Origin of the sequence: Belliella kenyensis, assembly GCF_022549675.1 — a bacterium.
Taxonomy (GTDB): Bacteria; Bacteroidota; Bacteroidia; order Cytophagales; family Cyclobacteriaceae; genus Belliella; species Belliella kenyensis.
Map to the genome: position 1 here is coordinate 230,685 of NZ_JAKZGR010000001.1, position 115,343 is coordinate 346,027.

Genomic DNA, 115,343 nt, shown 5'->3' on the forward strand with positions numbered 1-115,343 from the left:
TTCAAACCCATAGCCGAGGAAGTGATCCTAGACCCTTGATCAATTACTTCTATATCAATCCTAAAATACAAATTGCTTATCAATTTATTCCAGGTCATCAAATTGCTGTTGGAGGAAATCTTAGGCGTGCCATAGAAAGAGGAAATATTTCAAATTTCAATCAAAGCAATGATAGTTTTGGAAGAACTGAATATAACCTATATACCATGATGGGAGGCGCCAGTTTTAATTTAATGCGAAGACCTACTTATGAACTACTAGAAGATGGATATGGATACTCTTTGGCATACTACTTCCAAAAATCTCAATGGATCCTGAGCAATGAAATAAATTATACTCAAAACAGCAAAAGCTTTATAAGATTAGGAATAGATGGTTCTCAGAGAATTTTCGAGGAGATAGGCGTATTTGACCAAGAGATTATTAGCAACAAGTTCTTTGCACAGTTTTCAAATTCCTCTCGCGTCATCCAGTTAAGCGCAGAAGCCTTCCAAAACTATGGCACTGATTTCAATAATTTGTTTGCGGGGAATAATTATCAGCAGGATAATTTGGGGTTTTATTTGAACCTACTTCATGAATTTAAAAACTTAAACTCTTTCACCATTTTGGCTGATTTTGGTGTCAATCATTTAGCAGAAAGAGACTTTAATGCCTCGCATGCTTACGAAATTTCCAATATGAATTTTGGAACTGGGTTTCAGTTGCCTATTTCTATAAATGAAAAAGTTCAATTGCTTCCGAGTCTCAAGGGAAACTACCGAATGAATGTATTGAAAGATGTCAATATTTTACAGAGTCAGATCAATATCGTCAGTAATAGTGTTTTCATTCCAAATATTGATTATTTCAGTACTGATTTCATTGAAATTATACCAGAGATAGCTGCCAAAATAAAATTTAAAAAAATTGAATTGAACCCATCTTTGTATGCAGATTTAGTTACTACTCAAAATTCTCAGCAGTATTTGTCTGGATATTTTCTTTCTAGAGGAAATCAAAGAAACTCATTTGGAATTAGTCTATACTTTATCCACTAATCAAAAAGCCCAAATATAATAAAAATGAATAATCGCCTTTTAGTTGTTTTCTCAAGTTTAGTATTACTCACCAGCATTGCTTGGATTCAAGTCAATGAACATTACACAGCTGAAGAATTGAGGGAAATTTATTCTCAATCCTCGGAATATTGGCCAGCGCCAAATGTAGATGAGGATATAGAATTTAGAGAAATTGGTTTGATGCCAGAAAACCCCTACAGAAATGTGGATTCTCTCAAACCAATTATAGAACTAGGGAAAGTATTATTTTTTGATCCTAGGCTTTCCTCTTCAAACCAAATCAGTTGTGCCACATGTCATGATCCAGAGCTAGGCTGGTCTAATGGCAGGTCTCAATCAGTGGGGCACAATCACCAAGTAGGCAAAAGAAATTCTCCTGGACTAAATAACATTTGGCAGACAGAGCCACTTTTTTGGGATGGTAGAGCAGCAAACCTTGAAGAACAAGCACTCATGCCTGTAGAAGATCCTATTGAAATGCATCAAAAAGTTAATTTCCTTCCTATAAAACTTTCCAAGATAGAAGGTTATAAAAAATACTTTGCTGAAGCTTTTGGTGATGATGAAATTTCAACTGAAAGACTTTCAACTGCTCTGGCTTACTTTCAGCGCTCATTGACTAGTAGAAATAGTGATTTTGACAATTTCATGAAGGGTAATAAATATGCCATGTCTGATGAAGCCATACAAGGAATGCATTTGTTCCGAACAAAGGCTCGCTGTATCAATTGCCATAGTGGTCCTTTTTTTACAGATAATAAATTTCACAATTTAGGACTTCATTTCTATGGTGGTAAGTTTGAGGACTTAGGCAGATTTGATTTCACCAATGATCCGGCGGATATAGGAAAATTTAAAACACCGTCTTTGAGAGATGTGATGTACACAGGACCATGGATGCACAACGGATTTTTCAATGACATCATGGGCATTCTGCAAATGTACGACAATGGAATGGCTAGACCTAAGCCTAGACCAGGCTCAGAATTCGATCCCAACTTCCCTGTTACTTCTCATACACTGGTTAAATTGAACCTAAGTCAGGAAGAAAAAGAGCAAATCATTGCATTTCTTCATTCCATATCAGCTCCTAATTTCAGAATGAATAGACCAGAGATACCAAGATAGTCATACCCAATAATGCATGTGGAAACTGGATTGGAAAAAAATACACGCAATATAAATTTTGCAAATCAGACATCTATTGATTCTTGCTTCGTAAATATGACCAAGAATCAATAGATATCTAAACTTTGAAAAGTGAATGGATACTTTTTTATCCAAGATTATGCATTGGATTTGAGGACAAGTCACCTCATTAATTTGAATGTTTTTTAATTATTATCCCACATTCTCAATCCTCCCTCGTAGGCCATGTGGTTATTACCAAGCCTACATTTATGAGGTACTTTAGTGATGTGCTTCGAATTTCCACCACCCAACACGATCTCATCTGGATTGAAAGCAATGTCAAACCTGCGCACTATATAGTTCACATGCTTATTCCATTTGGATGCACCAAGTTTTTGAAATCCTCTTTTGCCAACGTAGTCTTCAAATACACCCTTTTTGTAAGAAAGATGAGCCAATTCCATAGGAATCACATGACCATGGCTAACCAAGGCTGAACCTAAACCAGTTCCTAAACCCAAAAAGAGCATTACACCACCTTCATATGACCCCAAAGCCTGCATAGCTGCATCATTCATGATTTTTACTGGTTTACCAAAAGCCGACTCAAAGTCAAAATCACGCCAGCCACTTCCAAGGTTTACGGGTTCGGTTGCGATTCTACCTTGCTTTACTACTCCTGGGATGCCAATGGATATCACTTCATATTCCCAATCTGAAGTCTCTCGCATAACTTCACGAACCAAATGAGTGGGAGTCATAAAATTACCAGATGGTATTTTTCTTCTTTCTTCTCCATTATTAACCCTAACTTTCACATTAGACCCGCCAATATCAATTACAAGTATTTTCAAGATTTCTAAGTTTTGATAAAAATTCGTTTTAGGATATTCAATAATTAAAATTAAGAAGCAATTCGTTAAGGTACAAGATAAACGATTGCATTTACATTCATGCCAGCTCCTACAGAGGTGAATACAATGTAATCTCCAGATGCTAGCTGATGCCCTTTTAGCTCTCCTTTGACTATCTTATCATAAAGGATAGGTACAGTGGCTACAGAATTGTTCCCCAGTTTAGAAATGATCATTGGCATGATTGAAGCTGAATCATCCAATTTTTTTTCGTATAGTTTAAAAAGTCGTTGAATGATAGCCTCATCCATTTTTGCATTAGCTTGATGTATAAGGACTTTTTTGATCTTGGATATATCTATACCAGATTTATCGATAGTAGCTTTGACCAATGCAGGAACAGTATTTAGAGCATATTCATAAAGCTTTCTACCATTCATTTTCATAAAGAGTGTGTTATCTTCAAATTCTGGATGATAGGAAATGTCCATTTTGAGAAAATGCGCTTCATTGAGCGTATCTGTTCTCGTCTTATGACACAATATACCAATTGGTGTTTCACTTTCCTTACTTTCAAGTATTACTGCACCAGCACCATCTGAGTATATCATACTATCAATGTCATGAGGATCTGCTATTCTAGAGAGGTTTTCAGAACCTACTACCAAAACTCTTTTGGCATCGCCTGATTTGATATAGTAATTGCCTTGTATGAGGCCTTGAACCCACCCTGGACAACCAAAAGGTAGATCGTAAGCCACACAATCCGGATTGGAAATTTGAAGCTTGTGTTTTACCCTTGATGCTAAAGTAGGTACCATATCAGATTTGATGTTATCATGCAAAATATCACCAAAATTATGAGCCACAATGATATAATCTAACGTCTCAGGATCAATTCTTGACGTTTCTATAGCTTCCTTGGCCGCAAAATAAGCCATGTCTGAGGTATTTAATTCCGGACTTAGGTATCTTCTTTCACGGATGTCGGTGATTTCTTGAAATTTCTGAACGATGTCTGCTACTGGTTTCTCTATTTTTAATCCTTTTTCATTGACAAAGTCTCTACTATAAAAATCTTCATTCTTCTGGATTAAGGTAGGAATGTATTTTCCTGAACCTATAATTATACTATATACTCTCATGTTAATCATTTAGGGTTAATTTTAAATAATACAAGTTTTACCAAAACCCTCATTTATTTAAAACCTTATAAACTTTGAATGTAGCAAATATTTTTGTTCACAAGCGCACAAAATATAGATAAAATATGCATACCATGTTAAACAAATTTTAAAAGTTCAAATATCATGCAATACAAGATCATATTCCAGAAACTTAATTTTTTATTTCAATCAATGGGATAACTAGTTGAATCTTAGTATTAATCATTTGTTTAGATTATATTACTTTTTATATTCAAACAGTATATCAAAATTGTTTCAGAATTATTTGAGTTAATTAAATTTACTAATCAAATGGTGATTCATTATTTTCTTCAAACATATCCTAAAACAAGTCTAAAATCATTCAAATGCTGTCTAATTGCAATTTTGCTATTCTCACAAAATTCAATTTGTATAGGACAAGCAGAGACCATTCATTTTGACATTACTGTAGCAGGGATATCGATAGGGGAGATGAAGGCGTACAGAGAAGTCAGTCTTAATAAGGAATTTTATGATCTGCAAAGCAAAGTAAGCTTTTGGTTTTTTGGTAGAGTAAATCTCGACTATTCAATAAAGTCTGAGTTTGATGGGAAAAAACTAAAGCGAGCGAATTCAAAGACAAATAGTAATAAGGGAGATTTTGCATCTTCTATTGTTTGGAAGGATGATAAATACCATGTTAAAGCAACTAGTTATCAATTTGAAAATGATACCACATTTTATAGGCCATTTTTATTTAGCTCATCCAAAATGTTTTTCGAAGAACCTGTTGAAATAGATTTGTCCATCGCTGAAAATTTTGGTCTCCCCGCCAAAGTTACCAAAATGAAAGATTACTACGAAGTCTCTGTCAATGGGAACAAAAATAAGTTTTACTACGAGAACGGTAAAATAGTAAAAGCTGTAATGCAAAGTCCTGTAAAAAACTATGTCATCAAAAGAAAGCCAGATTAGCTATGCTTAAGCCTTTTCAACTGATGAAGAATATCTTCCAGTCCGTTCAATCGGATTTCGTAAAGCGTATTGAGCCACATTCCTAGTTTCCCCTCTGGAAAACCCTGACCATGCATCCAGACCAAGTAATGCTCAGGAATATCGCAAAGTAATTTGCCTTTATACTTTCCATAAGGCATGGTTTTAGTAACCAAATCCATCAATATTTGCTTGTCCATCATTTTTTTTTCAATTCTTTAAACCATAATCAAAATATTTCCTGCTACATCTTTAGACATAAAAATCGTCTTCTTATTATCCACTAAGATTTCAATAGAACCATCAAACTCTACTTTTTCGATGACTTTAATCCTAGCTCCTATATATGCGCCTACCTTATCCAAGTAGCGGAGAAAAGCAGCGCTGCTATCTTTTACAGCTACAATCTGACCACTTCCATTCAGTTCGACTTCATTAAGTGGAATTCTTGGCCTGACACGCACATCACCGTATTCATCAGGTATGGGATCTCCGTGAGGATCAAATTTCGGAAAACCTAAATATTCATCTAACCTGCGAATCAAAATACTAGACTGAACATGCTCAAGTTCGTCCGCTACATCCGTCACTTCATCCCACGTAAATCGTAATTTCTCGACTAGGAAGACTTCCCAAAGTCTCTGTTTTCTAATGATTGACAAGGCGTGCTTTTTACCTTCTTCTGTGATGTGTACACCGTAATACTTTCTATAATCTATGACTCCTTTTTCACCAAGCTTCCTCAGCATATCACTTACAGAGGCAGGCTTTAGTTTCATTGCAGCAGAGATATCATTTGTAGATACTCCTTTTTTACCTGCATCAGTTAGTTCATAGATGGTCTTGATGTAGTTCTCTTCTGCAAAGCTAAATTTATTCATATCCTATGATTTGATACAAAGATAGTATTTTTCGACCAATCTAAAAATTAATTTAAATAAGGCTAAATCACTTGTGGATAAGTCAAATTTTAATGTTTATTTGAATTTAGCCTTGTCTAAATATTAATATTGGCAAAACTAAATTTTATTACAATCACCTGATATTTAGTACTATGTATCCATAAAGAAATTGTATATGCATAGGGAAATCTGAAAAAATATAAGTTTCCATAACTCAGAAATTGGTTTCCTATTGAATAAGACGGTGGATAACTTTCCACAATGGAAATGTGATTTGAGAATCAATAAATTGCCTAAAAAAATAATTCTGCTACCCGCCAAGCTGTACAATTAGCGTGAGTCTTTAGATTTGTAAATGGGATGTAAGCACTTGATGAAAGTAGAGTAAAAGAATTCAAGAAGAAGAAAACCGCATCATTGCTAGCGGAAAAATACTAGGATGCACGCCTTAAAACTGCATCAGATTCGCTCGGGTGAGGTAACTTTATTTGCTGAACAATTGATCTAATTTATGAGCTTCCTCTTGAGTCCAAAACGGAAATTCATCTATTCCATGAATATAAAAATTGTTGGTATATATGTCATCCATTAATTGTTTGAATTTTTGGTGATTTGAAAAATCAACAGAAAATCCAGCTTGGTATTTTGAGGCTATTTGCTCCCAATTTTCATTTGGTGATATCAAAAATACTTTTCCCAATGCTAAACACTCAAACAGTTTGCTGGGAAGTTTTGGACTTATATTTGGCAAATTTCTATAAGGTAATAAGACAATATCAGCTTCATCATAGGCCTCTAAAACTAGCTCATATGGAAGCGGTGTTTCACTGGGTAAGTATTCGATTTGGATAATCGAATCTACTTCAAGTTTTAATTTGTCAGAGAATGATTGTATGGGTACATGTCCCATGATTCGTAACCTATGATTGGGATAAAAACTCAACAGAGACTTGAACCACTGAACAGCTTCCCAAGATCCATAAGAAGGTGTAATAGTTCCCGTCATAAGAAAACACAAAGGACGATTCTTATGAAAATGAATAGGCGATAATTGCCTAATTATACCTGAGAACTTGTTTTCAAGGATGGTGAAATTTTTGATGCTGGGAAATTCATCTACATAACATGCCTCAGCAAAGATATGATGGTCAATAAAAGGTTTTGAACAGCATTCAATTACTTTTATTAGACTCATTGCAAAGGTTTTAAAGATATTTTGCTTTCCTGCACCAAACTTTACATTCAGCGCATAGTTTTCTTGAATATCATAAATAAGCTTTGAATTGCTGAAAATTTTATAAAAAACTGCCATTGGCAAGAGCTCAAACGTGGTGACAAGGATAGTACTGGGTTTTATTTTGTACAGAAGTCTAAGGAACTTATAACCTATCAGAAGCCTTTTAGAGCTAGTTCTTTGATTATTGAAAATTGAATGAAATGTAACATTTTGTTCATCTTTTTCATTTTTATTCAAAAAACCTATGATGTTAATGTCGTATTTATTTGTTTCACGCAGCGAAAGTGCAAATCGATAAAAAGACCTAGCATCTTTGAGTGGTTTTAGAGTGGAAGCGATTACGATCTTTGATCTTTCATACTTTGACATAAAGCCACTGTTACTATTAATTAAAATAAACAAACGAAACTAATAAATAATTATGGACTTACAGACAATAATTGAAAAAGCTTGGGAAAACCGAGAAATGCTAAAGGAGAAAGATGTAGAGATTGCTATCAAATCGGTGATATCAGATCTTGATTCAGGTAATTTAAGGGTTGCCGAGCCACTAGAGGACGGTTCTTGGAAAGTAAATGATTGGGTAAAAAAGGCAGTAATTCTTTATTTCCCTATCCAAAAAATGCATACAATAGAAGTGGGACCTTTCGAATTCCATGATAAAATGGCTTTGAAAACTAACTATGCTAAGCAAGGGGTAAGGGTAGTACCGCATGCTGTAGCGCGCTATGGAGCTTACTTGGCATCAGGCGTAGTAATGATGCCTTCTTATGTGAATATAGGGGCATATGTAGACAGTGGCACAATGGTTGATACATGGGCTACGGTAGGCTCTTGTGCCCAGATCGGAAAGGATGTTCATTTGAGCGGAGGAGTAGGGATAGGTGGAGTGTTGGAACCAGTACAAGCAGCTCCAGTGATCGTGGAAGATGGGGCATTTATTGGGTCTAGAGCGATAATCGTCGAAGGAGTTAGAATTGGAAAAGAAGCTGTAATAGGTGCAGGAGTGACTTTGACAGCAAGCTCCAAAATCATCGACGTAACTGGTTCGGAGCCCGTTGAATATAAGGGCTATGTTCCTCCAAGGTCGGTGGTAATACCAGGTTCATTGACTAAAAAGTTTCCCGCTGGGGAATTTCAAGTACCATGTGCTCTAATCATTGGACAAAGAAAAGCATCTACAGACCTAAAGACCTCTCTGAATGATGCGTTGAGAGAAAATAATGTTGCCGTCTAAAGTTTGAGACGACGAAAAATGAATAATTATATGAGTATATCGATTAAAAGACTTGGATTAATTTTATTAGTATTTGCGATGTTCAGTTGTGGAGAAAACACCAATGATGGTGATACCTATTACGCAGCTGGAAAATACCAAGAAGCTATAAAGGCTTATGACAATGTTCTATCTACCAAGCCTAAAAATGCTAATGCATTATACAACAGAGGAAGATCCTACGAGGCACTTGGTGACCTTGAAAATGCAGAGAAGGACTTTTTAGCAGCATTGGAAAATGATAGTAAGAATACTCAAATATTACTTAGCCTCTCAAGCTTATATCATCAAAACAAAAACCATAATCGAGCTTTACTTTATGCAGAATATGCAGTCGAAGTACCAGGGGCTTCAGCTATGGCTTATTTTATGAAAGCAAGGGCTTTACATCAATTGGGTAATACAGACGAAGCACTCAAGGAATATGGGGCTGCGATCAAAATGGATGATAGCTTTGGTCAGGCTTATTACAATAGAGGCTTACTCAAAATTGCTACAGACAAGAAAAACTCAGGATGTGAAGATTTGAAAATGGCCTTAAAATTGGATTTTGGTGCTGCATCTGAGGTTATAGAAAAATATTGCAACTGATTGATAGATGTTGCTTTTTTAATATAAAAAAAGGGGAGAATTATTCTTCCCTTTTTTATATATAACTACACACTATTTTATTGTCATATTATACTGAATTTTAATTAATTAACACCAATTAGTTCAATTAAGTACGTCAATGAGACTTTAGCTTTTGGAAAACAAACGACATATGTCTTGGTTCGTCAGATTTGTGATCACAAACCTGATCAGATTGAAGATGCCCTATACCTCTACAAGTTCTGCAGGTACTGTGCTCTATTTTTTCTCCTGTACAAGTAGGGCAAGTAAGTCTTCCTTCTCCTGTACATTTATCACATTCATGATATTCTACGATGTTGAAAACATTTCTTTTCGTAATCAATCCTGACCCCATACATTTGTTGCAGCCTACGATTCCTTTAGCTTTGCAGTAGCTGCAATCTTGCTCTAGGTGCTTACTTCCTTCACATGTAAAGCAAGTTTTGAATCTATAACCTCTTCTGTCACAAAGTTCACAAGTTTTAATTTCATGGAGAGGTTTTACCAATTTAGCCTCCAATTTTTTGGCATTCTCATAATTTTCTCCCTTCAATCCATTAATTTGAAGGTATTTATTGAGAAAATTAGCGCTATTGTCATATTGATGTAATTCATAAAGTGTCTCAGCAAAATAATATGGCATTTCTGGAGGTATGGGCAAATTAGAATCGATAATCTGCCTAAAGAATGCATTGGCTTTTTCGTAGTCACCTTTTCTCATCTCTGCCAGCGCACTGTTCATGATTCTAGAGGTTCCTCCAAGATTTGGTTGAACTTGTGCCATCAGCGAATAATGGCTTATAAAACAGTTCATTAGAATGAGTATGAAAATTTTATACATTGGGTTTATTTTCATTTTTATGCAGCGTTGAAATTATCTTTTGCCAAAATAGCGACCTTTGGTGCATAAATCAACCTATTTTTTCTTAAAATAATTAATAATTTTAGGTTTTAAAATCAGGAAGATGAACAGAGTAGCAGTGATAGGGGCAGGAGCGTCAGGATATTTTGCAGCCATTCATGCAGCGGCACAAGGCTGTGTAGTCACCATATTGGAAAAAACAAGCAAATCATTATCAAAAGTCAAAGTATCTGGAGGCGGTAGATGCAATGTAACCCATGCAGCTTTTGAAAATAGACTATTGGTGAAGAATTATCCTAGAGGTGAAAAGTTTTTGAAAGTTTCTTTTGAGAAATTTTCTGTTAAAAACACTATAGATTGGTTTGAGTCACGAGGAGTCAAATTAAAAATTGAGCAAGACGGCAGGATGTTTCCTGTTTCTGATGATTCTGAATCTATCATCAAAGCCTTAGAAAAGGAGGCGTCTAAGCTCCATGTGATTATAAAATATCAATTCAGTGTTGCTTCAATTGAGAAAAATGAAGGGTGCTTCAAAATTAAAAGTTCTCAAAATGAAGAGCTCCATTTTGATCAAATAATAGTATGCACAGGAGGTAGTCCAAAGCTCCAGGGTTTTGATTTTTTGAGTAAGCTTGGGCATAAAATTAATCCACCTATCCCATCACTTTTCACTTTCAATACTCCCCATGACCCCATCAAATCCCTGATGGGCATAAGTGTACCTGATGCATTTGTGAAGCTAGAAGGCACTAAATTATCTTATCAAGGTCCCTTATTGATCACACATTGGGGAATCTCCGGTCCAGCAGTACTAAAACTCTCCGCTTTTGGTGCAAGATGGTTAGCGGACACATCCTACAAAGCTAAAGCACACATCAGGTGGGTGAGTAATTGGACAGAAGAAAGTTTACATACAGATTTGAATAGTTTCAAGTCAAAGCATCCGAAGAAAAAGATCAGTTCAAACCCGCTTTTTGGTTTACCAAGTAGACTTTGGGAACATTTTGTGGAAAAATCCGAAATCAGTATTGAAGAGATTTGGATTAATATTTCAAAAAAGCAATTGAATAGGTTGATCCAAAATCTTTTTTGTTATATTGTGACTATCGATGGAAAGACCACATTCAAAGAAGAATTTGTGACTGCTGGAGGTGTTTCTTTAGATGAAGTGAACCCAAATACCTTGGAAAGTAAGCTGGTTTCAGGACTGTATTTTGCAGGAGAAGTATTGGATATTGATGGCATCACAGGTGGTTTCAATTTTCAAGCAGCTTGGACTACAGGGTATATTGCTGGGACATATATTTCGAATAAAGGTTAGGAAATGAATAATATTGAACCAATCAATCTATCAAAGATAGATGAGATGGCAGAAGGTGATCTTGAGTTCAAGAATGAACTCGTATCAGCTATCTACACGTCACTTATAGACCTTCGGACAAAATACATAGAAGGTTCAGAGAAAGAAGAAAATGAGACGATTCAGCAAATTCGTCATAAAGTCAAACCAACTTTGGCTTTGTTTGAAATCAGAAAACTAGAAGAAGTCCTCTCGCAAGGCAAATTGATATTAGAAAAAAATGGATTTAAGGGTGAGTTTTTGATTCACCTAGAGACATTTTTGGATACTTGGGAGGAAACATATGAATACTTGAGGAAAAATGTCAGAATCGAAAGTATTTAAACTTATCAGGTCAAATCTTTCAGAAAAAGGCTTGACCTGATTTTTGATGTGCTAGCTCAACCTAAGCACCAAATCGACTAATCTATTAGAATACCCAGATTCGTTATCATACCAACCTACTAGCTTCACCAAGTTTCCTTGGGCAGAGGTCAGCCCTGCATCGATAATACATGAATGTGGATTACCAATGATATCAATAGAGACGAGTGGATCATTTGTATATTCTAATATGCCCTTAAATGCAGCTTTTGACTCTTGTTCAAAAATAGAGTTGATTTGACCAGTAGTTACATTTTCATTCAATAATACAATCAGGTCAGTAAGAGATCCATCTGGTACAGGTACACGCATGGCGGACGCTTCAATTTTTCCTTTGAGTTCTGGGAGTACTAATTCCATGGCGAGTGCTGCGTGTGTAGTAGTAGGAATGATAGAATATGCTGCCGCTCTGGCTCTCCTCAAGTCTCTATGAGGCGCATCATGAAGATTTTGGTCATTGGTGTAGGAATGTACTGTAGATACATAGCCTTTGATTATTCCAAAGTGATCGTTGAGTATTTTCACCATTGGAGCAAGGCAATTGGTCGTACAGGATGCATTGGAGATGATGTCTTCTCCACCATTCAGAATATGGTCATTCACTCCAAGGACCACTGTTGGGACATTTTCCGACTTAGAGGGAGCTGTAATGATTACTTTTTTTGCACCAGCTTTCAAGTGCAAGCTTGCACCTTCATGGTCAGTAAATCTACCTGTGGACTCAAGGACTATATCTACATCCAATTCTCTCCAAGGCAATTGAGCTGGATTTTTTTCTGCAAAGATCTTTATCCTTTTACCTTTTATGACAAGGTCATTATTGACCAGTGTGACTTTTTCGGGATACTTACCATGAACAGAGTCGAATTGTATCAAGTGGGCTAGGGTAGAGGGATCAGCGAGATCATTTACTGCGACTAACTCTATATCTTCATTCTCCAAGAGAAGTTTGATCACCAATCTGCCAATTCTTCCACAGCCATTTACGACTACTCGTTTTTTGTTCATTACGCTCTTTTGTTTTACACCAGCAAAGGTAATAAACCAGCTCAACATTGTCTAAAGGATCTAATAGCTTTGAAGATAACGACCTGAAAGAAAATGAGCAAAGGATCAATTAAAAGTAGATAAGTCATGAATTGCTAAAAATTTTCCTACTCGTATTCAAGGTTTTGGATGAAGATACCAAATATTTTATCGTCAGGTTTTGGATTGTGAATTTAACCCTCTATATTTGCATCACCATTGAGAAAAGGGGTTAAACGATTCGAAAAATGGTCCGTTCGTCTAGGGGTTAGGACGTATCCCTTTCACGGATAAAACACGGGTTCGATTCCCGTACGGACTACAAATCTTTTAACCTTTTTTCTTTATTTCAAATGGTCCGTTCGTCTAGGGGTTAGGACGTATCCCTTTCACGGATAAAACACGGGTTCGATTCCCGTACGGACTACAACAAATTGATGTTTTTCATCGTTCATCGTGCTCGACTCTGTTTCAAAGCAGAAGGCATAATGGATTTGTTTTATGGTTGTTAGTGGTTAAAGTGAGTGAAAATCCAGTCTTCTAGGCTGGATTTTTCATTTATGGAGATCTTTTTTTTTTACACGACTACTAAACCTCCATCCATTAGGTCAATCCACAATTCAGAATGTATAAGTTTTTCCACATCACCAAAACCACATTCTTCATAGGATTGTTTGAAATTCCCGAATGTTAAGCAATCTTGATCTGGTTTTAGAATCATTTGCCCAATGCTATTGACCATCCATTCAGCAATTTGGCTTGGTAAAGTTATTTCAATTTTTCCATTAAGATTTTCTACCTCTAGGATTTGAGTGTTTGATTTTTTGCTTTTTGATTTCAAGACTAATTTCGCTAATTCAGGTGATGATCCTAGCCAAATGATTTTTGAGTTCAATTTGGGACTAGCTAGTTCTGGAGATGAAATAGCACTATAAATATAATTCTTAGCTATAGTGGTCTTGGGAATCTTGAAATCAAACCATTCTTGTAATGGAAAATCAAAACATATACCGTGCATGTAATTGAATAAAGCTTTTTTGAGACCTTTTCCATACATATCATGATCAGCACCAGTGGGATCTACATGCTCCAAATCATTGTCTGCAAAAAGACCTTCTTTAGGTCCAATCTTCATCACTCCAAATTTCTCAGGATTCATGCCTATGGGTGCATGTGAAGTCATTGCAAATTGATGCCAAAATCCAGATTGAATGACTTGATTTTCAAATAATTGCCTCACCATTTCTAAGCTATCTATGGTTTCCTGATCCGTTTGTGTGGGAAACCCATACATGAGGTAGGCATGTACCATAATGCCAGTCTCTGTAAAGTTTCGTGCTACACGAGCTACTTGAGCCACATCTACACCTTTTTGCATCAACTTCAGCAATCTATCAGATGCTACTTCCAATCCACCTGATACAGCAATACAGCCAGAAGATTTGAGCAACCTGCACAGATCATAAGTAAATCGTTCTTCAAATCGGATATTTGTCCACCAAGTGATTGATAATTCTCTTTTTATTAACTCGATAGCTAACTCACGCATTAATGCTGGAGGTGCTGCTTCATCTACAAAATGAAAGCCAGTTTGACCAGTTTGGGAGATGATTTGCTCTATTCTATCGCAGATCAATTTGGCCGAAATTGGTTCATAGTTTTTGATATAGTCTAACGAAATATCGCAAAATGTACATTTTTTCCAATAGCATCCATGAGCCATTGTAAGTTTATTCCACCTGCCGTCAGACCATAATCGGTGCATGGGATTTACGACTTCTATCACAGATAAGTAATCTCTCAATCGAAGATCTGTATAATCTGGTGTTCCAGTCTTGCTGAATGGGATATCTGCTTGTTTTGAAGCGTTGTAATAATACACTTGACCATTGTTCAAAGCGTAGGTTCTCTTTAGATTCTCCACTGTAACCTCACCTTGTAGGTGATGAATGAGCAGTTCTAATGGTCTTTCTCCATCGTCTAAACTTATGAAATCTACATATTGAAAAATTCTAGGTTCTTTTAGAGACCTCAATTCTGTATTGGGATAGCCACCTCCCATCACGATTTTGATATTCGGATATTGACTTTTGATAAATTGACCACATCTCAGACCTCCAAATAAGTTTCCTGGAAAAGGAACTGTAATGCAGACTAGGGTTGGATTGGTCGCCTCAATGGCACTTTCAAGTTCTTGGCAAATCAACTCATCTATAAACGATCCTGAATTTTTCAAGGCCTTTTCTATAGGATCAAAGTCAACTGCGGATCTTCCAAGCCTCTCGGCATACCTGCTAAACCCGAAATTTGGATCCACCAACTCTTGAATCATATCTCCCAAATCTTCCAAATAGAGTGTACAAAGGTGTCTCGCTCTATCTTGAATTCCCATAGATCCAAAGGCCCAGTCTAACTCATCAATCTGAGCAAATCGTTCACCTTGAGGCAAAAAATCCCCATCACATATGTTATAGGCTAAAGTAGGGTTTTTATGTTGAAGAAATGTAACCACTTGGTCTACTGTTTTCAAGTATTCTTTTTTCAACTTTAAAATTCTTCGACTTTGATTGGAAGTATTTGAATGTCTTCTACCTTCTGCTTTTTCAAATATTTTGTAGAGATGTTCTTTTGAAAAAACCTTTAGGATCACATTCAAGCCTAAGTCAACCTGAAAAGAGGCAACGCCCAAAGTATTCAAAAATCCTTTGATATACGCTGTAGCAGGGTAAGGTGTGTTGAGCTGGGTAAATGGAGGTGTAATTAACAGAACCGAAGTATTCACGATTTTTTTTGTGCAATTTCGGAAATTTATCTCTAATTACCGCTCACAACCGAGGATTCAACTTATAAAAGCAGATGTGGAAGTAAGTCAGAAAATTGAATGCTATCTTTTTTTATTGACCATTCAATAAGAAAAGTACTAGCTAAACTGAAAAGTTTGTTTATTTTTAAAAAAAATCTTAACATAAACCTAACTTGTTATACTTAATGAAATCAATCTTAAAGCCTTCTGCCATTTTTATTTTGGCAATGAGTTCCACGCCATTATTTGCTCAACAAAAAGAGATCAAACTTCCGCCAGAAGCTACTGAATTCTATACACCAGTACCTAGGAAAGTGACTCCTGGAAAAGAGAATAGATTGGCACCTGATGATGCTATAGTTCTTTTTGATGGTTCTAGTTTGAGTAAGTTTGAAAGCAATCGTCCAGAAGGCGGGGAAGCCCAATGGACTTTGGCAGATGGGACAATGACGGTGAAGCCACGCACGGGGGATATCAGAACCAAAGAAGCATTTGGAGATATGCAACTTCACATCGAGTGGTCATCGCCTACCGAAATCAAAGGTGAAGGTCAAGGAAGAGGCAATTCCGGAGTGATCATCATGGGGCTCTATGAAGTTCAGGTCTTGGACTCTTATGAAAGTAAAACCTATACCAATGGTCAAGCAGCAAGCATCTATAAACAGTTCCCCCCCCTGGTAAATGCGATGAAAGCTCCCGGTGAGTGGAATACTTATGACATATTCTTCACTGCACCTAGGTTTAACAAAGACGGAATGGTAATCAGTCCAGCTAAGGTAACAGTAGTTCACAATGGCGTGCTGGTACAAAACGCAGTCGAATTGAAAGGTCCTACGGAGTACATAGGAATACCGAATTATAGAGCCCATGAAGAAGAGTTGCCTTTTGTACTACAAGATCATGGAGATTTGGTAAGTTATAGAAATATCTGGGTTCGGAAACTTTAAAGCTTATGGATATATTTCTCATAATCTTGCCAAGTATCAATATCTATTGAACCTAGTTCAAAATCTAAAATTTCACAATTATGAAGGTGCTTAAGAATTATTTTCTTTGCACCTTCTTTTGATTTAAGGGAAAAAATCTCTTCAAAATATTTTTTGCTAAAACTAACTGGCACACCCAGTGCATCTTGATACCTTGAAACCCCAATTTTTTCTGATTGAATTCCCAACAGGTTGTTGAGGATATTAAAAGTTACAAACGGTTGATCACAAAGCATGATGGCTACTCGCTGTATATGATAGTGATCTATCATGTGCTGCAAGCCTAGCTGTATCGAGCTTGTCATACCGTCTGACCAACTGTGATTGATCACAGTGTCTATCTGAGAGAGGTCAATTTTTTTATAAATCAGATCACGGTTTGCTCCAAGTACCACCATGATGTGCTTGGCTAAACTTTGTTTCGCCACTTTAATTGACAATTCCAAAAACGTCTCATTATGAACTGTTAGAAGTTGTTTTGGACTTCCAAGTCTTGAGGAGTTGCCCGCCGCTAGGATTATAACTCCTGTTTCTTGAAATTCAAATTTATCCATGAATTGGCCCTGATTTTAATTTTAATGAATAGGGTTGTGTTCTATTTAGAACAGCTTTGATTTCAGCTAAGATCGCAAGTGCTATTTCTTCGGAACCTTCGGCACCGATGTTTAATCCTACTGGTCCAAAAATCTTTTCACTCAAAAGTTTTCGTTCTTCTGTAGTGAAAAATGATAAAAGTTTTTCACTTTTCTTTTGTGGACCTAGGATGCCAATGTAGGGGAGTGGGTGTCCGATTAGCTTTCTTAGTACTTCTTTTTCATAATCAAAATTATGCGTCATGAGAAGCACCACAGTATGATAATCAAAACTTAAACCATCCACAGCCTCATCTGCAGTTGCCACCACGATTTGTTGAGCACTAGGAAACCTCTCCGGGGAGGCATATTGCTTCCTACCATCTACCAAAATAAGACTCCAGTCCAAAATATCGATCATTTTGGCAAGAGGGATCGTATCATTCCCCGCTCCAAATAAAACAACTCGTAAAGTAGGTGGCACAAATTCTATAAATACTTCCAAGTCATTCTTCCCATTCAACGGAACTATTTTGGAAACTATATCTGACTTTCTGGATAGCACCTGATTCAGCTCAGATTGAATATTTTCAGGAATAAAATGCTGCTTAAAGATTTCATCGTCTGATCGAGCAAGCATCACAGTGCCTATTTGTACTTCACGGGTCTTTTTTGTCGAAAAAACTGTCAGCAGCCTTGAGATAACCCGTTTTTCTATGGCTTTTTCTAAAAGAATTACAGGGTTGTAAGGATTGGTATAGTCAAGTGGTTCTATGAGAACATAAATGATTCCATTACATCCTAACCCTAATCCGAACTTTTGGTCATCCTCATCTGTGGTATCATAAATTGCAAGCATGGATTGTTTGGTAAACATCACCGCTTGGGCTTTTCTAAGTGCATCACCTTCCAAACATCCACCACTGATCGCTCCAGTAATTTTTCCAGATGAAGAGACCAGCATTCTCGCACCTGGTCGACGATAAGAAGAACCTTCGACTTTCACCACAGTAGCTAAGGCAGCTTGAATTCCCGCTGCTTTATATTCGTAATAGGAGCTTAAAATAGACTGAAATTCTCTCATGATGGTAAATGTCTTCAATTATAGCCAAAACTGCTAATTGAGATTCAATGTTGGAGCAAAATGTTGATTCTTTGTCTAAGCATACTTTTCAAAAAAAATAAAAATGTAAAATGCATAAATACTTATCCACTTACTATAGGAATTCTTCAAAAAAACTTAGTATTTTGTAACATATGGCAAAATCTAGAGATACCTTTAATAAGAAAGAGAAGGAAAAGTTAAAACAAAAGAAAAAACAAGAGAAGCAAGATCGAAAAGATGCTAGAAAGTCAGGGGAAAAATCTTCCGACTTTGAGGATATGATTGCTTATGTCGATGAGTATGGAAATATAGTGGATACACCACCGGATCCAACTAAAAAACGTACTGAAATTGATGTGGATAGTATCGAGATCGGAGTTCCCAAATATGCTGCATCTGAAGATGACAATGCGAGCGTAAGAAAAGGAAAAGTTACATTTTTTAATGAATCCAAAGGATATGGCTTCATAAAAGATGAACAAACTCAAGAAAGTATCTTCGTTCATATTAATGGCTGTGTAGATAAAATCAAGGAGAATGATAAGGTCAACTTTGAAACCGAGAAGACTCCTAAAGGTCTCAGCGCAGTTAGTGTAAAACTTGCATAATTCTACATTTTCATGAAAATTCCAAGTCTTGTTCAAATCAAGAAAGAATTATCATATCTCAATGATCAGGAACTAACAAACCTGATCATTGATTTGAGTAAATTTAGTCGTGACAATAAGTCTTACTTATTTTTCAAACTTTTCGAGAGAGATAATCCACGGTTATTTGTAGAAATGGTTCAAGAGGAACTTGAACTAGATTTCTCAAAATCCAATTCGAATAATTTTCATGCAGCAAAGAAGGCAGCTCAAGCATTGCGCAGAAAACTCAACAAACATCTCAAGCTTAAAAATGATACCACTGTACAAATAGAATTGATTGTATTTTTTTGCAAGAATCTAAAAGCATATGGTTATTTGAGACATGGACATCCAGTCATCCAAAATCTCTATGATGCCCAATTGCGTAAAATCCAAAACCTAATTAGTAAACTTCATGAAGACCTTCAATATGACTATGAAGCTGTATTGGAGGAGCTTATGTGAAGGTAGGAGGGGGATAACTTCATGAACCGCTTGCTGAGGGATTAACTTAATATTTCATCTGTTTTAAGTCAGATCACTCAATTAACTGTCCAACCTTATTAACAACCTTATATTCCAAGTCGTCAAACTCGTTGAAATGTGCCTTGCCGCATTTGATTTTCATTTGCTCGTCACCACTTAATTTTGACAAGTCAACTTGTGGTGTACCCGTGTCTTTGGTTTCGGCTACAAAATAAATTTTCCCTGCCTTGCCGTCAGGCAGGTTGTCATCCTCAAAGACCAATGCCCAGTCAGGGTTATAATTTCCTATCGGTGTTGGGATTTTAAACCAATTCGGTAATTTGAAGTAGAATTTTATTTGTTCACTGGTTTCGCAGTCCTGCGCAAACTTGCTTTCAACTCCTGAATCTAAAGGGACAAATTCCTCATAAATGGTTTTAGAAGGGTCTGAAACTTTAAATGAAAAGTCGTTCAAATAAACTTCCAATTCCTGAGCTTCAAACAATGCCATTTCATACCAGCCTTCGGAACTGGCAGGTTCCGAGCCACCGATTTTTTGATACCTGATTCCGTCAATCATTAAATCGTACAGCGTTCGTTTTATGGCTATTGTTGCCAAGTCTAAAAACAATTGCGGATTGATTAAAATATCCATAATTCTACCTGAATTGCTTAATATTTCTTCAATCGTGGAACGGGTCAATTCTGTTTTACTCTGAATATAACCCAAAACATCAGGGATTTTCCAAGAGTAACCACCATAAGATTCTACTTTCTCACCAACATAGTTTGTGCCTACGCCTTCTTCAGTCATTGTAATTCCAATCTTTGTTGAACGAATGGAAGGAGATTTGATTTCAGGTATATCTTTTATGGCTTTTGCAGCTAAAGTAATTAACTCGTCTGTTTTATAGTCAACTCGGTAAGTGGTTTTCTTTTTCAGTTTTTCCCATATTTCCAAGAATTTCGGGTCAGCTTCAAAACCTTTACGATACTTGATAGCTGTTCTTGTTTGCTTGTTTTTGATTCTACCTGTAAATGCAACGCCACAATCGTCTTCAATTTCTTTTTGTAATGCTTTGGCAAAATCGTCATAAGCTTCATTGGCAATTACAGTCAAACGGTTTATATTTTGGTCATAGGTTCGTTTTCCTGTTTGGTCCACTGCCAAACGCAAACCTCTACCAATTTCCTGACGCTTTTTAATGTCTGACTTGGTTTCGTTTAAGGTACAAATCTGAAACACATTGGGGTTGTCCCAACCTTCACGCAGTGCAGAATGTGAGAATATAAAACGAAGCGAATTATCAATATCTAATAACTTTTCTTTGTCTTTCATTATCAGACTGTAAGTATCATCATCAGCTTTTGTTTCGCCAGATGTATCTTTGAAAGCACCTTTTTTGTCTTGTGAAAAATAACCGTTGTGCGTTTCTTCCACAGGGAATTTATCTAATTCCTTAAAAGCTGGTTTTGAAATGTATTCCTGATAAATTTCTTCAAACCATTCAGCAAATTTTCCTTTTACAGGATTTCCTGCTGCATCATAACTACGGTAATTTGCAACCTTGTCAATGAAAAACAAGGACAAAACTTTTATGCCAAATTTATTAAGCCGTTTTTCTTTCTTTAAATGTTCTTCGATGGTCTTGCGAATTTGAAACTTCATGACTTCATCAGTCAATCCGCCTTGACTGTCGCCTTTATAAAGTAAATTTCCGTTTGAAATGGAAATACATTGGTTTACTGCATCAATTTCCTCAATGATATAGCCGTCTGCATAAATTTCTCTTTCGTTGGATAATTTGTATAAATCATCACCCACTTTTACCGTAATGGTTTTCTTTTTTACGCCTCCGCTTTCGTTGCTATTTATGGAAACTTTCGCGGTTACTTTGGTCTTGTTAGCTGTGATGGATTCTACTGAAACAAAAGCGTCATTGTATGCATTTTCTTCAATGATAGAATCTACTTCAATTTGCTTTACCAAACCTAAATCATAAGCTTTTACAGGGTTTAGGCTGTAAGTAAGATTATATTGATTTCTGTGAGTTGCCGAGTAGCGAAGCGTACAAAGTGCTTTCAGGTTTTCAATAGCTGCAATACGCTTTTCGGTTTCCATATTTTGAGGCTCGTCCACAATTACAATAGGGTGGGTAGCTTGAATAAACTCAACTGGCTTTTGCCCATTCAGCTTATCATTTGGTTTGTTGATAATGTTTTCATCTTTGGCAAATGAATCAATGTTGATGACTAAAACTTCAATGTTATTTGTGGTTGCAAACCCTCTCAATGTAGAAACTTTAGTACTGTCATAGACCTGAAAATTAACAGGTACATTGTCGTAAAGCGTTTGAAAGTGCTCGTGAGTAATCTCCAAGTTTTTTAGAACTCCTTCACGAATGGCCACCGAAGGAACGACTATTACAAACTTTTTAAAGCCATATAATTTATTAAGCTCGTAAATGGTACGCAGATACACATAAGTTTTACCTGTGCCTGTTTCCATTTCTACAGAAAAGTGCATCCCTTCCAATTTATCCGAAACATTTATTTCGTTGTTGGCTTGAATACTTTGTAGATTCGTAAGGATTTGTTCCTCCGATAAAATAAGGTTGTTGCTTACTCCATTTATCAAATTCAAAGTACCTTCTTCTTTTAGGTCAAATTCTAAAATAGAATCTTCTAGAGGTTGCCCTTCAAATAAATCCGTTATGGATTTTATGGCTTCCTGCTGATAGTTGAGATTGGATTCAAAGGTTAATTTCATTTTCTCTTGATTTTAGACACCATTTTTCATCAGATTCATTGCCATCTTTTGTATTTAATTTTATTGCTTTGCTGTTGCTACAGATAAAGCAAACTCTATCTTTTGTTAAGTTATTTGCACTTGCAATTGCAGTCGTACTTCTCCAAACATTTTTAGATTCTTTTAACCAATTCTCAACTCGTTTTGTATGATAATATTTAAGTAATTCCTGTCTGTACAATTCAGCTAGCCAAATTACTAACCCGGCTATTGCACCGCCAACTGCACCAATAATTACTCCCTCAATAATATTTACTTGATTCATTTTATTATATTTTCAGAAAAATCAAACATTAGATGGTAAAGTATCACATTATTTTCATCTACATTATGACAAGAGCAATATGAAAACTCAAAATCTTTAACAATTATCCTGTATTGCAAGTCTTGAGTTGTATTTGCTTTTGAAAAATTTGTTGAAATCAGTTTATTGATTGAAGAAACATTCTCATTTATATCTAATTCCTCTACCACAAAACCAATCATTCCGTTTGTTTTATAGTGTGATGAATAAAAAGAGGACGCAAAGCGGCACATTCCATTTTCAATATATTTTGCATTTAAACCTGTTGTTCCATTCGGATTTGTTGCATCAAGTCTTTTACACTCAATAATGTAATATGCTTCTCTTTCTAGAAAAGGGTCAGGATGTTGGATTTTTATATCTGGTCTTCCTGTCGTTAATGCCAGTGGCACCTCAGGATTAATTATATACCTAAAATCAATCCTTCTTTTAATTAAATGATTGTTTATATAGTCATTAACTAATACATCCCTGATCGCATTCTCATCATTGGTAAGAGATACATTGTCCGCAAGCATTAAATTATAACAAGTGATGATTTTTGAAAGGATGTCTTCAAATTCAGCATTATAGAAAATGTCATTATACTCGTAGCCGGAGGCATTTAATTCTGTAAACATCATTTTCCTATCCTCCCCGCTTTAAGAATGGCATCAGCAAACTCATTTACATCTAAATAAGCAATGGCTTTGTGCCAAAGTCGCTTCTCATTCGGTTTGAAAATATAGAAATAGTCTTTTTCGAATCCTCTTATGTCCTTTTGAACAAACAGTTTATCTGTAACTTTTTCAGAACTAATTTTTGTTAGGAGTGATAGTATTTCCCAATCGCTGTGTTGATTGTCTTTCCAAATTATTTCTTTCTTAAATTCCTCAGCGGATATCACTCTAAAGAACATCCCAATTAGTTGGTTGGTATGCCATATTTCAACAATAAACTTTCGGTTTTTATTACCCAGGTTTGATTGGAAACGGTTGAGAAAAATTTGTGCATAGCTCTCCAAATCAACATCTTTCTCTTTAAATGAAGTAAATAATTTTTCATAGTTGCTATGTCTCATTATTACTGGTATGATTACTTGCTGAGTATAATCAAGTAAATCAACTTCTTCTTTCGTTAATGAGTATGAATTTTTAATGCAACTCTCTAATTTTAATTGCTTTTTTTGTATCTCTATTTCTATAGAAGGGTCATTTAAAAAGTTTTCAGAACTACAGTGATTGAACAAATGACTTTCAATGTCTGCTACAATAGAAGCTATATTATCGTTTTCAATGAAAGGAATGCTTAGTTTCTCTTCATCGTGGGACTGTTCTCTTTCTATTCCGGAAGAGCTAAAAGTCATCAAATTAAAATAGGAAAAGAAAGATGAATTTAATACTCCTGATATCTGTTTTAAGGTACTGCTTGTATTTTTTCCTCTTCCTTTAATTCCAGTTAAAGAGCTTTTATATACTGAATCACGATAACAAACAGCAGAAACAGATTTCAATTCATTATTTACTCCTTCTGTAATTAATAATATCGGAGCCTTATAAAGCTCTTTATTTCTTGCTCTATGAACAGTTTCGTACTCCCATTTCTTTTTGTTATTGGGATTTATCCAATATTGTCTAATATCTGAACGAGTATCTATAAATGGTTTTCCAATTAAATCAGAAGCATCATTGCTATCACCACCTCCAACCATTACACCTTGTCCAATGATTAAATCGTTACTCTTTTCTATTGTATCCTTTAATGTTATATAGTCAGATTTCAACCTTTTAATAAAATTAAAGTCAAGATAAGAACCATATACTAATACTTTCCAAAGCCAGTCGAACTCTTTCAGTTTACTTTGCTGTACTTCCTTAAAGTCAGTTCGGTTTATAGTGAATATTTTGAAAAGAGAAAAAAAACGACTTGGTTTTAACGCAATATGCTCAATCACATTATCGTCTGTTGGAGTGTTTTGTGCAAAGTTGAAAAAGAGTATACACGCTGGGGCAATTGCTTTATCATTTGACTTATCAAACACTTCTCGTCTCACAGGTGCTAATTCAAAAACTCTCTCAATAAAAAAGTTATGAAGGAAGTATTTTCTGAATGCGTTACTTTGTAGATTGTATAGAACTTTGCTTGTTACTATTAAGGAACACTTTGTTGCTGATTTTGAAAAGTCACTACTTCTAAATAAAAATGCTTGCGCAATTTCTTTGTTGCCAATTTTAATTTTTGGAGCATCAAATGCTATTTCAAATTTTCTTCTTTTTTCAATGTACTCAACAAATAATGGCTTATGTTTTTCTCCTTTTCCTCTCATCCAAGGCGGATTTCCTAAAATGTAGTTGAATTCAATTTCTTTAAATAGTATATTGAATTCAGCATTTTCATCAAAGAAATCGGCTTCAAAGAAGTTTGTGTTTAATAAATGTGGAAACTTAAATGCATCTTCAATTGCAGCAGGTTCTAAGTAGTCAAGCAAGGTTAAATAGATTGAAAATATAGCAACTTGGACAGCACTTAAATCTTTGTCGATACCATATATATTTTCCTTGGCTAAATTTTTTATTGCCGTTTTAAATTTTGGTGATTTTGTATCAATCCCTGTATCATCAATATACTTTTCAATGATTTTCCGAAGCGTTTCAACAAGAAAAATCCCTGAACCACAAGCGGGATCCAGCACTTTACAGTAGGAATAATTGCCCAGTTGCTTGGATAGAATTTCATTGATTTGAACATCCAATTTACGTGTGTCGGATAAGTGTTTTTCTACCGTTTCTTTTAGAATGTAATCAACCAAAAAAAGTGGTGTGTAATAAGCACCTTCTTTTTTCTGGTTATCCTGTCCTATGAACAGTTCATAAACATTGCTAATGAATTCGATGGGGATAATAGAGAAATCATATAATTCAAATAAAGACGGTTGGTTTTTAGCAATATCATCTCCAAGCAACAATCTTTTTAAGATTTGATAATCATTTTTGCTTATCTGGTTATATTCGCTTTGCGAAAGAGGAAATAAATCACCATTAAAACCCTTGTCTTTATCTTCTAAGTATTCAAAAAATGCTTGTACTTTTTGAGGGTTATCTAGGAGTTCACAAAACTCCGGATTAGACCAAGTTCGTAATTTACCGTCAAATTTCATTTTAACTTTTCGGTCAATTAAGTATCGAACGAAAATGACTTTGCCTAAAATTGCATTAACAAGTTTGGCTCTTTGTTCATTACCTGCAACAAGAATTTCACGTGCAGCTTTAATGTTTTGGAGTAAATGATAATCAACTCGGTTTTTATAATCTAAATGCTCTTTATATTGTTCCCAAGTTTTTCCAGTTACTAATTCAAAATATGTAAAGTCATTGAGTTTGTCAATTTCCCCTAATTTTTCTAATGATTTATTCTCTTTTAGAAAGTTGAATCCGTTGAAAATCTCGACAGTTCCCTTATCAACAATTATAGCAATCGGACATTCATTAAAATTCCAAATAGCTTCGTGTAATTCAGACTTGTTTTCTCTGTTTTCAAAAAACAATATCATTGGTTTATTATCGAAACAGAAAAATGCATCAGGTTCAATTTTTCTTTCAATCAGCCTTTTTACTCTGTTTGGAAACGAAGTTTCGCTTTTCCAGGCATCTTCTTTTGTAAGAAAAAGACCATTTTCCTTATTTAATCCGAGCTTCGAAAATATTTCATTTAATTTTTTCATGTCCCGATTATACTTTTACTTTTTCAATTAATGTTTCTACCCAAGTTTTAAATCTTAAACACCTATCAAGGACTGCATCTATTGTATTCACTTCTGCTATTAAACCACCATAGAACGGCTTGCTTTTGTCAAATCCGGGTATTAATTGTTCTAATCTTTTAGAGGGTGCTGTTAACTCGCCATCATTCAATTCCTCAGGATTTTCTTTTTCCTCAACTGCCAATAATAGCTTATTTAGGTTGGATTGCTTTAAATCTGGCAAAAATTCAAATCCATCTTTTGCAGCAAATAATAAGCCTTCAAATTCGTGTAGTTGAATGTAAGGAACAAACCTCTGATGACTTATTGTTTCGGCTAAAGCCTGTTCTAAAAAACCAACTCGCTGTATTTTGTTTTGGATTACTAGAGCTTCTTTAAATTTGGGAAAATCGCCTTTTAGTCTAAAAAAATCAACAAAAGTTGTTACAAGTATGTCTTGTTCCGTCCCTAACAACTTATCAATATTGAATTTTAGTCTATCATAGTTCACATCACCTCCTTTATGGCCTTTGCTTGTGGTCATTAATATAGGACGCACATCATAAATTTGATACGTATTGAAATAGGGTCTCAAAATACCATTTACAAACTCTTCTTCCGTTTGCCCCTCGCAGATTATGTAAATTCCTCTCATCATAATCTACCACCAATTACATTTTTCTCCCACAATTCTCCGATAGAGTATTCTTCTAACCAATTTTTAAGTGACTCTTCGGATTGCCGTTTAAATACAGTTTGATTATTTTCTCTATTGGCTACAATGATATCATCAGCAGAAAATTCATTGACAAGATTTACTGATTGCGTGGCAATGATAATTTGAGAATGAACAGAAGCTTTTTTTATCATTCCTGCTAACTTAGAAATAGCAAAAGGATGAAGGCCAAGTTCAGGTTCATCTATAATAATAGTTTTAGGTAAATTTGGTTGCAAAAACAATGTAGTCAGCGCTATAAAACGTAAAGTGCCATCAGAAAAATGCCTTGCATAAAACGGATGTTCAGGATGTTCTTTTTCGTACCATTCTAACTCAATTTTATTTTCATCTAAGAAAAACGGAGCCAAATCAAATCTATCAAAAAAAGGAAAAACCGATTTAACAACCATTTCAATCATTTTGAAGTGCTTAGGATGCTTTTCTTGTAAGTAATATAGAAATGCAGGTAAATTTTCTCCTTCTTCTTTCAGTATTCTATTATTACTAATATCTGCAAATGAGCGTAAAGGAGCTGAACTACTGGTATCGTGAAAATGGTAAATTTTGTAGCTCACCAAATGTTCTCGCAAATACTTATTTCTAATTGTTGCAGAGTTTTTTATGGTACTTTCTTTTATAAAGTCAGAAGAATATGATTTTTGATATATAGTGTTTCCGGGGAGTATGCTATCTTCTGTTCCAATAAACAATGTCCCATCATCACTTGGAAATAGTAAAAACTCATATGCATTATTCCCAAAATCTAAATATCCTTTAATTTCAGCAGTGTTTTTGCGACCATAATGAAGCAGGTTGTCAACACCACTTTTTAGGGAATATTGTTGTAGCCTTTGTTCGTAGATATTATTGACCAACTTGAAAAAGGAAATGAAATTGGACTTACCAACTCCATTTGAACCTATCAATAGGTTTATTGGACTTAGTTTCAAATCCAATGTTTTGATAGACTTAAATCCTTCTATTTTTATATTTTGAAGCATAGCTATATAGTTTTAAATTCAACCCCTGCATCCCTCATTTGCAGTACGGTATTGGTCTTCAATTGGTCATTGCCTTTAAAAAGTTTATCTAAGGCAATAACTTTGACAGGCTTTTTAGCAATTACCGCATCAATAATTTCTTGACTCACTTTTTCTAATATCAATGCCATCTCATTTCCATTGATTAGAAAATAACCATCCTTTTTCTCAATCCTACTGTTCAAGTCTTTGCCGCTTTTTAGCAACAACTCATACACCATATTTTCTATGGTGGCATGCTCAGCGACAGGATCAACAAACAGTTTCATTTGCTCGGCAAGTGCTTTGGCGTCTTTACCCTCTATTTGTTTCCATTGTTTGAAGTTGCTGTCACTTAGAACTAACGATTTGAAACCTAAATCAATCTCTGTATCAACATTCGTTTCAAATTGAATTTGACTTTTCTTTTTTTCTTTCTCTACCTCTAATTCTTGTTCGATTGCCTTTGCTGCTTTTCTAATTCTTTCTTTTGAGACTTCAGCAATATTTTTAAATCCTGCTTTTAAAGCCTCACTGTTTTCCTCCAAAAGTTCGGGTAATTGAACACAAATATATTTTCTATTACCCCCATCTTCTTTGTTCAAATCCATAACAGCGTGGGCAGTTGTTCCGCTACCCGCAAAAAAATCGAGAATTATATCATCTTGCCCATTCTTGACAGATTTGATTAAAAGCTTAGCCAAAGAAGTTGGTTTTGGGTATGAAAAATAGCTTTTACCTTCAAATAGTTTTTCAACTTCAATTCCACCGTCACTCTTTAAAGAAATTATTGACCTGAGCAACAAATTATCGAGTTCATCTAAATAGTTAATTGAGCTTGGCTGTGTATTCTCGTCTTTGTCAAACCAAATTTTACCACATAAAAATGACCCATCGTGTAGTTCTAAAACATTTGTAAACTTACCATCAACAATTAGTGCAGCATCATTAAATGAATCTTCTTTCCAACGCCAACCTCTATCTGGAATCTTTACAGGTTTTCCTGTTTTTGGGTGTTTTACTTCATATCTAGGCCCAAATGTATTTGCATTTGGCCAACTCATATTTATTTTACCCCAAAGCCTATATTCACTATTTAGAGAATTGTAAAGCGTAATCCCTCTATCGTAACCTCTTTTGTTATATAGTTTTCTGATTAAATCTTCGCCCTCATTTAAAGGCATTTTTTTCTTTTTAATTTTTGAAAGAAGGTCTTCAATTTCTTGTAGTCCTTCTTTTGCCATTAAAAATTCGTGTTTTAAAGAACTGTCTTTTACATAAATTAGAACATACTCGTGGATGCTACCGATTCCCTTATCATTTTTTGGAACTCTCTTATTCCAATTGATACATTCGATAAAATTTTCTTCTCCAAAAATCTCATTCAATAGCATTCTAAGGTTATGAACTTCATTATTATCAATATGGACAAACATAACTCCATCTTGTCGAAGAAGATTTTTAGCCAAATACAATCTTGGCATCATCATATTGAGCCAATTGCTGTGGTATTGTCCGTTTTCTTTGCTGTTCTTTTTGAACATGCCATCTTTGGTCATATAGCCATCTTCGTCTTTGTCGCCTACGCGCTTTTCATAGTCGGCTTTGCTTTCGCTAAACTTGTCGGGGTAGATAAAAGAATCGTTTCCTGTATTGTAAGGTGGGTCTATGTAAATCATTTTCACCTTGCCGAAGTAGCTTTTTTGCAGCACTTTCAGCACTTCCAAGTTTTCGCCTTCAATAAAAATGTTTTGAGATTCGTCAAAGTTTACGCTTTCTTCTTTAGCCGGAACAAGCGTTTTGGTGGTTGGGGTTTGCAATATTTTGAACGCATCACTTTTTCCTGCCCAATTGAGCACATAGCGTTCGTTGGAGAAGTTGATATGCTCTCCGAGGGTAGCTTTTAGCTTTTCCCAATCTATTCTTCCTTCGGAAAAGACTTCTGGCAAAACTTGCCTCAATACGTTGAGTTTTTCTTGTTCAGGTGTCAGACTATTGCCTTCCATGTATTAAAGTCATATTAATCTATGTTGTAAATATTTTTTCACAAAGGTCAGATCAAACATCCAAATCTTCATTCATTTAGTTCATTTTTGAATTTGACCGTATTTTTCAAAATTAAGCTTTAACATTTAAATTCTCACCAATTGAGTATTTTAATTATCATTCTACTTAGTTTAAACATAGCAAAAATGAGGTGTTCATTTTTCTAAATTATTTGAATAACTTTTCTATCAAATGATGTGATAAAAGAGCAAAAAGAATCATAATTACTAACTTTTATGGATCAAAAAAAAAATTGAAGCAAAGTTTTGATGTACTTTAATTGCATACCACATCCTGTGTTGATGTAGTATTGATGTAGGCAAATGGGGTTTGATTTAGATAATAAAGCATATCTTGAAGAAATTTTAAAATCTTTATTTACACAAAACCCAAAGTAAACCTTCGCTACAAATAGCCACTTATTTTTGGAGGAGGATTCTACTTTTGACCTACCGTTATGAAAAAAGTAAAAACTGCTTACCGCTTCTTGCCAATCCTATTTTTGTTGATATGCAGCATTCAACTTTCGACATGGTCTTGCACCAAGAAAGAAGAGCCTGATGTTTCTAAAGAAGATCTTAATGAAAAATATTTAAAAAGTGGAACTTGGAAACTGGAGCGAGCCACAGTCGATAATGTAAACCAAACGAATACTTACAAAGACTTGACTCTCAATTTTTCAACTAGTATATACAATTCAACAAATGGAAGAATCATTTGGCCAGAAGAAGGTTCTTGGGAATTTATCGGTTCTGACAAGACTGTGATTAAAAGAGGCGATGGATTAGAAATTACTATTCAGAACATCACCGCCGAAAAAATGATATTATCCTTTAATTGGGATCATACTCATATAGATACGGGCAGGAGTAATGCCATATCAGGTTTTCATATCTTTGAGTTTATCAAATAAGCCTCATCCATAAGAATTTCCAATGATCATGGCTAATATAAGCTGTGATCATTTTGGTTTTTTTAACAATGTTTATAGTTCCAAATCTGATTTTTAAAAACCTTAATTGTCATAATGCAGTTTTTGAGGTATGACCAAAGCACTAAGCCTAATTGTATTGTTTTTTGTATCAAATGTGTACTTCTGTAATGCACAGGAAATTATGCTCAATTTGACACCTCAACCGGAATTTATAAATTCTTCGATTTATGAAATTGCAGAGGTGCATGATACCCGACCGCAAAGTGAAAAGATTGGTCTGGTATATAGAGAAGGTAATAAAATGGTAAATGCACGTTTCCCCAATTCACTTGCACATGAATTGCAAAACTATTTTTCAAATTCCATTCAATCTAGAAATCCTCAGTTGCAAAAAATCATAGTCAAAATTGAAAAATATGATTTAGTTGAAAATTTAAACTCCAATCAAATTGTAGAAGGGGAATTGAAAATAAAATTTGGCTTCTATGCCAAAGGTAGTTTTGATCCAGTTCACCTCTTAGATTTTGAAGGAGGGATGAGCTACAAGCGATCTAAAAATAGGGTGGATCTGATTCAAAATGTTATACAACAAGCATCTGAGAATGCATTGAAATACTTTGATCAGTGGATCAATTCACAAGCCATGACCAACAGATCTTTGGCAAATAAAGTAAGGTTAGAGGTCAATCAGCCAATTCTTAAAAGTAGTTCTGATACAGTGTTTTACAATTCAAAACGAGGATTAGGATGGCAAGATTTTACAGCAAAACCGCATGCTATAAATAAGTATAATGCACTGATTTTTACAAGTTTGTCCATGGAAGGCAAACCTTATGTAGAAGATGCAACTATCGTATTACCTTTGATCATAAAAGTATATATGCTTCCGGATCAATCATGGGTAAAGAATAAAGATGATTATTCCTTGAACCATGAGCAGCGTCACTTTGATGTGACCAAAGTAGTCGGGGATAGGTTGCAATACAAATTGAAAAAGCTTGATTTAAATCCTGAAAATTATGAGGGGCTTGTCAATAGTGCTTATTTGGATGCCTACCGAGAGATGAGCCTTTTACAGAAACTCTATGACAGCCAAACAAATCATGGACGAGATGCTTCGATGCAAGCAAAGTGGAACAGATACTTGGATGATGCATTGCAAGGAGACTGGAAAAATATCGAAACCATCATAAGTGAGAAGATGTAAAAGGGTGGTATTGACTGATGTTCAAAAACCACCCTTATCTATTAGGTCTATCTAATATTTCAATTTTTCATGCATATTCCATAATCCCCAATATGCGCCCACATCACCTTCTGCGCCAACTTTCCACGCTTCATCAAATGACGAAAAGTAATGGACTTCAATGTTTTCCGCTTTTGACCATTGCTGTATAGAGATAAAGTATTTCATAAAATGCTCATCAGAAGGAATGGCACCATAAAGAGGTGTACCCTGACTAGGCCAGCCAGTTTCTGTGATGATTACTTTTTTGCCATTGGCAGCTTTGAGTGCTCTATGGTACATGTCTTTGATATAAACTAAGGAATATTCTAGTGCACAACCTTCCCAAAATGGATAGCAATTCGCGAGAATCACATCACATGCCTCAGTGATAGCTGGTCTGTGCTCAAACTCATAATATGCATCTACATATCCGACAGGTATATGAGGAAGTTCATTTTTTACTTTTTGTATAAATTCAAGAAGCTCGGATTCGCTAAGGTCTTTTCGATACATGACTTCATTACCTACAGCAGCGATATCTACCAAACCTTGATTAGATAGGGTAATAAGATTCTCAATTTCTTTCTTGTTTACCTCATGATCCTTGCCTAGCCAAGCACCGACTAGGGTTTTTAGACCATATTCTTTCGCAATTTTTGGGATAAGCTCATTGCCTTCAGTACAGGAAAAAGACCTTATCCACTGCGTATGTGGCCGGATAATCTCAATACGACGTCTTATTTGATCTTCTGTCAATTGATCACCTGGCTCTTGACCTTCTTCATAAGGGCTGAAGCAAAGCCCATGAATACCAAGATTTATTGTTTTCCTGAATTGCAAAACCAGTTCAGAAAGGGATAAGTTATTTAAATCTTTTCCCGCTAGTGCCAAAATTTTGTCAGCATTAAACGACATAATTATATAAATTTTAGTTTTTCATTCTTGTCCCATATTCCCCAAGCTTGTCCAACATCACCTTCATGACGGACTTTCCACGACTCATCAAAGGATGAAAAATAGAATAGTTCCACTTGCTCTTCTTTTGCCCAGCGCTGGGTATTGATAAAATACTTCATGGAATTGTCTGGAGATGGTATGGCCTCATGATTTGTAGTTCCTTGGTTTGGCCAGCCTGTTTCTGAGATGATTACCCTTTTACCTTTTGCTGCATTTTTAGCGATATCATACATTCCTTTCAACTGAGCCGTGGCATTTTCTATATGAACTCCTTCCCAAAATGGATAGCAGTTTATAAGCACTACATCACATACATCAACTAGTTCAGGGTTATTTTTGAACTGAAAATAGGTATCTACATAACCTACTGGCACACCTGGCAGTGATTTTTTTACTTTTTGGATATAGGTTAACAGCTCATCTAGCGTGAGGTCATTTCTCAAAAGCACCTCATTACCTACTACGGCAATGTCTACCTTTCCATCTTGAGCTAGCTGGATCAATCCATTGATTTCCTCTTCGTTTCGTAAGTAGTCGCTATCTATCCAGGCACCTATCATGGTGTTTTGCCCCATGATCTTTGCTGCTATTGGAATGTGCTCGTTGCCATCAGTGCACGAAAATGAGCGAATCCATTTAGTGAATGGTGCAATGATTTTCATCCTGCGTTGGATCTGAGATGTTGACAGATGATCCCCAATGTTTTGACCCTCAAGATATGGGCTAAAACAAATTCCATGAACTTGAGAATTCAAAAGGTTGCTAAAAACCCCCTTTATTTCAATATTGGAGAGCAAAGAGAAGTCCAGATCAGTTGCTAGTTTGGAATTGGAGAGTGGTTGCACTGCTCCATACTGCTGATATACTGTCGTGATCTTGCTTGGTGGGTTAGTCTTCCTAGCGTCCAAAATAGCCCTTATCTCATTGGCTTTACTCTCTGATAGATCATAATCCTTCATCACATACATGGCTACTAGGGTGCCCAAAATAGGTAAGCCAGAGTAAAATGCTCTTAAACCTGTGATAGCTTCTTCTGTTTGAACTTCCAAATTGGCGTCAAAACCAACAATAGACAAAATGGCACCACTTAAAAGACCTGCTATAGCAAAGCCAAACTTCACCATCCACCAATAAATGGCACCAAATACGCCTTCTCTTCTTTTTCCTGAGCTTAATTCATCTAGGTCTATAACATCCGCGGTCATAGACATCATCAAGGTGAAAAGACTTCCTATTCCAAAAGAGAAAAAAGGCAAAGCAAAAAGAAACATGTATGGTTTACCAGGAATAAAGAGAAACCAGAGTAGGATATAGCCAATCACTGAAATACCCTGGGATAAGATAAAGGCAGGTTTTTTGCCTATCTTCTTGGAAATTTTAGCCACAATGGGAATCACGATGAAAGTAGTGACCAAGGCACCTACACTCCCAAACAGGGTGGGCCAAATACCCGCTGCACCTGCATTTCCATTGAAAAGGTAATAGACTACAATAAAAAATGAAAATGCTGCAATGGTATTAAATGCATTGAAAATCAAAAATGTAGCTATACAAAGTTTCCTAAATGGAAGAGAGGTAAATGCCTCCTTGAACCCTTGAACTATTTCCTTTAGGCTAGCACCTATGGTTTTGATCGTCAGTGGAGAGTAGTTTTCATTTAAAGTAGATTTACTATGGATGAAAAATGCTGGAACCATGGCAAATATCATGCATACAACTCCAACCCATATGGCTAATTGCCTCGTGGCAACATCTGCGGATTCAAACCAGGTAGGCTCATACATCACGACCCAAAACCAAGGAGCTATGACCCATGCCCACTGACCAATCCATTGAGCAATTGCCATGATATCAGTACGCTCATGGAAGTCATTACTCATTTCATATCCCATTGCTACATAAGGTACACTGAATATCGTCAGTCCAAGGTAAAATACAAATGACCAAATTAGGAAATAGAGAAAATTGTATTCTACTCCATTCTCCCGATATAGCTGCCACATGACGATGAATGCAATCCCCATGATCACAGCACCTATGAAGACATATTGTCTTCGACGCCCCCATTTTGACTTAGTATTGTCAGAGATGAAACCCATGATAGGGTCTGTGATGGAGTCGAATACTCGGGGCAGGAAAAAGAGGATTCCCCACATCCAGCCAGGAAACCCTAAATCTTGGACCAAAACGACCATAAAAATCCCTAATACAGCGGGAAACATCTGATTGGCTAGCATGCCAACTCCAAAGGCTATCTTTTGCCCTATGGGTACCTTTTTTAAAATTTGAGACATGGTTATTGGGTTTTGGTGGTTATTTATTTGTTATTGTATAATGCTTTTCACATGGCAGGAGGAGCTTGTACATATTTGAAAAGTTCTTCCTTGTTTCCGCCAAAGGTTTTGATAATAGGATTTCCGTCGCGTGTCAAACCATCAAAAACTCCTTGATCTACCAAATCCCAAATGGCATATTTCGCTAGACCAGTTTCTGAAAATAAACCAAAGTGATTTTCAGATCCTTGAGCATTCTTGGCATCTTTCCAAGGCTCATTGAAAGCTTCAAAGTAAAAGCAAGAGATACCTGCTGCATCTGTCCATTCTCTCATCAGCTGATAGTATTTGCCTTGCTTGTATTCATCTGTAGCTCGAGAGCCTTCTATACCATAGAATCCATCTGATGTACTTGCCCATCCTGTTTCTCCTATATGAATAGGCTTATCTATACCTATATGTTGCATATAGGCAAGTACAGAGTCATATTGAGCTTTGGCAAAATCCCTGGCCCTCACCATGGCCGCATCCACTTTCTCAACCTCTGAAAGGTGCGATTCTTCATGAGGAACATTCCAAAAAGCTGGATTATAATGGGTGTTATGATATGGATAAGTGTGTATTGAGATATAATCTACGGCTTGAGCAAGCTTTTTCAAATCTTCAGTATGATACAATGTATCACCTCCTCCCCAAGAGGAAAAATCGTCAGAACTGGTAACCCAAAGTTCTGCAGGTAAATGTCCAGATTTTTTTAAGTCTTGCACATAATTTACCCACTTGAGAATGACCGATGGTTGCACATGATAGCTCGTGGCCCATTTCACCATGGCTTCATTTCCTATAGCAAGGACTTTGACTATATCAGCATATTTATTCACCAATGCCACAGCTCTTTCAATCTCACCTTCGTTTTGCTCACTTTCTACATAGTGGTCTGGCTCCATATCTGTCCAAGCATTTTTACAATCTATCCAAGCGCCCAGCATGACGTACATTTCAAATTCAGAATTTTCTTCTTTCATTTCTCTAATGGCCTGAAGTAGGTTAGAGGCATGAGCAAATTGTACATTGTATGTTCTTAAGATTTTAATCCCCATAGCTGAAAGGATCTCAAGATCTTCTTTGAGCTGTGCCACGCTAGGCTGTATTTCTCTGGAGTTTTCTCTATAGCCTTCATAAGATATAGCTTGGAAATCGGGATTCCCTAAAATGTCTTTTGCTGTCAATTCTTGTTTTTTCATGTATAGGATATTTTTATCTTCTTGTGATTTTGTGTTGCATGAGTAATACAGTATACAAATCATTAAAAATAACAATGACTTGTAAAAGATTCGATTATAATTAAAGTAAGGATTCATGATTGTAATATTTAATAGTTTAAAATCAATTACTTAAAGTACCTTAATCCAAATCCCATGGGGAAAATTGGAGAACATGTATCATCCCAGAAATTTGGTCCAAACCTACCTTCGTAATTCTCCAGTGAATCAGGCCAGGTGTGAGGTAATTTCCCTAAAAAATCAAATTGACCAAAAAGAACTTCGGCTATACCATCTCCCTCCGAACCTGGCAGCCATGCCACTACAAATGCTTCTGACTGGTCAATCTGTGCTCGAACCACCAAGGGTCTTCCTGTGATCAGGATGATGACTATAGGTATGCCTCTATCTGAATAAGTTTGAATCAAGGCTTGATGATCTAGGGTCAGCGTATGTTGATAATTGTTCATCTCACCTCCGATATCTCCAAAAAATTCTGCATAAGGTGATTCCCCCACAACGATAATGGCTAGATCTACTGAAGGGATCTCAGTTTTTCCATCGGGATCAAAATATACCTCAGAATCACTGAATTTTCTTATTCCTTCCAAAATGGTGGTAGCACCTGTATAATTGTCTGTAGTCCCTTGCCAATTGATAGTCCAACCACCTGACTGCAGTCCCGAATTATTTCCCATTTCTCCCACTACTGCGATTTTACTTTTTCTATTGAGCGGAAGTAAGGCTTTCTCATTTTTCAGCAAAACCAATGATTCACGGACAGCTTGACGTGCTACAGATCGATGAGAAGGTGTTCCGATTTGAGTGATTAGGCTTCTGTCTGGAAAGGGCTGATCAAAGAGTCCAAATCTAAATTTCTGAGTTAAAATTCTTCTTACAGCATCATCAATTCGCTTTATTGAAACTTTTCCATTTTCTACCCCTGCTTTGAGACCATTTTGAAAAAGGTCGAGATCTCCATCAACAGCCATCACCATATCTATTCCTGCATTGACGATTTCATTTCCCCCAAATCTTGAGTATGCCTTCCAATCTGAGACTAAAATTCCATCAAAATTTAGCTTTTCTTTAAGGAGATCGGTCAGGAGTGCTTTGTGAGCATGCATCGGAATACCATCCAATGTATTGAAAGATGCCATGATTGAACCTACACCAGCTTCAATGGCTGCTTCGTAGGGAGGGAGCAATCTGCTGATGAGCTCACTCTTGTCCAAGGTGGCATTACCTCCTTCTCTTCCAAAATCAGTGGCACCATCACCAATAAAATGCTTTGCAGTAGCCATAACGCCTCGGTGATTCGTAGCATTCTGATGGCCTGAGATAGATGCTTTGGAGAGTAAACTAGTAAGTTCTGGATCTTCAGAAAATGCTTCATAAACACGACCCCATTTTTCATTAAATGGAACAGCCACACATGGAGAAAACACCCATTGAAAACCTGTAGCTCTAGACTCCAAAGCTGTAATCCTCGCAATTTTCTCTATTAAATCAACATTTCTGCTCGCTCCTAAACCAATGTTGTGAGGGAATATTGTAGCGCCTTCATAGGTGTTTTGACCATGTACAGCATCCACTCCGAAGAAAAGTGGGATCTGAAGACGTGTAGATAATGCCTCTTTCTGTAATAGAATAAACTTTTCTTGCCATGCAGATGCATCAAGGCCAGGTACTGGACCCTGAGTGTGTATCACTGAGCCGATAAACTTTCTTTTAACATCACCTGGCTGAATATCATCAAAATGACGAACTTGTGACATTTGACCTATTTTTTCTTCCAAGGTCATTTGTTTCAAAAGTTTTTCAACTCTTTCTGGAATTAATGGGTTCATTTTGGGTATCATTTAATATAAAAATCACTTGAGCCTGGAGCTATTCAATGAAATCCAGATTTTTGAAATGCTTCCAGATCGATGAAATATTTCTCGACTTGTATCTAGGTCCAAGAATAAGCCATCTATCAATGTGGATTTATTATCCTTAAAATCCACTTTAATTACATCTTTATCTGCAAGTTGATAGATAACAGGTGTCTGGCAGTAAGTGAAAGCTATAGAATCTTTTGGTATCAAAATTTCAGATTCGTTTCCTTGAAGATCAAAATATTTGAATTTTTGCTCTTCCATTAGGAATTCATTTTTCCTAAGCATATTTGGTAAAAAGCCAATTTTACCCTTGTCTATTATCAGTCCTAATTCTCCAAATCTGCAAATGATGTCTTCTTTTACTTGACCGGTCATTCCAGGTTGCTGCGCACCTTTGTTACCAGGTGTATGGGAATAAGGATCTGTGGGAAATGCTCCATAGAGAGTAGGGGACTTGTGTACTCCAATTCCCTCATTGATTTCGTAATAATGCTCGAGTAATTTCCCGATCAAAATATTGCTTTGCTTCTTCTCAATGGCTAGAATGCAACATTCTTGCACAGCCAAAAGGAGCTTAGAAACCATATGCCAATAGATTGAGCCAAGACCTTCATATCCATAAAATGTACCTGATCGACCAGTAAACGCTTTGTGATTAAAGGTCTTTTCGAAAATACTTAAAACTTGTCCTCTGTCTTCTTCAGATACATGAATCCCGTTTTCCATTATTTTATTCAATGCTCGCTGTAGATCTTGAGCATTTTTAAAACTTCCATTGAAATGAAAGCATCCATGTATATCCTTTTCAATGATTTCTTTGTTTTCTAGCTCATTGAGATGTTTCAAAAAAGCAGAGGTATTTATTTGATCTGCTGAAATATTATTTTTTTGTAAAAAACCAGGGAGTTTTTTATTTGGGTATAGTAAATAGCTGTACTGATCTTCTCTAAAAAGTTGGCTAGACTTAAGAGCATCAAGAGTATTCAAAGCTTCTTGGGATGTTAAAAATCCTGAACTGAGAACAGCAACTTGACCTTCCAACATCTCGCTCAAATAGGATATAGACACTTCAGAATCATTATCTATGGTCATCAAATTGTAAGCATGATACAATTGATCAGTCCTTTTGTTGGCTCGGATAGTATGATCAATATAGCCTAAGAACAAATGATTGAAAGCTATCAAATCATCCTTTTGAAGAGCAACTTTCTTTCCTTGAAATGATTTTTTATAAATTAAAACTCTATAATTACTTCCTGCACGACCTAACCCATCCATGATGATTTTCCGATCAAGATTAGAAATTGATGCTTCTAGCTTGTTTTTGTTGTGTTCTAAGCAAGCGTTTAGGTTTTGGAAAAAATTCAATAACTCATCAGAAACTAAGAATTCACTGATATCACTATTGATTATCAATGTATTGAAGAAACTTAAAAAGCGTCTCATGTAATATAAAGTAACCATCGAGACACCATTTCCAACCAAGGCATTGTTGGCATCATTCCATTCTGGACGTTGAGTATTCATCCAAATCCCGCCTTCTGGAATAAAATTGGAGATTTTAGAAAGTAAGGTTGCTAGAATTTTTTCTATAAAAGATACATGATGTATAAACCCATTTTGGTCCTCAATAAGTGCAGCATCAGAACCATTTACTGAACATTTGTTTTGAATATATTGATCTAGCTGGTGGTCAAAGTCTATAGTGTCTTTGGGATTCTGAAGTATATCTTCATAAGCTTTGATTTTATAAGGTACATTAGCATAGACAAAGCTTTCATTAGAAAAGTAACTTTCTAACCTTTTTGGATCAAATTTCTCAACGAATTCAAGAAATTTCAAAAGATAAATGATTTGATGATCACCCCAGTATCCAATGTAAGACCAAGGATCATCAGCTTCAATTTTTTCCCAATCTATTCCATGTTTTGTAATTCTATAGGGATTGTAACCATCAAAAGTAGAGGCATTCAAAAATCTAAATATCATTCCATCTATAAATTCTGGGTAAGAATAGGCTAAAGCTTCCCAGTTTTGAAATATATCTCTCCAATTTCCCGCATAGTCAAGAACCTTTGTACCATCTTCATTTTGAGTATTGATGGAAAACTGATTCCAAGGTCGACTAGGATCACCATGTCTTCTGCTAAATTTGAGTGGCAAGTATTCCATGGATAGTCTATTGAAATCTAGGTTGTCAATTTCAATAGAAAGTGATCTTAGTTCAAAAACCTTGAAAAGGGTAGGGAGCTTGGAGATTTTAGATTTGTATTTATCAAAAATATGCGAATTTGCTCTGGATATGTAGTTTTCAAAATCAAATCTTTCTATTTGGTAATTATGATCAAATACCCCGCCTCTCATGATATTGAACATGACATTGGAGAAATGTCTGGTATCTCTTAATGAATCCGCAGTAAGTTGCAAACCATCTGAAGTTGCATTTAAGCTGATTAACTTTCTGGTATCCTTAAGAATGTCTACTTTAATTTCTTCTATTAGATCTTGTTCATGCGAGTTCTTGATATTTTCAGCTAAAGCTATGATCTGTGTAGCTGATTTGTTGATATCGGATAGGATTATCCATTCTTTAAAACCTTTGGCCAATAACCTTAGGTCAGTTGATATAAAATAAGCCCCTTTCTCAGCTTTCACATCAAACTCATCAGAAATCTCACCAGTATCTCTGAAAGCACTCAACTGAAGAGAGGAGAGGAGGTGCTTCGTGTTTTTGAGACCTATCGACCAAGTCATGTTAGCCTTCAAAGCTTCGCTTGGCTCAGCCTTATCAACAATAATAGCACTTAAAGCATAGATTCCGATACCACTTTCTTTATGTAGTTCATTTCTTTTATATGCATCTACGAGATTGCTTCTATCATTTTGTAAAGCACTACCGACACCAGAAGGTATTATATTTTGAATTCCATCTAGTATTTTGAGATCAACAGGCTTGTCACTAAGATTGGTTAGCTTGGAGGTTTTTACAAATCCAAAAACATCACTCGTAGTCCATTCATATTGAAAGATTAATTGAAGATCATGATTTATTTCCTCGAAGATGACTTTATTACCGTAGACGTTTTTATATATGCTTCGACTTAGTTGATATCTGTCAGCATAATGAATGGAAAAAGGTTCCCAGACCAAGTTTCCAATTTTAATGATAGTTTTGGATCCAGTGTATTCTGAGGATTCTATGATTTTGTCATCAGTATAATAAGGAAATAAAGCATTTTCTGGGTTTTGTCTACCTGCACTGATTCCACCGTTACTACCCACAAACATCCAGTGATTGGAGGGGCTAAGTATACTCATGAAAAAAGGTCTCATTCTATTTACATTTGAGATTTTATAGAAAACTTCCTTTTCTATAAGAATTTCACTCAATTCTGCTGTGTTATTATTTTTCACTCTTTAGGGTTTTGGTTTACTGTAGTAAAATCAAATAGTGTAAAATGTCTGTATAAACATTGTGAGTGAAGTTGCAGAGAAAATAAGTTATTATAAAAAATACTTATACATCAATTCTTTCAAGTCGACACAACAAAACCACTACGTGTCTACTACAAAACAGAAAAAGTGCTCATTTTTTGAATTATTGATTGAATTATAAAGAATTTGTTAAATATGGATATACGGAACTTTGCCAATGACATTACAAAATTCCGATTTATCTAACTTCCGATATAAATTGATATTGGATACTTATGGATATTGACCATTAGCAACCTGTTGAGCCAATGAATTTAAGTTACTGGCAAAAAAGCGTATAATCAGATTGTTAAAAAGAGTATTTCATTTGTGTTTACTTAATTTATACATTTTTTTGAAAAGGCAGATTAAAGGATGATTGATTGAGAAATTCTGATTGCAGAGAAAATATGGAGACAATCATAAGTTATATAATTTACATTATGTTAAATAGGATATTCAGATTGATTTGTTCGACTTGATTGGTTGCATCGTTAAGATTATAAAACATCCCATCAGATTCAGAACAATCAGATGTATACAATTTCCTTTTCAAGTAAATAATTTCATCTTTGGAATCTATGTAAACCGTATCTATGGAATACTTTAAGGCAGAAGAGTTTTCATTCACGACTTCACTCCTACAAGATGTTAAAAAAGCCAATCCAACTCCAAAAAAGTATCTGTAAATCAAACTTTTATTTATCAATACATGCATAAAATTTTCTAGATATGCTATATCCAATGTAATATCGATCCACCGATTTCGAATAAAGTATTTAAACACAATATGTATACATCTTTTAAAAAGCTAAAATTAAAGCGGAAGTCTGTCATTGACACGTACCCATACTTCCTTTTCATTTTTCAGGTTAACGACTTTAAGCATCGTGCCGAATGGAAGATTCTTATGGGCTGCAGTCAAATGTTCCATGTTGTACACTTCACCATTTGCTGTCTTTCTCAGATGAAAGCGGGTTCCATAGTAGCTTGCTACTCCCTCTTGTATTAAAAAAGTGGAATCAATTCTTCCACTTGTGCCTGCACAGAAAATACTCCTGTGAACACAAAAAACTTACTTTTGATTTATGATCAAAATCCTACATATAGCAGGTTGGCACCTAGGCAAAAGATTACAGGATTTCTCCAGAATGGGAGAACAGAATATTAACTTAACAAAAAAACTAATAACTCCTTTTTATTCCCTTGAAATTTGATTTTACGAGATTAAATTTTTATATATGCATTAAACTATTTTAACTTCTTTTTTATGAAACATATACACATTACTTCTATTTTGCTTTTCCTATTTGAAATCAATTACTTGACTAAAAAAAGTTGGGTTCATGGAGTTGATTTGGGAACAACTTTTAATACTATTAACTCTTTAATGGCAAACGAATATTTTACTGATGCGCAATTCCCAAAGGAAATTACACTTCATAGACCTTACAAAACCAATTACATAGGATATATTTTAGGCTATCAATTTACCACCAAAAATATAGATTTTCGACCCTATCAAAAAGTAGGATATTCCCGATTGGATTTTCCTTTTTATAATTTACAAAACACGCAATTTGGAGACAGTTTCATACACGAAGGTGATCGTCCAAAATCAAATTCTATTTATTTCGAAACAGGACTTGTTACGAACATAATCATTTTCAAAAACACAACATTAGGCTTAAATATATCTTATAGATGCGCTGATTATGACTATTCAATGATAAAAAGAAGAGTCCCCGGAGGCTCAAGTAGAATATTAGTGACGGACCAAGTAAATCTGCGAGCTATTATGACAGGGCTTAGACTGGCATATAAACTTTAAGCTGACAAGAAATAATCCATGGCTAGATTTATCATTTTTATATTCTTTATTTTATTTTCAAACAATATATTGGCACAAAACAACAAAACCAATATAGGTAGATTTGAAATTTCAATCGGTGGTGGTGTACTTATACCCGTTGGGAAGTTTGCCTCAACATCTACAGAAGGATTTGATCAAAAGGTTTTTGAAAAAGGAAGTGATGAACAATTAGATGTTCGATATTTTTCAAAAAAAAACCATGCACATGCTAGACGAGGAGGTGATATAAATTTAGAGATCAACTTTCTCGCAGGAAGGTTCTGGGTGCATGGTTTATCTTTTGGACAATCTTCAAATGCTATTAATGTAGAATTGGCAAATAAATATTTAAGTAGAAATCAATTTCCTATGGAGGTTAATTTTCACGAAAAATATAAGGTACAAAACTTAGCTTATCTAATAGGTTACAGATTTATTTTAAATAACAAATCAGTTGAATTTCGCCCATTTCAAAAAATAGGATTTTCTCGATTAACATTTCCATTTTACAATTTAGAGAGCGTTGAATGGGAAGGAATAACTTTTATTCATGAAGGAGATCGACCAAGATCAAACAGTCTATATCTTGAGAGTGGTTTATTGACAAGTATATCGTTATCAAAGAAGTTTGATTTAGGATTTAACCTTTCATATCGTTTTGCGGATTTTGACTATATCATGTACAAAAGAGTTGTACCTGGTGGCTCAACAACTTTAATAGTTCCCGATCAAGTTAATCTGCGAGCAATTATGACTGGATTTAGATTGGCATATAAACTTTAAGCTGACAAGAAATAATCCATGGTAAGATTAATCATTTTTATATCAATAGCGTCCTAAATAAAATATGAGAGGTCTGAATCTTTGCCCAAAATGTGTATTTTGGGTTTGCACCAAAAACAAAGACCTCTCCTGTGTAATATCATATTGTTTTCTCAGATTATTAAAAAGATTGACCGTTCAATTTTCAAAAAACTGGTTAAAGATAAGCAGACAGATAAGGGTTGTAAAGGTTTTGATAGCTGGACACATCTAGTATAAATGCTCTTCTGTCATTTTGCAAAAAGCACATCGGTAAGAGATATATCCAATGGTCTTCGTTCAGCTACGGGGGACCTAAACCATCTTGGAATTTCAAAGGCTCCTTCCAAGTCAAGTATCAGCTATCAGAACAAGCGGAGAGATGCTGATCTTTTTAAAGACCCTTATTATTCTCTTATAGGAAGTTTAGGACAGCAGGCATCACTCAGGCATGTCAAACTTAAAATCAAGGTTCCAGTATATCTCTTGGATGCAACGGTCATAAGTCTTTGCCTTTGTAATATCGATCCACCGATTTCGAATAAAGTATATAAACACAATATGTATCCATCTTTTAAAAAGCTAAAAATAAAAAAGGGTAGCTTTTGCTACCCTTTTGAGCCCCTTGCCGGTCCCGATAGCTATCGGGACAGCGACCTACTGTTCCGATAGCTATCGGAAAAGTCAGTTGCTCTACCATTCCGATAGCTTTCGGAATAAAGAGGTATTCGTCAGTACTTTTCTAGAAGTTTGATTGAAATTTCAGGATGTTGCTTTAAATTTTCTAGATAGGTTCTTGACTTATTCTTTTTGATATGCTTTTCTATAAGCTTAGCCTGCCTTTCACTCATACATACAATTGTATGAAATATCTCCCAGTCTTCTGCCCTATCCGTAAAAGCTCCTTTAAAAACATGACGATTATGTTGATCAAGTCTTGAAAGGATATCTATGCTATATCCAATGTAATATCGATCCACCGATTTCGAATAAAGTATTTAAACACAATATGTATACATCTTTTAAAAAGCTAAAAATAAAAAAGGGTAGCTTTTGCTACCCTTTTGAGCCCCTTGCCGGTCCCGATAGCTATCGGGACAGCGACCTACTGTTCCGATAGCTATCGGAACAGTCAGTTGCTCTACCATTCCGATAGCTATCGGAACAGTCAGTTGCTCTACCATTCCGATAGCTATCGGAATAAAGAGGCATTCTTCAGTACTTTTCTAGAAGTTTAGTTGAAATTTCAGGATGTTGCTTTAAATTTTCTAGATAGGTTCTTGACTTATTCTTTTTGATATGCTTTTCTATAAGCTTAGCCTGCCTTTCACTCATGCATACAATTGTATGAAATATCTCCCAGTCTTCTGCCCTATCCGTAAAAGCTCCTTTAAAAACATGACGATTATGTTGATCAAGTCTTGAAAGCATATCTATGCTATATCCAATGTAATATCGATCCACCGATTTCGAATAAAGTATATAAACACAATATGTATACATCTTTTAAAAAGCTAAAAATAAAAAAGGGTAGCTTTTGCTACCCTTTTGAGCCCCTTGCCGGTCCCGATAGCTATCGGGACAGCGACCTACTGTTCCGATAGCTATCGGAAAAGTCATTTGCTCTACCATTCCGATAGCTATCGGAATAAAGAGGTATTCGTCAGTACTTTTCTAGAAGTTTAATTGAAATTTCAGGATGTTTCTTTAAATTTTCTAGATAGGTTCTTGACTTATTCTTTTTGATATGCTTTTCTATAAGCTTAGCCTGCCTTTCACTCATACATACAATTGTATGAAATATCTCCCAGTCTTCTGCCCTATCCGTAAAAGCTCCTTTAAAAACATGACGATTATGTTGATCAAGTCTTGAAAGCATATCTATGCTATATCCAATGTAATATCGATCCACCGATTTCGAATAAAGTATATAAACACAATATGTATCCATCTTTTAAAAAGCTAAAAATAAAAAAGGGTAGCTTTTGCTACCCTTTTGAGCCCCTTGCCGGGATCGAACCAGCGACCTACTGATTACAAGTCAGTTGCTCTACCAGCTGAGCTAAAGAGGCTTCTTTTTTTGTCTGATTGGGATCGTTTTCCCCTTTTGACACTGCAAATATAGATGCTTTGTTTTTATCTCCAAAACCTATTTGCAAAAAAAATAGGGAGATAAAACTATCTCCCTATTTATGAGTGAATTAAAATTCACGAATGATAGAAAGTTTTTTCTTTAATTTATCAATTTCCGCTTCTGCTTTCTTGATTTTATCATCGAATTGGTCTTTTAGCTTATCCGCTGTCTTTGAGTCTGCAAAAAACTCCAAGTTATTTTTCCAAAGCGTAATATTATTTTCCAAGTCGGAGATTTGCTTTCTGATACCATGCTCTTTCTTGTTCAACGTTCTATTAGCATTTGGATCAGATTGAAGTTTATTGAGGTTTAGTCTGAAAAGGAACTCATCTTTATTGCCTCCTTCTATACCCAATTCTTTCACATAAAAATCTACTGCTTCATTAAACTTGGTCAATATGTCTTTCATGTTTTTTCTAGGCACAAAACCGATGGCATTGAACTCATGAATCATTTTTTCCAAATTCTCTTCAGATTTATTGGCTGTCTTTGCTTCTTCTTTGATTTTGGCGCAAAGGGCTTCTTTAGTTACTAAATTAACTTCAAATTCTTTATTGACAGCTTTATTGGCTGATCTTCTATTATCAAAGAAGGTATCACAAGCTTTTTTGAATTTTGAATATAATTGATCTCTGAACTTTTCAGGAGTTGGGCCTAAGTTTCTCCATTCTTGTTGAAGTGAAATCATCTTATTGGCCGTCTCTTGCCATTCTGTACTATTAACTAAATCTTCAGCTTTAGCTATTAATTCTTCTGCTTTCTCTTTATTTTTGGCTCTTATTTCGTCGAGCTCTTTGAAAAATAAATTCTTGTTATGAAAGAATTGTTTGAATGTGCCCCAGAAGTCTTTATTAACTTCTCTTCCCTCCTCTTTTGGTATTGGACCTATTGCTTCCCATTCTTTTTGAATAGCTAATACTTCTTTGGTTTTTATATTCCATTCCTTGATTTTAGTAGCATGGAAATTTTTAAATGGTTCCAGTTTTTCGATCAGTTGTTTTTTGAGCTCTAGATTTTGCAAGTATACTCCTTTTTGGCTTTCGAAGTACTCTTTTCTACGACCATACACAGTATCAGATGCTGTTTTGAATCTATTCCACAAAGCTTCCTGCTCTTCTCGAGGTACTGGTCCGACATGCTTGAATTCCTCATGGAGATCATTCAAAGATTTGATCGCCTCTGCCAAATTATCCAATTTAATTAATGCTTCTGCCTTCTCGCAAATCTCTAGTTTTTGTTCAAGATTCTTCTTTCTATCTAATTCTTTGAGTTCAAAATATATGCTTCTATTGTCATAGAATCTGTCCATTAAGGCATTGTAAGAAGCCCAGAGACTTTTATTTTGAGCAGCAGGAACTTGACCAATGGATTTCCAATCTTCTTGAATTTGCTTTATGGCATTGATGCTTAGGGTAGTTTCTTCTCCGTCTACTAAGTCTCTTAATTTATCAAGGATTAAGTTCTTAGTATAAAGATTTTTTTCTTTTTGTCTTTCTTGCTCCTTAAAGAAATCAGCTCTTTTTGTTTTAAAATCATGAACCAGAGCGTAGAAAATAGAATCTTCATTACTTCTTCTATATTCAAAATCATCTTCTACTCCACCAGTATTTAAAAAATCTTTTAATGCAACCTCCTTCTCATTATTAAAAAATTCATCATAATGTGACTTAAGATCATTGACTATACTGTCTGATTTTATAAAATTCGGAGATGAAGTTATTGTTTTGAGTGAAGCTAACAGTTCCTCTTTGGACATACTACTATAATCCAACTCCTCATTTGATTCATTATCTTCGTGATGTTCTTCTGTTGTAGTTTCATCAAGGTTATGTGGTTCTGAAATTTCACTTTTACCCGTTGTGGCTTCATGTTCAGCTGCTTGGGTCACCTTGTCTTCTTCGGACATTTCTTTATCTGTGCTCATAGTTTTAAGTAGTACTTATTCAAATACAGTATAAACAAAAGTAATCATTTTGTTTAATTTAATCTTGGGTCGATTGGATAATTTGCCATAATCTGATATTCTCCTCCCATATTTTTCAGAATAATTCTCCACAATTCTTCAGGACTTGCTTTAAATATACTTTCTGTCTCAGTACAAGGTGTATGAATCCAAGTCTTTTCAGCAATTTCTTCTTCCAATTGACCTTCTGACCAACCTGAGTATCCTATAAAGAATCTTACGTATTCTAGGTCTACTTCAGAATTGATAATTTTCTGTTCTAATTGGCTGAAATCTCCCCCCCACCACAAGTTATTACCAAGGGGAACGCTTCCATCAAGCATCCTCTCACCAAAATAAATAAAGTGAAAAGTGTTCTGCTCAACGGGGCCTCCAACATATACATCTGAATCTAAAAAACTCAATCGATCAATCAATTCACTTACTTTCAAGATTGACAATTTATTTAAAACCAAACCAAATGAGCCTCCTTTACTATTTTCGCAAAGTAATACCACTGACCTTACAAAATTCTCATCTTGCAAAAAAGGCTCAGAAATTAGCAAGGTTCCTGGTTTGATCTGGTTCTGGGCGTTTTCTTCCATCAAAATCTGTCTTTTAAAGAATGTTAATATATGTCTAAATTTTTTAAATGCAATAAGAATATTAATTTTATCACAGATTATGTAATTGAATCCCCTAGTGGAATAATTACATTAAATCTATATATATTTTAGTTTACTAAAGGTTTTCTTTACATGAATTATGAAATTATCTGATATTAGAATTGATTATGCATTAAAATCACTAGACATAGTGGATGTGGCTGCTGAGCCTTTGATCCAATTCAAAGTATGGTTTGAAGAAGCCGTTGCGTCAAAAGTACTTGAAGTAAATGCGATGAACTTGTCTACTGTAAAAGAGAATGGATACCCTAATTCGCGAATAGTTCTTTTAAAAGGAATAGATCATGGTTTGGTATTTTTCACAAATTATGAAAGTGAAAAAGGAAAAGAATTGGCGAACAATCCCAAAGTTGCATTGACATTTTTTTGGCCAGAATTGCAACGTCAGGTTCGATTTTTGGGAAAAGTAGAAAAGGTAAGTCGCAAAGAATCAAATGACTATTTTTTTTCACGTCCATTTCCATCACAAATTGGCGCTTGGGCTTCACCTCAAAGCCAAGTTATACCCAACAGGACATTTTTAGAAGAAAACGAAAAACTATATTTAGAAATTTACGAGAAAGAAGAAATCCAAAGACCACCTCATTGGGGAGGTTTCAGAGTTATAATTGAAGAGGCGGAGTTTTGGCAAGGTAGACCAAGTAGACTTCATGATCGGATCAGATATAGACAGCAAAGCGATCTTTCGTGGAAACTAGAAAGGATAGCACCGTGATGCTATCCTTTATTTATTTCAAATCAAAAAGGTCACTTATACCGATCATTCTTTCTTTGGTAAATCCCTCCCCATAAGCTACATTGATACTGTGGCCGAATTCGCGTGCTCGAGCCTCAATGAAATCTAAAAAATGTTTCGAAGAAATGAAGCTTTCTGGTTCTTTATTTTCAGGATCATAGAACTGCGACTTGAAAGCCATAATACTTTCTATTTTGGAAGACCAAAATTCAGAGATATCAACAACAAAGTCGGGCTGTATATAATTGTTTTGAATGTAATGGTAGACATATTTTGGTCTCCATGGACTTTGGACTTGATCCTCAAGTATAGTCTCAACTTTCCTCAATCCACTAACAAAACAAGCTTTGGAGACTACTTCCCCTCCTTTGGCATGATCTGGATGCCTATCACTTATCGCATTAGCTAAAACGATTTCAGGTTGATATTTTCGAATCATTTTCACGACTTCTAGCTGATGGTGTGTATCGTCCATAAATAGAATATCTTTAAAACCTAAATTCTCTCTAGCTGAAAGATTCAGTATTCTTGATGACTCCAGGGCCTCCTGAAGTCTGATCTCAGGTGTACCTCTTGTCCCTAACTCTCCTTGAGTAAAATCTACTATCCCTACCTTTTTGCCTTGAGCTATGGATGCTGCTATAGTACCAGAACATGCTAATTCTGCATCATCTGGATGGGCGGCAAATACCAATATATCTAACTTCAGTTTGTTCATCTTTTCATTCATTCTAAGACAACGTCTATAGGAATATAAAAAGTTTACCTGATTTTTAAATTTTGTCCAACTCTCAGAACAGATCGAGTTGTCAGACCATTGAGTCTAGTCAATGTAGCAACACTTACCCCATATCTTCTGGCAATTACACTGAGGTTTTCACCACTTCTTACTCTATGATATACAGATTTTTGTGCTTCTACTACGTGGTCAAAGCTTGCAGCTGTTATCATGTAAACATCCGATTTCAATTTTCCACTTCCGAAATCGAAAAGTAATGTAGGATTAATAGAAAGTCCTTGATACCTGACTTCATAATGAAGATGTGGGCCTGTACTCCTACCAGTGCTCCCACCTAATCCCAATACATCTCCTGATTTCACTTCTTGACCTACTTCTACGAGGATTTTTGACATGTGTCCATATAAGGTCTCAAGTCCATTTTTGTGCCTTACTACTACATAATAGCCATAGCCATTTCTATCATAGGATTTTATTCTCACGATTCCATCAAATGTACTGTAAATTGGATCACCTGTGGTCAATTTCAAATCAGTTCCATGATGCCATCTGTATCTCCGAAATCCAAATTCTGAAGTTACTCTTGTCTCATCTAAAGGCATGGAATAAGTAGTTCCGAAAAAGTGATCATAAAGCTTTACATATACTGTATCTTTAAACTCTTTTGGATTGAAGTTATAGATATTGATCTTTTGACTATCCCATGAAGAGAAATATTCATAAGCTGTGACCCAAATACTATCAATTTGAATCTGTTCTGAAACCTTCACAAGTTGATTGGTAGGTGCCCATACCAGTGAGAGTGTATCTTCTGAAACGATACTTAATCTCTTCTTGATATCTACATAATCCAAATACAACAATGAATCTGTCTCTCTCGTCAATCCTTGCAAAAACTTTTGAGAATCAAAAAGTCTTAAATCCCTTTGCAAAGGATTTTTTGATGCACTCTCCTGATCTTTGGGTTTTTTGATGATTTTGGGAAAGATTTGAGCATAAGTTGTAGAAAAACTTATGCTCATTAATAGTATCAATAATATACTCTTGATATTCGACATGCTTACTTATTAACCCTACTCTACAGCTGCTAAATACCTCTCAGCGTCTAATGCTGCCATACAACCTGTGCCTGCTGCCGTGACAGCTTGCCTATAAACATGATCTTGAGCATCACCACACGCAAATACGCCTTCAATGTTTGTTTTAGTACTGCCTGGAATAGTTTTAATATAACCTGATTCATCCATTGTGATGAAATCTTTAAAAATCCCTGTGTTCGGCTGATGTCCTATGGCCACAAAGAAACCTGAAACTTTGATTTCAGATACTTCTTTTGTGACATTATTTAAAATTCTGGCACCAACAACTTCTTCTTCTCCTAAGATCTCTTCAGTCTCTGAGTTCCAAAGTATTTCAATTTTAGGATTATTCATTACTCTTTTTTGCATGATCTGCGAAGCCCTCATTTCATCTCTTCTCACGATCATATAGACCTTATTACAAATATTAGCTAGATATGAAGCTTCCTCACAAGCTGTGTCTCCTGCTCCTACAATAGCTACATCTTGACCTCTAAAGAAAAATCCATCGCAAACTGCACAAGCCGAAACTCCCTTACCATTAAGTCTCTCTTCACTTTCTAAACCAAGCCATTTTGCAGAGGCTCCTGTAGAAATAATTACAGTATCTGCATGTATTTCTACTTGTTCGTCGACAATAACTTTATGTGGTGCTTTGGAGAAATCTACTTCTGTAACTAGTCCATACCTTACTTGTGTTCCGAACCTCTCAGCTTGCTTTCTAAAATCCTCCATCATTTCAGGTCCCATGATACCATCTGGATATCCTGGATAGTTCTCCACATCTGTGGTAATAGTAAGCTGCCCACCTGGCTGACTACCTGTATATAAAACTGGATTCAAACCTGCCCTAGCTGCATAAATTGCAGCGGTATATCCTGCTGGTCCAGAACCTATGATTAAGACTTTAACTTTTTCTATATCTTTATTCATTGAGATTTAAATTTAAGGTTGGCAAATTTTGTTAATTTAAAATAGACAACAAAGTATAATCGTGTTAAAATTCCATAAAAAATCACTTTAGGTTTTTTAAAATACGTCTTATGTCATATTATTTCCTCATGACTTCATGCTAGTTGTGAAAAATGCATAAACAAGAAGAGGGGAAATATTTCCCCTCTTCTTGTTTATGCAATTCTTAAAGCTAATATGAATTAACCTAGATATGGTTTTAAAGTTTTGCTTCTAGAGGTATGTCTTAACCGTCTGATTGCCTTTTCTTTAATCTGTCTCACTCTTTCTCTTGTTAGATTGAATTTTTCTCCGATCTCTTCTAGTGTCATGGCATGTTCACCATTCAAGCCAAAATATAGTGTGATAACATCTGCCTCTCTTTGAGTTAAAGTAGACAGTGCACGCTGTACTTCTTTTCTCAAAGATTCATTGAGAAGACCGTCGTCAGGTTTTTCATCTCCATCATTTTCCAAAACATCCAATAGACTATTTTCTTCCCCTTGGACAAATGGTGCATCCATGGAAACATGTCTACCTGAAATTTTCATGGTATCGACAACTTCACTTGCAGTCACTTCAAGTACTTCCGCCAATTCTTCAGGAGAAGGTTCTCTCTCAAATTTCTGCTCTAGTTCAGAAAAGGTCTTGCTGATTTTATTTAAAGATCCTACTCTATTGAGTGGAAGTCTAACGATTCTGGATTGTTCTGCAAGAGCCTGTAAAATTGACTGTCTGATCCACCATACAGCATATGAGATAAATTTGAAACCTCTTGTTTCATCAAATCGCTGAGCGGCTTTGATCAATCCAAGATTTCCCTCGTTTATCAAGTCACCTAAAGAAAGGCCTTGATTTTGATATTGCTTGGCTACAGAAACGACAAATCGTAAGTTAGCTTTGGTAAGTTTTTCTAAAGCAAGCTGATCACCTTCACGGATTCTTTTGGCCAATACCACTTCTTCATCAGCTGTCAATAGGTCTACTTTACCAATCTCTTGAAGATATTTATCTAAGGACTGACTCTCTCTATTCGTTATCTGTTTGCTAATTTTTAGCTGCCTCATTCAAGAATAATGTTTAATTATAATTATAGGACTCTGTTATCAACAGATTTTTTGTTATTTAAAGTTCAAATTATTCAAAATGTTTAACTCAAACCTTATTTTATTTGTCAGTTTTCTCTGGCTTAGGTAGTAGTACTTTTCTAGATAATTTGAATTTTCCAGTTTTTTTGTCTACATCTATCAACTTGACCATGATTTCTTCTCCAGGTTCAAGCACCCCGTCCATGGTTTCTAACCTTTCCCACTTGATCTCAGAGATATGTAAAAGACCATCTTTCCCTGGCATGAATTCTACAAACGCACCAAAAGGCATAATGTTTTTAACTTTCCCTGTATATGTCTCCCCAATTTCTGGTTGAGCCACAATTCCTTTTATTCTAGAGATAGCGGCATTCATCGACTCTTGATCATTGGAGAAAATGTTAATTTTACCAGCATTATCTTTTTCTTCGATTACAATTGTCGCTCCCGTATCTTTCTGAATTTCTTGAATCACTTTACCTCCCGGTCCTATCACAGCTCCTATCAATTCTTTCGGAATAGACATTACAAATGATCTAGGTGTATGTGGTTTCAAATCAGGCTTTGGTTCAGAGAGGGTCTTAGAAATCTCTCTTAAAATATGCAGTCTGCCTTCTTTTGCTTGATACAAGGCTTCTTTGAGTACATTATAGTCCAATCCTTCTACTTTCAAGTCCATCTGACAAGCGGTGATACCCTTCTCAGTACCAGTCACTTTGAAGTCCATATCTCCTAAGTGATCTTCATCACCAAGAATGTCTGAAAGTATAGAGTATTTGCCCGTACTAGAATCAGAAATCATTCCCATGGCAATGCCTGTCACTGGCGCTTTGATTTGAACACCAGCATCCATAAGTGCAAGAGTGCCTGCACATACTGTTGCCATTGATGAAGAGCCATTGGATTCCAGAATATCCGATACAATTCTTATGGTGTAAGGGTTGGCGTCTTCAGCAGGTAGAACTTTTTTCAATGCTCTCATGGCAAGGTTGCCATGTCCGACTTCTCTTCTTCCTGGACCTCTATTAGGCTTAACTTCTCCAGTAGAGAACCCCGGGAAATTATAATGCAAAAAGAATCTGTTGTATCCAGATATTACTGCCCCATCTATCATCTGCTCATCCATTTTTGTACCCAAGGTACAGGTAGTCACTGATTGAGTTTCTCCTCTGGTAAATACCGCGGAACCATGTGCAGATGGCAAATAATCTACTACTGACCAAATTGGTCTTACTTCGTCAAGTTTTCTACCGTCCAATCTCTTCTTTTCATTTAGAGTAAGGTTTCTGGCAGCTTCTTTATGTATTTTAGAAAAATATGGACCAATCAAGCTTTCTTCATACTCATGATCTTCTCCAAGTTTTTCAATAAATTCTTCTTTTATAGCTTTGATTAATTCAGATCTTTCTGATTTGTTGGCAATCTGCCTGCTTACGACTTCATAACATTTCTCATAAAGTTCTGCATGCATCTTTTCATATAAAGATGAATCAGATTTTTCATGATTGTAGATTCTCTTTACTTCTTTACCAACTTCTTTTGTCAATTCTTTCTGAACTTGGCAATGTCTTTTGATTTCATCATGAGCAAGCTGCATTGCTTCTACCATCTCATCTTCGGAGATTTCGTCAGCCTCACCTTCTACCATCAAAATATATTCTTCTGAACCAGCTACGATAAATTCTAAGGTAGCCTTTTCTAATTGAGATGGTGTAGGGTTAATGATCAGTTCACCATCAATTTTGGCAACTCTTACTTCAGAGATTGGGCCGTTGAAAGGAATATCAGATACTGCAAGAGCAGCTGAAGCAGCTAAACCAGCAAGACAATCAGGTAAAACTTCTGAATCAGATGACATCAAGGTGATTGCTACTTGGGTGTCTGCATGATAGTCATCTGGAAAAATAGGACGGATAGCTCTATCTACTATTCTACTTATTAATATTTCGTAATCAGAAAGTCTACCCTCTCTTTTTAGAAAACCACCAGGGATTTTTCCTGATGCTGCAAATTTTTCTTGATAATCAACTGACAAAGGAAGAAAGTCCACTCCATCAATTGCTTCTTTTTTTGAAACTACAGTAGCTAAAAGCATAGCTTTGCCTAATCTGACAACCACGGATCCATCAGCTTGCTTAGCTAAGGCACCAGTTTCAATAATAATTTCTCTACCATCTTGAAGCTTGATAGTTTTTGAAATAAGATTTGGTAACATATTGTTTTGTTAAGAATAAATGGGTAATAGATTTAAAAGTAAGGTTTAATATCTGGGGGGAAGCAAAAAAGTAAGGTTCTCCAAAAAAAGAGAACCTTACAATAAGTATAATATTATTTACGGATTCCTAGGTCAGCAAGTACAGCTCTATATCTTTCGATATCATTTTTGTAAAGATAGTTTAGCAAACTTCTTCTCTTACCTACTAGTTTCAAAAGACCCAATCTAGATGAGTGATCTTTTTTGTTTGATTTCAAGTGTTCAGTTAAGTGCTTGATTCTGAATGTGAACAAAGCGATCTGAGACTCAGGAGAACCTGTATCAGTTTCAGACTTTAACCTACCATGATTCTTGAATAACTCTGATTTTTTCTCTGTAGTTAAATACATGATTAGTTAATTTTGATTTTAAACAGTTACAAAGGTAATTGCTTTATTCGGAATTTAAAAGAGGGTCTTGATTTTTTCCAAATTTTGTTTTCCACCACTTTTTCAAGCTCTTAAACATTTCTACGTATACATCAGGCTCGAACAATCTCGCATCCCTTCTTGCCTGCCTTAGAAAAAATAATCCTGATGGTATTAGGACCAAAATTGAGAACCATGTGCCTAGTAATGGATCAGCCATACCCTCTTTTCCCCATTTTTCCCCTGTGATTGTCAGCATGTAATATATTATAAAGAATATTATTGATACCAAAACAGGCATTCCTAGCCCACCTTTTTTGATTATTGCTCCCAATGGAGCACCTATCATAAACATCAATATACATGCAAAAGCCGTGGTGTATTTTTGATACCATGCTATTTGATATCTTCTATGCTCTCTCTCTATATCATTGATTTCAAAAACCTTACGATTGAATGAGTTTTTCAATGTGCGCGCATTCATGAGTGCCGTAGTAGCAGCACGAGGCCTATAACTCCCTTGAAGGATGATACTGTCTAATCTAGCCCTCTGCGCATCTGTAAACTGTCTTGGCTTTTCAGGGGCTTTTTGAATTTGCTTTTTCCTCTCTAAGCTGTCAGATTTTAGTGTATTCAGCTTCTCATTATTAGCGGTGATTTCTGCTAATTTCTTTCTTTGACTACTTGTTTGAGATATGTTATTTGTAGGTGATGTTCCATTACGTGTTCTTGAATAAGAATTTTCAAGTTTTGTAGTATCTGAAGAGTTAAATGTTTGCTGATCTTGAATTGGAATTAAATTTGCACTATCAATTTTCACATCAAGACTTAGGTTTTCATATGTATTATTGTGTTGCAAATCTCCATAAAATTCAGATTGTAATTTTTTTAAGGAGTCTAATTTCTCACTCTTTTGTTCTTTAATTACTCTCAATGAATCATCATACATTTTCCTTTCTGCTACTGATTTTGGCGGAGAAAGCTTTCTATCCCTTGTATAAAATGGAAATGAAGGTTCTGATGAAGCATAATTAGCATGTATTATTCTATTGATTTCCCCCGACATGGAATCTAATCCAACCTTTAGCTGATCGATATTTTTGATGGATCTATTATTAGACCATTGATCTTCCGAGGTTCGATTGAGTTTAAATGATTCTAAGTTGAAGATAATCTGATTTTCAGAGAATTTGGTTCTTGTAAAATCGGTTGGTTTATTATAAGATGATCGTTTATCTCTTGATTCTTTGTAGCTAATTCCATTATATAATGTCATGCTCATATAAGACTCATTGAAAAATGGCTCCATTCTACCAGAATCGGCTAAGATAATACTTGTATTACCTTGTCCTTCTGAGTGATCATAGATAATCAAGTCCCTTAACCTTATATCATCCATTTTCTGGTTCACTTTGATACTATAGTTGGGAATTCCACTATAAAAGACACCTTCTTTTATATCTAGTGCAGGAGACTTCATCCTGATATCATATAGAAGACTGAATGTCTTCAAGTTTACTTTAGGCACTAAATAATTGTTGGATAAATAGGCTAAAAAGCTTAAAATTATCACAAAAATTCCAATTGGACGCAGAGCCCTCAACAAAGATATACCGCTGCTTTTGATAGCTGTGAGTTCAAAGTGCTCTCCTAAATTACCAAAAGTCATTAGAGAGGATAATAAAACCGCTAATGGTAGCGCCATTGGTGAAATACTTATCAAAAAATAGCTTATCAATTCCATGTATACCATGAAACTTAGACCTTTGCCAAAGATTTCGTCAAAATATTTAAGCATATTTACTGTCAATAGGATAAAATCCACAACAATAAATGTGAGTAAAAAAGGACCAATAAAGGACCCTAAAATCAATTTGTCTAGTTTTTTCATTAAAACACTTTCCTATTCAAGCCTCTCTACTAACGATACTTTGGCTTTCAAGATTTCAAAAGTAGGAAATCAAACGCTAATTTCTCAATTCTCTATCCTCCAATTATTTCTTTAAGATTCATAATCAAACTTTCCCAAATAGATTCTGACTCCTCATCATCATATGAATCAGAGTAATCTATCACTTTCAGGAAAAGGGTTTGAGTCAATTCATTTTCTTCAATTTTAAACTCTATAAATGAATGATCTGACTCATCTTCAATCTCTGGGTCAAAGAAATCAAATTTCACGTGCATGTTTAACCTCTGGGCTACTACCCTAGCATAATGATCTTCCCCGTCGTAATTGAAGACAAATACTTTGTCTTCTGTTATTCTAACATCATCTGCAAACCATTCTGAAAGACCACTCGCTGAACTTAAATAAGGATATAAAATTTTTTTTGAAGTATTTATTTGATAGTCAGCTACAAACTTATTCTTTACCATATTTTTACAATTTAGATGAATAAAAAATCACATTTTTTATCTTTTAACACTTGCATTTAACAAGCCAACCTACCATATTTGCATTCCGATTTGAGAGGGTAATCAGATGATATTCCTCACACAAATAAGGATGAAGGGTAACTTAAGAGTTTGTTTCCCCAATATATTGAAATATTGACATTAATCAAGCTAAGTTTCGATCAAAGTTCTGATTTTGTTTATATGCCAAAAGAAAGGTGTTCTGCTTCTTTTAATATTAAAGGGGGATAATTTCTTATCAGTGCATTATAACTTAAAAAGTTAATTTAAAAAATACAATAATATATGGCGAGGTAGCTCATCCCGATAGCTATCGGGAGGTTAGAGCGCAGGATTCATATCCGCTGTGGCGGACGCGAGTTCAACTCTCACCATATCTAATCGTGAAAAGATTAAGTTCTATATCAGAAATTAAATATTAACTTAAAAAGTTAAGTTAATTTAAAAAATACAATAATATATGGCGAGGTAGCTCAGTTGGTTAGAGCGCAGGATTCATAACCCTGAGGTCACGGGTTCAACTCCCGTCCTCGCTACTCTTTTTTCTAGAATCCTTATCCGCTAAAGTTGACGGTGGTTCAACTCACATTCTCAGTAATCTTTTTGCCAGAATTTATATCCGCTAAATCGGACATAATTTTAAACCCAGTCTTTACTACTTATTGATTAGCCTTTTATATTCATTCCAATTGACTTCTGTTCAATCCCTGTGTTTGTCAAACAATTTCATAATATTTAGGAACTCAAAGTATGTAAATTGGATGATTAATTATTGTTTTCTGAAGAAGCGTTGAAATTGTTTTTTTGATATTTCTCGCAATATTATATTTCAAAGAATCTTTGTTTAATCAACTAAAGTGTATATTAGTCTCAAAACAGAACTAAGATTGTTTTATATCAGATACTTAATTTTAAACCTTGGATATCAAAGTTTAGTGAAAATCCTAAAAATACAAATTGCTATAACTAGAGAGAATCATTAATAATTTGAAGAACAAACGGCAATAGCTTCTGGATTAAAAGAGGCCGTACTATTATCATTGACTCCTATATTACCTGCGACAAGGATAACGGCATAATCTGGACCACTTTCAGCTAGATGAACTTTAATATGACCATCAAATTTTTTTAATTCTTCAAAAGTTAAAATCTCACCATTAGAAAAAGTGCTTAATATCGTTTTACTTTCTAGGTTTCTCTGATCCACAGGGTTCAACTGATATGCTATTGGTGCATCTTCACCGTCATAAGAGTCAAAATGTAAGTGAGCTGGAAAATAAAACTCTTCATTTGTTTTGGCACCATTTAGACTTATAGACATTTCAAGTTGGCCTGTTTTGAGTTCTTTAACTTCTACCTTACCTGTATAGTCAAATTCAGACCCTTTAAATAAGTCGTAAGTGATAAAATTGTCAGTGTATAAATTTTCAGAATCGCTTTCACAAGCAAAAAGCGCAGGGAGAACAATCAGGAGTAAGACTAACTTTTTCATCGGTTTAGTGTTTATATTTCAATAACGCAATAAATTTTAAATAAGTTAAAGAGAACACAAAATAAATTTAAAATTTAGAACTATAGTCAAAATTGAACGCTAAGATAGTTTTATGTTTTTTAAATTAGCCATATGAAAGAAAGCCGGATTTCTCCTGCATTAGCTTATTTTGATTCCAAAGGATGGACTGCATTTTCGTTTCAAAAACGCTGCTGGCAAGACTATTTAGAAGGTAGGTCAGGTATTCTTAATGCACCAACAGGAAGTGGGAAAACTTTCGCCTTATGGTTCGCAGTTGTCCTCCAATTTATAGAGGATAATAAGGATACTTGGCAAAAGCCACAGAAGAATGGTTTGCAGGTGATATGGGTAACTCCACTGCGTGCATTGGCACAAGATATAGCTTCGGCTATGCAAGAGTCTTGTGCTTCCTTAGGGCTACCATGGAGCATTGGAATCAGAAATGGCGACACAAGTGCTTCACAAAAGGAGTTTCAAAAAAGGAATCCACCAGAATGCCTTGTCACTACCCCAGAAACACTTCACATCTTACTTGCACAAAAAGATAATGCAAAGCTATTCAAAAACCTGAAAGCGATTATAATAGATGAATGGCATGAGCTATTAGGAAATAAACGAGGAGTTCAAATACAACTTGCAATCAGTCATATTCAGAGCACTTTATCAAGTAACCTTCAAATTTGGGGGATATCTGCTACTATCGGTAATTTGGAAGATGCCCATAGAGTTCTTTTAGGTCAAGAGAAGCCTGTACACATTGTGAAATCAGATATAAAAAAAGATTTGCAAATTCATACAGTCTATCCAAATGAACTAGAAAAATACCCATGGTCTGGCCATTTAGGTATTCAATTATTGGATAAAGTGATTCCTATCATTGAAGAAAGTAAATCGGTTTTGTTATTTACAAATACAAGAGCTCAAACGGAAATTTGGTATAAAAATATCATTGAAGTAAGGCCTGATTGGGCAGGATATATTGCAATTCATCATGGTTCACTAGACCTGAAAGTTAGGTCATGGGTAGAGGAATCTCTCCATCAGGGTAAACTAAAGTTAGTTGTTTGTACTTCGAGTTTAGATTTAGGAGTTGATTTTAGGCCAGTGGAAGCAGTCATACAGGTAGGAAGTCCAAAAGGGGTTGCTAGATTTGTCCAAAGAGCAGGAAGGTCAGGGCATCAACCAGGTAAGCCATCCATAATCTATTTTGTACCTACTAATTCATTAGAATTTTTGGAAGTAGCGGCATTAAGAGAAGCTGTAAATTCCGAAAAAATAGAAGACATCCATGCCCCTTTATTATCATATGATGTTTTGATTCAGTTTTTAATAACTTTGGCTGTCGGGGAAGGTTTTTACCCATCGGAAGCCTATAAAGTTATCAAATCCTGCTTTACTTTTTCAGCTCTAGATCAAGAAGCGTTCAATTGGATTTTGAACTTTATCACTCAAGGTGGTGATAGTTTGCAGCGATATGATGAATTCTCAAAAGTGGAAATTTTGGAAGATGGATTGTATAAAGTTACGTCTAAAAAGACCGCAATGAGGCATCGTCTGTCTATGGGCACCATAGTCTCTGATCCAATGGTTAAAGTAAAATTTAAAAATGGAGCATTTTTAGGAATGATTGAAGAGTACTTTCTGTCAAGATTGAAACCGGGAGGAAGGTTCTTTTTTGCGGGAAGGAATTTAGAATTTCTGAAAGTACATGACAATATCGCACTGGTGCAACTTTCAAAAAAGAAAAGCAATAATGTTCCAGCCTATATGGGTGGCCGAATTTCTCTGACTTCCCAACTTTCAAAGAAAATTCGAGAGATTCTTGAAGAAGCTTCAATGGGTATTTATAAAACTGCTGAGGCGCAATTTATCCAGCCACTACTTGAGTTACAAAAAAAGTTATCATTTATTCCAGATAGCAATACATTTCTTATTGAGCATAACCTTTCCAAAGAAGGATATCATATCTATTTTTATGCATTTGAAGGACGAATGATCCATGAAATACTAGGAGCACTCCTAGCCTACCGCATCAGTCAGAGTATACCACTAACTTTTAGTATCGCTATGAATGATTATGGATTTGAGCTTTTGACGGATGAAAAATTTGATTTTGAGAGCTTTTTAGAAGAAGGAATATTGTTTTCAGAGGATCAGATTACAGATGATTTGATTCACTGTATCAACGAAAGCGAAATGGCTAAGAGGAGATTCAGAGATATAGCCACTATTTCTGGATTGGTCTTTCAAGGATATCCAGGAAAACCCATGACAACAAAACACCTACAGTCCAATTCAGGAATTTTATATGGAGTGTTTGAATCTTATGATGCTGATAATTTACTTCTTCACCAAGCGCACAGAGAGGTGTTAGATATGCAAATGGAAAAAGATAAAATAATACACGCTATTAGGAAAATTAATAAGCAACAGATCATCTTAAAATCCCCAGGACAATTTACTCCATTTTCATTCCCAATTATGGTGGATAGGTTGAGGGCGATATTATCTTCTGAGACCATAGAGGATAGAATAGTTAAAATGAAAGCTAACTTAATTGATTATTGAAACAATATTTTTTTTAATGGCTACAAACAACTAATTTTCGAGCGTTAACGAGTAATAAAATGCCTCAATCCCCAAACATATTAAAAGCGTACAGCGTCAAACTTTTTACCTTATTTTTATTTTTAATGTCTTTCGGTTATCCATCTCACTCCTTTTCAATTCAGATGGATGAGCAAGAGATAAAAGCAGACAGCCTGTATAGGTTATACAAAAACTCTAATTCACAGCTTAGAAAATTAGATCTTTTGAGTGCCTTGGTAGCAGAAATCCACTATTCGGATTCCGCTTTGCAATACTATCAAGAAGCGATAAGCCTTGCACGACTTCTTGATCGAAAAGAACTACTTGCTCAGAACCTAAATAGATTAGGAGTTTATTTCAGAAATATGAATCTTCAAGAGGAAGCCTTGGTACTCTATGAAGAGGCTCTTGAAGTAAGTAAGTCGTTAAATATTCCGACTCAGATAGGCCATTCTTTGAACAATATAGGTCAAATGTATTACCTCAAAGAATTTTATGAAGAAGCTTTGGAGTATTACCTAGAAGCAGAGAAGGAATTTAAAAAAGTCAATGACCTCAACGGACTTGGATACAACTATACAGGTATGAGTTTGGTTTTGAGTGAATTGGGTATGTTTAGAGAAGCCATAGCCAAAATAGATAATGCCATACAAATACGAGAAGATTTAGGTTTAACTCGTCAAGTAATTGTATCAAAGTTCAATAAAGCTGATATCCTAATGTCTATTGGCATATATGATGAAGCAGAGCAACATATTCAAAGGCTATATCAATATGGAATAGAAAATGATAAAGTAAGGGCAATACATGCTTTGGGCAAGTTGGTCGAATTAAAAATTAAAACTGGAAAATTTGATGAGGCCGTGAATTATGCTGAAAGAGCCGAGGTACTTCATCATCAAAAGCCCAATTCCGAAGCTATGATTGATATCTATCAGTTGATGAATCAGATGCATTTTACAAGAGGAGATTCAATTTTATCCAATAAGTATCAAGGCTTATTGCTGAGTGAAAGAAACATTATAAAAAATGAAAGAACTAAAAACCATCTTGCCGGAATTACCATCAAAAATCAAAGAGAAGAGATTGAGTTTTTAAATAAGCAACAGCAATTGATTCAAGAAAATGCTAGAATCAAAATTTACTTATCGATAGGTCTTTTTATTATCATACTGATCGTGAGTATAGGGTTTTTTATCATTTTCAGAGCGTGGAAAAGGGAAAAAATCAATCTTGATCATCTATCATTACAAAAGAATCAGTTAGAAATACAAGCCCATCAATTACAAAAATCAAATCTAGAGAAAGACAAGATTTTCTCCATCATAGCACATGACCTTAGAAGCCCCCTCAATTCGTTGACGGGATTACTCAAATTGGTACAGGAGAAGAATCTTACGAAAAAGGAGTTCACAGATTATGTTGAAATGATTTCCAAAAATTTAGGCAATAACAATACATTACTTGAAAATCTTCTACTTTGGTCAAGAAGTCAAATGAAAAAACTTGAACCTAAACCTGTTAAGTTCAATTTGAATGATTTGATCCAAAGAAATATGGACTTATTGCCTCATGGTGGATATTTTAAAAACCAAAAGCTGATCAATAGAATAGTAGATGAGTTTGACGTAATGGCTGATCAGAATATGATTGATATTGTGCTTAGAAATCTTCTATCCAATGCAATGAAGTTTACTAGACCAGGAGATCAAATCGTCGTCTCTGCCTCTAGTAGATATAGTAAAGTCAAAGTTACAATCCGAGATAGAGGTGTTGGAATCAAACCTGAAGATATCGATAAGCTATTTAAAACTGATTTTTATACAACGGCAGGCACCAATCAAGAGAGCGGAACTGGAATAGGTTTGATGCTTTGCAAAGAGATTATTGAAATGCATAATGGCAAAATATGGGTAGAAAGTGAATATGGACACTGGACAGATTTCTTCTTTGAAATTCCCAAAGCCACTTAATTTGCCCTCCAAAAGAAAGGTGTAAATACGATAAGTACTGTAAATAACTCTAGTCTCCCAAGAAGCATCAAGAAGCTTAAGAAAAGTTTGGCGCTTGGTGAAAAAAATGCAAAGTTATCGAGAGGACCTACTTGACCTATAGCAGGCCCTACGTTACCTAGACTGGTAGCTACTGCACCAAATGAAGTTAGAATGTCATACCCCATCAGTGCCATAATTACAGAACTCAATACAAAAATCATCAAATAGATCAATAGAAAATTCATGATGTGCGTGATAATTTTGCCAGTGACTCTATCCCCATTTATTTTTAGCGGAACAATAGCTCTTGGGTGCACGATCCTTTTGAATTCTAGCCAAGTGTTTTTCACGAAAGTGAGATGCCTCACAAACTTGATACCACCACTAGTCGATCCTGCTGATCCACCAAGAAATAGCATCATAAAGAATAACAGCGTAAGTCCTTGATGATATGAAGTATAATCTGCTGTGACAAAACCTGTCGTGGTAATCAAAGAAACAATCTGAAACAAACCACTTCTGAAGGATAATTCAAAGTCTTCCCCACTGTAAAAGTAAATTGGCCAGACAAAGAGTAATGACAAAACTACAATTGCCAAAGCGTAAGCACGAAACTCATCAGATTTCCAAACTTTGTTAAATTTCCCCCTTAGACCAAAATAAATAATGGTAAAGTTTGTACCAGCCAAAAACATGAAAATTATAGCAGTATACTGTATGAATGCCGAATCATAGAATGCCATACTTGCATTTTTGGTAGAAAAGCCACCAGTGGCCATTGTAGTCAATGCGTGATTTATCGCATCAAAAAATGTCATGCCTCCAACATAATATAAAAAACAAACCAATAAGGTAAGCCCAACATAGACTAACCAAAGTCGCTTTGCTGTCTCACGAATTCTGGGATGCAACTTATCAGAAGTGGGACCTGGAGACTCTGCTACAAACAATTCAATGCCTCCAATTCCTAAAAGTGGCAATATAGCTACCGTGAGCACAATAATCCCTAATCCACCTATCCACTGTGTCATGCTTCTCCAAAACAAAATACCAGCAGGCATGGCTTCGATGTCATTGAGAATCGATGCACCGGTAGTACTCAGTCCAGATACAGTTTCAAATATAGCATCATGAATTTCAGGAATTGTATTGCTAAAAATATATGGCAGCATCCCAAACAAAGACATCAAGATCCAGCTCAGTGTTACGATCAAATAACCTTCTCGCTTTCTGATATTTTGATCTTGTTTCGATAGAGAAAAATAGAATGCAGCACCTAAAGTCAAAGTAACAAAGGCAGAAGACAGCAATGCGATTTGATCATTACTTTTGTAGTATAGGGAAAAACCGACCCCAGGTAGCATAAGCAAACCTAAGAGCATAAGCAATGCCCCCATGATCTTTCCTATAGCCTTATAATGGATCATGATTTAATGAAATAATTTTTCAAGAGAAACCTTTGCATCAGGCAATGCAAATACAATCACTTTATCTTCTAATTGAAGGATAAATTCACCATCAGGAATAAAAACCTCTTCTCCTCTAATCACCCCTGCGACGATTGCACTTTCGGGAAAGTATAGGTCTTTAAGTGCCTTTCTGGTCACTCGATTATTTTTGGTGATTACATATTGAATAAATTCTGCATCCACCCCTTGAATTCCTGATACTACTTCTACGTTTCCTTTTTTTAAGAATCTTGTTATTTGATTTGCTGCGACTAGCTTTTTATTGATCAAGGAATCTACTCCTATGCTGTGGGAAATATGAATATACTCTCTAGTATCCACGTGAGCGATAGCTTTGTATACACCATGATTTTTTGCAGAAAGGGAAGTGATAATGTTGGTTTCAGAAGATTCAGTGACGGAAATAAATGCCTCCATTTCTTCTAATCCTTCTTCAACCAATAGTTCAATATTCTTATAGTCCCCATTGATAACCAATGTCTTATCAAGTCTTTCAGAAAGCCATTTACAACGTTCTTTGTCTTTGTGTATTAGCGTAACTCTATAGTCATTTTCCAATTTCAAAGCGGTAGCATAGGCCATATCATCTCCACCTATAATCATCACATTCTTCACTGTGACTTTCTTCTGACCGAGCAATTCTAGAATAGACTCAACTGCCTTCTTGTTTGATATAAAAAAGACATGATCATTATTTCTTATAATTGTCTGTCCATTTGGAATGATCGTCATCTGACCTCTTACGATTGCAATAATTCGAATATCTTCGAATATTGGGTTTTTACGCATGTCAGATATTTTCTTATTGACCAAAGAGCTGTATTGATCCAATGTGATACCTACCACACTCAATTTCCCTTCTTCAAATTCAAAGACATCTGTAAAAGTTGAATTTTTCAACATCTTTTTGATTTCACCACTACAAAGCATGGTGGGTGAAATGATATTGTCAATACCGATCTGTCGAAAGTGTTTTTCATGATCAGCTTGAAGATAATCATGTGTTCGAACTCGTGCAATTACTCTTTTAGCTCCTAGCTGTTTGGCAAGCGCCGCTGTTACGATGTTGGTTTTTTCGGATGTGGTGACAGCCATGAGCATGGCCGCATCTTTGACACCTGCATTTTTGAGCACTTCAAAAGATGTAGAATCTCCTACGATTGTCAGCACATCTAGGTGTGAAGATACATTGTCGAGTACATCTTTGTCTGTATCTATCAATACGATGTCTTTATTATCAAAACTCAATTGCTCGGCTAAGTGATATCCCATATCTCCTGCTCCAGCAATTACAATCTTCATTCCCATAGGTGACGAAATCGCAAATGTTTAGGCAACAAAGGTAAGTACTTTATATCAAATTGGGTTCGAATACAGGTAAAAAAACGAATGAAAAAGAAATTTTATTAAAATGAGTCTACAGAATATTTTGTAATTGAACTAAAACCAAGCCTACAGCAATGGCGATACCAAAGCTAATCAAGGTACCTATCAAGATGTACTCTGTCAATTTTCTATCTTTGCTCTCTTTCAAATCTCCGAATCTGAATACAGACTTGGCTGCTAATAAGAATCCGACACCTTCCCATCTCCCAATTACTATGAATGTCAATACTAACAACCTTTCCAATATTCCAATATACTTACCTGCATTTTTTAGGGAATTCCCATTGCCTTCTTCCAAATGAGTAGCCCACTTGTGCATAAAGACTTGCATCATGATTCCTGTGACCATTGATACTATCAATATGGCGAGGATATAAATCCAAAGCATAGGCTTATTGAATAGATAAATTAAATCTATGGCTGGATTATAAATGATGTACCACACTGCAAGGATGCTTGTAAGGTGCAATACTTGGTCAATGATGAACCATGATGTTTTGGTTTTTTCCTTTTGAGCATAAAGTTTAAGCACATCAATGACACCGTGTATTAGCATCAATGTCAGTACCATTGGCCATACTGACCAATCCCATAGTAATATCATCATGATGCAGCCGTGAATCAAAATGTGAAGGTATAGCTTTCCTGATTTTGCTTTACGCTTTTCTTTTTGTTCAACCCACGACCTTGGTTGAAGTGCAAAATCACCTAAAAAATGGGCCAAAAGGAGTTTGATAATGATGATCATTGAAGAAGGTTATTAATTTTTTTCCTAAATATTTTCTCCACAGCTTTCAGCTCATCTACATTTGCTCTACTCCATCTTCCACTGACCGTATTTTGTTTGATGCCTATTAGCTTTCCGATTTCCTCTTGGGTCTTTTGTGGTCCCATGAGCACGGATTCTACAAGTTCTGCTGATGAAAAAGTCCACCTATCCATGAAAAGTCCTGCAAGCTTGAGGTAGAGGTTCATTTCTTCGTCAAATTCCTCCCATGGAGTTTTGATCCCCAGATTCACATTCTCTTTTTTCAAATTCTCAAATTTCTCCGCTGAATAAATAAATGCTGGCCCATTACTCTCCGATATTGACTTTGCAGAATAAGTCTTCTCTCCTATTCCTATAGCTATGCGTATGTCTATACTACTTTGTAGTTTACTTCCTTCTCCAGACGATACTCTTTTGATCAATGCTTTGATCTGTAAAGCTTTCAAAAGTGCTTCTTCAGGATCTGAAATCTCTATTTGTATAGAATCTCCCCAGTCTACTTTCCATGTTTTGGGAGACTTCCCCCAAGTAGCCAATAGCTGTTTGAGTGGCCTGATCCATTTATCTTGATTATCCAATGTCCTAGATGAGACGATATCCGCTCTTAATATTGCTATCATGATACAATTATCGTTGAATTCAACGATAATTCAAAATATCGCAGGATCCTAGGATATTTTTGATTATCGTATGATCCTAGGATATTTTTAATTATCGTAGGGTCCTAGGATATTTTGAATTATCCTAATCAATAGTTTTGCAATAAAGGTCAACATATTTTTTTGCCGCATCAGCTCCAAACTTAAGCGCACTTGTCCAATCTTCACAAGCCAAAGCTTTTTGTTTTACCTGATAATAGCTCGTTCCTCTATTGGTCAAAATATCTCCATTGTCTGGACTTAGCTCTAGTGCATAAGAATAATCCTTGATAGCCTTTTCATATTGTGCCGTTTTCAAATGGCAATTTCCCCTATTGAAATGGTAACCCCACACGATAGGATAATCTTCTCCATTGATTTTACTATATGATATCGCATCAGAATAAGCATCTATAGCTTCGCCAAATTTCCGGGCTGATTGGTATACATTGCCTAAATAGTAAGCTAACTCATCATCATTTTCAAAAATGGTTAAGCCTTGTTTTAGCACTTCAATTAGCTTGAGATGATCATACTTAGTGCCATATATAGCTTTGTAATATTCAATGTAAGCAGGATGAAATGTAGGATCATTCTTGAAAATGCTTTCTAGAATTTTTGCTGCTTGCTCATAATTACCATTCTCCATCATGTCATTTGCTGTATTGGTGATGACGATAGAGTTGTTGCGTTCTTCTAAGTCTACCTCGTACATTTCTTGTGCAAAAGCCATAGAAATGGATAAAATAAATATTGCGAAAGTAAATTTATATCTCATGATGTGTACATTCATTAAGTTATCAATAGGTGAAATTAGAAATGGGCATAAATACAATATTAAACCAAAAAACTAACGAATAAGTATCAGATTAGTTATAAACTAAGTTGTCAATATGAAAATCTACAAAGAAACCCATTGCCAAATCATATAGGGTGTATTTAAGACTCTACCACAAATGGGAAATTCAACCCTTTACACTGAAAACAAGTTATTGGTGTATATTAAAATAAAGGTCCTTGGATTTTTAAATCAACTCATTTGCTGATTTAAAAGGAAGGAATCATCATATTAAAAAATAAAAATGCGTTGGAAATTCTATGGCTTATCTAAGAATTGACTTCCCTCACTTTCAGGTAATTCTTCGATGTCTTTTAGCCTTCTTTGTATCACGCGGGTTCTGGTACCAACGAGCTGATCCAAATCACTATTTGCTTCATTTATCTTCTTTTGGGCCTTGCTGATCAAGTCTCCAAATTTATTAAATTCGGTCTTCACAGCACCCAAAACCTTCCAAACCTCACCACTACGCTGCTGAATCGCCAGAGTCCTGAACCCCATCTGAAGACTGTTCAGAATAGCCGCCATGGTAGTAGGTCCTACCAGAATAACTTTAAAATCCCTCTGCAGCTGTTGTGCTAAATCACCTTCTCTGATCACTTCAGCATAAAGACTTTCCATAGGAAGAAACAATACTGCAAAATCAGTGGTGAAAGGTGGATGGATATATTTATGATGAATATCTGCTGCGGCTTTTTTGACAGCCTTTCTCAAGTCTGCTTTTGCAGCATCTACCAGCAACTTATCGCCTAATTCATAGGCATCAAGTAACCGATAATAGGTCTCTTGAGGAAACTTGGCATCTATGGGAAGGTACACTCGCTCATCCTGACCTGATCCTGGCATTTTTATGGCATACTCGACGCGCTCAGTTGCACCTTGCTTAACCTGCACATTGTACTCATATTGCTCTGGTGCTAGCACATTTTCCAGTATGGCTTGGAGTTGATATTCTCCCAAAATGCCCCTTGTCTTCACATTATTCAATACTTTTTTCAAATCTCCTACTCCCACAGCCAAATTCTGCATCTCTCCTAGTCCTTTCTGCACAGCCATCAACTGCTTGTTGACCAACTCAAAAGACTGCCCAATTCTAGCTTCTAAGGTTTTTTGAAGCTTTTCATCGACAGTTTCTCGCATTTTTTCCAACTTTTCGTCAGTAATTGATAGCATCCGCTCTTGCTTCTGAATCAGGTCTTGAAACTTTTCTTTTTGCAAAGCATTAAATTCTCCAACACTTGATTTGAAGGATAATTCGAATGCACCAAGAGCCTCACGTTGTTCCTTAGAAGTAGCCCGCAGCGTATCAAAAACCAAACTAAACTGCTGAACAAGCCCTTGTGAAATCTCCTTTCTATTAGCTTGCATTTGATCATCAAGCTCCCTTCTAAGTGATTGAATCACATCTTTATCATCAGACTTAAGGCTAAAAGAACGGTAAATCAAAACAAACAAAAGAACCAACTGAATGGCACAAATGAGCATCAAAAGATTATCTGTATGCATAGCTATAATAATTAGGAGCACTAAAGTAATCTCGATCTGCTTGTATACCTAGGAATGATAGATATTCTGCGACAGTCTCTGTCGGTCTTTCTTCCATAGGTACATGGCCTGTATGGTTGTATATTTTGACATATGCCTCTGGAAGCATCTTTTTAAAATGATCAGCATGACTTACTGGTATCCAAGTATCTTGCTTGCCCCACATGATCATGATGGGCATCTGGAGCTTATCTACTTCAATCACATACGGAGACTGATTGGACATTCTATCTAAAGTAGCTTGTCTGTTACCTTCTCGTCGCATCAGCTCGTAGTACCGTGTCACCTGCTCATTATGAATTTTAGAATCATCATAATAGACTTGCCTTAAATTAAAGCTGAACAACCACCTAGGCGTACATTTCAAAAGTATCTTTGAAGCCAAAGGACTATTGGCAATTTTAAAAATAGTAGGTCTTGATTTTGATTCCTTCTCCACTATTTCAACATTATCATTTTCTGACTGAAGATTGAATGCTCCTGCTGCATTGACTAGGTTCAAAGTAAGGACTTGATCAGGAAATGTAGAAGCTATCATCATCGCTACTGCCCCACCCATTGAGTTTCCTACGAGATGATATTCCTTTATTTCCAATTGTTGTGCAATGCTAGCTACTAGCTTTGCATAATCGTGTATTCCATAGCGCTTTTCAGGATCTGGTCCAGTAAGTCCGTGACCAGGGAGATCAATCGAGACCGTAAGAAAATGTTGTGACAATTCTTTTTCCCATTCTTTCCAACAATGTAAGGATGAGAAACTTCCGTGTATTAGAAAAATAGCCTCCCCTTTGCCTTTGATACTTACATGGACGGGCACCTGATCTACGGTGATCATGTGACTGTACTGATCCATATAGCGAGGTGCTAATTCATCCAGGGTTAGATCAGATCTATAGCTTGCCATCAGTATAATTGCGATCAGAAGCAAAAGACTTAAAAGTCCCTTTGCGATTAGTAAACCTATTTTTTTCATGCTGCTGATTGGTATAGTTGTGATGGGAATAAAGGATGATGAATCAATTTTACTTAACTTCACTGATTGTCTCAAAGTTAAAACTTGTTCCAAGTTTATGATTTATTAAAATCCAACTTTAGAAAGAGCAAAGATTACAAACTCTCATGAGTGGAAAACTGAATTTTGCAATTGAACTGGAAAATGACCGTTTTAGCTTAGCTTGAGTATTGGTAATATCACACTGACTGCTAGGGACAAGCACTGATGGAACTGGGGTTAAACTACCGAGAAGCTCACGGGTTGATGATATTCACAAATTCTCACTTAATTAGTCAATAGGAACTTTCTCGGAATATTTACAATTAAATTTTGGTTGATCCCTGGCACTCGAATGATAAAATAGTCCTTGTTTCCTTTGTTTACACATTCTCCTTCCATTCCCTCTAATGCTCCACCGATGATTTTGACTTGCTGTCCAGGTGCTATTTCTCCATTATCAGTTTCTATAGCCACTCCTGTTTCTAAAATTCTTTTGATCATCTCTATTTCAGAGTCACGAACTGTAGCATGCTCGCCATTGAAATTCACAAATTTAACTGCACCTGGTGTTTGAAGGCTTTTCCAAAGATTTATTTTAGATGTTTTTACAAATAAATAACCATTGAATAGTGGGCGCTGAACTTTCTTTTTCCTATCACTCCACTGCCTTAACTCTTCTACTAAAGGTAAAAATACTTCAATGTCTTGATCTTCTAACCTTTGAGCTACTTTCTTTTCAGCCCGAGCTGTTGTGTATAATACAAACCAATGTAAATCTTCCATATTTTCGTAAAGTACAAAAATAAAAACCCTTGAGATAATATCCCAAGGGTTTAATCATTTAAAACCACCAACCTTTATTAAATCATGTTATTTGAATCTACGCAAAAACATGTTCAATTTGTCTGCCAGTAAATACATGACAGGTACGATCACTAACGTAAGAAAGGTAGCAAAGGTTAACCCAAATATTACAGTCCATGCCATTGGGCCCCAGAAGTCTGCATTGTCACCACCAATGTAGAATTGTGGGTCAAATTCAGATAGCATGGTAGCAAAATTGATGTTCATACCAATAGCCAGTGGAATCAAACCTAACACAGTAGTGATAGCTGTAAGTAGTACAGGTCTCAACCTTGTCTTACCTCCTTGTACTATACTATTGAGAAGTTCGTCGTAATCTAGAAACTCATCTTCACCTAGGCCTAATTCTTCTCTTCTACGTGTTCTAACTAAGTTCGTATAATCGATCAATACTATGGCATTATTAACAACCACACCAGCTAGCGATATGATACCAATACCAGTCATGATCACCACAAAGTCCATATTGAAAATTACCAGACCTAAGAACACACCAATGGTACTCAGGATGACTGATGCCATGATGATGAATGGTGTGGTTACAGAATTGAATTGCGCCACGATAATCAAGAAAATCACAGACACAGCAATAAAAAGTGCCCTCATCAAGAATGCTTGTGATTTTGCTTGTTCTTCTTGCTCACCAGTGAACTTCACCGTAATTCCATCTGGCCTGTTATGATTAGCTGCCAAATCTTTCAATTGATTATTGATCTCTGTTGGGTTGAAGCCATCTGTAACATTAGAGAAAATGGTGATAACTTTCTCCAAATCTTTTCTCTTGACAGAACCGTATGTTGAACCATATTCAAGTGTAGCAACAGCAGAAATTGGAATTTCCTTTTGGTTTCCAAATTTATCTCTGAAGTTGATTTTTTTATTGATCAAAGAAGTAATATCATATCTATATTCATCTTTCAATCTTAATTGAATAGGATAGTCGTCTTCTCCTTCTTTGTATTTGGATACCTCCAATCCAAAAAGAGCAGTTCTCAGCTCATTTGCAATAGTAGAAGTAGAAAGCCCAAATCTTCTAGCCTTCTCTCTGTCGATGTTCAATATCACTTCTGGGCTACCTAATTCCAAATCTGTCTTCAATTCTTCTATTCCTGGAATATTTGCAGATACCAGATGTTCTCTAAATTCACTTACATAAGCAATCAGCTCTTCAAAATTCTCTCCAGCAACTTCAATATTTACAGCCTTACCAACTGGAGGACCATTCCTTTGCTTGTCTACTGTGAACAATACGCCTGGGTATTTTTCTACCAATTCACGGATTTCTTCCATTACTTGATTGGTATTTATTCCATTTCTGAATTGACTTTCGACAAAGCTGATCGTAACCTTTGCTTTGTGAGGCGTATTGGCAATACTTGGGCCTTCTGATTCATCGCCAGTTCCTTCTCCTACTTGCGTTATGATAGATTCGATGATATCTTCATAAGGAGATAATACGCCCATCAATTCATCCTCCATAGACAATACAAAACTATTGGTAGCCTCAGTATCTGTACCTATTGGTTTTTCTATAAATACATTGACCAATGCTGGCTCATTGTCTGGGAAAAACAGCACCTGAGGTGATCTTACGAATAACAATGCAATCGATAAGACCAATAACAAGTTGACACCAACAAAGAAAACATATGGTTTCTTTCCTGCAAGGGCATAGCTCAACACACCTTCGTAAGCATTTTCAAGATATACCAAAAATACATTTTGAAACCAGCGAATGGCTTTGCGCATCACCAATACATTGAAAATGGTAAGCAAGGCTGCAATCATTGCCAAATTACCCATCACAATCCAACCGAAAATGTAAAACAGCAGTGCCAAACTAAAAAGTACTAAAGCGATGATTAATGGCTTTTTGCGCGGTCTAACTTCGTCTAGGTTTTGTATTTTCATAAACATAGAAGTCAATACTGGATTGACCACTAAGGCTACAAACAAAGAAGATGACAATACTATAATCAAAGTAATCGGCAAGTATTTCATAAACTCACCGATGATATCATCCCAAAAAGCCAAAGGTAAAAATGCCGCAAGTGTAGTAGCTGTAGAGGTGATAATCGGCCATGCCACTTCTCCAACACCTTCCTTGGCAGCTTTTACAGCTGGCTTTCCTTCCTGCATCAATCTATAAATATTCTCCACTACTACGATCCCATTATCCACTAGCATCCCAAGTGCCAAAATCAAAGCAAATAGCACCATCAAGTTCAGAGTGATTCCAAAGGCATTGAGAATCAAGAATGAAATAAACATGGAAAGCGGTATAGCAATACCTACAAATAGGGCATTCCTAAATCCAAGGAAAAACATCAATACCAAAATCACGAGAATTACCCCAAAAATGATACTATTCTCAAGATCGTTTACCTGCGAGCGAGTTTGCTTAGATTGATCATTGGTGATTGTGATTTCTAAGTCTTCAGGAAAGCGATTACTTTGGGCCCTTTCTATCAGCTCTTTGATTTTATCAGAAGCATCCAGTAGGTTTTCTCCACTTCTTTTGACCACATTGACCGTGACCACTGGCAGTTTGTTACTTCTGGCATATGAAGTTCTTTCTTTGAAGGTATCGCTAACTTCTGCGACATCACGGAGATAGACAATTTTGTTATTTTCTGTCTTCACTATGATCTCCAATAGTTCCATTGGATCTTTGAATTCACCAGCTATTCTCAAAGCTCTTCGATACTCTCCTGCGAGTAGATTTCCACCAGAGATTGTTAGATTTTCTTGACTTACTGCATCTGAAATATCAGAAAAAGCAACACCAAGAGCTTCCATTTTATAGATATCAGCATCTATTCTTATTTCTCTTTCAATGGTTCCTCTTAGTTCAGCTTTAGAGATTTCAGGTAATTTTTCAATTTCATCTTCTAGGTACTCCCCGAATTTCTTCAACTCTTCCTCCGTATAATTCCCCGAAATGTTAACATTCATGATAGGGAAATCAGAAGTATTGATTTCAATTACATCTGGCTCTCTATCTAAATCTGTAGGTAATTCACTTTTAGATTTATCCACAGCATCCTTTACATCTTGAATTGCCTTGGATATTTCTACACCAGGATTGAATTCAATTACGATAGATGAAAAATCTTGGACAGATGTAGATTTGATATCCTTGACATTGTTTAGGGATTTTAGCTCTTTTTCGATAGGTCTAGTGATCAAGTTTTCCATATCGACTGGAGAGTTACCAGGATATGCCGTACCTACATATACGGTAGGGATTACAATCTCAGGAAAACTTTCCTTAGGCATTGTTCTATACGCCATCAAACCTAAAATGGTAATGATGAAGACCAATATAACAATGGATGTTTGGTTGTCAACTGAAAGTGAACTTAATCCAAACTCCCTTGTGATTTCTTTTTTCTTTTCTTCTTGGTTGGACATAAGAAAATTATTCTGTGATTTTTACGGTGAAATTATCCCCAACTTCTCTAAAACCCTTATCTACCAATACTTCCGAACCATTCAATCCCTCTTTTACTTCAGTAATTTCTTTGTAAGTCATTCCTCTGGTGATGTATCGCTTTTTAGATTGCTCATTTTCAACTACAAAAACATAATCTCCCTTGCTATCTTGAAGTATAAGGTAGTTTGGAACAGTGATGGCGTTATCCTTTTCATAATCATTGATTTTCACTATTGAAATCATATTAGGTTTCACATTTTCCATTCTTGGTAAGAATACTTCCACTTTGAAGGTTCTGTTGTTTGGATTGATTACAGAGCCTACGGACGACACTTTAGATTTCAAGGTCTGTTTTATAGAAGGAAATGCAATCTCGACAGAATCTCCTTTGCCAACTATACCAACATAGCGCTCCGAAACATCAGCCTCAATAAATAAATCACTCTCTCCGACAAACTGAAACATCGGCGTACCTGGCTGAACCAATTCACCAAGACGGACATTCACTGTCTCGATCGTCCCTGTAAAAGGAGCCCTAACTTTGGTTCTGTCCAGTTGGGTTTTGATTCCTGAAAGGTTTTTTTCTAAGGTTTCTTTTCTATTTTTTGCTTCAAGGTATTGGATTTCAGTGCCAATTTCTTGCTTCCAGAGTCTTTCTTGTTTTTCGAAAACAATAGTCGCTAATTCTAATTGCTTCTGTACTTCATCCATGTTTCGTTCTACTGACTCAGAGTCAATTGTAGCTAAAACATCGCCCTTGTTGACACGCATACCCTCTACAGCTCTTACTTCTTGGATTCTACCAGAAACTTCACCTGAGATAGCTACATTCTTTTTGGAAAGTACGGCTCCAGTGAGTTCTATAAAATGTCTAAAGTTTTCTTTTGAAGGAGTAGTAGTAGTGATCAAAACTGATTTTCTTACGGTTTTTCCAAACTCAGGATCCAGTTTTGCAATCTCCTTTTCTAAGGCTTCAATTTCGCTATTTAAAGTAGCTACTTCCTTTCTTTTTTCTTCTAATTCGGATTTCTTCTGAGCCAATTCGTCATTACCTCCACAAGCTATAACAAGCATGGCAATAGGTAGAATCAAAAATTTCGATGACAATTTCATATATTATGTGCTTTTTTTCTTGATTAATTATTAAAGTACTCCCAATGCTTTTTCTAATTCTACTTTTGCAATCAATGCATCATATAATGCGGAGAAATAGTTCGTCTCTGCTTCTTTCAATGCTGAGTCAGCTTCTACTACTTCTAGGTTTGATCCCACACCCTCTTGATACTTGATTTTAGTCATTTCAAAGACCTCTAAAGCAAGCTCTCTATTTTCTTCTTGGACTTTGAGTATGTTTATTGCATTCCTTAAAGTTATATTTGCCTGATGCCTTTCAAGTTCAATATTTTCTTCCAAAAAGAACTTTTGATTATCTAGTTGTCTGATTTTAACCCTATTTTGCTGAACTAGATAACTTTTCCTTAGTCCATCAAAAATTGGAATATTGAGCCTTAGGCCTGCAAATGAAGATGAAAACCAACGGTCATTTTCTAATAAAGAATTGAACCTCTCAGCACCTGTCACCCTTTGAAAAGTACCAAAAGCTGCAATGTTTGGCATGTATTGAACTTGATTGTTTTTGAGCTCTAATTGAGCCAATTCCAAATTGGTGTTTAATTGGTCTACCTCTACCCTTCGATAACCATTGTTTTCAAGAAGACTGGAAATCTCGTCAAGTGAATGTATATCAGAAATGTTTTGCTCAAGCTCAATATCCAAATTGATAGGCATTCCAATTTGAACTTTTAAAAGTTCTTTACTGATTTTTTCAGCTGCATCTACCCTATCATATTCAGATTGTAAATTGTTAAGCTGGACTTTTACCCTACTTACATCAAGCTTTTCGACAAAACCTTCACCAAATAAGGCTTCAGTTTCTTTTAGAAGCTCCTTAATTCTACCTAAGTTGGCTGCTACTAGTTCTTTACGTTCTTTGTTAATTAGAACTGTGAAATAAGCCTTTTTGGTAGATTCAATGACATCAATTTCTGTTTTTTCTTTATCAAACTCTGTCAATTTCCTCAATGTCTTTGCCGCTTTAAGACCTACAAAGTAAGAGCCATTGAAAATCATCTGCTCGATATTGATTGACAAAGACGATTGATAGTTAACTGCAAATGGAATTACAGCAATGTCATCAGGCCCTCCTGAAGGTGGAGCATCTTCTCCACCTCCGCCTAAAAATTCTCCTGCTTCAGCTGGTAAGATGATCAATGGAGGCTGAATGTTCTTGGTCATTTCCAGAGTACTATTAATCTGGGGTAATCCAGCCGCTCTGTTTTCTCCAATAATACCCTTTGAGATCAATACCTCCAATTGTGCATTTTTTGCTTCTACATTATTCTCTAGGGCATACTTAATGCTTTCCTCCAAGGTCAAAGACACTACTTGGTCTTGTGCTTGGGTCACCAATGGGTGAATTTGCATCATGATTACAGCCCAAACTCCAAAAAGGAATTTTAAATTCTTACTGTTCATTGCTGGTTGGTTTTCTTTTTTAAATAAGTGTTTTTCCCTTTTTCTGTAAATAATCCAAATATAAAATGTTCGAATACTTCCATATGTAATTGACCCATGTCATAGACTGATGGTGGAAATTTTACAGGATCGAATAAGCTCGTCATTTGTTCTATACGCATTGCTGTGATGATCTCAATATTGATCTCAGGCCTAAAATATCCCGCATCTACTCCCTTTTCTAATATTTCCTTAATCTCAGCATGAATGTGCTTAGTCTTAAATTCTTCAAACAACTGCCAACATTCCGGATAATACCTTTGAATCTCGTTCAAGATAAATGGATTCATTTCTGAAAACCGCTTTCTCAGATAGTTTGATAGTTTGATCAGATGATCTATAACTTCCTCACTATTGGCTGGGAGTTCATCAATTCTACATTGATCATTTTCCAATTCCTGTTTAAATACAAATAGAACCAGCTGATTTTTGTCAGCAAATTCTTGATATACGGTTTTTTTGGATACTCCCGCAAGTCTCGCAATATCATCCATCGTTACAGACCTGATTCCATATTTCATGAACTGCTCTCCTGCCGAAACGATAATTTTTTCTCTTGTGTCCAAATCTCATTTAATTTCCCGCAAAACTGCGGAAACTTTCAATAAGTTCAAAGTTTCTTGGGTTTATTTTAGAATTAAATTTCAAAATATTAAAAAACTAAAAGTACTATAGAATAAAAAATTAGAATTTCGTGCAAATTATATATCAAATTCTTTTTTTAGGCAAATGGCACGATGATAATATTTGTATTAAGAAAATCTATTTAATGTAATCAAACCATTGGATTCCATCAATGAATTAACATAAAATACATATTAGCTCAATAAAGTTCGCTCTTTTTAATTAAATTCAGTAAAAAAAATTGACTTAATTTGATTAATGGTTTACCAAACAACTAAACCTCTAAATATCAGCATTATGAAAGTAATAAAAATTCATTTGTGACATATGTTACATTGAATCCAATTCACAAAATGTATTTTTGTATTTATTGATCAAAAATTTCGATTTGTTAATAAGCCTCAAAGCATATAAAAAAGTACTATTGGTAATCTTGACGGTTGCATTGGTAATGCCATGTACCCTAAAGCAAGAAATTAAGCTACAAATTGGAATAGCACAAAATCTAAAGCAAGAACAATCAAAAAGTAAAACAACTTGTAGTTTACTGACTACTCGAAAAGAAAATAAAAAGTCCAAAACTTATTCAGAAAAAGCGTTTAAACGCTTCTTCTATTCGCAGTTTGATAAGTTATCTTACCAACAAGTAATTACTAACGCAAACTGGATCACCAAAGAATTTTTAGATAAAAAAGAACAAACCCGATCATACTTACTTTTTGAGCAATTTTTAATTTAATATCAACCCAATTTTAATGGCTTGATTCAATCAGCTTATACTTGTTCTATTACTTGGGCATCTCAGATAGCCCCTCATTCTCAAACACATCACACCAGCGCGTTTCCAATTTTCTGTGATCCCATTATTTTGGCTTCTATGAGGAAATCAGTGTGATCAAAATCATCATGTATGAATAAAGATATCAAAGTAAGTGGCAAGTCCATACTACTATTTAGAATACTCCTCAGCGGCATATTTATAAATGCAGGAATATCTCACCTTTTGAAACCCGAATCCGTTGCAGAACGAATCCAAATGGCAGCCATGAATTCCTTTGCCACATTCTTCGGAGATCCATATTACTTGGGTTTACTTTCAGGCTATGTGCTATTGATTGGTGGGTTTGCCTTGGCCTTGGGGATTTGTGTACGTGGGGCTTCAATTGGTTTATTCCTCACTTTAATTCCCATTACGATTACCATTCAATTAGGTAATGGCATCATGCATGGACCGTTATGGAAAAATGTTGCCCTATTTGGAGGCTTATTGTTCTTCATAATTAACAATCCAGATGTTTATCGTCTATTCAATTTACAAAAATCTAAATCATGAAATCATCCATAATTATAATCTTAGTCTTAGTGGCCATAAGTACATCGACAGTTCAATCTCAAACCACACAAGAGATTCAAAAAACTGAACAATCCATCAAGAAAAACGGAAAATATGCTTCGCTGGTGATGAGAAATCAGCATTTAGAGGCTGCTATTCTGACAGGGAAATCATTTAAGAATAAAAGTAAGAAAATTGATTTCCAGATAGTAGTGTGTGGAGAATTGGTCAAGGAAATCATACAAGATACGGCTTTACAGTCCTTGATTGAAGAAGGTGTAAATCAGCATGGACTCAAAGTTTTGATTTGCGGACTTTCTATCAATAGGCTCAACTTGGACAAGGAAAAGCTTCCTCAATCAGTGACAATTACTGAAAACGGGCTGATTTACATGTTTGGCCTACAAGAGCAAGGCTTCAAAACTGTGATTCTTTAAATATAAAATTCAAAATGAAATACCTAAGTATATTAACCATATCCCTTTTCACCATGTTTTCTTGTAACTTATCAGAAGAAATGAAAACCGAAAAGATTACCATTTTACAAACTGCTGACATTCACGCTTATTTGAACTCACACCAAGAGTTGTTTGTCGAAAATAATGCTATCACATTTCGTGAGGCAGGTGGCATAGCCAGTATCAAAACACTAACTGACAGTATCAGAGCAACCAACCCCAAAGGGACACTTTTGGTAGATGCGGGAGATTTGATTCAAGGTAGTGGGGCGAGCGTAAGGTCGAAAGGAAGTATTTTTCCTCCGATAGTCAAAGCCATGAATTATGATGTGCTTATCCCTGGAAATTGGGAAGTAATTTATGGTAAGCAAGTAATGATAGATCTCTTGAATAGTTACGATACTCCAGTGATATCTGCAAACATGTTTGACGAGGGTACTGAAAAACCGATCTTTCCACCCTATTGGACCACTGAAATCAAAGGGATAAAAATTGGATTTCTTTCCTACAATGATCCCGAGATACCAGAAAGACAAAACCCTAGCTACAGCGAAGGAATTAAGTTTACTAAGGTCAGAGACAACTTAAAAGAGATGATTCATGAACTCAAAGAGAATCAAAAAGTTGATATTCTGTTTATGATCGCACATCTCGGCATCTCAAAACAATTAACTCTGGCAAATAACCCAGATGTAGAAGGTGTAGACTTTATCTTGGGAAGTGACACACATGAGAGAATCAGAGAACCGATAGAAGGAGCTTACACTAAAATCCTAGAGCCTGGTGCATTTGGATCTTTTGTAGGCAAACTGGAATTGGAAGTAAAAGGGAAAAAAATCATCAATTCAACCTATGATTTAATTGAAGTGTCTCCAGAGAACCATCCCGCCGATCCAAAAATTCAAAAAATGATTGACGATCAATTAAGACCCTATCAAGAAGAAATGCAAACAGTAATTGGCCATACTTCTGCCCCGATATACCGATACCTAGTAGTAGAAAATCCTATGGACAACTTCATCACAGATGCATTACTATGGAAAACCAAAGTTGATTTTGCTACATCTAATGGGTTTAGGTTTGGGGTGCCAATCGTTCCAGATGAAAGTGGGAAAGCCGCAATTACAAAAGCTGACTTATGGAGAATGCTTCCTGTAAATGAAAACATGAAAATCGGTAAAGCTACAGGAAAACAGATCCATGATTGGCTTGAAAAGGAAATCAATAATGTATTCTCAACAGATTATGAAAAGAGATTCGGAGGGTGGCTAGTTAGATTTTCTGGATTGACTTTAGAATTTGATAGCTCCAAACCATACGGGGAACGTATCACTCATGTTTCTATTCAAGGTAAGCCATTGGATTTACAAAAGGAATATACTATGGCCTCTTGTAATAGAACGGGAGAACCCATATCCACAATGTGCAGGATGAAAGATGCCGTCGATGTCGAAATACAAAACTACACCTTACATGATGCAGTGATAGCGTATCTAAATGCAATGGGGACAATCCACCCTAATCTAGACGGTAGGTCGATAGCGACAGATTTAGGTTCTCAAGCTTTTTCTCAAATGCCAGAAACTGGCTATAGATTCAGGTAGCAAAAAATTATAGCCGAATTTTTAAATTCTCGGATCATCTTGATAAGAACATATCTATTGTGATGATCCGAGATTTTTTATACTGATTTGGAAATATTAAACATCCTCCCCTTTCAACATTTTGTTCCAATACAGGTAAGGTAAAATATACTTTTTTAACATCCAGAGTCTCCAATGCTCTTTGGAACTATCTGAAATCAACATCCTCTTCAGCTTTGGATCAGGAGTAAACTCATTTTTATAATTGAATTCTGCAAGCACCATCTTGCCGTAACCAGTCACCAAAGGACATGAGGAATAGCCTTGATAACTTGCATTGTCAGCCATTTCCCCCTTGATCAACTTTATAATATTGTCTACTACAATTGGGGCCTGCTTTCTGATCGCTGCCCCAGTCTTGGCTGTGGGCAATGCTGCAACATCCCCTAAGCCAAAAATATTTGGAAAACGCTTATGCTGCATGCTATTGATATTGACATCAAGCCATCCTGTGTCATTTACAAGTGATGAGTCTTTGACAAATTTAGGTGCTGTCTGAGGTGGAGCTAAGTGGAGCAAATCAAATGGTATTTCTATGTGTGAATCACCTTTAAGCTTTTCACCAAGTACATTCCCTTCATTTACAACACATTTGTTTTCATCTGGAGCTATACTCTTGAAATAAGCTATCTTTTTATTAGCATCAATTTTTACTGGAGCGTAAAATGGTTTGAAGTGTACATTGTATCTATGAATCACTTTCATCAATGTTTCACTTATTTTTTTTACGCCAAATATTACAGATCCTGGAGTTGCAAATACAACATTTGACTTTTGGTCAATGCTGTTTTTTCTAAAATAATCAGCTGCCAAATACATGATTTTTTGTGGTGCACCGCCACATTTTATGGGCGTGGTAGGTTGTGTAAAAATTGCATTTCCACCTTTAAAGTTTTTGATACATTCCCAAGTATATTTTGGATCAATGTAATTGCTACATACGACACCCTTATGTATAGCTTCTTCTAGTCCCTCTATCAAAGAATAATCATAAACCAAACCTGGTGCCACGATCAAGTAATCATAGGATATCGATTTACCATCCTTGGTTTTTATGGAGGATTCTTCAGGTAAAAATTGATCTACAGCATTTTGAATCCATTTTGCACCAGGTGGGATTACATCCTTCATTGGTTTGATTGTTTTTTCAAAATCGTAAGTCCCTGCCCCAACCAACGTCCAAGCTGGTTGATAATAGTGCTTATCAGCTGGATCTATGATAGCAATGTCAAGAGATTTGTCTTTTTTCAATAATTGAGCTGCGCACATGATACCTGCTGTGCCAGCACCAATGATTACAATTTGATAATGGGATTTCATACAATGATTATTTTGGATTGAGCATCAATGTATGAGTTTCTACTATAAATGATTGTGACAATTGTTACAATATAGCTTAAAAATCAAATCTGAAAATCAGATTATATGGTGGCTTAAGTTTTTCTTTTTCTCGATGTATTAATCCCGAAAGGAAGATAAAGAGGACAAAAACTAATAAAAGATGTGATTATAAAAACTATGGCAAGCAAGCCCAAAACTATTGCCAAAGTACCTGAAATTACTCCTGTATAGTACAGGACACCTACCAGAAGAGCCAAAGCAAAACGTATTGCTTTATCCAAGAAACCCATATTTTTTTTCATTATTCTATTTTTTTATTGCGAAAACCCTAATGACAGATGCTATTCCAACATGATGATCTCCTTCATTCAAGTGGATATTTTCTTCAAGTAATTCAATAAAGTCAAAGTTTTCAAAATCCTTCTGATCATATCTTTTATCCCAGAATGTTCTATCCATCTTTCTTATGTATGATTAGGATTAGTTACCTGCTACAGATGCTACATTGTGCCAGGTACCGCCATTATGTACATTTTGAATTCCACTTTGCTCTAGTATCATTTTGGCCTGACCACTTCTGTTACCACTTCTACAGAATACAATAATGCTTTTTTTACCCTTGAATTTAGACAATTGACTATCAATCCTTTCCAAAGGTATATTTACTGCACCTTTTACACTACCAGAGGCAAATTCCCCAGGACTTCTTACATCTACAAGATATGCACCAGTATCTATCAATTCTTTTAATTGCCCTTTATCCATTCCTCCTAAGAGGTTTTTAAACATTCCAAACATGCTTTTGATCTTTTATTTTTGTTAAAATCCCAATTTGCACCAACACCAAACGAGTTGGTATTGATGCGAGAATTGGGTTTATATATTATGAAACCGCTTTTTCAGCCATCCATTCTTTCATACCTGCGCTATAATTTTTCACGTTTTTGAACCCGTGTTTCGCAAGTAAAGATTGTGCGATAGTAGCTCTATCACCACTTTGACAGTGAATAACTATCTGCTTATCAGCATCAAACTTATCTAAATTGTCTACAATATGGCCAACGAAGATGTTCTCCGCTCCTTCTACATGATAGCTTTGAAACTCTGATGCTCCTCTTACATCTACAATTTGTGCATTTGGATTCTCTATATAAGATTCGAACTCCTCTATATCAATGATATCAGCTGCTTCCATTTCAATTCCGAATGCATTAATATCAGAAATGTAGCCATAGATATTGTCTAGCCCTATTCTCATTAATTTCCTTATAAGATCCTCCACTTGATCATGATCAGCCACTAAGATGAATTGCTCTTGGTAATTCAAAACCCAACCTGCCCAAGTTGCAAATGAATTATTGCCTTGGATATTTATGCTGTTTGGTAAGTGGCCTTTGGCAAATTCTGCTTTACTTCGTGTATCAATGATAGTGAGCCCATTGTCATAGGCAGACAAAAAAGCTTCTTTGGACACTTCCTTATGTACAGGTACCTCAACCAAAAGCTGCCTTTCAACTTTGTTGAGATGCTTCATCATTGCAAAGTACTTTGGAGGTTCAGGCTGACCATCCAGAAGATAGTCAATGAATCCTTCTTCGTTGTCTTCATATTGAAAAGCCCAGTTTCGAATCTTTTCATACCCGACCGTAGAGCTCGGCACAGCTCCTAAAGCCTTTCCACACGCAGAACCAGCACCATGCCCAGGCCAAAGCTGTACATATTCAGGCAGCTCCGAAAACCGCTGAACCGATTCATACATCTGCTTTGCACCTTTTTCCTGCGTACCGGTAATGCCAGCCGCTTTCTCGAGAAGGTCAGGTCTACCTACGTCACCTACAAAGACAAAATCACCAGTAAATACCATCACGGGCTTGTCCGTAGCTGGATGATCTGTAAGTAGGAATGAAATGCTCTCAGGAGTATGTCCAGGCGTATGAAGTACTTCTAAAGTGAGATTACCAACTTTGATTTTATCCTTGTGCTTCAAGCCATTGTGAGGGAATTGATATTGCCAATCTTTTCCCCCTTCATCAGAAAGGTACATTTCAGCTCCTGTCACCTCTGCCAATTCTCTTGATCCGCACAGAAAGTCAGCGTGAATATGTGTCTCAGCTATATGGGTAATCTTTAGGTTGTTTTTTTGAGCAATGTCCAGATAGACATCAATATCTCTTTGAGCATCTATTACGATTGCCTCACCTTTGGCTTGACACCCTATCAAGTAGCTCGCTTGAGCTAATGTTTTATCATAAATGTGTTGGAAGAACATGTTATTTATTTTTTAAAATTTTGAAATGCTTTCGTTTAAATACCTTTAGAAATTCTACTTTCTCTTTTAATAATGAACTCATCTTTTAGTGACTTTTGTTCAATTTTTTAGTTCTTGACTATCATATCTATATAAGTATAATCTGACTATACGCTTTTTTGCCAGCAACTTCAATCCATTGGCTCAATCGGTTGTTAATGGTCAATATCCATAAGTATCCAATATCAATTAATATCGGAACTTAGATAAATCGGGATTTTGTAATGTTATTGGCAAAGTTCCGTATATCCATAAAGTATAAATCATTAACCAGAGAACTAATACGTTTCAAATTTACATTTTACTCCATGATGAGTAAGTAACATTGATTACATAAGGATATTATAGGAACAATTCTTTTACCAAGATGTAAATACCCATTACCAATACAAACCAGCCAAAGGCAGTTTTCAATTTCCCTCCTTCTATTTTTTTGGTGAGTCCTATTCCTATGAAAATTCCAATGATTGATAGAATGGTAAATATTCCCAATAAAGACCAATCAATAGCCTCATTTCTTTGAAGATCTCCTGTAAAGCCAAGTAGAGATTTGGCCGCTATGATGAATAGAGATGTTCCTACGGCTAGTTTCATTGGCATGCGAGCAAGGATAACCAGTGCTGGGATTATCAAAAATCCACCTCCTGCACCGACTAAACCAGTGACAGTCCCTACCAAGGTACCCTCTAATAGAATCATTGGATAATTGTATTTGATCTCGGCATCTTCCGATTCGTTGCAATGTAGACAAGGTCTTATCATCGAAATAGATGCGAAAATCATCACTATAGCAAATAGAACCATCAAAGCTATTGATTTGGTGAGTACAAATGTGCCGCTAGAAAATATCACATCAGGAATGAATGGAACCAAATAAGCTCTTGTAAGATAAACAGCCGCTATAGAGGGAATTCCGAAAATAATTACCGTTTTGAAATCAACCTTCTTTTGTACCGCATTCTGAACTCCACCAATCAAGGAAGTAGCCCCCACAATAAACAGCGAGTATGCTGTAGCCAATACAGGTTCTGCCCCCATCACATATACCAAAATAGGAACAGTAAGGATAGAACCACCACTCCCAATAAGTCCTAAGGATACGCCAACAAAAACTGCCAATATATATCCGATAATTAAACTAGTCATGTATTAATGTTTTAAAATGATAGGACAAATGTAAATAGCTGATAAAAGTCATGAAGTAACTTTTGTTACATAGCATGATGAGCCGTTCATTTTTAAGAAAAAAATGTTCAATTGTGCACAGTCGTGCATGGTGAATGTTTGAAACTGGGCTAAAATGAAGGAAAAGTGTGTTTGGTATTAGACTTGCTAATTTTTAAAAAAATTAGAAACTATGCTTACATTCCTACTTTGGTGTATCTTATTTGTCATCTGCTGGCCCATTGCTATTTTGGCATTGATCCTTTATCCTTTTATTTGGCTGCTACTGCTTCCATTCAGACTATTGGGATTTGCCATTGAGCTTTCATTTGATGTTGTCAAAGGAATATTCATGCTTCCATTTAGAATTTTAGGCATTCGATGAAGCATAATTTTATGCACATCATTCAATCTTTTTATCTGGTTACTCATCCTGCCCAATATTTCGCCGAAAGCATATTTCAGTGATGAGAAGCGAGAGACGAGAAATTAGAGACAGAAACAAGAAACAAGAGCCAAGAAACAAGAGCAAACTGTCAACTAAATTCAGGACGAGACAAGAGAAAAATAAGAATCGTCACATCTAAATTTTGTGCACGAATATTCGTAGGAAGCCTATATCGCCGCACCTGTCTACCCATAGGTAGAGGCATATATCAACTGTATATCGCTTTAGCATATATCAAATTCATCCTTCACCCTTCATCCTTTATACAGAAGCAAGACAAAGTACCAAGTACGATGTATCAAGTACCACGTAAATATATCACCGCACCTGTCTACCCATAGGTAGAGGCAAATATCAACTTAATATCGCTTTAGCAAATATCAAATTCATCCTTCCCTCTTCACCCTTCATCCTTTATACAGAACCAAGACAAAAGTACCAAGTAAAAATATCGCCGCAGGCATATATCCAATGTATATCGCTTTAGCATATAACCCCTTCTTCATCCCCCAACTTTAATCCTTCCTCACATTAGGTTACTCCTTCATCACATTTTTTTGCCTGTTTTTGGGAGTTACTCTATTCTTGCCTCAGTAATCATACAAAAGCCAATGAAAAGAGAAAAGTGGACTTATTATATTTTGATAGCGATTGGAATATGTTACAGTATCATTTTAGCCTTGAGCTAACTTAAAGGCTTCTGCAAAATAATTTTCATACTTATTCAAATAAACGGAGCAAAAAATCATAAACAGCACTTAACTTAACAATCATGAAAGAGAAAATTTTACCTTTTAGACAAATAGAATGGTGGGTAGTCACCTTCCTTTTTGTCAGCATCATTTTGTCCAATGTTATGAAATCCAGTGATTTCTACTTTTCAGGAAGAGATGGCGTGGTATATTTTGCCAAATTATTTATTCCTCTGATATTCTTGGCTTCATTCTATTTTGTCCATATGAAGCTTATTCCAATTTTTCTCAGGGACAAAAAACTTTTCAAATTGACCATGTATAGTGGTTTGATAGTCTTTGTTTCATTCTTTACCGTGGGAGCATTTTCTATGGGGGCGAGATTTTCGAATGATTTCATGATGCCGTTCTACTTCAACACTTTGGCGATCTATGCTGGATACTTAGCAATAATCTATATCATCAACCAGATTTTGTTGAATAAAGATGAGATAGATTTTAGGTTTTATAATGTCTTGAGGTTTGTCTTGATTTACCTTTTTATTGTGATTTTTCTATTTCAGTTTGAAAAAATTGCAGGTGATTTTATCACGATCATATTTGTAATTGTTATCCCTGCCATTATAGGTCTTGTAATGTACAATTTTTTCTTGATCTATAGATTGAGAAATCAAGGTAGAAAAGGAGAATCTAATGCCTTCTATGTCCTTCTTATTGCCGTATTTATTGGCCTATTTCTAAGTATTGCTATTGGGAGGGATGACCCGCGGTTTCTTTTGATGGGTGTCGTCATTATCTTATCTATCGTAGCTATTCTTTTTCCGCTTTCTAACTTTTTCTTTAGAAAGTATGATAACTACTTGGGTAAGTTGAACAAATTAACTGTCAAAGTCGATCAAGGCACTGCAAACCTTTCATTTCTCCGCTCACAGATCAATCCTCATTTCCTTTTCAATGCGCTGAATACACTTTACGGTACTTCACTTCAAGAGCAAGCAGACCGAACTGCCGAAGGTATCCAAAAACTTGGGGATATGATGCGCTTTATGCTTCATGAAAATAACCAAGATCAAATACCAGTAGAAAGAGAAAAGGAATATTTGGTCAATTACATTGATCTTCAAAACTTAAGGATCAAAGAACATGATAATATCGAAATCATTTTCAATAGAACAGAAGATGGCTGTACTGGAATGATTGCTCCGATGCTATTGATTCCTTTTGTTGAAAATGCTTTCAAACATGGTATAAGTCTACAAAAGAAATCTTGGATCAAAATCAGTTTGAGGTGTCTTGAGGGATCTGTTCACCTAGATGTCAACAACAGTATTCACCGAAGCAATGATGAAGATCCAGAGAAAAAAGCATCTGGAATCGGCCTAGAAAATGTAAAACAAAGACTTAACTTACTTTATCCAAATGATTATGAACTGATGATCAGAGAGAATGAAATAGAATACTTTGTACATTTGAGTGTCAAGTTGTAGTATATACTTTGTACAAAGTACTATGTACTAAGTACAATGGAATAGGTAGTGAAAAGAAGGTTTGGTATTAAGAAAATATAGTAAAGATGATCACAGCAATCGCAATCGATGATGAACCAATGGCTTTGGAGGTAATAAAGTCTCATGCAAGCAAAGTTCCCTTTTTGAGTTTGAAAGATACATTTACCAATGCAATCAAAGCACTAGAATACTTGAAAGATAATCCAGTGAACTTGATTTTTCTGGATATTAAGATGCCCGATATTTCTGGTATGGAACTGGCTTCTCTTCTGCCCAACGACTCTTTGATTGTATTTACTACTGCTTATTCAGAGCATGCCGTGCTAAGCTTTGAATTGGATGCTATAGATTATTTGCTGAAGCCATTCAATCTAAGCCGCTTCCTCAAAGCCTGTCAAAAAGCTCAAGAGCTTATATCCTTGAAAAATGGTACACAAAGCAATGGATCTATCTTTATCAAAACAGGATATGAACAAGTCAAAATCCACTTCGATGATTTGCTCTTCTGTGAAGCAAATGGAAACTATGTCAATTTTCATCTTGAAAATCAAAAAATACTCAGTCGCTTGACTTTGGCCGAGACAGAGAAGATGCTTCCTGCACATTTTATCAAAACACACAGATCTTTTCTTGTTAATCTCAACAAGATCATCAAACTAGAAAGGCATCAAGTCAGCTTCAAAACAAAAGTAGCTCCCATCAGTGGGAGCTATTATGATCTTTTGAATGATAAACTTAATCAATCACATTCTTTCTAGACCCAAATTTCGAGTTTTTGGGTTTTTCCTGAAATTCAGGACTTCTCTCAATTTTTGGATTTTGTCTAGGTTTTATACTTGTAGCCTGTTCCTTACTTTCTATATTATTAGAGCTTGGGATCTCTTTGACATTCTGCCTAGCTCGGGGTTTTGGAGATCTTTCGGCTTTTTCAGGGTTTTTATATTGGGAATTGCCTTTTGTCTTGTGCTTAGAATTTCCTTTGTGTCTTGGCTTCGATGTAGCTGTACTGCCATAGCTTGGACCCTCTGGATAGCCTTCAGGTAAGGATAACTTTTCTATTTCCATTCCTATCAGCGCTTCGATGCGATTGAATTTGTGCCTGTCCTTATCATTGATAAAAGTAATGGCTTCTCCCTGACTATCGGCTCTAGCAGTCCTCCCTACTCTATGTACATAGTCTTCTGGATCATTTGGCGTATCAAAATTGATCACCAACTCAATTCCTACCACATCAATACCACGCGAGATAATATCAGTTCCAATCAAAACCTTCAGAGCCCTATTCTTAAATCTTGACATGATCTGCTCTCTTTCAACTTGCTCAAGATCAGAGTGAAATGCTTCTACTTCTATATCTTTTTTCAAAGCTTTATAAAGGCTTTTTACTTTTTCTTTCGTAGAAGCAAAAATGATCACTGCCTCATAATCTTTCTGCTTGAGAATATGTCTGGTCAAATCTTCCTTTTGCGCATCGTAGACCAAATATGCTGATTGTGTAACCCCTTCCGCTGTCTTACCTACAGCCAAGGAGATTTCTTCAGGGTTATTGTTAAGAAGCTTTTTGGAAAAAGTCCTGATCTTAGGTGGCATGGTGGCAGAGAACAAGATAGTTTGCCTGTCTTTGGGTAGATAATTGACTATGGTCAAAAGATCATCCGAAAACCCCATGTCTAGCATACGGTCAGCTTCATCTAAGATGAGGTGCTTGAGTGTATCTAGTTTGATTTTTCCTCCTGCTAACAAGGCAATCAATCTTCCTGGAGTAGCTACTACTATCTCAGCTCCTTGTTCCAAGGCCCTTTTTTGTTGCTCCCAAATGACGCCATCTCCACCTCCGTAAATTGGAATTGAACTGATCCCTACAAAGTACGCGAAACCTTGGATCTGTTGATCAATTTGAATCGCAAGTTCACGAGTGGGAGCTAATACTAAAGTATCAAGCTTACCACCACCAGATTGGGCTATTTTATTCAATACAGGTAATATAAAAGCCGCAGTTTTACCTGTCCCTGTTTGTGCACATGCAATTATATCTTTTCCTTCCAAAATAACTGGAATGGCCTGCTCTTGCACAGGAGTGGGCTTCTCGAAGCCCATTGCATCTAATCCTTCTTGAAGAGAAGATTCAAAATTAAATTCACTAAAGTTCAAAACTATTCAATATTTTAAGTGTATACGTATGCCCATGCGATCAAAAGAAACTGCATGGGAAGTCTTAACAATAAAGCCCACTTAGGTATTCCTTTTGCTCCTTTTTGGTACATATAAATATTTGCAGGAAACACTGCTATCAGTAATGCAATGATTCCAAAAGCTGCTAAAGACTTTGTCTCTTCAAACAACAAACCGATTCCAAGTATTATCTCAAATCCTCCTGCTAATATATTCATCAATTTTGGATTTGGAATATAGGGTGGGATAATACGCTCATACATTTTGGGTTTTATAAAATGCATGAAACCAGCAAAAACGTATAAGCCACTCATTAAATAAAGAAAAAGTGAATACATCTAAAGCTTTTGTGATTTGTATATGATTAGAATCTGCCTTAAATGTATCACAATTCTTCCAAAATTACAATTTCCACATCAAATCAGCCAATATTTTGCACTTCAAAAAAAGAGATTTACATCAGTTTTTATCATTTATTTAAGCTTCCCAAACAAAGCACTATATTTGCACTTCTAAAAATCCGAATCAAATAATCAGATGAATAATTTCATAGAAGAATTGCGCTGGAGAGGTATGCTCCAAGATATGACACCAGAGATTGAAGAACACCTTAACAAAGGTATGGCTTCAGCATATCTAGGCTTTGATCCTACGGCAGATTCTCTACACATTGGACACTTGGTGGGTGTGATGACACTTTTACACTTTCAAAGGGCAGGTCACAAGCCTTTTGCGCTCGTAGGTGGTGCCACTGGTATGATTGGAGATCCAAGCTTCAAATCGGCTGAAAGAAACCTCCTTGATAAGGCTACTTTAGATCACAACGTCACTAGTATCAAAAAACAACTAGGAAAGTTTTTGGATTTCAAACAAGGTGCTGAAAACAAAGCAGAGCTAGTCAATAATTATGATTGGATGTCTCAATTTTCATTTCTTGATTTTATCAGGGATGTCGGAAAGCATATCACAGTAAACTACATGATGTCTAAGGACTCTGTCAAAAGAAGACTTGAAGACGGAAATGGCCTTTCGTTTACAGAATTTACTTACCAGCTGATTCAAGGCTATGACTTCTTCCATCTTTGGAAAAACGAGAATGTGAGCATTCAGCTTGGGGGATCCGATCAGTGGGGAAATATCGTCACTGGTACTGAAATGATCAGAAGAATGGGAAGTGGGTCTGCTTATGCCTTGACTGTACCTTTGATCACTAAAGCTGATGGAACCAAGTTTGGAAAAACAGAAGGTGGGTCTGTCTGGTTAGATCCTGAGAAGACATCTCCTTATGCTTTCTACCAGTTTTGGCTAAATGTCTCTGATGAAGATGCCTCAAAATACATCAGGATATTCACTACCCTTGATCAAGCAACCATTGAAAGTATGGAAGTGGAACATCTGCAAGCTCCACATTTGCGAATTTTACAAAAAGAAATAGCAAAGCAAGTGACTACAATGGTGCACAGTGAAGCTGACTATGAAATGGCTTTGAAAGCTTCCGCCATCCTATTTGGAAAATCATCCACAGAAGATCTTGCTGCATTAGACGAGCGAACTTTCCTTCAAGTGTTTGAAGGTGTGCCACAAGTTGCGATCGATAGAGCTGCTTATGAAGGTACGACTTCAGTTTTGGAATTATTGGCAGAGCAATCAGGCAACGCCATTTTCCCTTCTAAGGGTGAAGCCAGAAAAATGATCCAAGGTGGTGGTGTGAGTATCAACAAAGAAAAGGTAGAAGACCCAAATGCTTCTGTTTCCGCCTCTTTGCTTCAGAACAAATTCCTATTGGTTCAAAAAGGTAAAAAGAACTATTACATCATCGAAGTTGGTGCTTAAATTAATTCAAATCAGGATTAATTCATTTAAAGAATCCAATGTTGATTAAATTGATACTAATTGATTCAAGATAATTGTTGATATTATCCGAATAAGATTATTTGCTCTTTGCCAGTGATATCAATGCATTGCCGAAATTGATTACTATTTGTCAATTCTGAAAAATCGGAACAGTTTATCCATGAATATCTTGTTCGCTTGGGCGGATCCAATATCAATTTACATCTGAATCTTGAAAATAGCTTAAAAGATTTGGCTGCTGGTCTTTGTGTATAATTCTTTAGAGACATTAATTAGCAATTTCTTAAAAATTAAAAACCACATGGTTCAAAGTCTTTTTTACTTGACTTAGAACCATGTGGTTTTCTTTTGAACAACATTCAAAAACCCCTCTTTTTCTTGGATTTAAATGTCTTTCAGCAATTCTTCGACAGCTTTTTCTAGCTGTTGGTCAACGCCTTGATCTATTTTCCCAGGCATGTTTTTCACTTGGAATTGTGGGGCTGTTTCGTTGTTTTCCATCCACTCACCAGCTTTATTTTTAGCTGAAATTGGTACCACACCCCATCTAGTACCATCTGGCAATGCTTCCCATCCAGCAAAGGAGCAAGTACCTGGAGTAGGCATACCTACAGTTTTCCCAATTTTCAAATCTGTATATCCGCAAGCAAAGCAATGTCCATCTGAATAGTTTGCTTCATTGAACATGGCTAAAGTTGGTTTGGTCCATCTGAAAGTAGGTTCATAGCCTACCTCTCTGTCTTCCGTGGCATAAGTGATGAATTTTTCTCCTGTGAAAAACATAGCCAAATCAGCAACCAAGTCACCTCCACCATTGAACCTGGTATCTACGATGATACCTTCTTTATCGTGAAACTTACCCATCATCTCTTCATAGATATTTCTATATGGGCCATCCGACATACCTGGAATATGAACATATCCGAGCTTCCCATCAGAAAGCTTCTCTACCTCTTCTTGGTTCTTCTTTACCCATCTCGTATAAAGCAACCTGTTTTCTTCTCCAAGGGTGATAGGCTTTACCGTGATTTGTTGACGTGAGTTTGACTTAGGGTCAAGCACCGTCAGAAGTGTAAACTTATCCGCTTTTCTGTTGAAATACTGTGCTACATCCTTGTCTTCAGCGATGGTCACGCCATCGATGCTTTCGATGATCATACCAGGCTTGACAGACAAAGAAGACTTATCCAATGGCGAGCCCTTGATGATTTCTGCAATCTTGATACCTATTCCTGCATGCTCATAATCCATAAAAATACCCAAAGCTGCTGTCGCATCGGCTTGTGGTACAGTCCTACTGTATCTGGCTCCAGCATGAGATACGTTCAACTCACCAATCATCTCGGACAGCATTTCGGCAAACTCATATCCATTACCAATATGTGGCAAGTATTTTTTATAAGACTCGGCTAACTCATCCCATTCTACACCATGCATATCAGGTGTATAAAACACACCCTTGGTCCTTATATTGACATGATCAAAAAGATGCGCTCTCTCTGCTTCTGTGTCCATGTCCATTTCTCCTTGAATCTTGACTGCTTCTCTCTTGGTTCCATTACTTGTGATCTTTGATATGCTTCCACCACTAAGTAGGTATAGGTTTTTCATCTCCTTATCCCATTCCAAACTACCCCCAGTTGCATCGAGCTTGAGTTCCATCTTTGTTTCTTTAGTTCTAAGATCAGTGCTCCAAAGGTTCATTCCCTTTTCAAACCTAGCAAGGTAATAAAGCTTCTCACCGTCTTTGTCCAACACCGCATCACCCAAAGAAGAAGAATGAATCGTAAGCTTGGCTTTGCGCAACTCAATATCTTCAAGCTCAATTTTTATATCTTCTACTTTCTTATCATCCTTCTTTTCGTCCTTTTTATCATCCTTCTTATCGTCACCTTTTGCAGCTTTTTCGATTTCCTTCATCAAGTCGAAGTCTTCTTTGCTCAAATTGAACTTTTCATAAGCCTCTTTGGTGAAAAACATGGTAAAGACATCATATTGAGCACCGCCACTTGTTGCAAAGCCTTTAAGACCATCTCTATCTGAGAACCAAAGCATTTGCTTTCCACCATTGACCCATCTAGGTTTTCTATCTCCATATCCAGATTTGGTCAGGTTTTCCATAGGCAATTTGCCAGAAGCATCTAGTAAAACCACTTCACCGTTTGCCATAGTCGGGCTATAGGAAGCCAATAGCCATTTGCTGTCAGGACTCCAAGTGAAGTACTGATCCCCATCTCTCATGTGCATCAGCTGCTCTGGTCCCATCAATGTGACAGCAGATTTAGTAGAAAGGTCCATTACCTTTAAGTTTCTTCTCGCTTCCACGTAAGCTAACTTTTTACCATCTGGGGATATAACTGGAAGATAGTTATCATGCTCATTTTCAACGAGTGGTCTCTCCTCAATTAAAGTACTTGCATAAAAGAAAGGCTCTTCTTTTTCTCTTGCTTTTTTGGCTTGATAGATTGTCCATTTGCCATTTCTTTCACTTGCATAGACTATGGATTTTCCATCTGGAGCAAACTGAACAAATTGTTCTTGTTCTGGTGAATTGGTGATTCTTTTGGTCAGGCCACCTTCCACGGAGGTCACGAATACTTCACCTCTAGCGATGAATGCGATCTCTTTTCCATCAGGAGAAATGGACATTTCTCTTACTCCACCGCTGATATTGATAAAGCTGTCTGGATTTTGAATCGCTTGGGTTTTGATACTAACCTCTAGTTTTTTTGGTGACTCTCCATCCTTCATAGTATAGAGCTCCCCATCATATGAAAAGGACATCAATCCCTCATCCGAAATACTTAAGAATCTTACTGGAAAGTCTTTGAAATCTGTCAATGCAGTTTTTTGAGATGGATTGGCAAGGTCCATTTTGAACACGTTGAATGAACCTTTCTCTTCGGATAGGTAATAGATTGATTTTTCATCTGGAGAAAAAACTGGATTCCTATCCTCACCACCAAAAGTAGTCAGCATGCTATGAGATTTTTTCTCAGAATCATACATCCAAATATCTCTTGTGATAGCTGATTGATGTTTTTTTCTCCACTCATTTTCACCACCTTTTTTGTCATGATAGACCATCTTACCACCATTTTTGCTCACTTGTACGTATTCAGCAGGTATAGTCCATAACTGATCTACTCTCCCACCCTTTACAGGAACTTGATAAAGCTCAGGTTGTGAACCTGTTGGATACTGTCTATGATTAGCTGCATCTTGTCTTGATCCGCCAAAGATCACACCTTTATTGTCTGATGAAAAAGCATAAGGAAACTCATCATTTGAATGATAAGTAAGTCTTTGTGCAGCACCTCCATCTGCTGACATTACAAACACATCAAAGTTCCCGTACCTATCAGAGGCGAAGGCAATCTGCTGTCCATCTATGCTCCATACGGGCATGAAATCATGCGCTTCATGAAATGTCAGCTGAATAGCTTTCCCTCCTGAAGAAGGAATGGTATACAAATCCCCTTTGTAGGTGAAAGCTATTTGCTTACCATCTGGAGAAATGGAAGGATACCTAAGCCAATTTGGGGCATCTTGGGCAGATAGACTACCAAATACCCCACAAAGCATAAGTGAAAAACAAATTTTAATTATTCTCATATATTTAGGTTTTATTTTTTGCTTAAAATTAAACATTTTGAATAAGCCGCAGCTTGAAATTACACTAGTGGGATTTATCAGAATGCTGGTGGAACTTCAAAGACCATTCTTGCTTCGGAATTGGGATGTGTAAATGCCAGATAAGCTGCATGTAGGCAAAGTCTATCAGCTTTTCTTCCATACAAATCGTCTCCAACTATGGGTATGCCCAGTCCTGAATCGTGTGCTGCATGTACGCGAAGCTGGTGTGTTCGACCTGTAATTGGATAGAATACCACACGCGTTTTACCATTTTTCCTATCTATAACTTCATACTTTGTCTCTGCAGGCTTCCCGTATTCAAAGCATACTACTTGCCTAGGTCGATTATCCAAATCCACTCTCAATGGTAAATTAATCACTCCTGAATCTTGTTTAAGCTCTCCTTCTAGCAAGGCTATGTATTTTTTCACTACTGTTCGCTTGATAAATTGAGCTTGGAGCTGTCGGTGTGCTTTTTTTGTTTTCGCTACGAGGATGATCCCAGAAGTACTCTGATCTAGTCTATGCACCAATACTGCATCAGGATGAATGTCGCTGATACGCTTTTGTACAGAATCGACGACGTTTTTACCAGGCACAGACAGAAATTCTGCGGGTTTATCTATCAGTATCAATACTTCATCTTCATATATTACTCTGAACTCTTTTCCTTCGGCAGGATTTGAGAGCATAGGATTATCATCTACGTCTATTCCCTGAAGCATATGTCCAAGTATAGGCTCACATTTACTTCTACAAGCTGGATAAAATTCTCCATGCTTCCTGATTTCAGATTTGGGAGATCTTCCCCACCAAAACTCCGCCATGGCAATTGGTGTCAGTTGATGGGCATAAGCATAGTGGAGCAATTTAGGAGCAGCACATTCACCAGCAGCAGCAGGAATAGGCAAATCAAGCTCCTTTAGAAAAATCTGTTTCAAACTTTTCAATTCACCTTTACCATTCAAAAATTGGTATTCATCAAAAAGCCTATCTTGAAGTTTTTGAGATCTCTCTTTTCTTTCTGATTTTAAGGATGAAAGCTTCTGCTCAAATGGGTATATAGCTGATTTGAGTCTTTCAATTTCAGTAGCTAATTCAAGCTCAAGCTTACGTTGGAAATACTGCATCTTCAAACTTTCTTCACGCTGACTTTCCATTAAAATCTCGTATTGAACATCATTCAACTCTTGTACTTTTTGAGTTCGTATGGCTTTTCTTATCTTTTGAGCAGCTTTGACTTTGGCACGACCAGCTGCTATTTTTTGTGAAGCAATTTTCTGAAATTCCTCAAGCTTTTCTTTTTTATTGAGGAAATCTACATCATTTTCCAATGATTCGATGCTGCTATTCAAATCATTCAAAACTGCCTCTTCTTTCTTGAAAAAACCATCAGAAGCAAGCATGTCAAATACAGGAGGTACAAAATAGCTATGATGATTGCTATCCGCAAGCTTACCTGAAAATGCCGCAATGAATCCTAACACTCCTTCACTGTTTTTGACAACTAACACTCCAAACATTTTACCAATAGCCAAACGCTCATCATCCTGATCAAGTCCAAAGTTATGCTTCCAATCTTTTTGAATTGAGAGGTATTCTTTGAGTTTTTGGGCTGCTAATAATGAAATGACTGAAGGTTGGTAATAGAATGGGAAATTAAACTTTTCAGGTAGTTGTAGAGTTTGAATTTCCTGATCAAAAGGAATGAACTTCTTCAAATTTGGGAGTTTTGATTTCCGCAAATGTAAAAATGATTTATCGTTTATCGAAATTTTAAGATCGATCATCCAAAGTGCAAAGTAGGCAAAAATGAATGGCAAAATATACTTTGAATTTTCCTTAATATAACCTAGGATCAAAAAAATAGTATAATCAAAGACTAACCAAACAATCATATGATACAATCTGAATTAACCACCCAGAATCCCAAAATTTATATTTTTCTACCACTTTACTATACACTGTGGGCTGATAGTGTTCTGACACCATTGGAGATTGAAGAGATGAAATCGCTGATCTCCAGACAAAAATGGATCAATCCGCTAGAAAAAAATATGCTCATAGAGCATCTTAATCCAGCTTTGCCACCTAAACCAAAGTTGCTCAAGTCTTGGAAGAAAGAGATAAAAAACCTTGACATTTCCGCTGACAGTGGCTTGACCTCTATCGGTCTCAAACTGGTAGAGAAGTATGATCGTGATGCAAAATTTTCGGAAAGTGAAATTGAAGATTTTCACCGTACAGAACTTGCCTTGGGATTGCTAGGAAAAGAAGCTGGATATGCCTTCAGAACAGGACATGAGACTATCACAGCAAAACATAAAGCAAATAGTACTTTTGACATTACTGAAATGATTTCTCTTCTCGACGGGGATCAGCAAAAGGTCATACAAAAAGTAAAAAAGATAATCTCCGATCCAAGTTTTGCTTATCGGGAATATGAAAGCTTGAGTGATCAAAGAGAGCAAGTGCTCACATGGTGCAAGGTTTTGTCAGAGCATGGGCTCGGTGCTTGGGCATTCCCGAAATTTGCAGGTGGAAAAGATGATATGAAAGGATATTTCACCATCATGGAAACACTTTCCTATCATGACCTAAGTTTAGTGATAAAATTTGGAGTACAATTTGGACTTTGGGGAATGAGTGTGTTTTTCTTAGGTACAGATAAGCACCATAAAAAGTACCTCAAGGACATAGGAAGCTTGGATCTTCCAGGCTGCTTTGCGATGACAGAAACTGGGCATGGTTCGAATGTACGAGGCTTGGAGACCACAGCTACCTACGACCACAATTCTAGCACTTTTACAATCCATACTCCAAATCCTGAAGCGAGAAAAGAATATATAGGAAATGCCGCTGTTCATGGTCAGATGGCTACCGTATTTGCAAAACTCATCATTGATGGAGAAGATTTTGGAGTGAATGCTTTCATAGTACCTTTAAGAGATCAAGAAGGAAACCTTGTCAAGGGTGTACAGATAGAAGATTGCGGTAGAAAAATGGGTCTCAATGGCGTCGATAATGGCGTGATCTATTTTGACAATGTCGTGATTCCAAAAGAACAAATGCTTGATAGATTCTCTTCAGTCAATGATGAGGGGGAGTTTGAAAGTGAAATAAGTTCTGATAATAGAAGATTCTTCACCATGCTGGGGACACTTGTCGGAGGAAGAATTGGAATTCCTAGGTCTGCTCTATCCGCTGCCAAAACTGGACTTACAATTGCCATTAGACATGGAGAAAAAAGAAAGCAATTCGGGCCAGAAGGTGGAGCTGAGGTTCCTATTTTGAATTACAGAATGCACCAAAGAAGGCTAATGCCACCATTGGCGGCTAGCTACGCACTCCATTTTGGATTGAGGTATTTGACCAAAAGATTCTTGGAAAGAACTGAGGAGGAAGCCCAGGAGATAGAAGCTTTAGCAGCAGGTATGAAGGCGTATACCACATGGTTTACCACAGCGACACTGCAAGAGTGCAGAGAGGCTTGTGGTGGTAAGGGCTATCTTTCGGAAAATAGAATTGATGCCCTCAAAAACGATACAGATGTATACACCACTTTCGAAGGGGATAATGTAGTTCTGATGCAATTGGTGGCTAAAAATAGGTTAACTGAGTTCAGGCAGGAGTTTGGTGATATGAACATGTTTACCATATTCAATTACGTGGTCAACCAAGCAAAAACAAGTATAGCTGAAAAAAATCCATTAATCATTAGAAGTACCGAACAGGCTCATTTATTGGATATGGATTTTCACCTAAGTGCATTCAAGTACAGGGAAAGAGCTATTTTGGCAAGTGCTGCGCAACGAATTAAGAGACATATCGACGAGGGAATGGACTCTTTCGATGCTTTCAATGTGGTTCAGCATCACCTTTTGAATGTGGGTCAAGCTTATATAGAGAGAATAATTCTCGAGGAATTTCAAAAGGAAATCATTGTCACATCAAACTATGGTGTCAAAACAGCACTCACTCAGCTTTGTCAATTGTTTGCATTGCATACAATCGAGAAAAATCGAGGTTGGTATCTAGAGCAAGGGTATATGGAGGGCGTCAAAACCAAAGCAATTCGGAAGGAAGTAAATCAGCTTTGTTGGGAAATTAGAAAGAATGCATTGGCTTTGACCGCCGCGTTTGATATTCCGGAGTCTTGCATAGCTGCTCCAATAGCAAAAATTTAAAAATTTCATATCTATGTCATTTAGTCTTGACCTGCGGGGTTTTCTATCAAAAAGTGTATGATCGAAATGAATGCCTATCCCCTATACATAGCCCAAACAATACAGGTATTATCTTCTTGATTAAAAGACATAACATTTCATTGATTAATAGTTTAGGAGAAATTAGAAAAATAATTGATACATTCGATTTCTAATTTCTCTTATTTCTATGAAAACTAACCTAAAATTAATCCTGCTCCTAGCTGTATTCTGCCTAACTGCGAACTTCAGTGTACACTCGCAAGGAATCTATACCGCTCGTGGGTATTGGGAAGAGTCAAATAAACCAACCTATAAGCAAATCAAGCATAAACAAACCGTGGGAGACACGCTTGACGCAGAAGAACTTGATTACTTAAATGATTTTGAGCTTTTTCTATTCAATTACTACAATAAAATGTCTACCGAAGAGCAGAATCTTTATCAGAAAATGAAGGAGCAATGGGACAGAGAAAGTAGTAAAGTTACAACTTCAATTAACTTGGTACGAGAACCAAATGACTTTGAATGGAGACTTAGAGAGCGATTTGTTAGTATAGGATATGGAGTCTACTACGGTAGTACAATGTTATCTATATTTCCAATAGAAAGTGCTGGAGCAGCTGGAATCCCATTTATCACTGGAGGTATGTGGGCTCTAGGTCCGCTGATCAATCCCAAGAAATTTGAAGGAATCGATAGGTCGGTAATCAGAGCAAATAATTCTGGTAGGCTATTGGGATTAATTTTTGGTGCTTCTCTAGGCCTAATGGTTGGTGGAAACAATGGAGACCAAGTAAGAACCACATTCATTGGCTCTACCATAGGCAGTATAGGGCTAGGAGAATATGCCTTTCAATTACAAAAAAAGCGGAGGTATTCTGAGGGACACATTGAAATCATGCGACACCATGGGCTGCTAGGTAGCTATGTGGGGCTATCTACAATAGCAGCAGGAAATGGTGAACAAGCTTGGGTTTATGGCTTAGGCTCACTACTTGGTGGAGGAGCTGGTCTGTACGCTGGAAACATAGCTTCTAGAAATTATCCTTATACCAAAGGTGATGGCAGGTATGCTACCAACATGAGCAATGTAAGTGTGGGATTGGGTTTCGCAATTGCAAATGAAATAGCTTTTAATGGATCTGAAGGAAGTGGTTTGGCTCTTATTCCTGCTGGCTTTGGGATCATTGGAACATATTTGGGCCAACGAAAAACACAAGGAGTAAACTTAAGTGCAAAGCAAGGTAGTACCATAAATTATGCTTCCACAGGAGCGGCATTTGTAGGTGTGGGTATTGCTGCACTAGCGGAAAGCGAGTCTGCAACGGTCTACCTAGCACTTGGATCAGGCTTTGCGCTAATCACTCAAGAGTTTCTTTTTCATAAATACAAAAATGAAAATTTGAGTCTTAAAGGGAATTTAGGAAAGGCCGAAAAAAATAACATAAAGTATAGCCTAGATTTCAATCCTGAGAATTACTTTTTGAATCAGCAGTTACAAGCTAAGGCCAATAACTTTAGCAATTATTCTCAATTATCAAATCCAGTTGTGAATTTAAATTTTAAATTTTGATAAAGCCGATTGATTACATTAGAATTGGTTTTTGGCAATTGGAGAGAGACTTTGAAGCTATTCAAAGTCTCTCTTCAGTTTAATCTACCAGATGATGGATATTTGAAATGTCTAAAAAATGACTGGTGAAAAAAAAAATTATGGTCATGTGATAATATCTACCTATCAAGGACCAACAAGTATGATCAATTTTCCTTTTGTGACAATAGAGACTTGGCGATTTTTTTTTCACAACAATGTTCACATATAGTTGCTTTTTTATTTATTGACAAAGCTCTTCTCAATGCCTCCTTACCATTGTTGAATGGTCCTAAATAATCACGATCCAAAGCATCAGGAAGAAACGGACATTCCTTTTCATGGATTTGAAAATTACCGTTTTCATCACTAATACTACTTAGATAAAAGAATTTCATGTTTTCCTAGTTTAGACTCGAAATTTACCGATAAGCATTAAGCCAAAAAATACCTAGAAGTAGGTATTTTTTGGCTTAATATTTGAAAAGTTATATCATTTATTTGAAATATCATTTACCCAAAGAATATTTTGAATTTAATATTGCTTTAACATTTAAAAAACTTATCAAAACAGACAATAATACCAAATATTAGGGCTTTCATACACAAAATACTTTCAATGATTTCGTAATTTCAACTTAAAAACTTAATGTTTTTAGCAAAATTGGTCTTTAGCATGGATAATTATCTGTTTTTTCAAATATTTCATCTCTTCTTTCTTAATTCGATCACAGTAATTTCAGGCCAAATTCCAACCCTTCCGGAAAAGGCATGGAATCCAAATCCTCTGTTAACATATAGAAATCTTCCTTCATGGTCAGTCAGACCTGCCCAGTTTGGATACCTATACTGAACAGGACTCCATTTGATGATAGGAGTTTCAATTCCAAACTGCATCCCATGAGTATGACCTGAAAGTGTTAAGTGGATTTTCCGAGGCTCAACCTTCACTTCATAATCCCAGTGGGAAGGATCATGAGAAAGTAATATTTTGAAATCTTGAGGATCTACTCCCTCCAATGCTTTTTGTAAATCTCCTTTGGATTGAAAACCTTTGCCCCAGTTTTGGACACCCACCAAAATGATATGTTGTCCGTCTTTTTCAATAGTGACGTGTTCATCAATCAGAAGATTGTACCCTAGCTTGCTATGCTGATTGATAAATTTTTTGAAATTCTCAGCCTTAGCATCTTTACTTTCCCAGGAAACATAATCTCCATAATCATGATTACCGATAATAGAGAACTGACCGAATGGAGCTTTGATTTTATTAAAAATATCTATCATAGGATCTATTTCACTTGCTTCATGATTTACAAGGTCTCCAGTAAATACAAAAAGATCAGATTGCTGAGCTATAGCCAAATCAACTCCTTTTTTAACAGCTTTCATATCTTTGAAGCTACCTGCATGTATGTCAGACAACTGTGTAATAGTAAAGCCATCAAAGGCCTCGGGAAGATCATCGAAATAAATAACCTCTTTATGAACCGTGAAATTGTATTTTCCTTTGGTGATACCATAGACAAAACTTGTCAATGGCACCATAGATATTGCTAAAGCCAGCATACTCAACCATTTCAGTCTTGAGGGAAAGCTTGTGGCTGATTTTCCATTCATCAAAAGAGAAAAACCTGCTTGAATATTTCTGAAAATATCTTCTCCAAAAAGAAAAACAGTACATACCAATTGTGTCACCACGATTGTTAAAAACACATTCAGTACATGCTGATGTGCATAAGATATTTCCCCTGCTTTGAATATTTGCTGAAAGGTGTAAACTACCCAAATAGAAACACCTCCAAATATCAGCCAGTAGAGCAGATTTAGAACATGCTTTGTCCTTTCCGAATCCATGCCTGATAGAATTGTTTTATAAGCTTGGAAAACATACCAGTTGAGAAAGGTAGAAAATAAGAAAAGCGCAATAAGAAAAATAAGACCTCCTACTTGATTCATATTTTAAATTATAAATTGTACGAAGTCATATACAGAATTTCAGCTGTATTGGTTCGGGTACGACGTATAATATTATCTAAATATGATAAATATTCACCTCAGTTTTCAGTTTGCTGGATTTACTTCCAGAATAAGAGCCATAGATTGGCATAGTCAACAATGGATCATGGCTACATGCTAAAGCAATATAAAATTCATCGGTAAATAGACCTAAGCTTGGATCTAAACCTATCCATCCTGCACCTGGAAGATAAACTTCCACCCAAGCGTGTAGCTCATGACCTGTATCTAGCTCAGGATTGTATGCATACCCACTTACAAACCTTGAAGCCAAACCTTTGGTTCTTAGCATTTGCATCAGCATCCATGATAAGTCTCTGCATGAACCAGATTTAGAAGCAAAAACAGATCTCAAGGAGAGGATTCCCTCCTCCTCTCTCAATACATGATTCCATTTACTTTTTATACTAGCTACCAAATTGGTCAAAAATGAAACTAAGTCTGTAGAGCAATTCATCTGTAAATCAACATACTCCAGCATAAAATTGGAATCATTATCTAAAATCAAATACGGTCTTAATGCTGGAAGTTCTCTGTTGTCATATTCGAATAAACTGAATGGAAACTCCAATCCTTTTTTCAAAATAAATCCAAAAGGATTGAAGGGTAGTAATTTTACGCTGATCGAAGATATGATCTCTAGTTTTTGTGTATCGTTTTGAAACCAAATGTTATAATAAGTATTACCTTCAGCATTTATTCTTTCATATTTTCCTTGAGGACTAGGAGATACTTTCAAACTAGACCTGAGAATTTTGATATATGATCTATGCTGAGGAAACATCAAAATATCATGCGGACCAAGAGTAACTTGTTCCTCATAATGATAAACTGACTTGTGTTCAATTTTTAATAATTTGTCCATTTCACACAATGGACACAGTGTCATCAAAGGCTTTCTTCAAGATATCAGCAGGTAGCTCGCTTATAGCTTCTCTGATTCTTGAATTCCAAAACTCAGAAATATGAGCCAGTTCAGCTTGTTCGAAGCGCTTTTCGATGATTTGATAACTATCATTTTCCAGAATCACCGTATCAATAGGGAAGTCTACATCATTTGCTGAGATTCTGGTAGCATCGAAGGCCAAAAAGGCACATTTCAAAGCATAATCTAATGATTCTTCATAATTCAACGAACGCTTTAAAATTGGATTTCCAGCACCCGAATTCCCAATTATGACAAATGGTGTACCTCTTCTGATTTCAATCCAATTCCCTTGTGGGTACAAAAGATAGAGTTTGGGTAATTTGTCATCCTCTAATTGACCTCCTATGATAGAAAATAGATTAAAAGAGAGTCCTCCTTCTTCCAAACTTTCTTTGTCTTCTTTAGCCACACGCTTGATTTGATCTCCAAACTCATTGACTGCTTCATAGAGTTTTTTGAACTTGTCATCTTGCTTTTCAATCGTTTCAGAAAAGTAGGTTATCGCTTTATCCCTCACGGACCTTAGTCCCGAGGTCATGATAAAGAATGAATGCTTTTCTTTGTTTACTTTATATACTTTTTTGGAAGTGGTAGTTTCATTTCCAGAGGTAATTCTTGTATCAGAAAGACCTATTAAACCATGTTTGGTTTTGATTCCTAAGCAAAATGTCATTATTGTTCCATTTGTTGGATTGCAAAATTATGTTTTATCTGGAAAAAGTTTTTATCGATTTCATTTGAAATTTTAATTATTTTCAACTGAACTTCATCAAGATATTCATGTAACCCTGTATTGATTACATCTGTGACATCATCGAACTCGAGCTTTGATCTCAATTCGCCCATGACTTTTTCAGAAGTATTTCTTCCTCCATTTCTTCCTTCTGTAGAGATTTTATAAAGTGATTTCTCTGCTTCCACCAAGCAATAGTATATGGATCGTGGAAAAGTTTCATTCAAGACCAAAAATTCCACGACATTCGAAGAATCTATATTCCCATACAATCTTCTGTAAGTATTGAATGCAGTCACTGATTTCAACAAGGCTGTCCAATGCAGAAAGTCTAAAGGAGTACCTATCATATTCGGAGAGGGTAATAGTATGTGATATTTCACATCCAAAATCCTACTTGACATATCGGCACGCTCCAAGTACATTCCTAATTGTCGAAAATGCCAACTTTCTGATCTAGCTACAGTAGATTCCGCTAGCCCGTATATCAATAGAATCTGATTTTTCACTGATTCGAAAAACTCCCTTAAATCTTCGGCCTTCCATTCTTTTTTAATGGCTTTCTTTTTTACAAAATGATAAAGTTCATTGAGCTTTTCCCAAGTTTCTTTGGTCAGATTTTCTCTTATAATTCTTGCATTTTCTCTTGCAAATGTCACCGATGAAATAATGGAATTCAAGTTTTCTACATCAAAAGTCAGGAAGTGTATGACTTGTTTCCGATCAAAATTCAAATTTCTTGCCTTGAAATTTTCAAAAGAACCTGTGGCCTTAACTAATGGTTCCCACTGTTCATTCATATCTGGGGGTAAATCCATAGAAAGATTGATATTCACATCGATAAAGCGAGCATAGTTTTCAGCTCTTTCCAAATATCTTCCCAGCCAATATATTGAATTTGCGACTCTACTTAACATATTAATTATTTGTATAAAACCCAAGTATCTTTACTGCCCCCACCTTGAGAGCTATTTACTACCAATGAACCTCTTTTCAATGCTACTCTTGTAAGTGCACCTGGTATCACTTCTATATCTTCACCATAAAGGATATATGGTCTCAAGTCAACATGCCTGCCCTCTAATCCCTGCTCTGTAAGTGTAGGAACTGTCGAAAGGGATAGCGTTGGTTGAGCGATATAGTTATTGGGGTTGTTTTTGATGAGTTCACGGAATTTATCGTGTTCTTCTTTGGAAGCTTTCGGTCCGATCAGCATACCATATCCACCCGCTGCATTGGTTTCTTTCACGACCAATTCTTCAATATGCTCCAAGACATACTTACGATCATTTTCTTCCCTGCATAAATATGTGGGCACATTTTTCAGGATAGGTTCTTCGTTGAGATAGTATTGTATGATTCTTGGAACATAAGCATATACAGCTTTGTCGTCTGCTACACCAGTACCTGGAGCGTTTGCAAAGGCTATGTTTCCTGCTTTGTAAGCTTCAAATACACCTGGAATTCCCAGCATAGATTCTGGATTGAAAGTGAGAGGGTCCAAAAAAGTATCATCTATCCTTCTGTAAAGTACATCAATTTGTTGAAGCCCTTTGGTAGTTTGCATATAGACTTTCTTGTCTTTGACTATAAGATCTACTCCAGACACCAACTCTACTCCCATCTGTAGTGCTAGGTAAGAATGCTCAAAATATGCGGAGTTATATATACCAGGAGTCAAAACACCCACTACTGGTTTGTCTTTCTTGGAAAGAAACTGGAGCATTTTGAGCAGTTTGGCAGGGTAATCCGATACAGGCATGACACCTAGTTCGTTGAATAAGTCTGGATATGCTCTTTTGATGATTTCTCTACTTTCTAGCATGTAGGACACTCCAGAAGGACACCTCAAGTTATCTTCTAGAATATAATAATCTCCAGACTTGTCCCTTACTAAATCTGTGCCTGTAATATGACACCAGATACCTTTTGGAGGTGTCATCCCAATACATGGTTCTAAATAATCTTTACTATTCAAAATCAAATCCTCTGGAACTATACCGTCCTTGAGTATTTGTCGGTCATTGTATATGTCTTGCAAAAATAGATTAAGGGCCTTGATTCTTTGCTTCAGGCCTGATTCTAACATTTGCCATTCTGAATTTGGAATTACCCTAGGTATAATGTCCAAATGCAAAATTTTCTCCGTTCCTTGACTATCATGGTAGACATTGAAAGTCATACCCATAGCAACTTGAGTCTTGTTAGCTGAAAATTGTAATTGACCTAATCTTTTGGAACTCGTTTTTTTGATCAAACTTAATAATTCTTTGTAATGAGCTCTACAGGTACCTGCTGTATCAAACATCTCATCAAAATTTGCACTAAAATCGTAAGATTGTATATCCATAAAATTTTCTATGTTTAATTAAAAATCTGATCAACAAACTAGCTAAAAATTATCAATATTCCAAATTTTTAGAAATTTACCTTGACATATTTCTCATAGAATTTGGAAAATACTTTCAGTAGAATTTCAGTAAAAACTTAGCTAAACCTTAAGTATTCTCCCAATCAGGTGATCATATAATAAAGAAAATCGCAAAAAAATGGATCGCAGGTAAATCCCACGATCCTCTTGAATTTAATGCCGAATAATTTTCTACTTCATTTTTGAAAATACTTGCTTTTAGCTTATGGTAGAACCACTTGCTGTGGATTGTCCTGGCTGAAGAAGTCTTAAACTTCCATCTTTATCTTCAGCCATTAGGATCATACCTTCGGAATCTATTCCCATCATCTTTCTTGGCGCCAAGTTGATAAGCATAGTTACTTGCTTACCTATCAAATCTTCAGGTTTGAAATGTTCGGCAACACCACTCAGTACAGTTCTTTTTTCAAGACCTGTGTCTACAGATAGTTTTAGAAGCTTTTTAGATTTTGGCATAGGCTCTGCATGAAGTACCGTCACTACCCTCAAGTCTAATTTTGCAAAATCATCGAATGTTATTATTGGCTTCATCGCTGGAACAGAAGCATTTGCAAGTTCATTTTGCTTTTTGGCTTCTAGCAGCTTATTTACTTGCTTTTCTACTGTTTCATCCTCGATTTTTTCGAAGAGCAATGAAGCTGCGCTGATAGCATGACCTGCTTTGAGCAAGGAGTCATTAGCTGAATCAGACCATTTCAATGACTCTAGGTTGAACATTTCCAACATTTTCTTAGAGGTAAAAGGCAAAAATGGATCTGCTACAATTGCCAAATTTGTCGCAATATTCAATGCTATATTCAGGATAGTCCCTGTTCTTAACTTATCCTCTTTGATCGTTTTCCAAGGCTCTGTGTCTGCAAGGTATTTGTTACCTAGCCTAGCAAAATCCATGACATAGGATAATGCCTCTCGGAACCTGTATCTTTCAATTGAAGCAGCAATTTTTTCAGGAAATCCTACCATTGACTCCAGTACTTCTTGATCATAGCCGTTAAGTTCTGATCTTGAAGGCACTACCCCATCAAAGAATTTATGTGTAAGTACTACGGCTCTATTTACAAAATTACCAAAGACTGCTACTAATTCTGAATTATTTCTTGCTTGAAAATCCTTCCAAGTGAAGTCATTGTCCTTAGTTTCTGGTGCATTGGCAGTAAGCACATACCTCAAAATGTCTTGTTTCCCTGGAAATTCTTCAAGGTATTCATGTAGCCAAACAGCCCAATTTCGAGATGTTGATATTTTGTCTCCTTCTAAGTTTAGAAACTCATTAGCAGGCACATTTTCAGGTAGCACATAGCCTCCATGTGTCTTCAGGATGGCTGGAAAAATTATGCAATGAAATACGATGTTATCTTTTCCGATGAAATGAACCAACTTAGTACCATCTTCTTTCCAATAAGGCTCCCAGTTTTTCCCATTGGCTGCGGCCCATTCTTTGGTAGAAGATATATAACCTATAGGGGCATCAAACCATACATAGAGTACTTTACCCTCTGCTCCTTCAATCGGAACAGGTATGCCCCAATCCAGATCCCTAGTCATAGATCTAGCCTGTAAGCCTTCCCCTGCCTCTAACCATGAACGGCATTGACCCAATACATTGTTTTTCCAATCATCCTGATGATCCTCAAGAATCCATTTCTTTAGAAAATCCGTGTATCTGGCCAAGTCTAAGAACCAGTGCTTAGTTTCTTTTAAAACTGGCGTATTACCACTAAGTTTTGATTTAGGGTTAATTAATTCAGTTGGACTGAGAGAGCTTCCGCACTTTTCACATTGATCTCCATAAGCACCTTCATGACCACATTTGGGACATGTACCTTCTATGTAGCGGTCTGCTAGAAACTGTCCTGCTTCTTCATCATAATATTGCTCTGTGGATTGTTCCAGAAATTCGCCTTTATCATATAAGTCCTTAAAAAATGCTGATGCAGTCTCATGATGTAACTCTGAAGAAGTCCTTGAATAATGGTCAAAGCTTATTCCGAATTGCTCAAAGCTATTTTTCATCATCTCATGGTACCTATCCACCACTTCTTGAGGACTGATACCTTCCTTTTTAGCCTTGATAGTGATGGCAACACCATGCTCATCAGATCCGCATACAAAAGCCACATCTCTATTCTGTGACCTTAAGTACCTGACATATATGTCTGAAGGAATATAGCAACCTGCCAAATGTCCAATATGTAGTGGTCCATTGGCATAAGGAAGTGCCGCCGTTACTGTATATCTTTTGAATTCATTCTTATTCATAGCGTGCAAAGATAGAAAATTTGGTGATTCTCTTATTTTTATGTTATCAGGAAATTTGGCTAGTTAAGCTTGTATGTATTCTTCTCTTCCTTCATCTGTTAATATACCTTGATATATAATCTGTATAGCCTGATCAAAAATCTCAGAGGTTCCAAGGTTCATATTCTCTCTCATTTCTCTAGGAAATTGTGCCAAAAATTTGGGATCTATCAAGTTTTGAATGGCCGAAGCATATACCAATACGATGAGGGTTTTGTTCATTCCTTGCAATACATACCCTTTATCAATTCCCTCCTCAATGAGTCTTTGAAATCTCAAATATGCTGAATCCCTTACATAATCTTGTAACTCTCCCCATACCTCGGGTACATGCTCTCTAAGGTCTTGCAAAAGCTCTGGGTTGATTGGAGCTAGATCATTGGCCACTACGTTCAAAAATGATTTTAATTTGGCCATGAATGGAATGTATCGATTTTCCAAAATAGTTTCTACTTTTAATGAAAGTCGATTTTTTAACAAATCAAAAGAGGCCGCAAGCAACTCCTGCTTACCGGGAAAATATTTATACAACGTCTTCTTGCTCATAGCCAACTCTTGCGCGATATCGTCCATGGTTGTATTCTTGTAACCTTGGTTGATAAAAAGCTTGTAAGCTACGTCCAAAATCTTTGCTTCTATATCGTTTTTTTTACTCATTTTTCATCATTTCAAAACAAATATAGGCAATCAGTTTCGTAATCTTAAAATGGTTAACCTGCTTTACAGCCGAAATATCCTTTGTCCTTTCGGATACAAAGATTAATTTTGATTCTTAAGAAGCAATATACTCAAAGCTACAAGCATATGACGGCATCAGAAGCCAAAGTGAGAATCGAAGACCTTACAAAGCAAATCAACTATCATAACCATCTTTATTATCAAGAGGATAAGTCTGAAATCTCAGATTTTGAATTTGATAAATTATTAGAGGAGTTGATAGCACTTGAGGAAGAATTTCCAGAGTTGTTATCAGATGATAGCCCTACCCAAAGAGTGGGTGGTACGATCACCAAAGAATTTGAATCAGCAACCCATGAATATCGCATGTTATCTTTGGGGAATACCTATTCCGAAGAAGAGCTACTTGCATTTGACGAACGAGTTGCCAAAGGTCTTGGACATAGAAATTTTGAGTATTTCTGTGAATTGAAATTCGATGGTGTTGCCATCAGTTTGGTTTATGAAAATGGAAAGCTAGTCCGTGCTGTGACTAGAGGTGACGGCACCAAAGGTGATGTCGTCACCGAAAATGTAAAGACAATACGAAATGTTCCTCTCACAATCAAAGGAAACAATGTTCCTTCAAAGTTTGAAGTGCGAGGTGAAATCTTTCTTCCAAGAAAGGAGTTCGATAAAATCAATAGTGAAAGAGAAGCCCAAGGTGATCCACTACTAGCCAATCCAAGGAATGCGGCATCCGGAACTGTAAAGATGCAGGATAGCACTATAGTAGCAAAGAGAAGGTTGAATTGCTACTTCTACCAACTCATCAGTGATGAAGCTGACATCAATCAACATGATCAAGCCATGACCTTGTTAGAAGCATGGGGATTCAATGTATCGCCGACCTATCAAAAGTGTCTCGGAATCAAGGAGGTATTGAGTTACATCGAAACTTGGAGAGAAAAGCGACATGAGCTTCCTCTTGATACGGATGGTGTAGTCTTGAAAGTAAACGACTATGATCAAAGAGAGGAGTTGGGTTTTACCGCCAAGATTCCCCGCTGGGCTATAGCTTACAAGTATCAAGCTGAAAGTGCCGAAAGCGAGCTCCTTTCTATAACTTACCAAGTTGGAAGGACAGGTGCTATCACCCCGGTGGCTAACCTAAGTCCTGTGCTTCTAGCAGGTACTACTGTGAAGCGCGCTTCATTGCACAATGCCAATGAAATAGAAAGATTGGGACTTCATGAAGGGGATTATGTCCTGGTAGAAAAAGGCGGAGAAATTATCCCAAAAATCACGGGAGTCATCTTGGAAAAGAGAAAGAATTCGTCCAAACCAATCCAGTATATTAGTCAATGTCCTGAGTGTGGCACCACCCTTATAAGAAAAGAATCCGAAGCTAAACATTACTGTCCCAATGCAAAGCGATGCCCTCCTCAACTTTTGGGAAGAATTGAGCATTTCGTGCATAAAAGGGCTATGGATATAGACTCTTTGGGCACAGAGCGAATTCGCGCACTGATTGACCAAGGCTATATCGAAGATTTTGCTGACATCTATGAGCTTATACACAGGACAGATCAACTTCTTGGCTTGGAAATGAGCCAAGATCAATATCAGA

96 protein-coding genes, 4 tRNA genes and 1 pseudogene (2 of these 101 cut by a window edge) are annotated in these 115,343 nt (G+C 36.2%); 32 read left to right on the top strand and 69 right to left on the bottom strand.

Annotated features, from left to right (window positions below; all coding sequences use genetic code 11):
- Together MM214_RS00880 and MM214_RS00885 are read left to right on the top strand one after the other, a co-directional pair.
- A protein-coding gene (locus MM214_RS00880) for a DUF6850 family outer membrane beta-barrel protein (RefSeq protein ID WP_241290940.1) crosses the window boundary here: on the top strand, positions 1–1,040 show its 3' portion. 484 nt of this gene lie to the left of the window's left edge; only the last 1,040 of its 1,524 coding nucleotides appear in the window; the start codon falls outside the window, past its left edge; it ends in the stop codon at positions 1,038–1,040.
- A gap of 24 nt (positions 1,041–1,064) precedes the next feature.
- Positions 1,065–2,189: a cytochrome-c peroxidase gene (locus MM214_RS00885; protein WP_241290942.1), complete on the top strand. Its 1,125-nt coding sequence runs from the start codon at positions 1,065–1,067 to the stop codon at positions 2,187–2,189.
- A 206-nt stretch (positions 2,190–2,395) separates the two neighbouring features.
- On the opposite strand, the gene MM214_RS00890 is transcribed toward MM214_RS00885, so the two are convergent.
- Both MM214_RS00890 and MM214_RS00895 read right to left on the bottom strand, forming a co-directional pair.
- The gene (locus MM214_RS00890) at positions 2,396–3,046 is read right to left on the bottom strand and encodes an ROK family protein (RefSeq protein WP_241290944.1); all 651 of its coding nucleotides are present in this window, start codon (positions 3,044–3,046) and stop codon (positions 2,396–2,398) included.
- Between the two features lie 65 nt (positions 3,047–3,111).
- A complete protein-coding gene (locus tag MM214_RS00895; protein WP_241290946.1) occupies positions 3,112–4,191 on the bottom strand; it encodes a 3-oxoacyl-ACP synthase III family protein in 1,080 nt (359 codons plus the stop codon).
- Positions 4,192–4,599: 408 nt separating this feature from the next.
- On the opposite strand from MM214_RS00895, the gene MM214_RS00900 reads away from it, so the two are divergent.
- Positions 4,600–5,169: a DUF6134 family protein gene (locus MM214_RS00900; RefSeq protein ID WP_241290948.1), complete on the top strand. Its 570-nt coding sequence runs from the start codon at positions 4,600–4,602 to the stop codon at positions 5,167–5,169.
- Here the strand turns inward: MM214_RS00900 and MM214_RS00905 are convergent.
- The 3 genes from MM214_RS00905 to MM214_RS00915 all read right to left on the bottom strand — a co-directional run bounded on the left by MM214_RS00905 (position 5,166) and on the right by MM214_RS00915 (position 7,695).
- The gene (locus tag MM214_RS00905) at positions 5,166–5,387 is read right to left on the bottom strand and encodes a DUF3820 family protein (protein ID WP_241291239.1); all 222 of its coding nucleotides are present in this window, start codon (positions 5,385–5,387) and stop codon (positions 5,166–5,168) included. The genes MM214_RS00900 and MM214_RS00905 overlap by 4 nt on opposite strands.
- Positions 5,388–5,405: 18 nt before the next feature.
- The gene (locus MM214_RS00910) at positions 5,406–6,068 is read right to left on the bottom strand and encodes a metal-dependent transcriptional regulator (RefSeq protein WP_241290950.1); all 663 of its coding nucleotides are present in this window, start codon (positions 6,066–6,068) and stop codon (positions 5,406–5,408) included.
- 505 nt (positions 6,069–6,573) lie between these two features.
- The gene (locus MM214_RS00915) at positions 6,574–7,695 is read right to left on the bottom strand and encodes a glycosyltransferase (protein ID WP_241290952.1); all 1,122 of its coding nucleotides are present in this window, start codon (positions 7,693–7,695) and stop codon (positions 6,574–6,576) included.
- A gap of 52 nt (positions 7,696–7,747) precedes the next feature.
- On the opposite strand from MM214_RS00915, the gene MM214_RS00920 reads away from it, so the two are divergent.
- Positions 7,748–8,563 carry a 2,3,4,5-tetrahydropyridine-2,6-dicarboxylate N-succinyltransferase gene (locus tag MM214_RS00920; RefSeq protein WP_241290954.1) on the top strand — a complete coding sequence of 272 codons (816 nt, stop codon included), beginning with the start codon at positions 7,748–7,750 and terminating at the stop codon, positions 8,561–8,563.
- A gap of 30 nt (positions 8,564–8,593) precedes the next feature.
- A complete protein-coding gene (locus tag MM214_RS00925; RefSeq protein ID WP_241290956.1) occupies positions 8,594–9,193 on the top strand; it encodes a tetratricopeptide repeat protein in 600 nt (199 codons plus the stop codon).
- 136 nt (positions 9,194–9,329) lie between these two features.
- On the opposite strand, the gene MM214_RS00930 is transcribed toward MM214_RS00925, so the two are convergent.
- On the bottom strand, positions 9,330–9,998 hold the full coding sequence (locus MM214_RS00930) for a molecular chaperone DnaJ (RefSeq protein ID WP_241290959.1): 669 nt from the start codon (positions 9,996–9,998) through the stop codon (positions 9,330–9,332).
- 181 nt (positions 9,999–10,179) lie between these two features.
- Between MM214_RS00930 and MM214_RS00935 the strand changes: the two genes are divergently transcribed.
- Both MM214_RS00935 and MM214_RS00940 read left to right on the top strand, forming a co-directional pair.
- On the top strand, positions 10,180–11,397 hold the full coding sequence (locus tag MM214_RS00935; protein WP_241290961.1) for a BaiN/RdsA family NAD(P)/FAD-dependent oxidoreductase: 1,218 nt from the start codon (positions 10,180–10,182) through the stop codon (positions 11,395–11,397).
- 3 nt (positions 11,398–11,400) lie between these two features.
- Positions 11,401–11,760, top strand: a complete 360-nt coding sequence (locus tag MM214_RS00940; protein ID WP_241290963.1) for a hypothetical protein — start codon at positions 11,401–11,403, stop codon at positions 11,758–11,760.
- 51 nt (positions 11,761–11,811) lie between these two features.
- On the opposite strand, the gene gap is transcribed toward MM214_RS00940, so the two are convergent.
- Positions 11,812–12,807 (bottom strand): type I glyceraldehyde-3-phosphate dehydrogenase, encoded by a 996-nt coding sequence (gene gap / locus MM214_RS00945; RefSeq protein WP_241290965.1) that lies wholly within the window; start codon positions 12,805–12,807, stop codon positions 11,812–11,814.
- Between the two features lie 268 nt (positions 12,808–13,075).
- On the opposite strand from gap, the gene MM214_RS00950 reads away from it, so the two are divergent.
- Positions 13,076–13,147, top strand: a tRNA-Glu gene (locus tag MM214_RS00950).
- Positions 13,148–13,180: 33 nt separating this feature from the next.
- Positions 13,181–13,252, top strand: a tRNA-Glu gene (locus tag MM214_RS00955).
- A gap of 150 nt (positions 13,253–13,402) precedes the next feature.
- Here the strand turns inward: MM214_RS00955 and MM214_RS00960 are convergent.
- Complete coding sequence (locus tag MM214_RS00960) at positions 13,403–15,607, bottom strand: B12-binding domain-containing radical SAM protein (protein ID WP_241290966.1); 2,205 nt, start codon at positions 15,605–15,607, stop codon at positions 13,403–13,405.
- A gap of 206 nt (positions 15,608–15,813) precedes the next feature.
- On the opposite strand from MM214_RS00960, the gene MM214_RS00965 reads away from it, so the two are divergent.
- A complete protein-coding gene (locus MM214_RS00965; RefSeq protein ID WP_241290968.1) occupies positions 15,814–16,575 on the top strand; it encodes a 3-keto-disaccharide hydrolase in 762 nt (253 codons plus the stop codon).
- Here MM214_RS00965 and MM214_RS00970 read toward each other — a convergent pair.
- Positions 16,572–17,168, bottom strand: a complete 597-nt coding sequence (locus MM214_RS00970; RefSeq protein WP_241290970.1) for a nucleotidyltransferase family protein — start codon at positions 17,166–17,168, stop codon at positions 16,572–16,574. The two genes, MM214_RS00965 and MM214_RS00970, sit on opposite strands and share 4 nt — an antisense overlap.
- Positions 17,161–18,270: an XdhC family protein gene (locus MM214_RS00975; RefSeq protein ID WP_241290973.1), complete on the bottom strand. Its 1,110-nt coding sequence runs from the start codon at positions 18,268–18,270 to the stop codon at positions 17,161–17,163. Before MM214_RS00975 ends, MM214_RS00970 begins: the two co-directional genes overlap by 8 nt.
- 173 nt (positions 18,271–18,443) lie before the next feature.
- Between MM214_RS00975 and MM214_RS00980 the strand changes: the two genes are divergently transcribed.
- Positions 18,444–18,899, top strand: a complete 456-nt coding sequence (locus MM214_RS00980) for a cold-shock protein (RefSeq protein ID WP_241290976.1) — start codon at positions 18,444–18,446, stop codon at positions 18,897–18,899.
- 12 nt (positions 18,900–18,911) lie between these two features.
- On the top strand, positions 18,912–19,385 hold the full coding sequence (locus MM214_RS00985; RefSeq protein ID WP_241290978.1) for a hypothetical protein: 474 nt from the start codon (positions 18,912–18,914) through the stop codon (positions 19,383–19,385).
- Between the two features lie 73 nt (positions 19,386–19,458).
- On the opposite strand, the gene MM214_RS00990 is transcribed toward MM214_RS00985, so the two are convergent.
- The 7 genes from MM214_RS00990 to MM214_RS01020 are packed head-to-tail and all read right to left on the bottom strand — an operon-like array spanning position 19,459 to position 29,902.
- Positions 19,459–22,155: a restriction endonuclease gene (locus MM214_RS00990; RefSeq protein ID WP_241290980.1), complete on the bottom strand. Its 2,697-nt coding sequence runs from the start codon at positions 22,153–22,155 to the stop codon at positions 19,459–19,461.
- Positions 22,139–22,459 (bottom strand): hypothetical protein, encoded by a 321-nt coding sequence (locus tag MM214_RS00995; protein ID WP_241290981.1) that lies wholly within the window; start codon positions 22,457–22,459, stop codon positions 22,139–22,141. Before MM214_RS00995 ends, MM214_RS00990 begins: the two co-directional genes overlap by 17 nt.
- Complete coding sequence (locus MM214_RS01000) at positions 22,456–23,121, bottom strand: hypothetical protein (RefSeq protein WP_241290984.1); 666 nt, start codon at positions 23,119–23,121, stop codon at positions 22,456–22,458. Before MM214_RS01000 ends, MM214_RS00995 begins: the two co-directional genes overlap by 4 nt.
- Positions 23,118–26,198: an Eco57I restriction-modification methylase domain-containing protein gene (locus tag MM214_RS01005; protein WP_241290986.1), complete on the bottom strand. Its 3,081-nt coding sequence runs from the start codon at positions 26,196–26,198 to the stop codon at positions 23,118–23,120. Before MM214_RS01005 ends, MM214_RS01000 begins: the two co-directional genes overlap by 4 nt.
- 7 nt (positions 26,199–26,205) lie before the next feature.
- Positions 26,206–26,874: a DUF4276 family protein gene (locus MM214_RS01010; RefSeq protein WP_241290988.1), complete on the bottom strand. Its 669-nt coding sequence runs from the start codon at positions 26,872–26,874 to the stop codon at positions 26,206–26,208.
- Positions 26,871–27,935, bottom strand: a complete 1,065-nt coding sequence (locus tag MM214_RS01015; protein ID WP_241290989.1) for an AAA family ATPase — start codon at positions 27,933–27,935, stop codon at positions 26,871–26,873. The genes MM214_RS01010 and MM214_RS01015 overlap by 4 nt, the downstream gene beginning before the upstream one ends.
- 2 nt (positions 27,936–27,937) lie before the next feature.
- Entirely contained in the window at positions 27,938–29,902 is a 1,965-nt protein-coding gene (locus MM214_RS01020) for a site-specific DNA-methyltransferase (RefSeq protein WP_241290991.1), read from the bottom strand.
- Between the two features lie 554 nt (positions 29,903–30,456).
- On the opposite strand from MM214_RS01020, the gene MM214_RS01025 reads away from it, so the two are divergent.
- Complete coding sequence (locus MM214_RS01025) at positions 30,457–30,912, top strand: hypothetical protein (RefSeq protein ID WP_241290993.1); 456 nt, start codon at positions 30,457–30,459, stop codon at positions 30,910–30,912.
- A gap of 130 nt (positions 30,913–31,042) precedes the next feature.
- Positions 31,043–32,140 (top strand): hypothetical protein, encoded by a 1,098-nt coding sequence (locus tag MM214_RS01030; protein WP_241290995.1) that lies wholly within the window; start codon positions 31,043–31,045, stop codon positions 32,138–32,140.
- Positions 32,141–32,191: 51 nt separating this feature from the next.
- Here MM214_RS01030 and MM214_RS01035 read toward each other — a convergent pair whose 3' ends face one another.
- The 6 genes from MM214_RS01035 to MM214_RS19075 all read right to left on the bottom strand — a co-directional run bounded on the left by MM214_RS01035 (position 32,192) and on the right by MM214_RS19075 (position 43,064).
- Positions 32,192–33,076, bottom strand: a complete 885-nt coding sequence (locus tag MM214_RS01035) for a glycoside hydrolase family 17 protein (protein ID WP_241290997.1) — start codon at positions 33,074–33,076, stop codon at positions 32,192–32,194.
- Positions 33,077–33,078: 2 nt separating this feature from the next.
- Positions 33,079–35,412, bottom strand: coding sequence for an MFS transporter (locus MM214_RS01040; protein ID WP_241290999.1), 2,334 nt, complete (start codon positions 35,410–35,412; stop codon positions 33,079–33,081).
- Between the two features lie 47 nt (positions 35,413–35,459).
- Complete coding sequence (locus MM214_RS01045) at positions 35,460–36,635, bottom strand: glycosyl hydrolase family 17 protein (protein WP_241291001.1); 1,176 nt, start codon at positions 36,633–36,635, stop codon at positions 35,460–35,462.
- A gap of 146 nt (positions 36,636–36,781) precedes the next feature.
- Positions 36,782–38,503: a glycoside hydrolase family 3 protein gene (locus MM214_RS01050; protein WP_241291003.1), complete on the bottom strand. Its 1,722-nt coding sequence runs from the start codon at positions 38,501–38,503 to the stop codon at positions 36,782–36,784.
- A 24-nt stretch (positions 38,504–38,527) separates the two neighbouring features.
- Entirely contained in the window at positions 38,528–41,950 is a 3,423-nt protein-coding gene (locus tag MM214_RS01055; protein ID WP_241291005.1) for a hypothetical protein, read from the bottom strand.
- 877 nt (positions 41,951–42,827) lie between these two features.
- Positions 42,828–43,064 (bottom strand): septal ring lytic transglycosylase RlpA family protein, encoded by a 237-nt coding sequence (locus MM214_RS19075; protein ID WP_317208388.1) that lies wholly within the window; start codon positions 43,062–43,064, stop codon positions 42,828–42,830.
- A gap of 216 nt (positions 43,065–43,280) precedes the next feature.
- Between MM214_RS19075 and MM214_RS01065 the strand changes: the two genes are divergently transcribed.
- The 3 genes and pseudogenes from MM214_RS01065 (at position 43,281) to MM214_RS01075 (ending at position 45,335) form a co-directional block, all read left to right on the top strand.
- Entirely contained in the window at positions 43,281–43,841 is a 561-nt protein-coding gene (locus tag MM214_RS01065; RefSeq protein ID WP_241291007.1) for a hypothetical protein, read from the top strand.
- A gap of 18 nt (positions 43,842–43,859) precedes the next feature.
- On the top strand, positions 43,860–44,645 hold the full coding sequence (locus MM214_RS01070) for a hypothetical protein (RefSeq protein ID WP_241291009.1): 786 nt from the start codon (positions 43,860–43,862) through the stop codon (positions 44,643–44,645).
- 90 nt (positions 44,646–44,735) lie between these two features.
- Positions 44,736–45,335, top strand: a pseudogene (locus MM214_RS01075) (DUF4372 domain-containing protein).
- Between the two features lie 59 nt (positions 45,336–45,394).
- Here the strand turns inward: MM214_RS01075 and MM214_RS01080 are convergent.
- The 7 genes from MM214_RS01080 to MM214_RS01110 all read right to left on the bottom strand — a co-directional run bounded on the left by MM214_RS01080 (position 45,395) and on the right by MM214_RS01110 (position 49,344).
- Complete coding sequence (locus tag MM214_RS01080; protein ID WP_290295112.1) at positions 45,395–45,661, bottom strand: GIY-YIG nuclease family protein; 267 nt, start codon at positions 45,659–45,661, stop codon at positions 45,395–45,397.
- Between the two features lie 24 nt (positions 45,662–45,685).
- The gene (locus MM214_RS01085) at positions 45,686–45,847 is read right to left on the bottom strand and encodes a hypothetical protein (protein WP_241291013.1); all 162 of its coding nucleotides are present in this window, start codon (positions 45,845–45,847) and stop codon (positions 45,686–45,688) included.
- Positions 45,848–45,878: 31 nt separating this feature from the next.
- The gene (locus MM214_RS01090) at positions 45,879–46,166 is read right to left on the bottom strand and encodes a GIY-YIG nuclease family protein (RefSeq protein ID WP_241291014.1); all 288 of its coding nucleotides are present in this window, start codon (positions 46,164–46,166) and stop codon (positions 45,879–45,881) included.
- Positions 46,167–46,326: 160 nt separating this feature from the next.
- Complete coding sequence (locus tag MM214_RS01095; protein ID WP_241291016.1) at positions 46,327–46,614, bottom strand: GIY-YIG nuclease family protein; 288 nt, start codon at positions 46,612–46,614, stop codon at positions 46,327–46,329.
- A gap of 48 nt (positions 46,615–46,662) precedes the next feature.
- Positions 46,663–46,735, bottom strand: a tRNA-Thr gene (locus MM214_RS01100).
- Between the two features lie 129 nt (positions 46,736–46,864).
- On the bottom strand, positions 46,865–48,721 hold the full coding sequence (locus MM214_RS01105) for a DUF349 domain-containing protein (RefSeq protein ID WP_241291018.1): 1,857 nt from the start codon (positions 48,719–48,721) through the stop codon (positions 46,865–46,867).
- 53 nt (positions 48,722–48,774) lie between these two features.
- A complete protein-coding gene (locus MM214_RS01110; RefSeq protein WP_241291020.1) occupies positions 48,775–49,344 on the bottom strand; it encodes a YqgE/AlgH family protein in 570 nt (189 codons plus the stop codon).
- A gap of 160 nt (positions 49,345–49,504) precedes the next feature.
- On the opposite strand from MM214_RS01110, the gene pdxH reads away from it, so the two are divergent.
- Positions 49,505–50,140 (top strand): pyridoxamine 5'-phosphate oxidase, encoded by a 636-nt coding sequence (gene pdxH, locus MM214_RS01115; RefSeq protein ID WP_241291022.1) that lies wholly within the window; start codon positions 49,505–49,507, stop codon positions 50,138–50,140.
- A 13-nt stretch (positions 50,141–50,153) separates the two neighbouring features.
- Here pdxH and bshB1 read toward each other — a convergent pair whose 3' ends face one another.
- From bshB1 to MM214_RS01155, 8 genes are all read right to left on the bottom strand, one after another.
- Entirely contained in the window at positions 50,154–50,870 is a 717-nt protein-coding gene (bshB1, locus tag MM214_RS01120) for a bacillithiol biosynthesis deacetylase BshB1 (protein ID WP_241291243.1), read from the bottom strand.
- Between the two features lie 53 nt (positions 50,871–50,923).
- On the bottom strand, positions 50,924–51,922 hold the full coding sequence (locus tag MM214_RS01125; protein ID WP_290294885.1) for a M23 family metallopeptidase: 999 nt from the start codon (positions 51,920–51,922) through the stop codon (positions 50,924–50,926).
- Positions 51,923–51,973: 51 nt separating this feature from the next.
- The gene (trxB, locus tag MM214_RS01130; RefSeq protein ID WP_241291026.1) at positions 51,974–52,912 is read right to left on the bottom strand and encodes a thioredoxin-disulfide reductase; all 939 of its coding nucleotides are present in this window, start codon (positions 52,910–52,912) and stop codon (positions 51,974–51,976) included.
- A gap of 221 nt (positions 52,913–53,133) precedes the next feature.
- The gene (locus MM214_RS01135) at positions 53,134–53,997 is read right to left on the bottom strand and encodes a sigma-70 family RNA polymerase sigma factor (protein WP_241291027.1); all 864 of its coding nucleotides are present in this window, start codon (positions 53,995–53,997) and stop codon (positions 53,134–53,136) included.
- Positions 53,998–54,097: 100 nt separating this feature from the next.
- The gene (gene pnp, locus MM214_RS01140; RefSeq protein WP_241291029.1) at positions 54,098–56,233 is read right to left on the bottom strand and encodes a polyribonucleotide nucleotidyltransferase; all 2,136 of its coding nucleotides are present in this window, start codon (positions 56,231–56,233) and stop codon (positions 54,098–54,100) included.
- A gap of 113 nt (positions 56,234–56,346) precedes the next feature.
- Positions 56,347–56,622: a 30S ribosomal protein S15 gene (gene rpsO, locus MM214_RS01145; RefSeq protein WP_241291031.1), complete on the bottom strand. Its 276-nt coding sequence runs from the start codon at positions 56,620–56,622 to the stop codon at positions 56,347–56,349.
- 43 nt (positions 56,623–56,665) lie between these two features.
- Positions 56,666–58,531 carry an LptF/LptG family permease gene (locus MM214_RS01150; protein WP_241291033.1) on the bottom strand — a complete coding sequence of 622 codons (1,866 nt, stop codon included), beginning with the start codon at positions 58,529–58,531 and terminating at the stop codon, positions 56,666–56,668.
- A 92-nt stretch (positions 58,532–58,623) separates the two neighbouring features.
- The gene (locus MM214_RS01155; RefSeq protein ID WP_241291034.1) at positions 58,624–59,019 is read right to left on the bottom strand and encodes an START-like domain-containing protein; all 396 of its coding nucleotides are present in this window, start codon (positions 59,017–59,019) and stop codon (positions 58,624–58,626) included.
- A 501-nt stretch (positions 59,020–59,520) separates the two neighbouring features.
- Here MM214_RS01155 and MM214_RS01160 point away from each other — a divergent pair.
- Positions 59,521–59,594 (top strand) — tRNA-Met (locus MM214_RS01160).
- A 443-nt stretch (positions 59,595–60,037) separates the two neighbouring features.
- Here the strand turns inward: MM214_RS01160 and MM214_RS01165 are convergent.
- The gene (locus MM214_RS01165; protein ID WP_241291036.1) at positions 60,038–60,550 is read right to left on the bottom strand and encodes a hypothetical protein; all 513 of its coding nucleotides are present in this window, start codon (positions 60,548–60,550) and stop codon (positions 60,038–60,040) included.
- Between the two features lie 132 nt (positions 60,551–60,682).
- Here MM214_RS01165 and MM214_RS01170 point away from each other — a divergent pair, with 132 nt between their 5' ends.
- Both MM214_RS01170 and MM214_RS01175 read left to right on the top strand, forming a co-directional pair.
- A complete protein-coding gene (locus tag MM214_RS01170; protein WP_241291038.1) occupies positions 60,683–63,139 on the top strand; it encodes a ligase-associated DNA damage response DEXH box helicase in 2,457 nt (818 codons plus the stop codon).
- A 164-nt stretch (positions 63,140–63,303) separates the two neighbouring features.
- On the top strand, positions 63,304–65,133 hold the full coding sequence (locus MM214_RS01175; protein ID WP_241291040.1) for a sensor histidine kinase: 1,830 nt from the start codon (positions 63,304–63,306) through the stop codon (positions 65,131–65,133).
- Here MM214_RS01175 and MM214_RS01180 read toward each other — a convergent pair.
- The 12 genes from MM214_RS01180 to MM214_RS01235 form a co-directional block, all read right to left on the bottom strand.
- A complete protein-coding gene (locus tag MM214_RS01180; protein WP_241291042.1) occupies positions 65,130–66,581 on the bottom strand; it encodes a TrkH family potassium uptake protein in 1,452 nt (483 codons plus the stop codon). The genes MM214_RS01175 and MM214_RS01180 overlap by 4 nt on opposite strands.
- 3 nt (positions 66,582–66,584) lie before the next feature.
- Positions 66,585–67,931 carry a Trk system potassium transporter TrkA gene (trkA, locus tag MM214_RS01185; RefSeq protein ID WP_241291044.1) on the bottom strand — a complete coding sequence of 449 codons (1,347 nt, stop codon included), beginning with the start codon at positions 67,929–67,931 and terminating at the stop codon, positions 66,585–66,587.
- 109 nt (positions 67,932–68,040) lie between these two features.
- Positions 68,041–68,757, bottom strand: coding sequence for a DUF3307 domain-containing protein (locus MM214_RS01190; protein WP_241291046.1), 717 nt, complete (start codon positions 68,755–68,757; stop codon positions 68,041–68,043).
- Positions 68,754–69,398 (bottom strand): SatD family protein, encoded by a 645-nt coding sequence (locus tag MM214_RS01195; RefSeq protein WP_241291048.1) that lies wholly within the window; start codon positions 69,396–69,398, stop codon positions 68,754–68,756. The genes MM214_RS01190 and MM214_RS01195 overlap by 4 nt, the downstream gene beginning before the upstream one ends.
- Before the next feature lie 124 nt (positions 69,399–69,522).
- The gene (locus tag MM214_RS01200; RefSeq protein ID WP_241291050.1) at positions 69,523–70,194 is read right to left on the bottom strand and encodes a tetratricopeptide repeat protein; all 672 of its coding nucleotides are present in this window, start codon (positions 70,192–70,194) and stop codon (positions 69,523–69,525) included.
- 318 nt (positions 70,195–70,512) lie between these two features.
- Complete coding sequence (locus MM214_RS01205; RefSeq protein WP_241291052.1) at positions 70,513–71,760, bottom strand: DNA recombination protein RmuC; 1,248 nt, start codon at positions 71,758–71,760, stop codon at positions 70,513–70,515.
- Complete coding sequence (locus MM214_RS01210; RefSeq protein WP_241291054.1) at positions 71,747–72,772, bottom strand: alpha/beta fold hydrolase; 1,026 nt, start codon at positions 72,770–72,772, stop codon at positions 71,747–71,749. Before MM214_RS01210 ends, MM214_RS01205 begins: the two co-directional genes overlap by 14 nt.
- Before the next feature lie 306 nt (positions 72,773–73,078).
- Positions 73,079–73,576, bottom strand: coding sequence for a UpxY family transcription antiterminator (locus MM214_RS01215; protein WP_241291056.1), 498 nt, complete (start codon positions 73,574–73,576; stop codon positions 73,079–73,081).
- 87 nt (positions 73,577–73,663) lie between these two features.
- On the bottom strand, positions 73,664–77,071 hold the full coding sequence (locus MM214_RS01220) for an efflux RND transporter permease subunit (protein WP_241291058.1): 3,408 nt from the start codon (positions 77,069–77,071) through the stop codon (positions 73,664–73,666).
- Between the two features lie 7 nt (positions 77,072–77,078).
- A complete protein-coding gene (locus MM214_RS01225; RefSeq protein ID WP_241291059.1) occupies positions 77,079–78,206 on the bottom strand; it encodes an efflux RND transporter periplasmic adaptor subunit in 1,128 nt (375 codons plus the stop codon).
- A gap of 30 nt (positions 78,207–78,236) precedes the next feature.
- Positions 78,237–79,628 carry a TolC family protein gene (locus tag MM214_RS01230; RefSeq protein ID WP_317208382.1) on the bottom strand — a complete coding sequence of 464 codons (1,392 nt, stop codon included), beginning with the start codon at positions 79,626–79,628 and terminating at the stop codon, positions 78,237–78,239.
- Positions 79,625–80,233, bottom strand: a complete 609-nt coding sequence (locus tag MM214_RS01235) for a TetR/AcrR family transcriptional regulator (RefSeq protein WP_241291061.1) — start codon at positions 80,231–80,233, stop codon at positions 79,625–79,627. The genes MM214_RS01230 and MM214_RS01235 overlap by 4 nt, the downstream gene beginning before the upstream one ends.
- Positions 80,234–80,724: 491 nt before the next feature.
- On the opposite strand from MM214_RS01235, the gene MM214_RS01240 reads away from it, so the two are divergent.
- The 4 genes from MM214_RS01240 (at position 80,725) to MM214_RS01255 (ending at position 83,686) form a co-directional block, all read left to right on the top strand.
- Positions 80,725–81,030 (top strand): hypothetical protein, encoded by a 306-nt coding sequence (locus MM214_RS01240; RefSeq protein WP_241291063.1) that lies wholly within the window; start codon positions 80,725–80,727, stop codon positions 81,028–81,030.
- A gap of 171 nt (positions 81,031–81,201) precedes the next feature.
- On the top strand, positions 81,202–81,624 hold the full coding sequence (locus MM214_RS01245) for a DoxX family protein (RefSeq protein WP_241291065.1): 423 nt from the start codon (positions 81,202–81,204) through the stop codon (positions 81,622–81,624).
- Entirely contained in the window at positions 81,621–82,061 is a 441-nt protein-coding gene (locus MM214_RS01250; protein ID WP_241291067.1) for a hypothetical protein, read from the top strand. The genes MM214_RS01245 and MM214_RS01250 overlap by 4 nt, the downstream gene beginning before the upstream one ends.
- A gap of 14 nt (positions 82,062–82,075) precedes the next feature.
- Positions 82,076–83,686, top strand: a complete 1,611-nt coding sequence (locus MM214_RS01255; protein WP_241291069.1) for a bifunctional metallophosphatase/5'-nucleotidase — start codon at positions 82,076–82,078, stop codon at positions 83,684–83,686.
- A gap of 96 nt (positions 83,687–83,782) precedes the next feature.
- On the opposite strand, the gene MM214_RS01260 is transcribed toward MM214_RS01255, so the two are convergent.
- The 6 genes from MM214_RS01260 to MM214_RS01285 all read right to left on the bottom strand — a co-directional run bounded on the left by MM214_RS01260 (position 83,783) and on the right by MM214_RS01285 (position 88,520).
- Complete coding sequence (locus MM214_RS01260; RefSeq protein WP_241291071.1) at positions 83,783–85,045, bottom strand: NAD(P)/FAD-dependent oxidoreductase; 1,263 nt, start codon at positions 85,043–85,045, stop codon at positions 83,783–83,785.
- A 113-nt stretch (positions 85,046–85,158) separates the two neighbouring features.
- On the bottom strand, positions 85,159–85,368 hold the full coding sequence (locus MM214_RS01265; RefSeq protein WP_241291073.1) for a YgaP family membrane protein: 210 nt from the start codon (positions 85,366–85,368) through the stop codon (positions 85,159–85,161).
- Between the two features lie 4 nt (positions 85,369–85,372).
- Positions 85,373–85,525, bottom strand: a complete 153-nt coding sequence (locus MM214_RS01270; protein ID WP_241291075.1) for a hypothetical protein — start codon at positions 85,523–85,525, stop codon at positions 85,373–85,375.
- Between the two features lie 21 nt (positions 85,526–85,546).
- On the bottom strand, positions 85,547–85,855 hold the full coding sequence (locus MM214_RS01275) for a rhodanese-like domain-containing protein (protein ID WP_241291077.1): 309 nt from the start codon (positions 85,853–85,855) through the stop codon (positions 85,547–85,549).
- A 94-nt stretch (positions 85,856–85,949) separates the two neighbouring features.
- Positions 85,950–87,335, bottom strand: a complete 1,386-nt coding sequence (locus tag MM214_RS01280) for an MBL fold metallo-hydrolase (protein WP_241291079.1) — start codon at positions 87,333–87,335, stop codon at positions 85,950–85,952.
- A 381-nt stretch (positions 87,336–87,716) separates the two neighbouring features.
- Positions 87,717–88,520: a sulfite exporter TauE/SafE family protein gene (locus MM214_RS01285; protein ID WP_241291081.1), complete on the bottom strand. Its 804-nt coding sequence runs from the start codon at positions 88,518–88,520 to the stop codon at positions 87,717–87,719.
- A gap of 211 nt (positions 88,521–88,731) precedes the next feature.
- Between MM214_RS01285 and MM214_RS01290 the strand changes: the two genes are divergently transcribed.
- The 3 genes from MM214_RS01290 (at position 88,732) to MM214_RS01300 (ending at position 91,944) form a co-directional block, all read left to right on the top strand.
- Positions 88,732–88,923: a hypothetical protein gene (locus MM214_RS01290; RefSeq protein ID WP_241291083.1), complete on the top strand. Its 192-nt coding sequence runs from the start codon at positions 88,732–88,734 to the stop codon at positions 88,921–88,923.
- An 835-nt stretch (positions 88,924–89,758) separates the two neighbouring features.
- Entirely contained in the window at positions 89,759–91,165 is a 1,407-nt protein-coding gene (locus MM214_RS01295) for a sensor histidine kinase (protein ID WP_241291085.1), read from the top strand.
- 86 nt (positions 91,166–91,251) lie between these two features.
- Positions 91,252–91,944 carry a LytR/AlgR family response regulator transcription factor gene (locus tag MM214_RS01300; RefSeq protein WP_241291087.1) on the top strand — a complete coding sequence of 231 codons (693 nt, stop codon included), beginning with the start codon at positions 91,252–91,254 and terminating at the stop codon, positions 91,942–91,944.
- On the opposite strand, the gene MM214_RS01305 is transcribed toward MM214_RS01300, so the two are convergent.
- Together MM214_RS01305 and MM214_RS01310 are read right to left on the bottom strand one after the other, a co-directional pair.
- Positions 91,922–93,337: a DEAD/DEAH box helicase gene (locus MM214_RS01305; RefSeq protein WP_241291089.1), complete on the bottom strand. Its 1,416-nt coding sequence runs from the start codon at positions 93,335–93,337 to the stop codon at positions 91,922–91,924. The two genes, MM214_RS01300 and MM214_RS01305, sit on opposite strands and share 23 nt — an antisense overlap.
- A gap of 14 nt (positions 93,338–93,351) precedes the next feature.
- Positions 93,352–93,576, bottom strand: a complete 225-nt coding sequence (locus tag MM214_RS01310; protein ID WP_317208383.1) for a DoxX family protein — start codon at positions 93,574–93,576, stop codon at positions 93,352–93,354.
- 319 nt (positions 93,577–93,895) lie between these two features.
- Here MM214_RS01310 and tyrS point away from each other — a divergent pair, with 319 nt between their 5' ends.
- The gene (gene tyrS / locus MM214_RS01315) at positions 93,896–95,191 is read left to right on the top strand and encodes a tyrosine--tRNA ligase (protein ID WP_241291093.1); all 1,296 of its coding nucleotides are present in this window, start codon (positions 93,896–93,898) and stop codon (positions 95,189–95,191) included.
- Between the two features lie 405 nt (positions 95,192–95,596).
- Here tyrS and MM214_RS01320 read toward each other — a convergent pair whose 3' ends face one another.
- Together MM214_RS01320 and MM214_RS01325 are read right to left on the bottom strand one after the other, a co-directional pair.
- Entirely contained in the window at positions 95,597–98,827 is a 3,231-nt protein-coding gene (locus tag MM214_RS01320) for a S41 family peptidase (protein ID WP_241291095.1), read from the bottom strand.
- A 77-nt stretch (positions 98,828–98,904) separates the two neighbouring features.
- A complete protein-coding gene (locus MM214_RS01325; RefSeq protein ID WP_241291097.1) occupies positions 98,905–100,569 on the bottom strand; it encodes an RluA family pseudouridine synthase in 1,665 nt (554 codons plus the stop codon).
- Between the two features lie 177 nt (positions 100,570–100,746).
- On the opposite strand from MM214_RS01325, the gene MM214_RS01330 reads away from it, so the two are divergent.
- Both MM214_RS01330 and MM214_RS01335 read left to right on the top strand, forming a co-directional pair.
- Complete coding sequence (locus tag MM214_RS01330) at positions 100,747–103,035, top strand: acyl-CoA dehydrogenase family protein (protein WP_241291099.1); 2,289 nt, start codon at positions 100,747–100,749, stop codon at positions 103,033–103,035.
- A 208-nt stretch (positions 103,036–103,243) separates the two neighbouring features.
- Positions 103,244–104,629 (top strand): hypothetical protein, encoded by a 1,386-nt coding sequence (locus MM214_RS01335; RefSeq protein WP_241291101.1) that lies wholly within the window; start codon positions 103,244–103,246, stop codon positions 104,627–104,629.
- A gap of 185 nt (positions 104,630–104,814) precedes the next feature.
- Here MM214_RS01335 and MM214_RS01340 read toward each other — a convergent pair whose 3' ends face one another.
- The 8 genes from MM214_RS01340 to MM214_RS01375 form a co-directional block, all read right to left on the bottom strand.
- Positions 104,815–105,045 (bottom strand): hypothetical protein, encoded by a 231-nt coding sequence (locus tag MM214_RS01340; RefSeq protein WP_241291103.1) that lies wholly within the window; start codon positions 105,043–105,045, stop codon positions 104,815–104,817.
- 307 nt (positions 105,046–105,352) lie between these two features.
- Complete coding sequence (locus tag MM214_RS01345; RefSeq protein WP_241291105.1) at positions 105,353–106,606, bottom strand: metallophosphoesterase; 1,254 nt, start codon at positions 106,604–106,606, stop codon at positions 105,353–105,355.
- Positions 106,607–106,682: 76 nt separating this feature from the next.
- A complete protein-coding gene (locus MM214_RS01350; RefSeq protein WP_241291107.1) occupies positions 106,683–107,531 on the bottom strand; it encodes a transglutaminase family protein in 849 nt (282 codons plus the stop codon).
- Between the two features lies 1 nt (position 107,532).
- Positions 107,533–108,267 carry a peptidase gene (locus tag MM214_RS01355; RefSeq protein ID WP_241291110.1) on the bottom strand — a complete coding sequence of 245 codons (735 nt, stop codon included), beginning with the start codon at positions 108,265–108,267 and terminating at the stop codon, positions 107,533–107,535.
- Positions 108,267–109,244, bottom strand: coding sequence for an alpha-E domain-containing protein (locus MM214_RS01360; protein ID WP_241291112.1), 978 nt, complete (start codon positions 109,242–109,244; stop codon positions 108,267–108,269). Before MM214_RS01360 ends, MM214_RS01355 begins: the two co-directional genes overlap by 1 nt.
- 5 nt (positions 109,245–109,249) lie before the next feature.
- Positions 109,250–110,677: a circularly permuted type 2 ATP-grasp protein gene (locus tag MM214_RS01365; RefSeq protein WP_241291114.1), complete on the bottom strand. Its 1,428-nt coding sequence runs from the start codon at positions 110,675–110,677 to the stop codon at positions 109,250–109,252.
- 279 nt (positions 110,678–110,956) lie between these two features.
- A complete protein-coding gene (metG, locus tag MM214_RS01370) occupies positions 110,957–113,017 on the bottom strand; it encodes a methionine--tRNA ligase (protein ID WP_241291119.1) in 2,061 nt (686 codons plus the stop codon).
- 63 nt (positions 113,018–113,080) lie between these two features.
- Positions 113,081–113,713: a TetR/AcrR family transcriptional regulator gene (locus MM214_RS01375; protein ID WP_241291121.1), complete on the bottom strand. Its 633-nt coding sequence runs from the start codon at positions 113,711–113,713 to the stop codon at positions 113,081–113,083.
- 147 nt (positions 113,714–113,860) lie between these two features.
- Here MM214_RS01375 and ligA point away from each other — a divergent pair, with 147 nt between their 5' ends.
- Positions 113,861–115,343 carry the 5' portion of an NAD-dependent DNA ligase LigA gene (ligA, locus tag MM214_RS01380; RefSeq protein ID WP_241291123.1) on the top strand. 968 nt of this gene lie beyond the right edge of the window, so the window shows 1,483 of its 2,451 coding nt (coding positions 1–1,483); the start codon lies at positions 113,861–113,863; its stop codon lies beyond the right edge, outside the window.

What these genes read in the sequence shown, in the direction of transcription:
- MM214_RS00885 (WP_241290942.1), top strand. Translation starts at nt 1,065, where the DNA reads ATGAATAATCGCCTTTTAGTTGTTTTCTCAAGTTTAGTATTACTCACC.
- MM214_RS00895 (WP_241290946.1), bottom strand. Translation starts at nt 4,191, where the DNA reads ATGAGAGTATATAGTATAATTATAGGTTCAGGAAAATACATTCCTACC.
- MM214_RS00905 (WP_241291239.1), bottom strand. Translation starts at nt 5,387, where the DNA reads ATGGACAAGCAAATATTGATGGATTTGGTTACTAAAACCATGCCTTAT.
- MM214_RS00910 (WP_241290950.1), bottom strand. Translation starts at nt 6,068, where the DNA reads ATGAATAAATTTAGCTTTGCAGAAGAGAACTACATCAAGACCATCTAT.
- MM214_RS00915 (WP_241290952.1), bottom strand. Translation starts at nt 7,695, where the DNA reads ATGTCAAAGTATGAAAGATCAAAGATCGTAATCGCTTCCACTCTAAAA.
- MM214_RS00920 (WP_241290954.1), top strand. Translation starts at nt 7,748, where the DNA reads ATGGACTTACAGACAATAATTGAAAAAGCTTGGGAAAACCGAGAAATG.
- MM214_RS00925 (WP_241290956.1), top strand. Translation starts at nt 8,594, where the DNA reads ATGAGTATATCGATTAAAAGACTTGGATTAATTTTATTAGTATTTGCG.
- MM214_RS00930 (WP_241290959.1), bottom strand. Translation starts at nt 9,998, where the DNA reads ATGGCACAAGTTCAACCAAATCTTGGAGGAACCTCTAGAATCATGAAC.
- MM214_RS00935 (WP_241290961.1), top strand. Translation starts at nt 10,180, where the DNA reads ATGAACAGAGTAGCAGTGATAGGGGCAGGAGCGTCAGGATATTTTGCA.
- MM214_RS00940 (WP_241290963.1), top strand. Translation starts at nt 11,401, where the DNA reads ATGAATAATATTGAACCAATCAATCTATCAAAGATAGATGAGATGGCA.
- gap (WP_241290965.1), bottom strand. Translation starts at nt 12,807, where the DNA reads ATGAACAAAAAACGAGTAGTCGTAAATGGCTGTGGAAGAATTGGCAGA.
- MM214_RS00965 (WP_241290968.1), top strand. Translation starts at nt 15,814, where the DNA reads ATGAAATCAATCTTAAAGCCTTCTGCCATTTTTATTTTGGCAATGAGT.
- MM214_RS00970 (WP_241290970.1), bottom strand. Translation starts at nt 17,168, where the DNA reads ATGGATAAATTTGAATTTCAAGAAACAGGAGTTATAATCCTAGCGGCG.
- MM214_RS00975 (WP_241290973.1), bottom strand. Translation starts at nt 18,270, where the DNA reads ATGAGAGAATTTCAGTCTATTTTAAGCTCCTATTACGAATATAAAGCA.
- MM214_RS00980 (WP_241290976.1), top strand. Translation starts at nt 18,444, where the DNA reads ATGGCAAAATCTAGAGATACCTTTAATAAGAAAGAGAAGGAAAAGTTA.
- MM214_RS00985 (WP_241290978.1), top strand. Translation starts at nt 18,912, where the DNA reads ATGAAAATTCCAAGTCTTGTTCAAATCAAGAAAGAATTATCATATCTC.
- MM214_RS00990 (WP_241290980.1), bottom strand. Translation starts at nt 22,155, where the DNA reads ATGAAATTAACCTTTGAATCCAATCTCAACTATCAGCAGGAAGCCATA.
- MM214_RS00995 (WP_241290981.1), bottom strand. Translation starts at nt 22,459, where the DNA reads ATGAATCAAGTAAATATTATTGAGGGAGTAATTATTGGTGCAGTTGGC.
- MM214_RS01000 (WP_241290984.1), bottom strand. Translation starts at nt 23,121, where the DNA reads ATGATGTTTACAGAATTAAATGCCTCCGGCTACGAGTATAATGACATT.
- MM214_RS01005 (WP_241290986.1), bottom strand. Translation starts at nt 26,198, where the DNA reads ATGAAAAAATTAAATGAAATATTTTCGAAGCTCGGATTAAATAAGGAA.
- MM214_RS01010 (WP_241290988.1), bottom strand. Translation starts at nt 26,874, where the DNA reads ATGATGAGAGGAATTTACATAATCTGCGAGGGGCAAACGGAAGAAGAG.
- MM214_RS01015 (WP_241290989.1), bottom strand. Translation starts at nt 27,935, where the DNA reads ATGCTTCAAAATATAAAAATAGAAGGATTTAAGTCTATCAAAACATTG.
- MM214_RS01025 (WP_241290993.1), top strand. Translation starts at nt 30,457, where the DNA reads ATGAAAAAAGTAAAAACTGCTTACCGCTTCTTGCCAATCCTATTTTTG.
- MM214_RS01030 (WP_241290995.1), top strand. Translation starts at nt 31,043, where the DNA reads ATGACCAAAGCACTAAGCCTAATTGTATTGTTTTTTGTATCAAATGTG.
- MM214_RS01035 (WP_241290997.1), bottom strand. Translation starts at nt 33,076, where the DNA reads ATGTCGTTTAATGCTGACAAAATTTTGGCACTAGCGGGAAAAGATTTA.
- MM214_RS01040 (WP_241290999.1), bottom strand. Translation starts at nt 35,412, where the DNA reads ATGTCTCAAATTTTAAAAAAGGTACCCATAGGGCAAAAGATAGCCTTT.
- MM214_RS01045 (WP_241291001.1), bottom strand. Translation starts at nt 36,635, where the DNA reads ATGAAAAAACAAGAATTGACAGCAAAAGACATTTTAGGGAATCCCGAT.
- MM214_RS01050 (WP_241291003.1), bottom strand. Translation starts at nt 38,503, where the DNA reads ATGAACCCATTAATTCCAGAAAGAGTTGAAAAACTTTTGAAACAAATG.
- MM214_RS01065 (WP_241291007.1), top strand. Translation starts at nt 43,281, where the DNA reads ATGAAACATATACACATTACTTCTATTTTGCTTTTCCTATTTGAAATC.
- MM214_RS01070 (WP_241291009.1), top strand. Translation starts at nt 43,860, where the DNA reads ATGGCTAGATTTATCATTTTTATATTCTTTATTTTATTTTCAAACAAT.
- MM214_RS01085 (WP_241291013.1), bottom strand. Translation starts at nt 45,847, where the DNA reads ATGGTAGAGCAACTGACTGTTCCGATAGCTATCGGAATGGTAGAGCAA.
- MM214_RS01090 (WP_241291014.1), bottom strand. Translation starts at nt 46,166, where the DNA reads ATGTATACATATTGTGTTTATATACTTTATTCGAAATCGGTGGATCGA.
- MM214_RS01095 (WP_241291016.1), bottom strand. Translation starts at nt 46,614, where the DNA reads ATGGATACATATTGTGTTTATATACTTTATTCGAAATCGGTGGATCGA.
- MM214_RS01105 (WP_241291018.1), bottom strand. Translation starts at nt 48,721, where the DNA reads ATGAGCACAGATAAAGAAATGTCCGAAGAAGACAAGGTGACCCAAGCA.
- MM214_RS01110 (WP_241291020.1), bottom strand. Translation starts at nt 49,344, where the DNA reads ATGGAAGAAAACGCCCAGAACCAGATCAAACCAGGAACCTTGCTAATT.
- pdxH (WP_241291022.1), top strand. Translation starts at nt 49,505, where the DNA reads ATGAAATTATCTGATATTAGAATTGATTATGCATTAAAATCACTAGAC.
- MM214_RS01125 (WP_290294885.1), bottom strand. Translation starts at nt 51,922, where the DNA reads ATGAGCATAAGTTTTTCTACAACTTATGCTCAAATCTTTCCCAAAATC.
- trxB (WP_241291026.1), bottom strand. Translation starts at nt 52,912, where the DNA reads ATGAATAAAGATATAGAAAAAGTTAAAGTCTTAATCATAGGTTCTGGA.
- MM214_RS01135 (WP_241291027.1), bottom strand. Translation starts at nt 53,997, where the DNA reads ATGAGGCAGCTAAAAATTAGCAAACAGATAACGAATAGAGAGAGTCAG.
- pnp (WP_241291029.1), bottom strand. Translation starts at nt 56,233, where the DNA reads ATGTTACCAAATCTTATTTCAAAAACTATCAAGCTTCAAGATGGTAGA.
- rpsO (WP_241291031.1), bottom strand. Translation starts at nt 56,622, where the DNA reads ATGTATTTAACTACAGAGAAAAAATCAGAGTTATTCAAGAATCATGGT.
- MM214_RS01150 (WP_241291033.1), bottom strand. Translation starts at nt 58,531, where the DNA reads ATGAAAAAACTAGACAAATTGATTTTAGGGTCCTTTATTGGTCCTTTT.
- MM214_RS01155 (WP_241291034.1), bottom strand. Translation starts at nt 59,019, where the DNA reads ATGGTAAAGAATAAGTTTGTAGCTGACTATCAAATAAATACTTCAAAA.
- MM214_RS01165 (WP_241291036.1), bottom strand. Translation starts at nt 60,550, where the DNA reads ATGAAAAAGTTAGTCTTACTCCTGATTGTTCTCCCTGCGCTTTTTGCT.
- MM214_RS01170 (WP_241291038.1), top strand. Translation starts at nt 60,683, where the DNA reads ATGAAAGAAAGCCGGATTTCTCCTGCATTAGCTTATTTTGATTCCAAA.
- MM214_RS01175 (WP_241291040.1), top strand. Translation starts at nt 63,304, where the DNA reads ATGGATGAGCAAGAGATAAAAGCAGACAGCCTGTATAGGTTATACAAA.
- MM214_RS01180 (WP_241291042.1), bottom strand. Translation starts at nt 66,581, where the DNA reads ATGATCCATTATAAGGCTATAGGAAAGATCATGGGGGCATTGCTTATG.
- trkA (WP_241291044.1), bottom strand. Translation starts at nt 67,931, where the DNA reads ATGGGAATGAAGATTGTAATTGCTGGAGCAGGAGATATGGGATATCAC.
- MM214_RS01190 (WP_241291046.1), bottom strand. Translation starts at nt 68,757, where the DNA reads ATGATCATCATTATCAAACTCCTTTTGGCCCATTTTTTAGGTGATTTT.
- MM214_RS01195 (WP_241291048.1), bottom strand. Translation starts at nt 69,398, where the DNA reads ATGATAGCAATATTAAGAGCGGATATCGTCTCATCTAGGACATTGGAT.
- MM214_RS01200 (WP_241291050.1), bottom strand. Translation starts at nt 70,194, where the DNA reads ATGAGATATAAATTTACTTTCGCAATATTTATTTTATCCATTTCTATG.
- MM214_RS01205 (WP_241291052.1), bottom strand. Translation starts at nt 71,760, where the DNA reads ATGCATACAGATAATCTTTTGATGCTCATTTGTGCCATTCAGTTGGTT.
- MM214_RS01210 (WP_241291054.1), bottom strand. Translation starts at nt 72,772, where the DNA reads ATGAAAAAAATAGGTTTACTAATCGCAAAGGGACTTTTAAGTCTTTTG.
- MM214_RS01215 (WP_241291056.1), bottom strand. Translation starts at nt 73,576, where the DNA reads ATGGAAGATTTACATTGGTTTGTATTATACACAACAGCTCGGGCTGAA.
- MM214_RS01220 (WP_241291058.1), bottom strand. Translation starts at nt 77,071, where the DNA reads ATGTCCAACCAAGAAGAAAAGAAAAAAGAAATCACAAGGGAGTTTGGA.
- MM214_RS01225 (WP_241291059.1), bottom strand. Translation starts at nt 78,206, where the DNA reads ATGAAATTGTCATCGAAATTTTTGATTCTACCTATTGCCATGCTTGTT.
- MM214_RS01230 (WP_317208382.1), bottom strand. Translation starts at nt 79,628, where the DNA reads ATGAACAGTAAGAATTTAAAATTCCTTTTTGGAGTTTGGGCTGTAATC.
- MM214_RS01245 (WP_241291065.1), top strand. Translation starts at nt 81,202, where the DNA reads ATGAATAAAGATATCAAAGTAAGTGGCAAGTCCATACTACTATTTAGA.
- MM214_RS01250 (WP_241291067.1), top strand. Translation starts at nt 81,621, where the DNA reads ATGAAATCATCCATAATTATAATCTTAGTCTTAGTGGCCATAAGTACA.
- MM214_RS01255 (WP_241291069.1), top strand. Translation starts at nt 82,076, where the DNA reads ATGAAATACCTAAGTATATTAACCATATCCCTTTTCACCATGTTTTCT.
- MM214_RS01260 (WP_241291071.1), bottom strand. Translation starts at nt 85,045, where the DNA reads ATGAAATCCCATTATCAAATTGTAATCATTGGTGCTGGCACAGCAGGT.
- MM214_RS01265 (WP_241291073.1), bottom strand. Translation starts at nt 85,368, where the DNA reads ATGAAAAAAAATATGGGTTTCTTGGATAAAGCAATACGTTTTGCTTTG.
- MM214_RS01270 (WP_241291075.1), bottom strand. Translation starts at nt 85,525, where the DNA reads ATGGATAGAACATTCTGGGATAAAAGATATGATCAGAAGGATTTTGAA.
- MM214_RS01275 (WP_241291077.1), bottom strand. Translation starts at nt 85,855, where the DNA reads ATGTTTAAAAACCTCTTAGGAGGAATGGATAAAGGGCAATTAAAAGAA.
- MM214_RS01280 (WP_241291079.1), bottom strand. Translation starts at nt 87,335, where the DNA reads ATGTTCTTCCAACACATTTATGATAAAACATTAGCTCAAGCGAGCTAC.
- MM214_RS01285 (WP_241291081.1), bottom strand. Translation starts at nt 88,520, where the DNA reads ATGACTAGTTTAATTATCGGATATATATTGGCAGTTTTTGTTGGCGTA.
- MM214_RS01290 (WP_241291083.1), top strand. Translation starts at nt 88,732, where the DNA reads ATGCTTACATTCCTACTTTGGTGTATCTTATTTGTCATCTGCTGGCCC.
- MM214_RS01295 (WP_241291085.1), top strand. Translation starts at nt 89,759, where the DNA reads ATGAAAGAGAAAATTTTACCTTTTAGACAAATAGAATGGTGGGTAGTC.
- MM214_RS01300 (WP_241291087.1), top strand. Translation starts at nt 91,252, where the DNA reads ATGATCACAGCAATCGCAATCGATGATGAACCAATGGCTTTGGAGGTA.
- MM214_RS01310 (WP_317208383.1), bottom strand. Translation starts at nt 93,576, where the DNA reads ATGAATATATTAGCAGGAGGATTTGAGATAATACTTGGAATCGGTTTG.
- tyrS (WP_241291093.1), top strand. Translation starts at nt 93,896, where the DNA reads ATGAATAATTTCATAGAAGAATTGCGCTGGAGAGGTATGCTCCAAGAT.
- MM214_RS01320 (WP_241291095.1), bottom strand. Translation starts at nt 98,827, where the DNA reads ATGAGAATAATTAAAATTTGTTTTTCACTTATGCTTTGTGGGGTATTT.
- MM214_RS01330 (WP_241291099.1), top strand. Translation starts at nt 100,747, where the DNA reads ATGATACAATCTGAATTAACCACCCAGAATCCCAAAATTTATATTTTT.
- MM214_RS01335 (WP_241291101.1), top strand. Translation starts at nt 103,244, where the DNA reads ATGAAAACTAACCTAAAATTAATCCTGCTCCTAGCTGTATTCTGCCTA.
- MM214_RS01340 (WP_241291103.1), bottom strand. Translation starts at nt 105,045, where the DNA reads ATGAAATTCTTTTATCTAAGTAGTATTAGTGATGAAAACGGTAATTTT.
- MM214_RS01345 (WP_241291105.1), bottom strand. Translation starts at nt 106,606, where the DNA reads ATGAATCAAGTAGGAGGTCTTATTTTTCTTATTGCGCTTTTCTTATTT.
- MM214_RS01350 (WP_241291107.1), bottom strand. Translation starts at nt 107,531, where the DNA reads ATGGACAAATTATTAAAAATTGAACACAAGTCAGTTTATCATTATGAG.
- MM214_RS01355 (WP_241291110.1), bottom strand. Translation starts at nt 108,267, where the DNA reads ATGACATTTTGCTTAGGAATCAAAACCAAACATGGTTTAATAGGTCTT.
- MM214_RS01360 (WP_241291112.1), bottom strand. Translation starts at nt 109,244, where the DNA reads ATGTTAAGTAGAGTCGCAAATTCAATATATTGGCTGGGAAGATATTTG.
- MM214_RS01365 (WP_241291114.1), bottom strand. Translation starts at nt 110,677, where the DNA reads ATGGATATACAATCTTACGATTTTAGTGCAAATTTTGATGAGATGTTT.
- metG (WP_241291119.1), bottom strand. Translation starts at nt 113,017, where the DNA reads ATGAATAAGAATGAATTCAAAAGATATACAGTAACGGCGGCACTTCCT.
- MM214_RS01375 (WP_241291121.1), bottom strand. Translation starts at nt 113,713, where the DNA reads ATGAGTAAAAAAAACGATATAGAAGCAAAGATTTTGGACGTAGCTTAC.